This is a genomic window from Pseudomonas sp. NPDC079367, assembly GCF_044542195.1.
In the GTDB taxonomy this organism is placed as follows: domain Bacteria; phylum Pseudomonadota; class Gammaproteobacteria; order Pseudomonadales; family Pseudomonadaceae; genus Aquipseudomonas.
On the sequence record NZ_JBITTW010000003.1, the window covers coordinates 54,215 to 169,557 of the forward strand.

The 115,343-nt window shown below is 59.7% G+C and carries 91 protein-coding genes, 4 pseudogenes and 1 riboswitch (1 of these 96 cut by a window edge); of the genes and pseudogenes, 42 read left to right on the top strand and 53 right to left on the bottom strand.

From position 1 onward, the window contains the following. Positions 1–56 precede the first annotated feature (56 nt). Positions 57–3,083 (top strand): FAD-binding and (Fe-S)-binding domain-containing protein, encoded by a 3,027-nt coding sequence (locus ACIGDJ_RS06435; RefSeq protein ID WP_397478523.1) that lies wholly within the window; start codon positions 57–59, stop codon positions 3,081–3,083. Here the strand turns inward: ACIGDJ_RS06435 and ACIGDJ_RS06440 are convergent. The 3 genes from ACIGDJ_RS06440 to ACIGDJ_RS06450 all read right to left on the bottom strand — a co-directional run bounded on the left by ACIGDJ_RS06440 (position 3,016) and on the right by ACIGDJ_RS06450 (position 6,424). After that, on the bottom strand, positions 3,016–3,702 hold the full coding sequence (locus ACIGDJ_RS06440; protein WP_397478522.1) for a paraquat-inducible protein A: 687 nt from the start codon (positions 3,700–3,702) through the stop codon (positions 3,016–3,018). The two genes, ACIGDJ_RS06435 and ACIGDJ_RS06440, sit on opposite strands and share 68 nt — an antisense overlap. Beyond that, positions 3,699–4,295, bottom strand: coding sequence for a paraquat-inducible protein A (locus ACIGDJ_RS06445; protein WP_101155129.1), 597 nt, complete (start codon positions 4,293–4,295; stop codon positions 3,699–3,701). The genes ACIGDJ_RS06440 and ACIGDJ_RS06445 overlap by 4 nt, the downstream gene beginning before the upstream one ends. Before the next feature lie 737 nt (positions 4,296–5,032). Beyond that, positions 5,033–6,424, bottom strand: coding sequence for an aldehyde dehydrogenase family protein (locus tag ACIGDJ_RS06450; RefSeq protein WP_313004858.1), 1,392 nt, complete (start codon positions 6,422–6,424; stop codon positions 5,033–5,035). A 103-nt stretch (positions 6,425–6,527) separates the two neighbouring features. Here ACIGDJ_RS06450 and ACIGDJ_RS06455 point away from each other — a divergent pair, with 103 nt between their 5' ends. Further along, a complete protein-coding gene (locus ACIGDJ_RS06455) occupies positions 6,528–7,406 on the top strand; it encodes a LysR family transcriptional regulator (RefSeq protein WP_101155371.1) in 879 nt (292 codons plus the stop codon). A gap of 12 nt (positions 7,407–7,418) precedes the next feature. Here the strand turns inward: ACIGDJ_RS06455 and ACIGDJ_RS06460 are convergent, their stop codons facing one another. From ACIGDJ_RS06460 to ACIGDJ_RS06470, 3 genes are all read right to left on the bottom strand, one after another. Then, positions 7,419–8,042, bottom strand: a complete 624-nt coding sequence (locus tag ACIGDJ_RS06460) for a glutathione S-transferase family protein (protein WP_397478521.1) — start codon at positions 8,040–8,042, stop codon at positions 7,419–7,421. Between the two features lie 119 nt (positions 8,043–8,161). Beyond that, positions 8,162–8,980 (bottom strand): alpha/beta fold hydrolase, encoded by an 819-nt coding sequence (locus tag ACIGDJ_RS06465; RefSeq protein WP_397478520.1) that lies wholly within the window; start codon positions 8,978–8,980, stop codon positions 8,162–8,164. Between the two features lie 219 nt (positions 8,981–9,199). After that, the gene (locus ACIGDJ_RS06470; RefSeq protein ID WP_101155121.1) at positions 9,200–10,243 is read right to left on the bottom strand and encodes an LLM class flavin-dependent oxidoreductase; all 1,044 of its coding nucleotides are present in this window, start codon (positions 10,241–10,243) and stop codon (positions 9,200–9,202) included. 359 nt (positions 10,244–10,602) lie between these two features. On the opposite strand from ACIGDJ_RS06470, the pseudogene ACIGDJ_RS06475 reads away from it, so the two are divergent. Beyond that, positions 10,603–11,487: pseudogene (locus tag ACIGDJ_RS06475) on the top strand (cache domain-containing protein); the annotation flags it as partial. A gap of 306 nt (positions 11,488–11,793) precedes the next feature. Then, positions 11,794–12,393, top strand: a pseudogene (locus ACIGDJ_RS06480) (methyl-accepting chemotaxis protein); the annotation flags it as partial. 79 nt (positions 12,394–12,472) lie between these two features. On the opposite strand, the gene ACIGDJ_RS06485 reads toward ACIGDJ_RS06480, so the two are convergent. Beyond that, on the bottom strand, positions 12,473–12,958 hold the full coding sequence (locus ACIGDJ_RS06485; protein WP_313004869.1) for a flavin reductase family protein: 486 nt from the start codon (positions 12,956–12,958) through the stop codon (positions 12,473–12,475). 323 nt (positions 12,959–13,281) lie between these two features. Between ACIGDJ_RS06485 and ACIGDJ_RS06490 the strand changes: the two genes are divergently transcribed. Continuing rightward, positions 13,282–14,688 carry a purine-cytosine permease family protein gene (locus ACIGDJ_RS06490; protein ID WP_397478519.1) on the top strand — a complete coding sequence of 469 codons (1,407 nt, stop codon included), beginning with the start codon at positions 13,282–13,284 and terminating at the stop codon, positions 14,686–14,688. A 249-nt stretch (positions 14,689–14,937) separates the two neighbouring features. After that, a complete protein-coding gene (locus ACIGDJ_RS06495; RefSeq protein ID WP_313004873.1) occupies positions 14,938–16,038 on the top strand; it encodes a polyamine ABC transporter substrate-binding protein in 1,101 nt (366 codons plus the stop codon). A gap of 126 nt (positions 16,039–16,164) precedes the next feature. On the opposite strand, the pseudogene ACIGDJ_RS06500 reads toward ACIGDJ_RS06495, so the two are convergent. Together ACIGDJ_RS06500 and ACIGDJ_RS06505 are read right to left on the bottom strand one after the other, a co-directional pair. Then, positions 16,165–17,139: pseudogene (locus tag ACIGDJ_RS06500) on the bottom strand (TerC family protein). Between the two features lie 249 nt (positions 17,140–17,388). Continuing rightward, on the bottom strand, positions 17,389–18,177 hold the full coding sequence (locus ACIGDJ_RS06505; protein ID WP_101155111.1) for a helix-turn-helix domain-containing protein: 789 nt from the start codon (positions 18,175–18,177) through the stop codon (positions 17,389–17,391). Positions 18,178–18,259: 82 nt separating this feature from the next. On the opposite strand from ACIGDJ_RS06505, the gene ACIGDJ_RS06510 reads away from it, so the two are divergent. Further along, positions 18,260–19,258, top strand: coding sequence for a bile acid:sodium symporter family protein (locus ACIGDJ_RS06510; RefSeq protein ID WP_101155109.1), 999 nt, complete (start codon positions 18,260–18,262; stop codon positions 19,256–19,258). 6 nt (positions 19,259–19,264) lie between these two features. On the opposite strand, the gene ACIGDJ_RS06515 is transcribed toward ACIGDJ_RS06510, so the two are convergent. Then, positions 19,265–19,861, bottom strand: coding sequence for a response regulator transcription factor (locus ACIGDJ_RS06515; RefSeq protein WP_101155107.1), 597 nt, complete (start codon positions 19,859–19,861; stop codon positions 19,265–19,267). Between the two features lie 113 nt (positions 19,862–19,974). Here ACIGDJ_RS06515 and ACIGDJ_RS06520 point away from each other — a divergent pair, with 113 nt between their 5' ends. Then, positions 19,975–21,606, top strand: a complete 1,632-nt coding sequence (locus tag ACIGDJ_RS06520; protein ID WP_397478518.1) for a hybrid sensor histidine kinase/response regulator — start codon at positions 19,975–19,977, stop codon at positions 21,604–21,606. Between the two features lie 33 nt (positions 21,607–21,639). Here the strand turns inward: ACIGDJ_RS06520 and ACIGDJ_RS06525 are convergent, their stop codons facing one another. Beyond that, positions 21,640–22,812, bottom strand: coding sequence for a cystathionine gamma-synthase (locus ACIGDJ_RS06525; RefSeq protein ID WP_101155102.1), 1,173 nt, complete (start codon positions 22,810–22,812; stop codon positions 21,640–21,642). Continuing rightward, complete coding sequence (locus ACIGDJ_RS06530; RefSeq protein WP_397478517.1) at positions 22,809–24,185, bottom strand: pyridoxal-phosphate dependent enzyme; 1,377 nt, start codon at positions 24,183–24,185, stop codon at positions 22,809–22,811. Before ACIGDJ_RS06530 ends, ACIGDJ_RS06525 begins: the two co-directional genes overlap by 4 nt. Before the next feature lie 365 nt (positions 24,186–24,550). Here ACIGDJ_RS06530 and ACIGDJ_RS06535 point away from each other — a divergent pair. Further along, a pseudogene (locus tag ACIGDJ_RS06535) lies at positions 24,551–25,663 on the top strand (5-methyltetrahydropteroyltriglutamate--homocysteine S-methyltransferase); the annotation flags it as partial. A gap of 199 nt (positions 25,664–25,862) precedes the next feature. On the opposite strand, the gene ACIGDJ_RS06540 reads toward ACIGDJ_RS06535, so the two are convergent. The 3 genes from ACIGDJ_RS06540 to ACIGDJ_RS06550 are packed head-to-tail and all read right to left on the bottom strand — an operon-like array spanning position 25,863 to position 28,650. Beyond that, complete coding sequence (locus tag ACIGDJ_RS06540; protein ID WP_397478516.1) at positions 25,863–26,627, bottom strand: ABC transporter ATP-binding protein; 765 nt, start codon at positions 26,625–26,627, stop codon at positions 25,863–25,865. Continuing rightward, positions 26,624–27,640, bottom strand: coding sequence for a FecCD family ABC transporter permease (locus ACIGDJ_RS06545; RefSeq protein ID WP_397478515.1), 1,017 nt, complete (start codon positions 27,638–27,640; stop codon positions 26,624–26,626). The genes ACIGDJ_RS06540 and ACIGDJ_RS06545 overlap by 4 nt, the downstream gene beginning before the upstream one ends. Further along, positions 27,637–28,650 carry an ABC transporter substrate-binding protein gene (locus ACIGDJ_RS06550; protein WP_397478514.1) on the bottom strand — a complete coding sequence of 338 codons (1,014 nt, stop codon included), beginning with the start codon at positions 28,648–28,650 and terminating at the stop codon, positions 27,637–27,639. The genes ACIGDJ_RS06545 and ACIGDJ_RS06550 overlap by 4 nt, the downstream gene beginning before the upstream one ends. A 139-nt stretch (positions 28,651–28,789) precedes the next feature. Further along, positions 28,790–28,984: riboswitch (cobalamin riboswitch) on the bottom strand. Between the two features lie 138 nt (positions 28,985–29,122). Here ACIGDJ_RS06550 and ACIGDJ_RS06555 point away from each other — a divergent pair. Next, complete coding sequence (locus tag ACIGDJ_RS06555; RefSeq protein ID WP_007918027.1) at positions 29,123–29,350, top strand: ParD-like family protein; 228 nt, start codon at positions 29,123–29,125, stop codon at positions 29,348–29,350. Further along, positions 29,347–30,138: a type I methionyl aminopeptidase gene (gene map / locus ACIGDJ_RS06560; RefSeq protein ID WP_397478513.1), complete on the top strand. Its 792-nt coding sequence runs from the start codon at positions 29,347–29,349 to the stop codon at positions 30,136–30,138. The genes ACIGDJ_RS06555 and map overlap by 4 nt, the downstream gene beginning before the upstream one ends. Positions 30,139–30,269: 131 nt before the next feature. Here map and ACIGDJ_RS06565 read toward each other — a convergent pair whose 3' ends face one another. The 5 genes from ACIGDJ_RS06565 to ribBA all read right to left on the bottom strand — a co-directional run bounded on the left by ACIGDJ_RS06565 (position 30,270) and on the right by ribBA (position 35,614). Further along, positions 30,270–31,424 carry an ABC transporter ATP-binding protein gene (locus tag ACIGDJ_RS06565; RefSeq protein WP_313004899.1) on the bottom strand — a complete coding sequence of 385 codons (1,155 nt, stop codon included), beginning with the start codon at positions 31,422–31,424 and terminating at the stop codon, positions 30,270–30,272. Between the two features lie 17 nt (positions 31,425–31,441). Then, complete coding sequence (locus tag ACIGDJ_RS06570) at positions 31,442–32,251, bottom strand: ABC transporter permease (RefSeq protein ID WP_007918021.1); 810 nt, start codon at positions 32,249–32,251, stop codon at positions 31,442–31,444. Between the two features lie 6 nt (positions 32,252–32,257). Next, positions 32,258–33,166 (bottom strand): ABC transporter permease, encoded by a 909-nt coding sequence (locus tag ACIGDJ_RS06575; protein WP_101155089.1) that lies wholly within the window; start codon positions 33,164–33,166, stop codon positions 32,258–32,260. Next, a complete protein-coding gene (locus tag ACIGDJ_RS06580; protein ID WP_313004904.1) occupies positions 33,163–34,188 on the bottom strand; it encodes an ABC transporter substrate-binding protein in 1,026 nt (341 codons plus the stop codon). Before ACIGDJ_RS06580 ends, ACIGDJ_RS06575 begins: the two co-directional genes overlap by 4 nt. 316 nt (positions 34,189–34,504) lie before the next feature. Further along, complete coding sequence (gene ribBA, locus ACIGDJ_RS06585; RefSeq protein WP_101155085.1) at positions 34,505–35,614, bottom strand: bifunctional 3,4-dihydroxy-2-butanone-4-phosphate synthase/GTP cyclohydrolase II; 1,110 nt, start codon at positions 35,612–35,614, stop codon at positions 34,505–34,507. A gap of 68 nt (positions 35,615–35,682) precedes the next feature. Between ribBA and ACIGDJ_RS06590 the strand changes: the two genes are divergently transcribed. Further along, complete coding sequence (locus ACIGDJ_RS06590) at positions 35,683–35,979, top strand: DUF1330 domain-containing protein (RefSeq protein ID WP_101155083.1); 297 nt, start codon at positions 35,683–35,685, stop codon at positions 35,977–35,979. Positions 35,980–36,023: 44 nt separating this feature from the next. On the opposite strand, the gene ACIGDJ_RS06595 is transcribed toward ACIGDJ_RS06590, so the two are convergent. The 7 genes from ACIGDJ_RS06595 to ACIGDJ_RS06625 form a co-directional block, all read right to left on the bottom strand. Further along, a complete protein-coding gene (locus tag ACIGDJ_RS06595) occupies positions 36,024–36,587 on the bottom strand; it encodes an NUDIX hydrolase (protein ID WP_101155081.1) in 564 nt (187 codons plus the stop codon). A 1-nt stretch (position 36,588) separates the two neighbouring features. Then, complete coding sequence (locus ACIGDJ_RS06600; protein WP_016775014.1) at positions 36,589–37,353, bottom strand: GntR family transcriptional regulator; 765 nt, start codon at positions 37,351–37,353, stop codon at positions 36,589–36,591. Positions 37,354–37,411: 58 nt separating this feature from the next. Then, positions 37,412–37,801 (bottom strand): carboxymuconolactone decarboxylase family protein, encoded by a 390-nt coding sequence (locus ACIGDJ_RS06605; protein ID WP_064384063.1) that lies wholly within the window; start codon positions 37,799–37,801, stop codon positions 37,412–37,414. 132 nt (positions 37,802–37,933) lie between these two features. Then, positions 37,934–38,419 carry a flavin reductase family protein gene (locus ACIGDJ_RS06610; protein WP_101155079.1) on the bottom strand — a complete coding sequence of 162 codons (486 nt, stop codon included), beginning with the start codon at positions 38,417–38,419 and terminating at the stop codon, positions 37,934–37,936. Positions 38,420–38,431: 12 nt separating this feature from the next. After that, positions 38,432–39,913 carry an aldehyde dehydrogenase gene (locus tag ACIGDJ_RS06615; RefSeq protein ID WP_101155077.1) on the bottom strand — a complete coding sequence of 494 codons (1,482 nt, stop codon included), beginning with the start codon at positions 39,911–39,913 and terminating at the stop codon, positions 38,432–38,434. Further along, complete coding sequence (locus ACIGDJ_RS06620; RefSeq protein ID WP_101155075.1) at positions 39,910–40,743, bottom strand: alpha/beta fold hydrolase; 834 nt, start codon at positions 40,741–40,743, stop codon at positions 39,910–39,912. Before ACIGDJ_RS06620 ends, ACIGDJ_RS06615 begins: the two co-directional genes overlap by 4 nt. A gap of 32 nt (positions 40,744–40,775) precedes the next feature. Further along, a complete protein-coding gene (locus tag ACIGDJ_RS06625; protein ID WP_007968626.1) occupies positions 40,776–41,366 on the bottom strand; it encodes an amino acid synthesis family protein in 591 nt (196 codons plus the stop codon). Positions 41,367–41,827: 461 nt separating this feature from the next. Between ACIGDJ_RS06625 and ACIGDJ_RS06630 the strand changes: the two genes are divergently transcribed. Continuing rightward, the gene (locus tag ACIGDJ_RS06630) at positions 41,828–42,871 is read left to right on the top strand and encodes a YCF48-related protein (RefSeq protein ID WP_313004921.1); all 1,044 of its coding nucleotides are present in this window, start codon (positions 41,828–41,830) and stop codon (positions 42,869–42,871) included. Then, positions 42,868–45,252: an RND family transporter gene (locus ACIGDJ_RS06635; protein WP_101155071.1), complete on the top strand. Its 2,385-nt coding sequence runs from the start codon at positions 42,868–42,870 to the stop codon at positions 45,250–45,252. Before ACIGDJ_RS06630 ends, ACIGDJ_RS06635 begins: the two co-directional genes overlap by 4 nt. Before the next feature lie 183 nt (positions 45,253–45,435). Here ACIGDJ_RS06635 and ACIGDJ_RS06640 read toward each other — a convergent pair whose 3' ends face one another. Then, complete coding sequence (locus tag ACIGDJ_RS06640; protein ID WP_024013185.1) at positions 45,436–46,155, bottom strand: FadR/GntR family transcriptional regulator; 720 nt, start codon at positions 46,153–46,155, stop codon at positions 45,436–45,438. Between the two features lie 222 nt (positions 46,156–46,377). Next, positions 46,378–48,114 (bottom strand): IlvD/Edd family dehydratase, encoded by a 1,737-nt coding sequence (locus ACIGDJ_RS06645; protein ID WP_397504524.1) that lies wholly within the window; start codon positions 48,112–48,114, stop codon positions 46,378–46,380. A 192-nt stretch (positions 48,115–48,306) separates the two neighbouring features. Between ACIGDJ_RS06645 and ACIGDJ_RS06650 the strand changes: the two genes are divergently transcribed. The 8 genes from ACIGDJ_RS06650 to ACIGDJ_RS06685 all read left to right on the top strand — a co-directional run bounded on the left by ACIGDJ_RS06650 (position 48,307) and on the right by ACIGDJ_RS06685 (position 55,066). After that, positions 48,307–49,629, top strand: coding sequence for an MFS transporter (locus ACIGDJ_RS06650; RefSeq protein ID WP_313004929.1), 1,323 nt, complete (start codon positions 48,307–48,309; stop codon positions 49,627–49,629). A 157-nt stretch (positions 49,630–49,786) separates the two neighbouring features. Continuing rightward, positions 49,787–50,779, top strand: a complete 993-nt coding sequence (gene araD1, locus ACIGDJ_RS06655) for an AraD1 family protein (protein WP_101155065.1) — start codon at positions 49,787–49,789, stop codon at positions 50,777–50,779. A 9-nt stretch (positions 50,780–50,788) separates the two neighbouring features. After that, positions 50,789–52,369, top strand: coding sequence for an aldehyde dehydrogenase (NADP(+)) (locus ACIGDJ_RS06660; RefSeq protein WP_101155063.1), 1,581 nt, complete (start codon positions 50,789–50,791; stop codon positions 52,367–52,369). A 163-nt stretch (positions 52,370–52,532) separates the two neighbouring features. Next, the gene (locus ACIGDJ_RS06665) at positions 52,533–52,844 is read left to right on the top strand and encodes a DUF5629 family protein (protein WP_101155061.1); all 312 of its coding nucleotides are present in this window, start codon (positions 52,533–52,535) and stop codon (positions 52,842–52,844) included. Beyond that, on the top strand, positions 52,831–54,006 hold the full coding sequence (locus ACIGDJ_RS06670; RefSeq protein ID WP_397478508.1) for a lactonase family protein: 1,176 nt from the start codon (positions 52,831–52,833) through the stop codon (positions 54,004–54,006). Before ACIGDJ_RS06665 ends, ACIGDJ_RS06670 begins: the two co-directional genes overlap by 14 nt. A gap of 156 nt (positions 54,007–54,162) precedes the next feature. After that, positions 54,163–54,342, top strand: a complete 180-nt coding sequence (locus ACIGDJ_RS06675) for a hypothetical protein (RefSeq protein WP_016775003.1) — start codon at positions 54,163–54,165, stop codon at positions 54,340–54,342. Positions 54,343–54,599: 257 nt separating this feature from the next. Next, positions 54,600–54,812, top strand: a complete 213-nt coding sequence (locus ACIGDJ_RS06680) for a hypothetical protein (RefSeq protein WP_101155057.1) — start codon at positions 54,600–54,602, stop codon at positions 54,810–54,812. Then, on the top strand, positions 54,809–55,066 hold the full coding sequence (locus ACIGDJ_RS06685; RefSeq protein ID WP_016775000.1) for a hypothetical protein: 258 nt from the start codon (positions 54,809–54,811) through the stop codon (positions 55,064–55,066). Before ACIGDJ_RS06680 ends, ACIGDJ_RS06685 begins: the two co-directional genes overlap by 4 nt. Before the next feature lie 121 nt (positions 55,067–55,187). Here the strand turns inward: ACIGDJ_RS06685 and ACIGDJ_RS06690 are convergent, their stop codons facing one another. The 5 genes from ACIGDJ_RS06690 to ACIGDJ_RS06710 all read right to left on the bottom strand — a co-directional run bounded on the left by ACIGDJ_RS06690 (position 55,188) and on the right by ACIGDJ_RS06710 (position 65,442). Then, positions 55,188–55,784: a glutathione S-transferase gene (locus tag ACIGDJ_RS06690; protein ID WP_397478507.1), complete on the bottom strand. Its 597-nt coding sequence runs from the start codon at positions 55,782–55,784 to the stop codon at positions 55,188–55,190. Then, on the bottom strand, positions 55,781–59,422 hold the full coding sequence (locus tag ACIGDJ_RS06695) for an AAA family ATPase (RefSeq protein WP_397478506.1): 3,642 nt from the start codon (positions 59,420–59,422) through the stop codon (positions 55,781–55,783). Before ACIGDJ_RS06695 ends, ACIGDJ_RS06690 begins: the two co-directional genes overlap by 4 nt. Continuing rightward, positions 59,419–60,663, bottom strand: a complete 1,245-nt coding sequence (locus ACIGDJ_RS06700; RefSeq protein WP_397478505.1) for an exonuclease SbcCD subunit D C-terminal domain-containing protein — start codon at positions 60,661–60,663, stop codon at positions 59,419–59,421. The genes ACIGDJ_RS06695 and ACIGDJ_RS06700 overlap by 4 nt, the downstream gene beginning before the upstream one ends. A 77-nt stretch (positions 60,664–60,740) precedes the next feature. Next, positions 60,741–61,391, bottom strand: coding sequence for a hypothetical protein (locus tag ACIGDJ_RS06705; RefSeq protein WP_397478504.1), 651 nt, complete (start codon positions 61,389–61,391; stop codon positions 60,741–60,743). Positions 61,392–61,857: 466 nt separating this feature from the next. Beyond that, a complete protein-coding gene (locus ACIGDJ_RS06710) occupies positions 61,858–65,442 on the bottom strand; it encodes a toxin VasX (RefSeq protein WP_397478503.1) in 3,585 nt (1,194 codons plus the stop codon). A gap of 740 nt (positions 65,443–66,182) precedes the next feature. Between ACIGDJ_RS06710 and ACIGDJ_RS06715 the strand changes: the two genes are divergently transcribed. Beyond that, positions 66,183–66,557, top strand: coding sequence for a hypothetical protein (locus tag ACIGDJ_RS06715; protein ID WP_397478502.1), 375 nt, complete (start codon positions 66,183–66,185; stop codon positions 66,555–66,557). Positions 66,558–66,665: 108 nt separating this feature from the next. Here the strand turns inward: ACIGDJ_RS06715 and ACIGDJ_RS06720 are convergent, their stop codons facing one another. The 8 genes from ACIGDJ_RS06720 to ACIGDJ_RS06755 form a co-directional block, all read right to left on the bottom strand. Beyond that, positions 66,666–68,297, bottom strand: coding sequence for a BatD family protein (locus tag ACIGDJ_RS06720; RefSeq protein ID WP_397478501.1), 1,632 nt, complete (start codon positions 68,295–68,297; stop codon positions 66,666–66,668). Beyond that, positions 68,294–70,030: a VWA domain-containing protein gene (locus ACIGDJ_RS06725; RefSeq protein WP_101155042.1), complete on the bottom strand. Its 1,737-nt coding sequence runs from the start codon at positions 70,028–70,030 to the stop codon at positions 68,294–68,296. Before ACIGDJ_RS06725 ends, ACIGDJ_RS06720 begins: the two co-directional genes overlap by 4 nt. Continuing rightward, positions 70,027–71,106, bottom strand: a complete 1,080-nt coding sequence (locus ACIGDJ_RS06730) for a VWA domain-containing protein (RefSeq protein ID WP_313001864.1) — start codon at positions 71,104–71,106, stop codon at positions 70,027–70,029. Before ACIGDJ_RS06730 ends, ACIGDJ_RS06725 begins: the two co-directional genes overlap by 4 nt. Next, complete coding sequence (locus ACIGDJ_RS06735) at positions 71,099–71,596, bottom strand: DUF4381 domain-containing protein (protein WP_397478500.1); 498 nt, start codon at positions 71,594–71,596, stop codon at positions 71,099–71,101. Before ACIGDJ_RS06735 ends, ACIGDJ_RS06730 begins: the two co-directional genes overlap by 8 nt. Continuing rightward, positions 71,593–72,537, bottom strand: coding sequence for a DUF58 domain-containing protein (locus ACIGDJ_RS06740; protein ID WP_016774988.1), 945 nt, complete (start codon positions 72,535–72,537; stop codon positions 71,593–71,595). Before ACIGDJ_RS06740 ends, ACIGDJ_RS06735 begins: the two co-directional genes overlap by 4 nt. Positions 72,538–72,542: 5 nt before the next feature. Next, positions 72,543–73,502, bottom strand: a complete 960-nt coding sequence (locus tag ACIGDJ_RS06745) for a MoxR family ATPase (RefSeq protein WP_007913915.1) — start codon at positions 73,500–73,502, stop codon at positions 72,543–72,545. Positions 73,503–73,670: 168 nt separating this feature from the next. Next, positions 73,671–75,377: an ATP-binding cassette domain-containing protein gene (locus ACIGDJ_RS06750; protein ID WP_397478499.1), complete on the bottom strand. Its 1,707-nt coding sequence runs from the start codon at positions 75,375–75,377 to the stop codon at positions 73,671–73,673. Positions 75,378–75,695: 318 nt separating this feature from the next. Next, positions 75,696–76,046, bottom strand: coding sequence for a hypothetical protein (locus ACIGDJ_RS06755; protein WP_313001847.1), 351 nt, complete (start codon positions 76,044–76,046; stop codon positions 75,696–75,698). A gap of 292 nt (positions 76,047–76,338) precedes the next feature. Between ACIGDJ_RS06755 and ACIGDJ_RS06760 the strand changes: the two genes are divergently transcribed. Together ACIGDJ_RS06760 and ACIGDJ_RS06765 are read left to right on the top strand one after the other, a co-directional pair. Continuing rightward, positions 76,339–77,733, top strand: coding sequence for a hypothetical protein (locus tag ACIGDJ_RS06760; RefSeq protein WP_313001844.1), 1,395 nt, complete (start codon positions 76,339–76,341; stop codon positions 77,731–77,733). Positions 77,734–78,212: 479 nt separating this feature from the next. Next, a complete protein-coding gene (locus tag ACIGDJ_RS06765; protein WP_397504526.1) occupies positions 78,213–83,108 on the top strand; it encodes an NAD-glutamate dehydrogenase in 4,896 nt (1,631 codons plus the stop codon). Positions 83,109–83,193: 85 nt separating this feature from the next. On the opposite strand, the gene ACIGDJ_RS06770 is transcribed toward ACIGDJ_RS06765, so the two are convergent. From ACIGDJ_RS06770 to ACIGDJ_RS06785, 4 genes are all read right to left on the bottom strand, one after another. Beyond that, a complete protein-coding gene (locus ACIGDJ_RS06770) occupies positions 83,194–83,748 on the bottom strand; it encodes a hypothetical protein (protein ID WP_397478496.1) in 555 nt (184 codons plus the stop codon). A 359-nt stretch (positions 83,749–84,107) separates the two neighbouring features. Beyond that, positions 84,108–84,509, bottom strand: coding sequence for a cupin domain-containing protein (locus tag ACIGDJ_RS06775; protein ID WP_101155025.1), 402 nt, complete (start codon positions 84,507–84,509; stop codon positions 84,108–84,110). Positions 84,510–84,718: 209 nt separating this feature from the next. After that, entirely contained in the window at positions 84,719–85,012 is a 294-nt protein-coding gene (locus ACIGDJ_RS06780; RefSeq protein ID WP_101155023.1) for a putative quinol monooxygenase, read from the bottom strand. 123 nt (positions 85,013–85,135) lie between these two features. Then, positions 85,136–86,569 (bottom strand): PLP-dependent aminotransferase family protein, encoded by a 1,434-nt coding sequence (locus tag ACIGDJ_RS06785; protein ID WP_313001827.1) that lies wholly within the window; start codon positions 86,567–86,569, stop codon positions 85,136–85,138. A 333-nt stretch (positions 86,570–86,902) separates the two neighbouring features. Here ACIGDJ_RS06785 and ACIGDJ_RS06790 point away from each other — a divergent pair, with 333 nt between their 5' ends. Then, entirely contained in the window at positions 86,903–87,343 is a 441-nt protein-coding gene (locus tag ACIGDJ_RS06790) for a carboxymuconolactone decarboxylase family protein (RefSeq protein WP_101155019.1), read from the top strand. A gap of 99 nt (positions 87,344–87,442) precedes the next feature. Here the strand turns inward: ACIGDJ_RS06790 and ACIGDJ_RS06795 are convergent, their stop codons facing one another. Next, the gene (locus ACIGDJ_RS06795) at positions 87,443–87,745 is read right to left on the bottom strand and encodes a hypothetical protein (protein WP_101155017.1); all 303 of its coding nucleotides are present in this window, start codon (positions 87,743–87,745) and stop codon (positions 87,443–87,445) included. A 149-nt stretch (positions 87,746–87,894) separates the two neighbouring features. Here ACIGDJ_RS06795 and ACIGDJ_RS06800 point away from each other — a divergent pair, with 149 nt between their 5' ends. The 3 genes from ACIGDJ_RS06800 to ACIGDJ_RS06810 are packed head-to-tail and all read left to right on the top strand — an operon-like array spanning position 87,895 to position 90,136. Continuing rightward, entirely contained in the window at positions 87,895–88,617 is a 723-nt protein-coding gene (locus ACIGDJ_RS06800; RefSeq protein WP_101155015.1) for a secretin and TonB N-terminal domain-containing protein, read from the top strand. Next, on the top strand, positions 88,614–89,165 hold the full coding sequence (locus tag ACIGDJ_RS06805) for an RNA polymerase sigma factor (protein ID WP_101155013.1): 552 nt from the start codon (positions 88,614–88,616) through the stop codon (positions 89,163–89,165). The genes ACIGDJ_RS06800 and ACIGDJ_RS06805 overlap by 4 nt, the downstream gene beginning before the upstream one ends. A 32-nt stretch (positions 89,166–89,197) precedes the next feature. Then, positions 89,198–90,136, top strand: coding sequence for a FecR family protein (locus ACIGDJ_RS06810; protein ID WP_397478495.1), 939 nt, complete (start codon positions 89,198–89,200; stop codon positions 90,134–90,136). Positions 90,137–90,453: 317 nt separating this feature from the next. On the opposite strand, the gene ACIGDJ_RS06815 is transcribed toward ACIGDJ_RS06810, so the two are convergent. Next, positions 90,454–91,062 (bottom strand): prepilin-type N-terminal cleavage/methylation domain-containing protein, encoded by a 609-nt coding sequence (locus ACIGDJ_RS06815; RefSeq protein ID WP_397478494.1) that lies wholly within the window; start codon positions 91,060–91,062, stop codon positions 90,454–90,456. Further along, a complete protein-coding gene (gspH, locus tag ACIGDJ_RS06820; RefSeq protein WP_397478493.1) occupies positions 91,059–91,505 on the bottom strand; it encodes a type II secretion system minor pseudopilin GspH in 447 nt (148 codons plus the stop codon). Before gspH ends, ACIGDJ_RS06815 begins: the two co-directional genes overlap by 4 nt. Before the next feature lie 120 nt (positions 91,506–91,625). Here gspH and ACIGDJ_RS06825 point away from each other — a divergent pair, with 120 nt between their 5' ends. After that, positions 91,626–92,057, top strand: coding sequence for a type II secretion system protein N (locus ACIGDJ_RS06825; RefSeq protein ID WP_397478492.1), 432 nt, complete (start codon positions 91,626–91,628; stop codon positions 92,055–92,057). A 448-nt stretch (positions 92,058–92,505) separates the two neighbouring features. Here the strand turns inward: ACIGDJ_RS06825 and ACIGDJ_RS06830 are convergent, their stop codons facing one another. From ACIGDJ_RS06830 to ACIGDJ_RS06840, 3 genes are read right to left on the bottom strand one after another with little or no spacing between them, the layout of a single operon-like run. Beyond that, positions 92,506–94,668, bottom strand: a complete 2,163-nt coding sequence (locus ACIGDJ_RS06830) for a DEAD/DEAH box helicase (protein ID WP_397478491.1) — start codon at positions 94,666–94,668, stop codon at positions 92,506–92,508. Then, a complete protein-coding gene (locus ACIGDJ_RS06835; protein WP_397478490.1) occupies positions 94,665–96,125 on the bottom strand; it encodes a Hachiman antiphage defense system protein HamA in 1,461 nt (486 codons plus the stop codon). Before ACIGDJ_RS06835 ends, ACIGDJ_RS06830 begins: the two co-directional genes overlap by 4 nt. Further along, complete coding sequence (locus ACIGDJ_RS06840) at positions 96,122–97,252, bottom strand: ComEC/Rec2 family competence protein (protein WP_397478489.1); 1,131 nt, start codon at positions 97,250–97,252, stop codon at positions 96,122–96,124. Before ACIGDJ_RS06840 ends, ACIGDJ_RS06835 begins: the two co-directional genes overlap by 4 nt. Positions 97,253–98,191: 939 nt before the next feature. Here ACIGDJ_RS06840 and ACIGDJ_RS06845 point away from each other — a divergent pair. The 3 genes from ACIGDJ_RS06845 (at position 98,192) to ACIGDJ_RS06855 (ending at position 100,564) form a co-directional block, all read left to right on the top strand. After that, positions 98,192–98,551, top strand: a complete 360-nt coding sequence (locus ACIGDJ_RS06845) for a DUF6124 family protein (protein ID WP_397478488.1) — start codon at positions 98,192–98,194, stop codon at positions 98,549–98,551. Positions 98,552–98,858: 307 nt separating this feature from the next. Next, positions 98,859–100,184 (top strand): hypothetical protein, encoded by a 1,326-nt coding sequence (locus ACIGDJ_RS06850; RefSeq protein ID WP_397478487.1) that lies wholly within the window; start codon positions 98,859–98,861, stop codon positions 100,182–100,184. Continuing rightward, on the top strand, positions 100,184–100,564 hold the full coding sequence (locus ACIGDJ_RS06855) for a hypothetical protein (protein WP_101157116.1): 381 nt from the start codon (positions 100,184–100,186) through the stop codon (positions 100,562–100,564). Before ACIGDJ_RS06850 ends, ACIGDJ_RS06855 begins: the two co-directional genes overlap by 1 nt. A gap of 37 nt (positions 100,565–100,601) precedes the next feature. Here ACIGDJ_RS06855 and gspI read toward each other — a convergent pair whose 3' ends face one another. Then, a complete protein-coding gene (gene gspI, locus ACIGDJ_RS06860) occupies positions 100,602–100,988 on the bottom strand; it encodes a type II secretion system minor pseudopilin GspI (protein WP_397478486.1) in 387 nt (128 codons plus the stop codon). A 148-nt stretch (positions 100,989–101,136) separates the two neighbouring features. On the opposite strand from gspI, the gene gspG reads away from it, so the two are divergent. From gspG to ACIGDJ_RS06905, 9 genes are all read left to right on the top strand, one after another. After that, the gene (gene gspG / locus ACIGDJ_RS06865; protein WP_024013159.1) at positions 101,137–101,595 is read left to right on the top strand and encodes a type II secretion system major pseudopilin GspG; all 459 of its coding nucleotides are present in this window, start codon (positions 101,137–101,139) and stop codon (positions 101,593–101,595) included. Positions 101,596–101,642: 47 nt separating this feature from the next. Beyond that, positions 101,643–102,563, top strand: coding sequence for a type II secretion system minor pseudopilin GspK (gspK, locus tag ACIGDJ_RS06870; protein ID WP_313001779.1), 921 nt, complete (start codon positions 101,643–101,645; stop codon positions 102,561–102,563). Continuing rightward, positions 102,560–103,681 carry a type II secretion system protein GspL gene (gene gspL, locus ACIGDJ_RS06875; RefSeq protein ID WP_397478485.1) on the top strand — a complete coding sequence of 374 codons (1,122 nt, stop codon included), beginning with the start codon at positions 102,560–102,562 and terminating at the stop codon, positions 103,679–103,681. Before gspK ends, gspL begins: the two co-directional genes overlap by 4 nt. Next, positions 103,674–104,222 carry a type II secretion system protein GspM gene (gene gspM, locus ACIGDJ_RS06880; RefSeq protein ID WP_397478484.1) on the top strand — a complete coding sequence of 183 codons (549 nt, stop codon included), beginning with the start codon at positions 103,674–103,676 and terminating at the stop codon, positions 104,220–104,222. The genes gspL and gspM overlap by 8 nt, the downstream gene beginning before the upstream one ends. Then, entirely contained in the window at positions 104,219–106,585 is a 2,367-nt protein-coding gene (gene gspD / locus ACIGDJ_RS06885) for a type II secretion system secretin GspD (protein WP_397478483.1), read from the top strand. The genes gspM and gspD overlap by 4 nt, the downstream gene beginning before the upstream one ends. 145 nt (positions 106,586–106,730) lie before the next feature. Next, on the top strand, positions 106,731–108,137 hold the full coding sequence (gene gspE / locus ACIGDJ_RS06890) for a type II secretion system ATPase GspE (RefSeq protein ID WP_101157129.1): 1,407 nt from the start codon (positions 106,731–106,733) through the stop codon (positions 108,135–108,137). Further along, on the top strand, positions 108,137–109,348 hold the full coding sequence (gene gspF / locus ACIGDJ_RS06895) for a type II secretion system inner membrane protein GspF (RefSeq protein ID WP_101157131.1): 1,212 nt from the start codon (positions 108,137–108,139) through the stop codon (positions 109,346–109,348). The genes gspE and gspF overlap by 1 nt, the downstream gene beginning before the upstream one ends. A 448-nt stretch (positions 109,349–109,796) precedes the next feature. Then, complete coding sequence (locus tag ACIGDJ_RS06900) at positions 109,797–110,900, top strand: substrate-binding domain-containing protein (protein WP_101157133.1); 1,104 nt, start codon at positions 109,797–109,799, stop codon at positions 110,898–110,900. Between the two features lie 174 nt (positions 110,901–111,074). Beyond that, on the top strand, positions 111,075–115,343 hold the 5' portion of the coding sequence (locus ACIGDJ_RS06905; protein WP_397478482.1) for a filamentous haemagglutinin family protein. 8,217 nt of this gene lie beyond the right edge of the window; the window shows 4,269 of its 12,486 coding nt (coding positions 1–4,269); it begins with the start codon at positions 111,075–111,077; its stop codon lies off the right edge, out of view.

Here is a 115,343-nt window from a genome sequence, read left to right on the forward strand (position 1 = left end):
GTTGGGCACAACTGTTCACCGCCACGCCGCCCGATTTGACCGAGATAACCTGACCGATGATTGCCCAGCTATCGCCCGCCAAAGCCCTGACCGGCGATTACCAACAATTCCTTGCCGCCCTGAAAAACAGCGGCTTTCGCGGTGAAATCAGCGCCGATTACGCCAGCCGCGTGGTGCTCGCTACCGACAATTCGATCTATCAGCGGTTGCCGCAAGCGGCGGTGTTTCCGCTGGACGCCGAAGACGTCGCGCGGGTGGCGCGGCTGATTGCCGAACCGGCGTACGAGAAAGTGGTGATCACCCCGCGCGGCGGTGGCACCGGCACCAATGGCCAATCGCTGACGGACGGTATCGTCGTCGACCTCTCGCGGCACATGAATCGCATTCTGGAAATCAACGTTGAACAACGCTGGGTGCGCGTGCAGGCCGGGGTGGTCAAGGACCAGCTCAACGCCGCATTGAAATCCGCCGGGCTGTTCTTCGCCCCTGAACTGTCGACCTCGAACCGCGCCACGGTCGGCGGCATGATCAATACCGACGCCAGCGGCCAGGGCAGTTGCACCTACGGCAAGACCCGCGACCACGTGCTGGAGCTGCAGATGATTCTGCGCGGCGGCGAGCGTTTGCACGGTCTGCCGCTGGAAGAAAACGAGCTTGAAGCACAGTGCGCTCGCGCCGATCGGGTCGGCGAGGTCTACCGTTGCGCTCGGCAGATCATTGATGAGCAGGGCGAGTTGATCAAGGCACGCTTCCCCGACCTCAACCGCTGCCTGACCGGTTATGACCTGGCGCACCTGCGTGAGGACGATCAGCGCTTCAATCTCAACAGCGTGCTCTGTGGCGCGGAAGGCTCGCTGGGTTTTGTCGTCGAAGCGCGATTGAACGTGCTGCCGATTCCCAAGCACACGATGCTGGTCAATATCCGCTACGCCGGGTTCATGGATGCGCTGCGCGATGCGCGGGCGTTGATGGCGCTCAAGCCGTTGTCGATTGAAACCGTCGATTCCAAGGTCTTGCTGCTGGCGATGCAGGACATCGTCTGGCACGGCGTTGCCGAATATTTTCCAGAAAGTGCCGAGCGCCCGACGCTGGGCATCAACCTGGTCGAGTTCTGTGGCGATGACCTGGAAGATTTGCAGCACCGCGTTGAAGCGTTCATCCAACACTTGCAAAATGACCGCACGGTGGAGCGTCTGGGCCATACGCTGGCGGTCGGTCAAGCAGCGGTAAACAAGGTCTACGGCATGCGCAAACGTGCGGTGGGCCTGCTTGGCAACGTCGCCGGCGAGGCCCGTCCGCAGCCTTTCGTCGAAGACACCGCCGTGCCGCCGCAGCACCTGGCTGAATACATCGCTGAGCTGCGCGACCTGCTCGACAGCCATGATTTGCAGTACGGCATGTTCGGCCATGTCGACGCCGGCGTACTGCACGTGCGGCCGATTCTCGACATGAAAGACCCGCTGCAAGCGGCGTTGGTGCGCCCGGTGTCCGATGGCGTCGCCGCACTGACCCAGCGCTACGGCGGCCTGCTTTGGGGTGAACACGGCAAGGGCCTGCGTTCGGAGTATGCGCCGGCATTCTTCGGCGAGTTGTACCCGGCGCTGCAAGCCTTGAAAGCGGCGTTCGACCCGTTCAACCAGTTCAACCCGGGTAAAATCGCCACGCCAGCGAACAGCGGTGCAGCGCTGCTGAAGATCGATGAAGTGACTCTGCGCGGTGAGCTTGATCGGCAAATCGACGAGAAAGTCTGGCAAAGCTACGGCGCGGCCATGCACTGCAATGGCAACGGCGCCTGCTACAACTTCGATCCTGATGACGCCATGTGCCCGTCGTGGAAAGCCACCCGCGAACGTGCGCAGTCGCCCAAGGGGCGTGCCTCGCTGATTCGCGAATGGCTGCGGTTGCAGGGCGAGGCGGGTGTCGACGTGCTGTCGGATGCGATCCGCAAACCGGCGTTTTTCCGCACGCTGTGGCAGCGCTGGCGCAACAGTCGCGATCCGTCGGCAGACTTTTCCCATGAAGTGTACGACGCCATGGCCGGTTGCCTGGCCTGCAAATCCTGCGCGGGGCAGTGCCCGGTGAAGGTTAACGTGCCGGAATTTCGCTCGCGCTTTCTCGAGCTGTATCACAGCCGCTACCTGCGTCCGGCACGGGATTATCTGATCGCCTCGCTGGAGTACACCATCCCGTACATGGCGCGGATTCCGGCGCTGTACAACGGTTTGATGGGCGCGGACCGGGTGCGCAGTGCCTTGGCGCGGGTCGGGGGCATGGTCGATGTGCCGTTGCTCAGCCGCTTCGATTTCCACGCTGCGCTGCGCCGTTGGCGGGTGCAGCCCGCGACCGTTGCGGCGCTGTCGGCGCTCACCCCGCAGCAACGCGAACGCAGCGTGGTGATCGTGCAGGACGCCTTCACCCGCTACTTCGAAGCGCCGCTGTTGGCGGATCTGGTCGAGCTGATTTCGCGTCTGGGTTATCAGGTCTATCTCGCACCGTTCAGCGCCAATGGCAAACCGCTGCATGTGCAGGGCTTTCTCTCGGCGTTCAATCGCGCGGCGTTGCGCAACGCTGGGCAATTGCAGGCGCTGGCGCAGTCCGGAGTGCCCTTGCTGGGGCTGGATCCGGCGATGACTCTGGTCTATCGCCAGGAATACCTGAAAGTGCCGGGCCTGAATGAATGTCCAGAAGTCGCGCTGGTGCAGGAATGGTTACTCAAGGTCATGCCGGAGCAGGCGCCTGAGGTTCAGCCCAAAGCGTTCCGTCTGCTCGCCCATTGCACGGAGAAAACCAACGCGCCGGCCGCGACCCGCCAGTGGGAACAGGTCTTCGAACGTGCTGGTCTGAAGCTCGCCACACAAGCCACCGGTTGCTGCGGCATGTCCGGCACTTACGGCCATGAAGCGCGCAACCGGCAGACTTCAGCGCTCATCTATGAGCAGTCGTGGGCGCGTCAGATCCAAGCAGTGGCGGAGCAGGGCGAGGCGTTGGCGACCGGCTATTCCTGCCGCAGCCAGGTCAAGCGCCAGTCGGCTCAGGCGCTGCGTCATCCGTTGCAGGTGTTGTTGGAGACGCTGCGTCGCTGATCGTGTCGCTGGTGTCCTTGTCCCAGATCAGACGCGGGTCGAAACTCATCGCAGCGAGCATGGTGAACACCACGACCAGGCCAAAGAACAGGATTCCCGGTCGTGGCTCGATATCGCCCAGCGCCTGGAATTTCACCAGCGCTGCGACCAGTGCGACCACCAGCACGTCGAGCATCGACCAATAGCCGATCAGCTCGACGAAGCGGTACAGCTTCGAACGCTCCTTGCGCGCCCAATCGCTGTTTCGCTGCACCGTGACCAGCAGCAAGGTCAGGGCGACGAATTTGACTCCCGGTACCGCGATGCTGGCGATGAAAATGATCAAGGCAATGTCCCACGCCCCGGCCTCCCAGAACTCCAGCACGCCGCTCATGATCGTGCTGTCGGCGCCGTTGCCGAGCATCATCGTGTTCATCACCGGGAGCAGATTGGCTGGAACATAAAAGGCCAGCGCGGCGAGCATGTACGCCCAGGTGCGCGTCAGCGAATTGGTCTTGCGCCGATGCAGCGGCGCGTCGCAGCGCGGGCATTCGTGTGGCTCGTCGGTCATGTCACAGGCCAGGCCACAGCTGTGACACAGGCACAGGTTGAGTTCGCTGGCAGTCGGTGGACGCTTCATAAAATGTCCCAGAGTTCGCGGATGTCGCGGCCGGCAATGCGGATCATCATCAGGCTCAGCACCGCCAGGGCGAACAGGCCGATCCCGGGCAGCACATCGAGCAGGCCGGCCAGTTTGAACACCGCAACCATCGCCCCCAGCAGACACACTTCAAGCATGCTCCACGGCCGCAGGGTTTCCAGCCAGCGCATGCACAGATTGAACCCCGGTGCCCTGCGCAGGCCGAGGGCAAAACTCAGCACCCAGATCAGCAACACCAGCTGAAAGGCCGGGGCAATGATGATTGCAATCGCCGCGACCATGGCGATGAAAGTAATCGGTCCCTGGCTCAGCGCGAGCACCGAATCCCACAGCGTCGCACTGTTTTTCATGCCTTTGAGGCTGATGCTCATCACCGGGTAGAAATTGGCGAACAGCCACAGCATCGCCGCCGTGAACGTCAGCGCCAGACGCTGCTCGATGGTCAGCCCGTTGAAGCGCTGCAGTACACCACCGCAACGCACGCACAGGGTTTTCTGATGCTTGGCGAGCACGACCTTTTCGTACACGCAGTCACAGTGCTCGCAGATGATCAGGTGTTCGGTGGTGACCATGGACAGCGCTCAAGGGCAAGGCGGACCTGTTCACTATAGAAGGCTGGAGCCGATGGGCAACCTCGATGCTGACGAGTTGCTCGCACAATGGAAATATGTTGCGCCCCAATAAGCGCTGCGGATCCCGGATGGGAGCGGGCTTGCTCGCGAAGAGGGTATGTCAGGCGATGCAGCGGTGACTGACCGAATGCTTTCGCGAGCAAGCCCGCTCCCACAATGGAAATGTGTTGCGCCCCAATAAGCGCTGCGGATCCCGGATGGGAGCGGGCTTGCTCGCGAATAGGGTATGTCAGGCGATGCAGCGGTGACTGACCGAATGCTTTCGCGAGCAAGCCCGCTCCCACAATGGAAATGTGTTGCGCCCCAATAGACGCTGCGGTTCCCGGGTGGGAGCGGGCTTGCTCGCGAAGCGGGTATGTCAGGCGATGCAGCGGTGACTGACCGAATGCTTTCGCGAGCAAGCCCGCTCGCACAATGGAAATATGTTGCGCCCCAGTAGACGCTGCGGTTCCCGGGAGGGAGCGGGCTTGCTCGCGAAGCGGGTATGTCAGGCGATGCAGCGGTGACTGACCGAATGCTTTCGCGAGCAAGCCCGCTCCCACAATGGAAATATGTTGCGCCCCAATAGACGCTGCGGTTCCCGGGTGGGAGCGGGCTTGCTCGCGAAGAGGGTATGTCAGGCGATGCAGCGGTGACTGACGGGACGCTCTCGCGAGCAGGCCTTCAGCGTGTCTGGATTATTTACGATCCAGCCACACGGTCTGCGCGTTGCAGAATTCCCGTACGCCAAAGTGCGACAGCTCACGACCGAAGCCGCTCTTCTTCACGCCGCCAAAGGTCACGCGCGGGTCGCTGGCGGAGTAGCCGTTGATGAATACACCGCCGGTCTCCAGTTCGCTGGTCAATTGTTCAGCCAGCGCGACGTTGGCGGTGTAGATCGTGGCGGTCAGGCCGAAATCGCTGTCATTGGCCAAGGCTACGGCGTGCGCACAATCGCGGGCGGTGATGATCGAGGCAACCGGGCCGAACAGCTCTTGCTTGAACGAGGTCATGCGGTCGGTCACATCGGCCAGCACAGTCGGTTCGTAGTAATTGCCGGCGCCCTCGGCTTTTCTTCCGCCGAGCAGCAGCGTCGCGCCTTCTTCAAGGGTGTCGCGCACTTGCTGATCGAGTTCATCACGCAGATCGAAACGCGCCATCGGCCCGATATAGGTGTCGGCGTTGAGCGGATCGCCCATCTTCAACTGGTGCGTAGCTTCAACAAACTTGCGGGTGAATTCTTCCACCACACCTTGTTCGATAATCAAGCGCTTGGCAGCCGCGCAGACTTGGCCAGAGTTTTGATAGCGACCGACCACCGCCGCGTGCACCGCCTCATCCAGATCAGCATCGTTGAGCACGATGAACGGATCGGAGCCGCCGAGTTCCAGCACGCACTTCTTCAACGCCGCACCGGCCTGAGCGCCGATGGCCATACCGGCGCGGACGCTGCCGGTCAGCGTCACAGCGGCGATGCGCGAATCGGCAATGGCGCTGGAAACGCCTTCCTGGGTGACGTTGATCACTTCAAACACGCCCTCGGGAAAACCGGCGCGAACAAACGCATCGCGCAACAGGTAAGCGCTGCCCATCACGTTCGGCGCGTGCTTGAGCACGTAGGTGTTGCCGGCGATCAGCGTCGGCACCGCGCCGCGCAGCACCTGCCAGATCGGGAAGTTCCACGGCATCACTGCCAGAATCGGTCCCAGCGGGCGGTACTCAATGCGCGCCTTGCCGCCTTCGACCTGAGTGGCCTCGGCGTCGAGCATGGCCGGGCCGTGTTCGGCGTACCACTCGCAGAGCTTGGCGCACTTCTCGATTTCGCCACGAGCCTGAGCGATCGGCTTGCCCATTTCCCGAGTGATCATCGTCGCCATGGCTTCGGCGGTTTCACGCAGCGCGCCGGCGAGGGCGGTCAGTAGGCGCGAACGGTCCTGCAGCGGCTTGCGCTTCCACTTGCCGAAGCCATAGGCGGCGCGGGTCAGTGCTGCATCAAGGGCAGCGGCGGATTCGAACGCGTAGTGACCGATCTGCTCGCCGGTGGCGGGGTTGATCGAGATGGCGTGGGTCTGGCTGGAAATCTGGCTCATGACTTTGTCCTGCAGGTTCGTCGGATGGGCCTAGAGTAGGGTGGCGTTTGTTTTCTGGAAACTGAATAATAAAGATCGTTTCCTTCACGATTGGAGAATGACTGTGGATCTGGTGCAACTGGAAATCTTCAAGGCTGTGGCCGAACACGGCAGCATCAGCGCTGCCGCCACGCAGATCCATCGCGTGCCGTCGAACCTGACAACGCGGATCAAACAGCTGGAGCAGGACCTCGGCGTCGATCTGTTTATCCGGGAGAAAAGCCGTCTGCGCCTGTCACCGGCCGGGTGGAGTTTTCTTGAGTACACGCGGCGCATTCTCGATCTGGTACAGGAAGCGCGGGCCACAGTGGCGGGAGAAGAACCCCAGGGCGCGTTCCCTCTGGGCTCGCTGGAAAGTACCGCGGCGGTGCGCATTCCCGAACTGCTGGCGGCGTACAACCAGCAGCATCCGAAGGTCGACCTCGATCTTTCCACCGGGCCATCGGGGACGATGATCGACGGCGTGCTGTCCGGGCGTCTGGCTGCGGCATTTGTCGACGGCCCGGTGCTGCATCCGGCGCTGGAAGGCGTGCCGGCCTTCGAAGAGGAAATGGTCATCATCGCGCCGCTCAATCATTCACCGGTCGAGCGCGCGGCGGATGTGAACGGTGAAAATATCTACGCTTTCCGATCCAACTGTTCCTACCGTCATCATTTCGAAAAATGGTTTGGCAGCGACGCCGCCGTACCGGGCAAGATTTTCGAAATGGAGTCCTACCACGGCATGCTCGCCTGCGTCAGCGCCGGTGCCGGCTTGGCACTGATGCCGCGCAAAATGCTGCAGAGCATGCCCGGCAGCGCGACGGTCAGCGTCTGGCCGCTGACCGCGGACTTCCGCTATCTGACCACCTGGCTGGTGTGGCGCCGGGGTACGGTGTCGCGCAGTCTGAGCATGTTTGTGCGTTTGCTTGAGGAGCGTGGCGTGGTGCGCGAGCAAGCCTGATCAAGCGTGTCTTTATGGCGTGCCATTGCGCCCATACAAACGATAACCATCGCGCTGGTTCAAACGATCGTAGTAGGCCCGCACCGCAGCAAAATCCGCATGATCGAGCGGCGTTTCGAACCAGCGATTGACCGACAGCCCGATCGGGATATCCGCCAGGGAAAACTGCTCGCCACCGACGTAAGCGCCGGTTTTCTCCAGTTGGCGATCGAGGATTTCCATGTTCCGCGTCCAGTCCCGGCAACCGGCGGCCAATGCGTCGCGATTCTGATAATCCGGCGACTTGCGCACCAGCGCCATCAGCGGATACGACCACGAGCGATTCAGCTCCGAGGCCTGCCAATCGATCCACTGATCAACCCGCGCCCGGGCGATCGGCTCAGCGGGATACAAATGCGCGCCGCCGTAACGCGTCGCCAGATAACGAATGATCGTGTTGGATTCCCACAAAGTGAAATCGCCATCCTGAATGACCGGCACCATGGCGCAGGGGTTGAGCGCGAGAAACTCAGGCGTGTTTGGCGACTTGAAACCCGAACCCCAGTCTTCACGCTCGAACGGGATGTTCAGTTCGGCACAGGTCCACAGCACTTTGCGCACATTGATCGATGAGGCTTTGCCGAGTATTCGCAGCATGGGATCTCCTTGTCTCCAGATGTCGGACGCAGAAAAAATACCATAGCGCAAAACACAAGGCCCGCATTGCGCGGGCCTCGGTTAATCAGCGTTTACTGAACGATTTCACCGGGTGGAAATCAGCGCTTGAGGAACGCCAGCAGATCCTTATTCAACGCCTGCGCATGGGTGACGGCAAACCCGTGCGGCGCGCCGGCGTAAACCTTCAACTCGGCGCCTTTGATTTGCGCGGCCGCCTGCTTGCCGGTGGTTTCGAAGGGCACGATCTGGTCGCCGTCGCCATGGATCACCAGGGTCGGCACGTCGATCTTGGCCATGTCCGGGCGGAAGTCGGTTTCCGAGAACGCGGTCACGCAATCGACGGTGCCCTTGAGCGATGCCATCAGCGCGATGTTCAGGGTTTGCGTGAGCACGCCGTCAGAGATTTTCTGGCCCTGATTGATGCCGTAGAACGGCGTGTTGAAGTCGGCGATGAACTGCGCACGATCCTTCAGCAGGCCAGCCTTGATGCCGTCGAATACCGATTTGTCGACGCCGTCGGCGAAGTCGGCTTTCTTGCCGAACAGCGGCGTGACCGCACCGAGCAATACCAGGCCGGCAACACGCTCGCTGCCGTGGCGGGCGATGTAGCGGCTGACGTCGCCGCCACCCATGGAAAAACCGACCAGGGTCACGTCGCGCAGGTCCAGATGGTTGATCAAACCTGCGATGTCATCGGCAAAGGTGTCGTAGTCGTAGCCGGTCCATGGTTGATCGGAGCGGCCGAAACCACGGCGGTCGAAGGCGATGGTGCGGTAGCCGCGACTGCTCAGGTATTCCATCTGGTATTCCCACATGTCGGCATCCAGCGGCCAGCCGTGGCTGAACAGCACGGGCTCGCCGCTGCCCCAGTCCTTGTAATAGATCTCGGTGCCGTCTTGGGTTTTGAAGGTGCTCATGCAAACTCCTTGTGATGTCTATGGGCTTGAATGGATGCCGAATGGCAACGGCTACTATCCGCGCAAAACGCGAAGGACACTTGTACGCAAGTGCTGGTTTGGCGCAAGAGAAGTGTCTTAGGTTGCTCGGTGAGTATTTCAGCTCGACATTACAGAATTGAAAAAGGGCGAACTCCCAGCGGAGTCGCCCTTTTTCAATGTCCAAGGATTGGCAAGTTTCTAGCGAAACGCCGGCACCACATGCTTGATAAACAACTCCAGCGATTTCTTCTTCTCTTCATGCGGCAAGCTGTTGTCGCACCAGAAACTGAACTCATCCACGCCCAGTTCCTGGTAGTACTTGATCCGCGGAATGATCTCTTCCGGCGTACCGATCATCGCGGTCTTGTGCAGGCTCTCCAGCTCAAACTCCGGACGCCCGGCAAATTTCTCTTCCGGGCTCGGCGCGAGGAAGCCATTGACCGGCGTTTGCTTGTTGCCAAACCACGCATCGAACGTGCGGTAGAAACGTGAGATAGCTTTGGCGCCGACTTGCCAGCCGTCCGGGTCGTCGGCGGTGTGAACGTGGGTGTGGCGCAGCACCATCAATTGCGGGCGCGGTACGTCTGGGTTGTTGTCCAGTGCGGTCTGGAATTTGTTCTTCAGGTCGAGGACTTCTTCGTCGCCCTTCATCAATGGCGTGACCATCACGTTGCAGCCGTTGGCCACGGCGAAGTTGTGCGAATCCGGGTCGCGGGCGGCGATCCACATCGGCGGGTTGGGCTTCTGGATCGGCTTCGGCACGCTGGTGGAGGTGGGGAATTTCCAGATGTCGCCGTCGTGGGCGTAGTCGCCTTGCCACAGGGCGCGGACTACCGGGACCATTTCGCGCAGGGCCTGGCCGCCGCTGGAGGCGGGCATGCCGCCGGCCATGCGGTCGAACTCAACTTGATAGGCGCCGCGTGCGAGGCCGACTTCCATGCGGCCGTTGCTGATCACGTCGAGCAGGGCGCATTCACCGGCGACGCGCAGCGGGTGCCAGAACGGCGCGATGATGGTGCCGGCGCCGAGGTGGATGGTCGTGGTTTTTGCTGCGAGGTAGGCCAGCAGCGGCATCGGGCTTGGGGAAATGGTGTATTCCATGGCGTGGTGTTCGCCGATCCACACGGTGCTGAAACCGCCAGCCTCGGCCATCAGGGTCAGTTCGGTCAGGTCTTCGAACAGTTGGCGGTGGCTGACGCTTTCGTCCCAGCGTTCCATGTGTACGAACAGGGAAAATTTCATGACGCTACCTCGAGTCTTTTGTAATTGGCCGGTCGTGTGCGGGCCTGTCGAACTGACGTGAGCGCTGTGCGCTCGCGAGTCTTCTCACCATTCAAGCACGCCTTCGAGGACGGCTGTTCGGTTGATTGAATATTGGTATACCATAATACGGAATATCCGCAAAATATTTCTGACCGACACTTCGAACAAGGAAGGCGCAAGCAATGAACATAAAACAAAAACTGACTCTGGCGTTTGCGGTAATCGCCAGCCTGCCGGTGTTACTGGTGGCAGCGCTGATCATCCTCAATGTCCGCGAGGGCGCGCGCGACACCTTTACCGACAGCACCGGGCGCGAGGTGCGTCAGGTGGAAAACGCGATGCAGCTGTTCTTCGAGGGCATCAGCCAGAACGTTGCTTACCTGGCCGAGCATCCACAACTGCAGAGCATCGACGCCAGCCTCAAACGCTACCTGAGCAGCGACGCCGCGCAAGTGCCGATGGGGCCGCAGGACCAACAACTGTTCAGGCTTTTCGACGGCCTGGCCAAGGCGCACCCGGCCTATACCTATCTGTCTGTCGGCACCGAGCAGGGCGGTTATCTGTTCTGGCCGGGCGATGCGAAGTTGGCCAACTACGATCCGCGCACCCGCCCCTGGTACAAAACCGCGATGGCCAATCCTGGCCAAACCCTGCGCACCGAGGCCTATTACTGGGCGGCGGATGACGTGGTGCTGGTGAGCACCGTGCGCAGCTTCAACAACCAGTTGGGGAGCAATGCCGGTGTGGTCAACATCGATGTGTCGCTCAAGCAATTGACCGATCTGGTCAAGCAGATCCGCCTCGGCGAGAGCGGTTATCTGATGCTGATGGAAGCCAATAACACCGTGCTGGTGGACCCTAGCGATCCGGCGCACAACTTCAAGAAACTCAGCGATCTCGGCGATGGTTATCAGCAACTGGCCGAGGCGGGCAAAGGGCTGGTTGAGGTGCAGTTGGCCGGCGAGGATTACATGGCGCTGGTCTGGCCGTCGCAGGCATTGGGCTGGCGCTTTGTGGGCTTGGTAAAAGCCAGTGAAGTGATGGCTGGGGCGACGCGTTTGACCTGGCTGATCGGCGCGATCGCTGTGGTTTGCGCACTGTTGTTTGCGATGGCTGGTGCTTGGTTCGCCGGGCTGATGGTCAAGCCGATTCGCGGCGTGGCGAGTGGTCTCGAAGGCATCGCACAAGGCGAGGGCGATCTCACTGCGCGACTGGAAGTACGCGGGCAGGATGAAACCGCGCAACTGGCCGGCTGGTTCAACCAGTTTCTTGAAGCGATTCGTACGCTGATTCAACGCATCGGCCAGGCGGCAGGGCAGATTCACAGCAGCTCCGGCAGCGCCACCGAAGTCTCGGCGGAAATGGCCGACGTCGCTTCGCGTCAGCGTGAGGCGGTGGACATGGTGTCGACCGCGTTCCACGAAATGGTCGCCACCTCCAATGAGGTTGCGCGCTCGTGCAGTCAGGCCGCCGACTCGGCAGACAACGGTCAGCGCCAGGCACACACCGGGCAGCAACAGATCGACGCGGCGGTGAGCAACGTCGGGCGCTTGAGTCAGGAGATCGGCCACAGCGCCGAGTCGATGCAGCAATTGGAGCAGGACAGTAACGACATTCAGTCGATTCTCGGCACGATCCGCTCGATTGCCGAGCAAACCAATCTGCTCGCGCTCAACGCCGCCATCGAAGCCGCGCGCGCCGGTGAACAGGGCAGGGGCTTTGCCGTGGTCGCGGATGAAGTTCGCGCGCTGGCCAAACGCACGTCGGATTCAACCGGTGAGATTGACGCACTGCTGGGTAATCTGGCGCGGCGCACCCATCAGATGGGCAAGCAAATGCACGCCAGCCTCGAGGTCTCGCAGCAAACCGTGGTGTCGATCAACGAGGCGCGGACGAGTTTTGAATTGATCCGTGAATCGGTCGACGTGATCCGCGACATGAACACGCAAATCGCCACGGCGGCGGAGGAACAGCATCAAGTGGCAGAGGACATCAATCGGCACATCAGCCAGATTCATGGCGATGCGCAGTTGGTGGCGAGCCTGGCGGATTCGACTCGCCAGGATGCGCAGAATTTGACGGCCTTGTCGCAGACCTTGAATCAGCTGGTGAGCCGGTTTCGTACGTAGTCCGTAACCACCAGCAATCCAAAAAAACGTGGGAGCGAGCAAGCTCGTTCCCACATTGGATCTCTGAGCGCCGATGGACTTACGCCACAACCGGCAACGCGCCCATCTTGCCGTGGCAATACACCAGCGGCCCGGCGACTTGCTCGGGGACGATCAGGTTCTTCACCGCGCCGACCATGATCGCGTGGTCGCCACCTTCGTATTCACGCCACAACTCGCATTCGATCACCGCCGTCGCATTGGCGAGGATCGGGTTGCCCAGTGCGCTCAACGTCCACTCGATGCCCTGCGCCTTGTCCTTGCCTTTGCGGGCGAAGGCATAGGCTTCGCTTTGCTGCATGCTTGATAACAGGTGAATTGCAAAACGCTTGTTCTTGATCAGCACGGGGTAGGAGTCGGAGCTGTAGTTGGGGCAGAACAGCACCAGCGCCGGGTCCATCGACAGCGAGCTGAACGCGCTGGCGGTCAGGCCGACGATCTGACCGTCGTCGTCCAGCGTGGTGATAACGGTGACGCCTGACGGGAACGAGCCCATGACTTGTTTGTAAATGGCAGCATCGATCATTGGGTGGTCCTCGGGTGGTGTGACGCGGTTTTTATGGTTTGTAGGTCTGATGGTATACCGTAATACATATCTTGCAAGGGCTTTTCCGATGAACCGATAAACGTGCGACTTTCGTCGGAAACTCAATGTTTACGGGGCTTTCAGCTAGCCGTGCAGGGGCGGGATCAGCGAGGATAGCGGATCAGAGAGCGACAGAATCAGCGGATCAGGCTTGTGCAAAGTTTGGAATACCATAATATGGTCTGCATCTGAGGGGCGACCCAAGAGTCCTCCCGGTTTGGCTTCATACAAAGATAAAAACAGACAAACTCGAGTTCATGCATATGTCCCAGATGTCCCGGCAAGATCCGTTGATCGAGAATCATACGGTCGATTACGTCCCACTCGCGGAACGCCACGGGAAGGCCCGCGATCTGTTCACTCTTTGGTTCAGCACCAACATCGCGCCACTGCCCATCGTCACCGGCGCCATGGTGGTTCAGGTGTTCCATCTCAATCTGTTCTGGGGGCTGCTGGCGATTGCGCTGGGGCACATGATCGGCGGCGTGGTGATCGCGCTGGCGTCGGCCCAGGGCCCGCGCATGGGCATTCCGCAAATGGTCCAGAGTCGCGGCCAGTTCGGCCGTTATGGCGCGCTGCTGATCGTGTTCTTCGCGGCGATCATCTACATCGGTTTTTTCATTTCCAACATCGTGCTGGCCGGCAAATCCATTGTCGGCATTGCGCCCTCGGTGCCAGCGCCGCTGAGCATTCTGATCGGCGCGCTGGCCGCTACAGCGATCGGCGTGATCGGCTACAACTTCATTCACACGCTCAACCGCATCGGCACCTGGGTGATGGGCGGCGCGTTGCTCGCCGGGTTCATCTACATTTTCGCCCATGACTTGCCGGCAGACTTTCTGACGCGCGGCAGCTTCAATGTCTCCGGCTGGCTGGCGACAGTGTCGCTGGGGATCATCTGGCAGATCAGTTTCTCGCCCTACGTCTCCGACTACTCCCGTTATCTGCCGGCAGACATCGGCATCGCCAAACCCTTTTGGGCGACGTATCTGGGCGCGACGCTGGGCACGGTTCTGTCGTTCAGCTTTGGCGCAGTGGCCGTGCTGGCGACGCCGGAAGGCACCGAAGCGATGGCGGCAGTCAAACAGTCCACCGGTTGGCTGGGGCCGATTCTGATGGTGCTGTTTCTGCTCAACATCATCAGCCACAACGCGCTGAATCTGTATGGCGCGGTGCTGTCGATCATCACCTCGATCCAGACTTTCGCCAGCCAGTGGACGCCCAGCATCAAGGTGCGCGTGGTGCTGTCGAGCGTGATCCTGGCTGGATGCTGCGTGGTCGCCCTCGGCGCTTCGGCGGATTTCATTTCCGAATTCATCGGGTTGATTCTGGCGCTGTTGCTGGTGCTGGTGCCGTGGGCGTCGATCAACCTGATCGACTTCTACCTGATCAAGCGCGGCAACTACGACATCACCTCTATCTTCCGCGCCGACGGCGGCATCTACGGGCGTTTCAACCTGCACGCAATCATTGCCTATTGCATCGGCATCATCGTGCAGCTGCCCTTTGCCAACACCTCGCTGTACGTCGGGCCGTACGCCAATCTGGTCGAGGGCGCCGACCTGTCGTGGCTGGTTGGCCTGGTGGTCACCGTGCCGCTGTATTACTGCCTGGCAACTCGCGGTCAGGCGCAGCAGAGCAGGGCGGCCAGACTCGGCTATACCGACTGATCCAAACGGCAACACAGCAATGCCCGGCCCAGCGCCGGGCATTTTTGTGTGCGTATTTCAGCGGTCACGGAAATTGGCCATATCGATCCCCTTTTGGCCTGCCGCCTACTGTCAACGCGCTACGCTGTCAGCAAGAATCGAAACCATAACAACAGGCTCGACCTTTTTTGCCCTTGGCTATCCTTACAGCCACTGCCGTGTACAGAACATAAAAACCATCGATCTCACGTCGCATTCGGGGAAACAACCATGGTCACGATCAAACGTATTCTGGGCGCCACCGTGTGTGGCTTGACGCTGCTGGCCAGCGCCGTCCAGGCCGAGCAGCGCGAACTGCGGGTGTACAACTGGGCGGATTACATCCTGCCGTCAGTGCCCAAGGATTTCGCCGAGCAAAGCAAGATCAAAGTGACCTGGGACACCTTCGACACCAACGAATCCCTTGAAGCCAAACTGCTCACCGGCAACTCCGGTTACGACCTCGTGGTGCCGTCTAACCAGTTCCTCGAAACCCAGATCAAGGCCGGCGTGTTCCAGAAACTCGACAAGTCGAAACTGCCGAACTGGCAGCACCAGGATCCAGCCCTGCTCAAATTGCTTGACGCCAACGACCCCGGCAACCAGTACGGCATGCCATACATGTACGGCACCGTGCTGATTGGCTTCAACCCGGCCAAGGTCAAGGCTGCATTGGGAGATAACGCACCCGTGGACAGTTGGGATCTGGTGTTCAAGCCCCAGAACATGGAAAAGCTCAAGGCCTGTGGGGTGGCGATGCTCGATTCACCTTCGGAGATCCTGCCGCTGGCCCTGCATTATCTGGGCCTCGATCCGAACAGCCAGAACCCGGCGGATTATGAAAAGGCCAAGGCCTTGATGATGAAGATTCGCCCGTACGTGACCTATTTCAACTCGGCCAAGTACATGACCGACATTGCCAACGGCGACATCTGCGTGGCGATCGGTTATTCCGGCAGCTTCTACCAGTTCGGCAATCGCGCCAAAGAGGCGGGCAACGGCGTCGTGGTCGACTGGCGTTTGCCGAAGGAGGGCGCACCGATCTGGTTCGACACGTTCGCCATTCCCAAAAGCGCGAAGAACGTCGCCGAGGCGCATGAGTTCCTCAATCACTTGCTCGACCCGAAAGTGATCGCACCGATCAGCGATTTCCTCGGCTATCCGAATGCCAACAAGGACTCGATGCCGCTGGTCAACAAGGACATCACCGACAACCCCAACCTGACCCCGACCAGCGAAGCGCTGAAAACCCTGTATGTGGTGCAGCCGTTGCCGCAGAAAATGGAGCGGGTGCGCACGCGGGTGTGGACCAGTATCAAGTCCGATAAATAAGTATCGGCTGTACGAAATCCCTGTGGGAGCGAGCTCGCTCGCGAAAGCGCAGTGGCAGTCGATGTAAATGTTGACTGATCCGACGCCTTCGCGAGCAAGCCCGCTCCCACAAGGTGTCAGGTGGTGTCATTCGGTGCGGCGTTCTGCCTCGCGGGTGGTCACCAGACTCAACAGTACCGACCCGAGAATCACCGAACCCACCACCGCCAGCGACCATTCCACGGGCATGTGGAACCATGGCATCAGCACCATCTTGCCGCCAATAAATACCAGCACGATCGCCAGCCCGTATTTGAGCAGGTGAAAGCGATCAGCCATGTCCGCCAGCAGGAAGTACAGCGCGCGCAGGCCCATGATCGCGAAGATGTTTGAGGTAAAAACAATGAACGGGTCGGTGGTCACGGCGAAGATTGCCGGGATACTGTCGACCGCGAACATCAAGTCGCTGGCCTCGATCAGCACCAGCACCAGAAACATCGGCGTTGCCCAGCGCACGCCGTTCTGCAGGATGAAAAACTTCTCGCCGTGAAAGCCGCTGGTGATGCGCATATGCCCGCGAACCCAGCGTAACAACGGGTTTTTGTCCAGATCCGGTTGATGATCAGCGAACACCAGCATCTTGATCCCCGTAATGATCAGGAATACGCCAAAGGCATAGAGCAGCCATTCGAACTGTGAGACCAGCCACACACCGGCAAAAATCATGATCGCGCGCATGACAATCGCGCCCAGCACGCCGTACAGCAGCACGCGTCGTTGCAATTCCGGCGGCACGGCGAAATAGCTGAAAATCATCACGAAGACGAACATGTTGTCGATCGACAGCGACTGCTAGATCAGATAACCGGTGAGAAACTCCAGGGTTTTCTGCCGGGCGATTTCACCGCCGAATTCGCCGTGCAGATACCACCAGAGCAACCCGGCAAAACTCAGCGCCAGCAGGCACCAGGCAACCACCCAGGCCGACGCTTCCCGCACCGAGACCCGGTGCGCCTTGCGCCCACCGAAGACAAACAAGTCCAGGGCCAGCATGGCGAGAACGAAGACGATGAAGGCGCCCCACATCCAGGGTTCGCCGATATTGATGTTCGTGGCAGGCATGTCACGCTCCCTGTCTTTTGCAGCGTTATCACCGTTCCCGGCTCCGGCACAGAAACCTGTGGGAGCGGGCTTGCTCGCGAGTGTTGACTGACAGACTGCATTTGCGAGCAAGCCCGCTCCCACAGGGATCACCGTTGGCTGGGAGTTGTGTTCATGGCTTGATCAAGTCAGACGGGGCCATGCTAGCGACGGATTTGTGACTAAGAAAAATCGTTTATTTCTGACTGACAGTTCGGCAAAAACGAAGTGTCAGCGAAAAAACTCCCCCGGGGTCTCACCAAATTGCTGGCGAAACGCGGCGATAAACGCCGATGTCGAGTCGTAACCGCACGCCAGCGCGACATCGGTCACGCGCTCACCTTGTTCCAGCGGCGTCAGCGCACCCAGCAGGCGCAGGCGCTGGCGCCAGGCGCGAAAGGTCAGGCCGGTGTCGCGCAGAAACAGGCGCGTCAGGGTCTTTTCGGTGACGCCGAACTGGTCGCTCCAGTGGCTCAGAGTGGTCTGCTGTTCCGGGTGTTGCTCCAGGCTCTGGCAGATCTGCTTCAGGCGAGCGTCTTGCGGCAGCGGCAGCATCAAGTCGATGGTCGGCGCGTCGGCCAGTTGATCGAGGATCACCTGAGCCAGGCGTCCGTCGGGGCCACCTTCGTCGTATTCCACCGGCACCTGACTGAAGGCGCGGATCAACTCCCTGAGCAAATCGCTGACGCCGAGCACATGGCAATGTTCGGCCGCCCAACCGGTGACGCTGCTGTCGATGTACAGGCTGCGCATTTCCGTGTGTGGCGCGCTGAAGACGCGGTGCGGTACACCGGCAGGAATCCATACCGCACGCTCCGGCGGCGCGACGAAGCGGCCGGCACTGGTCTGCACTTCGAGCACGCCCTGAATCGCATAGGACAACTGCACCCACGGATGACTGTGGCGGCGGGTGAGGGCGCGATTGGGCAGCGATTCGGTGCGTCCATACACGGGGCGCGGCAGGCTGGGCAGCCCGGGAACGCTGCGACGGACGCTTTTGGCATGTCCTTTAGGCGGCATCTTGCGGCTCTTCGGCGTTAGTCGGTAATTGCCAGTCACGTTAGAGTCGTCGGCACGCACTGGCAACCCCCGGATGAATCTCATGACGCGCCCACGTTTTTTGCCCGATAACTTCACGCTGACGTTGATCGGCGTTGTCCTTCTGGCCAGCTTTCTGCCTGCCAGCGGCCAGGTCGCGGTCGGCTTCGGCTGGCTGACCAATATCGCCATCGCCCTGCTGTTTTTCCTGCACGGTGCCAAGCTGTCCCGCGAATCGATCATCGCCGGCGCCGGCCATTGGCGTTTGCATCTGCTGGTGTTTGGCCTGACCTTCGTACTGTTTCCGATTCTCGGCTTGGCGTTGAAACCGTTGTTGTCACCGCTGATCGGCGATCAGTTGTACATGGGCATGCTTTACCTGTGCGCATTGCCGGCCACCGTGCAGTCTGCCATCGCTTTCACTTCGCTGGCGCGAGGCAATATTCCGGCGGCGATCTGCAGTGCGGCGGCGTCCAGCCTGTTCGGGATTTTCCTCACTCCCTTGCTGGTGACGCTGCTGCTCAACGTTCATGGCGACGGCGGCTCGACCCTCGATGCGATCGTGAAAATCAGCGTGCAATTGCTGCTGCCGTTCATTGCCGGGCAGATCGCTCGACGCTGGATCGGCGCGTGGGTAGGGCGCAACAAAAACTGGCTGAAATTCGTTGATCAGGGGTCGATCCTGCTGGTGGTTTACGGCGCGTTCAGCGAAGCGGTCAACGAAGGCATCTGGCAGCAGATTCCGCTGTTCGAGTTGCTTGGCCTAGTGGTGGTCTGCTGCATCCTCCTGACGCTGGTTCTGGTGGCATCGACTTTGTTGAGCAAAGCGTTCGGCTTCAATCAGGAAGACCGCATCACCATTCTGTTCTGCGGCTCGAAAAAGAGCCTGGCCACTGGCGTGCCGATGGCTCAGGTGCTGTTTGCCGGCAGCACCATCGGCGTGCTGATCTTGCCGCTGATGTTGTTCCACCAGATTCAACTGATGGTCTGCGCGGTGCTGGCGCAGCGTTATGCGAAACGGCCGGAGTCGGTGCCGGATCTGATGGCGCAGGTTGACCCGTAAAGCGCTTCACAACCCCGAGTACTTGACCGCCGCCGCCGCCCGCGTCGGTACGTCCAGTGTGCGCAACAACGACGACACATGGATACGCACCGTGAACGGCGAAATATCCAGTTCACGGGCGATTTCCTTGTTGGTCTTGCCTTGCGCGATCAAGCGCAGCACATCCTGCTGACGCGGCGTCAGCGCCGTCGCAGTTTCCAGCGGCAACAAGCCGGACGGCGCCGATTTCACCAACACTTCACCCTCACGGATCGCCAGAATCGCCTGGCCGATTTCCTCCGGCGCAATGTTCTTGCCGATAAAACCATCAACCCCTGCTGCCATGACTTCACTGATCAACGCTTGGTCGTCGACCATCGACACCACAATCAGCGTGGTGCGCGGTAATCGTTGGCGCAGGTCGGCGAGCTGGGTGATGCAGGTCAGCCCGGGAAAACGCAGATCGAGCATCAGTGTGTCCGGCTCGCTGCCCAGCAGTGCGGTGACAGCGTCGAGGTCTCCCGCCTCCTCGATGGTCGCCTCGGGAAGTAACCGCTGCACAGTGCGCAGCATCGCCTCGCGAAACAGTGGGTGATCGTCGGCTATGATGATCCGGCATGCCATGGCGCGACCCTCCCTGGGTCAAGCGTTAATCAAGGCCGGCACCTTAGCATCGGACGCGAAGGCTGCCTGTAGGCTGCTTCCGAAACTGACGAACGCTGCACAAGGACGTTTACATGAAATTCGAGAAAAACACCGAACTCGACCAGGCCAATCTGCGCATCATCATCGCTGCCATCGCGGTGGTTTACATGGTCGTGCTGGTTTTTCTGCCGGGTCATCGGCTGGAGACCTACCTGCCGGTCATTACCTACATCAGTCTGTTTCTGCTGGCTTCCATCGTGTTCCGTCAGGCCATTGCGCGCTGGCCCGGGCATTATCCGGCGCGGCGGATTTTTGCCATGCTTCACGATTACACCGGCACCTGTTTCGGTCTGGTGATCGGCGGTGAGGCGGCGCTGCCGCTGTATGCGGTCATGGTCTGGGTCAATCTTGGCAACGGCATGCGCTACGGCTCGCGCTATCTGGCGATTGCCACCGGCCTGGCGCTGGCGGCGCTGCTGGTGGTCTATCGCCTGACGCCGTATTGGCAGGCGCAGCCGTTCATGGTGCTGATGCTGCTGATCACCAGCACGGTGATTCCGTTTTATGCGCACTTGCTGTTGGAGCGTACGCGCAAGGCCTCCGAAGAAGCACTGGCGGCTAACCTTGAAAAGTCCCGGTTTCTGGCACAGGCCAGTCACGATTTGCGTCAGCCGATTCATTCCATAGGACTGTTTACCGCGTGTCTGCGCGAGTCGCGCCTGGGCGCTGACGAGCGGCGGCTGGTCGATAACATCGACCGTTCTCTGCTCAACGTCTCGCAGTTGTTCCGCTCGATTCTCGACCTCTACACCCTCGATAACGGTCGGGTCGAAGCGAAAATGCAGACGCTGGACCTCGGTGAATGGCTCGCGGACATCGTCCGGCAACACGAGGAAGCGGCGCGTTGGGCAGGCGTCGAGCTGCGGCTGCGACCGTGCAAGCACTGGGTCAGAACTGATCCGGCGTTGCTGGCGACCATGGTGCAAAACGTGCTTTCCAACTGTTTCAAATACGGCGCACAGCGGCCGGTATTGCTCGGCGTGCGTAAACGCGGGGCAGGGCTGGCCATCGTCATTTATGACTGCGGCAACGGCATTGCCGAAGAGCATCAGCACAAGGTTTTCGAGGAGTTTTATCGGGTGCGGCAGGTACGCGACAAAGACGTCGAGGGTGTCGGGCTGGGCCTGTCGATTATCAAGCGTCTGGGTGAACTGATCGATGTGGACGTTGCTCTGCGCTCGCGGGTAGGGTGCGGCACGGCGGTGACCCTTGGCGGTTTGCCAATCGTAGCGGCGCCGCAGTCACGGGTTGTCCGCAGTGAAGCGCGACAAGTGGGTTTGTTGACGGGGCTGAAGGTGTGTCTGGTGGAGGATGATCGCAACGTGCTGCTGGCAACTTCGGCGTTGCTTGAGCGCTGGGGCTGCGTGGTTCAGGCCGAGTGCTCGGCTGAGGATTTGGTGACTGACTGCGACATCATCGTCGCCGACTATGACCTCGGCACCCACGCCACTGGCATCGAATGCATTGATGAGATGCGCAGGCAGCGCGGCTGGGCAGTGCCGGCGATGATCATCAGCGGCCACGACGTCGAAAGGATTCAGGCAGCATTGCACGATCGACAGATTGCTATTCTGTCGAAACCGGTGCACCCGGCCGAGTTGCGCGCGACGTTGCGCGGGCTGCGCGATCGACAAGGCGAATCCGCCGAAAACGTTCTGACGTAAAGTCCGATCTTCAGGCTTTACGTCAGTGCAGTGCTAGATGTTCGCCAGTGCCCTGGCGAGGTCGGCACGCAGGTCTTCGACGTCTTCAACGCCTACCGACAGCCGCACCAGCCCATCGCCGATCCCGAGTTTTGCGCGGGTTTCGGCCGGGATGGTCGCGTGGGTCATGATTGCCGGATGCTCGATCAGACTTTCCACACCACCCAGACTTTCCGCCAGGGCGAAGATCTGCACGTTCTCCAGAAAGCGCCGTGCGCCGGCCAGGTCACTGTTCAGATCGACGGAAATCATCCCGCCGAAACCACGCATCTGCCGCTTGGCCAGTTCATGCTGCGGATGCGAAGCCAGCCCCGGGTAATAAACGCGCTTGACCTGCGGTTGCTGCTCGAGCCACTGCGCCAGGTCCAGGGCGTTGCTGCAATGTCGCTCCATGCGCAGCGCCAGGGTTTTCACCCCGCGCAGGGTGAGGAACGCATCGAATGGCCCGGAAATCGCGCCGACGGCGTTTTGCAGAAAACCGAGTTTTTCCGCCAACTCGGCGTTCTGCCCGACCACGGCAATGCCACCGATCACGTCGGAGTGGCCGTTCAGATATTTGGTGGTCGAGTGCAGAACGATGTCGAAACCCAGCTCCAGCGGGCGCTGGATATACGGGCTGGCGAACGTGTTGTCGGCCACGCAGATGATCCCGCGAGCGCGGCAGATGCGCGCAATCGCGGCCAGATCCGACAGGCTCAGCAGCGGGTTGGTCGGGGTCTCGACCATGACCATGCGCGTGTCGTCCTGCAGCGACGCTTCGAACGCCGACAGATCGGTCAGGTCGACGAAGCTGAAACGGTGCCCGGCACTGCGCTGACGAACCTTGTCGAACAGGCGGAAGGTACCGCCGTACAAGTCGTTGCCGGAAACGATATGCGAGCCGGCATCGAGCAGTTCCAGCACCGTGGAAATCGCCGCCAGACCCGAGGCGAAGGCGAACGCGCGGGTGCCACCTTCGAGGTCGGCGACGCAGCGTTCCAGGGCAAAACGCGTCGGGTTGTGCGAGCGGCCGTAGTCGAAACCCTTGTGCACACCGGGACTGTCTTGCAGGTAGGTGGAGTTGGCGTAGATCGGCGGCATCAGCGCGCCGGTGGTCGGGTCGGGCGCTTGTCCGGCGTGGATCACCCGGGTGGCGAAGCCTTGGGATTTAACGTCGTGCTGACTCATGCAAGGGATCTCCGTAATTGATTGAGCATGTCGGTGCGGGTGATCAGGCCATGGAAGCCGGAGGCGTCGGCGATGATGGCGACGAGGCCACGGCTGAGCACCGATTCCAGCTCGGCCAGGCTCGCGGCCGGGGCGAGGGTTTGCAGTTTGTCGGTCATCACGCTGGACACCGGCTGGCTGAAGCGCGCGGCATCTTCGTGCACGCCGAGAAGGATGTCGGACTCGTCGATCACGCCCACCAGTTGCTTGCCTTCGACCAACACCGGCAATTGCGAAACATCCGCCAGACGCATGCGCTGGAATGCGGTAAGCAGGGTGTCATCGGGGCCGACGCTGATCACCCGGCCGTCCTCGAAACGTCGGGCGATCAAGTCGCGCAGATCGCCGTAGCCCTTGCGTTGCAGCAGGCCCTGGTCGGTCATCCACTGGTCGTTGTAGACCTTCGAGAGGTAGCGCGTGCCGGTGTCGCAGACAAAACTGACCACCCGTTTCGGCTCGGTCTGTTCGCGGCAATAACGCAGCGCGGCAGCGAACAGGGTTCCGGTCGATGAGCCACGGAGGATGCCTTCGGCCTTGAGCAACTGGCGGGCGTGATCGAAGCTTTCTGCGTCGCTGATCGAGTAGGCGTGACGCACGCTGGAAAGGTCGGTGATCGATGGAATGAAATCTTCGCCAATGCCCTCGACGGCCCACGAACCGGGGGTTGGCAAGGTGCCGTCGCGACTATATTGCGCCATCACCGAACCGACCGGATCAGCGAGAACCATTTCCAGATTCGGCTGCACGCGCTTGAAGAAGCGACTCAACCCGGTCAGCGTGCCGGCCGATCCGACGCCGACAACGATGGCGTCCAGGTCATGTTCGGTCTGCGCCCAGATTTCCGGCGCGGTGCTGCATTCGTGGGCCAGCGGGTTGGCGGGATTATTGAACTGGTCGGCGAAAAACGCGCCGGGAATGTCCTTGGCCAAACGCGCGGCAACGTCCTGGTAATACTCGGGATGGCCCTTGCCGACGTCGGAGCGGGTGATATGCACTTCGGCGCCCATGGCCTTCAAGTGCAGGACTTTCTCGGTGGACATTTTGTCCGGCACCACCAGTACCACGCGATAGCCTTTGGCACGGCCGACCAGCGCCAGGCCGAGACCGGTATTGCCGGCGGTGGCCTCGACGATCGTGCCGCCCGGTTGCAGGCGGCCGTCGCGTTCAGCCGCGTCGATCATCGCCAGACCGATACGATCCTTGATCGAGCCGCCGGGGTTCTGCGATTCGAGTTTGAGAAACAGCGTGCACGGTCCGGTATCGAAGCGGGTGACCTGAACCAGCGGAGTATTGCCTATCAGCCCAAGTACGGCAGGGCGTGATTCCTTCGACATTTCTTCACCTCTTTATGGTGTTGATCGCGTTCCAATCGCGGGTAAAAGACTCGCGTGCAACTTAGGCGCAGACATCTTCCCCTCGCAACCTTTAATCCTTCGCAAATCCAGCCATTTGGATCTAACCATAGAACGAAAACTGGCAAGTTGCCCTGAGGCGTTCTGATCGTTCCACGCTCCGCGTGGGAATGCAGTCGGGGATGTTCTGCATCCCTACGGTCTGAAGATCGCAGCCTTCGGCAGCTCCTACAGGGGTGTATGTGCATGAGTGGAACTTGTGATGATCTAGAATTTATTGAGTTTGTTTCATCAAGCTTCGTTTCCGACAATGGCCGCCATCGAATAAGCACCTGGAGTTGTTTGTCATGGCACTGGCCCATTCCCTTGGATTTCCGCGCATCGGTCGCGACCGTGAACTGAAGAAAGCGCAAGAGGCGTTCTGGAAGGGAGAACTGAATGAGGCGGGCCTGCGTGACGTCGGGCGTGAGCTGCGCAAGGTCCATTGGGACTTGCAGAAGAACGCCGGCATCGATTTGTTGCCGGTCGGCGACTTCGCCTGGTATGACCAAGTGCTGAGCCACTCGCTGATGTTCGGCGTGATCCCCGAGCGCTTCCGCCCGCATGACGGCAAAGCCACGCTGCAAACCCTGTTCAGCATGGCCCGAGGCGTCAGCAATGCTTGCTGCAGCGACGGCCAGGCTCAGGAAATGACCAAGTGGTTCGACACCAACTATCACTACCTCGTACCGGAATTCAGCGCCGATCAGCACTTCCAGCTGGGTTGGGAGCAGCTGTTTGAAGAAACCGAAGAGGCCCGCGCGCTGGGGCACAACGTCAAACCGGTGATCCTCGGCCCGTTGACCTATCTGTGGCTGGGCAAAACCAAAGACGCCGACTTCGACAAGCTCGATTTGCTCGATCGCCTGCTGCCGCTGTACGGACAGATCTTCGCGCGGCTGGCGGCATTGGGTGTGGAGTGGGTGCAGATCGATGAGCCGATTCTGGTCCTTGATCTGCCGCAGGACTGGAAGAATGCTTTCGAACGCGCCTACAACCAGATCCAGCGCGATCCGCTGAAAAAACTGCTCGCTACCTACTTCGGTGGTCTGGAAGAAAACCTCGGTCTGGCGGCGAACCTGCCGGTCGACGGCCTGCACATCGATCTGGTGCGCGCGCCGGATCAGTACCCGACCATTCTTGATCGCCTGCCAGCCTATAAAGTGCTGTCGCTGGGTGTGGTCAACGGTCGTAACGTCTGGCGCTGCGATCTGCAAAACGCATTGGCGACGCTGCGTCACGCTCATGAGCGTCTGGGTGATCGTTTGTGGGTGGCGCCGTCCTGCTCGTTGCTGCACAGTCCGGTCGATCCAGGCCGAGAAGACCAGTTAGATGCCGAAATGAAAAGCTGGCTGGCGTTCGCCCGACAAAAGTATGAAGAGGTGGCTGTGCTCGCCCAAACGGTCAGCGAGCCGCAAGCGCTGCGCGCGTAGCCCTTCGTCGGAGCGGGCTTGCTCGCGAAAGCGGAGTCTCAGCCACCTATAAATTGCCCGACCAACCGCCTTCGAGAGCAAGCCCACTCCCACCAGATTTCGCGCTACACCCGCCATACCCGGCAACCCACAAATCCACTGTGGGAGCGGGCTTGCTCGTGAAGGCGGTCCGTCAGCTACACATGCGTCAGGTAAGAAAACGCAATATCTGCGCCCCATCGAACGGGTCGGTCAGGTAGTGCGCCCTGACCCCGAAAGTCGTCTGTAAACGCTCCGGCGTCAGCACTTGCAACGGCTCACCCAATGCCACGAGACGGCCGCGTTCCAGCACCGCCAGACGATCGCACTTGAGCGCCTGATTGAGGTCGTGCAGGGCGATCAGCGTCGTCACCGGCAGCGCACGCACCACTTGCAGAATGCTCAACTGATGCTGGATGTCGAGGTGGTTGGCCGGCTCGTCGAGCAGCAGGATCTGCGGGCGCTGGGCCAGTGCGCGGGCGATGTGCACGCGTTGGCGTTCGCCGCCGGAGAGGCTGCGCCAGAGGCGGTTGCGCAGGTGCACGGCGTCGACGTCAACCAACGCTTGCCCGACGATGGCGTCATCGGCCGGCGACCACGGTTGCAGCGCCGACAACCATGGCGTGCGCCCCAGCGCCGCCGCGTCGAACACGCGGATGCCATCGTCGGTATCGGCCTGTTGCTCAACCACCGCGAGCGTCTGCGCGATGCTGCGCCGTGACATCTTGCCCAGCGCCTGACCGCCGAGCTGCACATGGCCCGCGCTCGGTTCGCGCAGGCCGGCGAGCAGTTTCAGCAGCGTGGATTTACCCGAACCGTTCGGCCCGACAATACCCAGTGTCTCGCCGCGCTGAACGTCGAGGCTGACACCGTTGAGCAACTCGGCGCTGCGCACTTTGAAGCCCACACCCGCACAACTCAGAACCGTGTTCATCGCGCCGATCTCCGACCCACCAGAATCAGGGCGAACACCGGCGCGCCAACCAGCGCGGTGATCACGCCGACCGGAATCACCTGACCCTTGATCAGGGTGCGTGACAGCACATCGGCGGCGATCAGAAACACCGCGCCGCCCAGTGCGCTGGCGGGCAGCAGACGCGCATGGCCGGTACCGAGCAACAACCGTGCGGCGTGGGGAATCACCAGGCCGACAAAACCGATCGAGCCGACAATCGACACCATCACCGCCGTCACCAGCGCGGCGCAGCCGATCAGCAGAATCTGCACGCGACGCACGGCAATGCCCAGAGACGCTGCCGAATCCGCGCCAAAGGTAAACGCATCCAGCGCACGCCGATGCCACAGGCACACCACCAACCCCAACAGCGCTACCGGCACCGCCAGCCACACCGACGGCCAGCGTACGCCGCCGAGATTGCCCAGCAGCCAGAACATGATCCCGCGCGCTTGCTCCGAGCTTGCTGAGCGGGTAATCAGAAACGCCGTGAGGGCGTTGAACAACTGCGACCCGGCGATGCCGGCCAGGATGATCTGCCCGGTGCCGCTGGCCGAGCCGCTGACCCGTGCCAACAGGATCACCAGCACGAATGCCGTCACCGCACCGGCAAAGGCACCGACCGACAATGAAATAGCCCCGGCGCCGACGCCAAGCAGGGCGACCATCACCGCGCCGGTCGAGGCGCCAGCGGAAATTCCCAGCAAATACGGATCGGCCAACGGATTGCGCAGCAACGACTGCAGGATCACCCCGCACGTGGCCAGGCCGGCACCGCAGGCCGCCGCGACCAAAGCGCGAGTCAGGCGATAATTCCAGACGATGCCTTCGTCGATCGGGTCGAGCACATGACCGGCGCCCCACAGTTTGTTGGCCAGCACCTGCAACACCACGCTTGGCTCGATCGAGGTCTCGCCAATGGCCACGCCGCCGATCAGCGCGACCGACAGCGTCAACAGGACCAGCAGCGACCGAATCAGGTGTCTGCTCATTGCGACAGGTCGTAGCCGTTGATGGCGCTGGCCAATTGTTCGAGGCCGTCGAAGGTGCGCAGGCTGGCCTGCATGGCCATGGCGTCGAGGACGATAATGCGGTTGTGCTTGACCGCGTCCATGTTGCGCGTCACCGGATCACGGCGCAGGAAGGCGAGTTTTTTCTGATAGTCGTCCGCCGGGAAACGTCGACGATCCATGCGCGCGATGACCAGAAACGTCGGGTTGGCCTTGGCGATGGTTTCCCAGCCAACGGTCGGCCATTCTTCATCCGACTCGACGACGTTGCGCACGCCGAGGGTGCTGAGCATGAAATCGGGAACGCCTTTGTGCCCGGCCACGAACGGCTCGATGTCCATCTCGGCGCTGGAGAACCACACCAGGGCGCTGACGTCTTTGCGCTGCTGTTTTTTCGCGGTGGCGATCGACCGCGCGAGGCTGGCCTTGAGCTGTTCATTGAGCTGTTCGCCACGCGCCTGCACATCGAAAATCGCCGCCAGTTGACTCACGCCTTTGTAGATGCTGTCGATGCGGAACGGCGCCAGCCGCGTGCCGTCGGAGCCGACGAGGTTGTCCTTGGCTTCGCAATCGGAGGGCAGCAGGTAGGTGGGAATCTTCAATTCATGGAACTGCTCGCGAGTGCCGACCGCGCCTTGCGGGCCGACCATCCATTCCAGCTCGACGGCAACCAGCTCCGGGCGTTTGGCGATCACCGCTTCGAAACTCGGCTCGTTGTCGGCGAGGCGCTCGATCCTGTCGTTCTGCGCTTTGTAGGTGCCCAGCACGTCGTTGAACCACAGTGAGGTGCCGACGACCTTGTCGCCCAGACCCAAGGCGTAGAGCATTTCGGTGCCGGCCTGGCCGATGGTCACTGTGCGAGTGGGTGCGTGTTGAAAGGTCAGGCTGCTGCCGCAGTTTTCGACGGTCAGCGGATACGCAGTCGGTGCCGCTTGAACCAGGGTGCAAAGGCTCAGACAGGTCAGCAGGGTGGCAACGCGGGTCAGCAGCATGGGGCAGTCTCCAGGGGAACCGTACGGGAGCGGGCGGGTACGGTTTGGAAACACACCTCGGGCGCGGTCGTGGAAACAGCGCAAGGCCGGCATTGTGAAAACACACACGGCACGATGTCCTTCCCGGACACCCCGCCGGTTAGTCAGTCACTGTGCCGGCAGGTCTCCTGACTGATGCGTCATCGCCGTGCTCCGGCCTTCCCGGGAATGACCCAGTGGCAGTCGAGGAGCAGGCTCGGCACCTACAGTTGCGGGGGCAGTTCCGATTGATGCTGTGCAAGCATTTCGGATTCCCTGTTAATTCCGTGTGGAAACCGGCGCGGGCATGGTAGTCGATCAGGGCGCTCAAGGGGAGCCGAATCTGCCTTCGGCAGCTCCTACAGGGGGCGCGTGCTTTCATTCCGGGTATTTGCAATCCTGGGCGAAGCTTGGCTAGTATACGATCCATATACATTTCGTATCGGAAACAGATATGGGCATCGTAAAAATTTCAGAGGACATGCACGAAAATCTGCGCATCTCCAGCAACGCCCTCAGCCGCTCGATCAACGCGCAGGCCGAGCACTGGATGCGCATCGGCATGCTCGCCGAGCTGCACCCCAACCTCGACCACAGCGCCATTTGCCGCCTGCTGATCCGCGCCGAACAGAACGGCGGCCTGGATTTGCAACAACTGACTCAGGAAGCCGTCAGCGCATGAGAAACCAGATCAAAATCAACACGCCTGCCGACATTGAAAAATCCCGCGCCGCCGGCAAACTCGCCGCCGAAGTGCTGGCGATGCTGGTGCCGCATGTGAAGGCCGGGGTGAGCACCGATGAGCTGGATCGGCTGTGCAACGACTACATCGTCAATGTGCAGAAAGCCGTGCCTGCCAACGTCGGTTATCACGGCTTTCCGAAAACCGTCTGTGCGTCGGTCAATGACGTGGTGTGCCACGGGATTCCGTCGGGCACCCCATTGAAGGACGGCGACATCGTCAACCTCGATATCGCCGTGATCAAGGATGGCTGGTTCGGTGATACCAGCCGTATGTACGTCGTCGGTGAGGCGACTCCTGAAGCGCAGCACCTGATCAAGACCACCTACGAAGCCATGTGTGCGGGCATTCGCGCAGTGAAACCGGGCGCAACGCTGGGCGATATCGGTCATGCGATCCAGAGCCTGGCGGAGGCGGAGGGCTTCAGCGTCGTGCGTGAATACTGCGGCCACGGCATCGGCAAGGTTTATCACGATGAACCGCAGATCCTGCATTACGGCTTTCCCAATCAGGGGCTCAAGCTCGAGGCCGGGATGATTTTTACCGTGGAGCCGATGCTCAATGCCGGCAAGCGCCATGTGAAGAACATGCCGGATGGCTGGACCGTGCTGACCAAGGATGGCTCGTTGTCGGCGCAGTGGGAGCATATGGTCGCGGTGACCGAGACCGGGTTTGAAGTGCTGACGGCTTGGCCGGATGAGGTCGAAGGCTTTATCCCGATTGTCTGAGCACCACAAAACCTTGTGGGAGCGGGCTTGCTCGCGAATGCGGTGGGTCATTCAACCTTGATGGTGACTGACACGACCTATTCGCGAGCAAGCCCGATCCCACAGTTGAAACGCAATTTCATGTAGAAGCTTCAGTGGGCACCGGCAGCCTTGTTCAAGTCGCTTTCGGCCCACTCGGTATAAACGCAAGCATCCGCCGTCGCCCAGCGCACCCGCACCGGATCGCCGGCCTTGAGCGGCATGCCCGCCGCCGACAGTGCTTTGACCGTCATCGACGTCCCGCCCGCAGTCACCACGCTGCACGTCTGGCTCTCACCCAGAAACAGCACTTCCACAACATTCGCCGACACCTCATTCCAGCCCGCCGCGAGCGGCTCATCACTCGCTTGCTGCACACTCAGCGCCACAGCCTTTTCCGGCCGCACCATCAGCAGCACATCCTGATCAGTGTGCAACCCGGACGTCAGCCGAATCGACAATGACTGCCCCTCGAAACTCGCCGCCGCATTGCCCTGCGCCTTGAGTTTGAGGAAGTTCGAATTGCCGAGAAAGGATGCGACAAACGCATTCGGCGGATTCTGATAAAGGTCATAACCACTGCCCAGGCCCACGATCTTGCCGTGGCTGAAAATCGCGATGCGTTGCGACAGACGCATGGCTTCTTCCTGGTCGTGGGTCACGTAGACAATGGTGATGCCCAGGCGCCGGTGCAGCTGGCGCAGTTCATCCTGCAAATCCTCGCGCAGCTTCTTGTCCAGTGCGCCCAGCGGCTCGTCCATCAGCAGGATGCGTGGCTCGTAAACCAGCGCCCGGGCAATGGCGACACGTTGCTGCTGACCACCGGACAGTTGCGAGGGGCGGCGATGGGCGAACTGTTCGAGCTGCACCAGTTTGAGCATTGCATCGACGCGTTTTTCGCGCTCGGCCGCTGCCAGTTTGCGGATCGCCAAAGGGAAGGCGATGTTGTCGCGCACCGACAGATGCGGGAACAGCGAATAACGCTGGAAGACCATGCCGATGTCGCGCTTGTGCGGCGGCACGTTGACCAGCGATTGGCCGTTGACGAGGATCTCGCCGCTGCTCGGTGTTTCGAAGCCGGCGAGCATCGACAGCGTCGTACTTTTGCCCGAGCCGCTGGAGCCGAGGAAGGTCAGGAATTCGCCGTCCTTGATGTCCAGCGAGATGTTGTCAACGGCGGCAAAATCGCCGTAGTGCTTGTTCAGGTTGCGCAGGCTGACCAGGGGGTTGTCGTTCTGCTGGGATGCGTCTTTGATCACGGCACTCATGTCGTACTCCTGGGCGCTCAGGCGCTGATTTCATTGCGCCGGCGCAGGGCGGCGGCGATCACCATGACCAATACCGACAGGCCGATCAGCAGCGTCGAAGCGACGGCGATCACCGGGGTCAGGTCCTGGCGCAGAGTGGTCCACATTTTCACGGGAAGGGTTTGCAGAGTCGGGCTGGCCATCATCACGCTGAGCACCACTTCGTCCCACGAAACGAGGAAAGCGAAGAGGGCGCCGGCGACCATGCCCGGACGGATCGCCGGGAACGTCACCTTGAACACCGCTTGCAGGCGCGAGGCGCCGCAAATTACCGCTGCGTCTTCAATCGACTGATCGAACAGCTTCAACGAGTTGATGATCGAGATGATGGTGAACGGCAGCGCGACGATCACATGGCTGACCACGAAGGCAAACATCGTCCCGGTGTAGCCGAGCTTGAGGAACAGCGCATACACCGCCACGGCGATGATCACCAGCGGCACGATCATCGGCAGGGTGAACAGGCCGTAGAGCATCTCGCGGCCGGGGAAGCGCCCACGCACCAGCGCAAACGCGGTCGGCAGACCGAGAGCCACGGCGCAAATCGTGGTCAGTACGGCCACCTTGAGACTGGCGGCAGCGGCGTTCATCCAGTCGGGGTTGGAGAAGAACTGGCCGTACCATTTCAGCGTCCAGCCCGGTGGCGGGAACACCAGCCACTGGGAAGAGCCGAACGACAGCAGCACGATGAACACGATCGGCAACAGCAGAAACAGACCGATCAGCCCAGTCGTGGCGTAGAGGCCGAAACGCATGCGCCGGCTCATGGCATTGGGGGTCAGGAGCATGTCGGCTTACCTCGCGTTACTGGCGCCAACCGGGGATTCCGGTTGAAGCTTCAGGTAGAAGTAGAACAACACCAGGGTGATGGCGATCAGCAACGCGGCGCCGGCACTGGCCAGGCCCCAGTTGAGGAACGATTGCACCTGCTGAATGATGAATTCCGGCAGCATCATGTTCTGCGCCCCGCCGAGCAGCGCCGGGGTGACGTAGTAACCGAGCGACATCACGAACACCATCAACCCGCCGGAGGCCAGGCCCGGCCGGCACAGCGGCAGGAACACCCGGAAGAAGTTGGTCCACGGGCTCGCGCCACAGATCGAGCCGGCCTGCAGGATCATCGGGTCGATGGCCTGCATGGTCGCCTGCAACGGCAGCACGATGAACGGGATCATGATGTAGCTCATGCCGATCACCACGCCGGTGAGGTTGTGCACCATTTCCAGCGGCTGATCGATGATGCCCATGGCCATCAGCGCCTTGTTGATCACGCCCGAGGCTTGCAGCAACACCAGCCACGAATAGGTGCGGGCGAGCAGGCTGGTCCACATCGACAGCAGCACGATGTTCAGAATCCAGCGGCCCCAGCCGCGCGGTACCAGGGTGATCGCCCAGGCCAGCGGGAAGCCCAGCAACAGGCTGAACAGCGTCACCAGCCCGGCCACCGAAAAGGTATTGAGCAGCACTCGGGCATAGGCCGAGTTGGCGAACAGTTGTTCGTAGTTGCCAAGACCCGGCACCGGTTCCAGCACGCCGCGCAACAGCAGGCCAATCAGCGGCGCGAGAAAGAACAGGCCGAGGAACAGCAGCGCCGGGACGAGGTTGCCGGCGCCGCGCCAGCGCTGCTTGAAAGCCGAACCGGCAGCGCCGGCGGCGCTCCCGGTGGCAGCGGAGGGGCGGGGCGCAGTGGCCGCGATTTTCATTTGACCAGCCATTCGTTCCACCGTGTCGCGATAGCCGGACCGTTTTTGGCCCAGTAAGCGAAATCAAGGGTGATCTGATCCTTGGCGTACGCTGTTGGGAGGTTGGGCGCCAGCGTCGAATCCAGACGCTCGACACTGTCGAGGTTGACCGGGGCGTAGGCGGTCAGGTTGGAGAAATCGGCCTGGCCTTTGGCGCTGCTCGCGTTGGCGAGGAACTTCATCGCCGCATCCTTGTTTTTCGCGCCTTTGGGGATGACCAGAATGTCGGCCATGACCAGGTTCTGCTTCCAGCTCACGCCAACGGGTGCGCCGTCTTCCTGCAAAGCATGCACACGACCGTTCCAGAACTGGCCCATGCTCGCTTCGCCGGACGCCAGCAGTTGCTGCGACTGCGCGCCGCCGCCCCACCAGACGATGTCTTTCTTGATGGTGTCGAGTTTCTTGAAGGCGCGGTCCAGGTCCAGCGGGTAGAGCTTGTCAGCCGCAACGCCGTCGGCCAGCAGCGCCAGTTCGAGCACGCCGGGGCTTGGCCATTTGTACAGGGCGCGTTTGCCGGGGTAAGTCTTGGTGTCGAACAGCGCGCTCCAGTCCTGCGGCTTGTTGGCGCCGAGCTTGCCCTCGTTGTAACCGAGGACAAAGGAGAAGAAGAACGAGCCGACGCCGTGATCGTTGACGAAGCGCGGGTCGATCCTGTCGCGTTGAATGACTTTGAAGTCGAGGGGTTCGAGCAAGCCTTCAGCGGCGGCGCGCAGGGCGAAATCGGCTTCGACATCGACCACGTCCCACTGCACGTTGCCGCTCTCGACCATGGCTTTGAGTTTGCCGTAGTCGGTCGGCCCGTCCTGGACGACGGTGATGCCGCTGGCCTTGCTGAACGGATCGGCCCAGGCCTGTTTCTGCGCATCCTGGGTGCTACCGCCCCAGCTGACAAAATTCACGCTTTCGGCAGCCATTGCAGCCTGGCCGGTAACGCTGAGCAGACCTGCGAAAAAGATCGCAGTTGCAGCTTTGTTCAACACCATGTTCACGCCCTCATTGTTGTGTTTTTGAGCGGGCCTTGCGTTGTTGCCCGCCTGTCGGGAGCAGTAGCTGGACGATTGGTTGCAGCGTCCGGTCTATGGAATATCATATTATGGTATTCCAAACTTTGTGCAAGCACTTTGCCTTACCGGTTATCTGGCAGGACAGTTTTTTGTGACTCAGAAATCCGTGCGTGTAATACAGGCCCGTGTGGGAGCGGGCTTGCTCGTGTAGCGTCGGGTCATTCAATAATGAAGTCGGCTGACAGGACGCCTTCGGGAGCAGGCCCCCTCCCACAGGAAATGTGGGTCAGGTGGATTATTCGGTGAAGGGGATGCTCTCGACGACCTCCAGGTCATACCCGGTCAGCCCTGCGTACTTCAGCGGCGGCCCGAGGTGGCGCAGCTTGCCGACGCCAAGATTCTGCAGAATCTGCGCCCCAGTCCCGACTTCGGAATAGATCCGTGATTGCGAGCGGCTGAACTGCCGGGGCGGCTGGGTCAGTTGCGGCACCCGCTCCAGCAACGCCTGCGACGACTCATGATTGGCCAGCACCACGACCACCCCGTGACCTTCCTCAGCCACTCGTTGCAACGCCGCCCACAGCGTCCAGTTCTTCGGCCCGCTGTACTCGGCACCGACCAGATCGCGCAACGGATCGATTACATGCACACGCACCAGCGTCGGCTCGTCACGGCGCAGATCGCCCATGACCATCGCCATGTGCACGCCGCCCTCGATGCGGTCTTCGAAAGTAATCAAACGGAACGTGCCATGTACCGTTGGCAGCTCTTGTTCACCGATGCGTTCGATGGTGTGCTCGGTGCTCAGGCGATAGTGGATCAGGTCGGCGATGGTGCCGATCTTGATCCCGTGCTTGCGTGCGAACAGTTCCAGATCCGGACGCCGGGCCATGGTGCCGTCGTCATTCATCACTTCGACGATCACCGACGCCGGGGTGAAACCGGCCAAACGCGCCAGATCGCAACCGGCCTCGGTATGACCTGCGCGGGTCAACACGCCACCTTCCTTGGCGCGCAGCGGAAAGATGTGGCCGGGCTGCACCAGGTCTTCAGCACGGGCATTCGGCGCGACGGCGGCAGCAACGGTGCAGGCTCGATCCGCCGCGGAAATGCCAGTGGTCACGCCAACCGCCGCTTCGATCGACACGGTAAAGGCAGTGCTGAACACGCTGCCGTTGGCGGGGACCATCTGCTCCAGGCCCAGACGCTGACAATGTTCGTCAGTCAGGGTCAGGCAGATCAGCCCCCGTGCTTCACGGGCCATGAAGCTGATAGCCTCCGCCGTGCAGCGGTCGGCGGCCAGCAACAGGTCGCCTTCGTTTTCGCGGTCTTCGTCATCGACGAGCAAAACCATTTTGCCGAGGCGATAATCGTCGATGATTTCTTCGATGCTGTTGAAGGCCATGCTGGACTCTCAGGGTTCGTTGGAAATATATTGGTATACCATAATACAAAATTAGCACAGAGGTCACTATGAAGGCGTACTGGATTGCCCATGTGGATATAGCCGATGCCGAGCGCTACAGCCATTACACCCAGCGCACCCCGCAGGCGATTGCCGCATTCGGTGGCGTATTTCTCGCCAGAGGCGGGCGCAGCGAGGCGATGGAAGGGCGTGAAACGCCGCAACGCACGGTGATCATCGAGTTTGAAAACTACGAAACAGCCGTGGCGTGCTACCGCTCAGCGGCGTACCAGGAGGCGAAGAGTTACCGCGAGGAATGGGCGAGGGCGGAGATCATTATTGTTGAGGCCTTTGCCCCGATTTAAGCCGTATTGATCGTTCCCACGCTCCGCGTGGGAATGATCAGACATCAGCGCATAAAGTGGATTTTGCCGCTGTCGTCATTGCCCATGTAAATCCCGTACACCCCGGCCTGGCGCTCTTCGATATAGCGCTCGAGAATCTGCCGGATCGCCGGGTAATAAATCTGCTCCCATGGAATCTCTTCAGGGGCGAAGAATTTGTAATCCATGGTTTCCGGCCCGTACTGCCCGGTGATCTCCAAAGCGATGGCGCGGAAGATGATGTACACCTCGCTGATCTTCGGCACGCTGAAAATCGAATACGGCGAGACGATTTCCGCGCGCACGCCGCTTTCTTCCCAGACTTCGCGCAACGCCGCCTGCTCGGTGGTCTCAAAGCTTTCCATGAACCCGGCCGGCAGGGTCCAGGTGCCCGGGCGCGGGGGAATTGCCCGTTGGCACAAGAGGTATTTGCCGTCCTGCTCGATGATGCAACCGGCAATGATCTTCGGATTGATGTAATGGATATAGCCGCAGCCGCGGCACATCAGGCGCTCGTGCGTATCGCCCGACGGCGTCTGCTGACCAAGGTCAGGGCCACCGCATTTCGGGCAAAAGCTCGGGCTGAACATGTCATTGACCTATGCGGGGTTCTTTCAGCGCGATTGGCAGAGTGATCGCCGGGGTGCCTTTGACGGCGACGCCGGTTTCTTCCTGCTTGCGCTTGAGGTAATCGAGGGCCACGGCCGCCGCCGCGCGGACGTGATCGACACAGGCCTGATGCGCCGCCAGCGGATCACCGCTCTTGATCGCCTCGACCATTTTTTCCATCTCGTGATTACTCGCGCCGCGTCGGTTTTCCTGTGACACCGAGGTCGCGCGCAGATAGCTGATGCGGGCCTGCAACTGGCGCAACTGAGTGGCGGCGACATGATTGCCCGAGCCTTCGAGCAGTACGTCGTAGAAACCCTGCACCGAGTCGATCACCTGCTGCAGCTCGCCGTCCTTCAATGCCTTGCGATTGTCATCGAGGGCTTTTTCCAGGGCTTTGATGTCCTTGGCTTTGGCGCGCAGAGTGAACAGCTGAACGATCAGCCCCTCGAGTACGCAACGCAATTCGTAAATATCAACAGCGTCATCGAGGGTGATGATGGCCACGCGCGGGCCCTTGGCGTCGGCGAATTCGACCAGACCTTCGGATTCCAGATGGCGCAAGGCTTCGCGCACCGAAGTCCGGCTGACACCGAGGCGATCACAGAGGTCGCGTTCGACCAGGCGATCGCCTGGCATGAGCTGGAAATTCATGATCGCGCTACGCAGTTTGTCCAACACGATTTCGCGCAGGGTAACGGGGTTGCGATTGACCTTGAAGCTGTCGTCGAGTGGCTGGCGTTTCATGGGGTCCGCTCTTGAGCTTGGCTGTCCATGCCAGAGGGGCATCAAAACAGCCGAGGGGTTAACTTGAGGCCTCGGCGTCGGCTTCGGCAAAGGCTTCACGGGCCAGCCGGAAACTGTCCACGGCCGCCGGAACGCCGCAATAAATGCCGACCTGAAGCAGAATTTCGCGTATTTGCTCACGACTCAGGCCGTTACGCAAGGCGCCACGCACATGCAGCTTGAGTTCGTGCGGGCGGTTGAGCGCCGAGATCATCGCCAGGTTGATCATGCTGCGCTCCTTGAGCGACAAGCCGTCACGACCCCAAACGTGGCCCCAGCAGTATTCGGTGACCATTTCCTGCAGCGGACGGGTGAAGTCGTCGGCGTTCTCTATCGAACGTTGCACGTACGCTTCGCCCAATACCTGGGTGCGGATCTTCAGACCCTTCTCATACTTCTCGTTACTCATTATTCCTCCAGTCACCCCAATTCCCCTGTGGGAGCGGGCTTGCTCGCGAAAGCGTCGTGTCAGTCGACATTTATGTTGAATGATCTACCGCATTCGCGAGCAAGCCCGCTCCCACAGGGTTTAGCACTGTTCTCAGGTAAGCGGCGGCAACGCGCCCAACTTGCCCTTGTGATAAATCATCGGCGTCACCGGTTGCTCGGGCAGGATCAGGTGCTTCACTGCGCCAACAATGATCGCGTGGTCGCCGCCGTCGTATTCACGCCACAACTCGCACTCGATGATCGCCGTGGCCTTGGCAAGGATCGGATTGCCCAGATCGCTGAGATGCCACTCGATGTCTTTGGCCTTGTCCTTGCCCTTGCCGGCAAACGCATAGGCTTCGGCTGTCTGTTCGGCGGAGAGCAAGTGGATGGCGAATTTCTTGCTGTCGCGTAGCACCGGGTAGGTATCGGAAGCGTAGTTGGGGCAGAACAGCACCAGCGCCGGGTCGATCGACAGCGCACTGAAGGCGCTGGCGGTGATGCCGACGATGCCGCCGTCCGGATCCAGCGTCGTCACCACCGTGACGCCGGACGGGAACGAGCTCATGACGTCTTTGTAAATGCCGGGTTCGATCATTTCGCAGGACTCCTAGCGCATCACAAACGGATCAGGCATCGGTGCCTGGGAGAGGTTGATCCACACCGTTTTCAGTTCGGTGTAGGCCAGCACCGAATCGATGCCGCTTTCGCGTCCATAGCCACTGTTCTTGAAGCCGCCGATCGGCGCCATGGCCGAGACCGCGCGGTAGGTGTTGACCCAGATGATCCCCGAACGCACGTCGCGCGCCAGACGATGGGCACGGCCCAGGTCGCGGGTCCAGATGCCGGCGGCGAGGCCGAACTGTGAGTCGTTGGCGATCGCCAGTGCTTCGGCTTCGTCTTTGAAACGAATCACCGAGGCGACCGGGCCGAAGACTTCTTCCTGCATGATCTTCATCGAATTGCGGTCGCATTCGAACAGCGTCGGCTCGTAGAACCAGCCTTCGCCAACATCGCTCGGACGCTTGCCGCCGGTGCGCAAGCGCGCGCCTTCGGCGATCGCATCGGCGACCAGACCTTCGACCACCGCCAGTTGCTGCGCGGTGGCCATCGGGCCCATTTCACTGTTGTCTTCCTGTGGGTTGCCGATGCGGATGCGCTGGGCGCGTTCGACCAGGCGATTGACGAACTCGTCGTAGATTTCGTCCTGCACCAACAAGCGCGAACCGGACACGCAGCTCTGCCCGGACGCCGCGTAGATCCCGGCGATCGCGCCGTTGATCGCACTGTCCAGGTCGGCGTCGGCGAAAATGATGTTCGGCGATTTTCCGCCCAGCTCCAACGACAGCTTGGCGAAGTTCTCGGCGCTGCTGCGCACTACATGCCGCGCCGTGGCCGCGCCGCCGGTGAAGGCGATCTTGCGGATCAGCGGATGGCGAGTGAGGGCGGCGCCAGTGCTCGGGCCGTAGCCGGTGACGACGTTGACCACACCCGGCGGAATCCCGGCTTCAAGGGCCAGGCGTGCCAGTTCGAGAATGGTCGCCGAGGCGTGCTCGGACGGCTTGATCACAATCGTGTTGCCGGCGGCGAGCGCCGGGGCCAGTTTGATCGCCGTCAGGTACAGCGGGCTGTTCCACGGAATGATCGCGGCAACTACACCCATGGCTTCGTGCACGGTGTAGGCAAACAGGTCGGGCTTGTCCAGCGGCAGGGTGCCGCCCTCAAGCTTGTCCGCGAGGCCGGCGGTGTAGTGGAAGAACTCCGGCAGATAGCTGACCTGGCCACGGGTTTCGCGGATCAGTTTGCCGTTGTCGCGGCTTTCCAGCTGCGCCAGTTGTTCCTTGTTTTCCGCGATCAGGTCGCCGAGGCGACGCAACAATTTGCCCCGCGCGGTTGCAGTCAGGCCACGCCATGCAGGGCTGTCGAATGCAGCCTGTGCCGATTGCACAGCGCGTTCGACGTCCGCCTCATCAGCGTCAGGCAGCTGCGCCCAGGCTTGCGCCGTGGCCGGGTTGAGGCTTTCGAAGGTCTTGCCGGAGAGGGCGTCGACCCAGTCTCCGCCGATGCACATCTGGAAGCGTGCGAGTGTCATGCAACGATCCCCTTTATATGGTTTTGTCGGGAGTGTGCGAATTGGAGAAATTCCAGCAGCATCTGATTGACCAGACGCGGCGACTCTACCGGCATCATATGCCGTTGCTCGGGCAGCACGGCAACCTTCGCACCAGGGATGCGCCGGGCCAGTTGCTCGGCCATTTCCGGCGTCGAGCCGGGGTCGAGTTCGCCGGTGGCGATCAGCGTCGGCGCCTCAATGGTGCTGAGGTCGTCGGCGCGATACATGTCCTGGGTGGCGAACAATTCGTAGGTGGTCAGGTAGCCCTGCGGATCATTGTTGGCCAATGTCTGGCGCAACGCGGCGATCTGCGCCGGGTTGGCTGCCTGATATTCACGGCTGAACCAGCGTGACAGCGCCGCCTCGGCATTGGCGTCCGGGCCATGCTCGGCGGCCTGCGCAGTGCGGGCGATCACACCAGCACGCTGTTCTTCGCTGCGGTTGAACACGCTGTTCAACACCACCAGGCTTTGCAGGCGCTCGGGATAGTGCAGGGCAAAAGCCCGGGCGACCAGGCCGCCCATGGAGAAACCGATCACCGCTGCCTGGGGCAGATTCAGGTGATCGAGCAGCTCGAGCAACTGATCGGCGTAACCGAGCAGGTCGGTGCCGCTGGCCGGGCGCGGGCTGGCGCCGTGACCGAGCATGTCGTAGGCGATCACCTGATACTGGCTGGCGAGGCCGACAATCTGTCCGCCCCACATTTCTTTGTTCAGGCCCACGCCGTGGATCAAGACCACGGGCTGGCCTTGGCCGGTCGCCAGGTAACTGGTGCCAGCCGGGGTGAGTTCAGCGGTGAGCCGAATCATGGAGCGCTCCTGCAATGCCTTTCTTGTTGTGATTACTGGGCTTTTTCGGCGGCCAGTTCTTCCAGATCGATGTAGCGGTTGCCGATGCGCGGGTGCAGGCGGCCACCGTCGGCGCAACCCAGCACGACGACGATTTCGTCGGCACGCGGCGCATCTTCGATCTGCATTTCCAGGGTGATGTAGTGCGAACGCAGGCCTTCGTCGTCCTTGTGCATCATCGGGATCTGAATCGAAGTGCCCGGGCCGCCGCGCTTGTTGGTGAAGCTCAGGTAGCTCTTGGCTTTCACCGCTTCGCGGTAGTGGTTGCCGAAGCGCAGGGTGTGGATCACCGCCGAGGCGTGCTCGATCTCGCCATCAGCGCCGACCACTGCTGCTTTGCCATAGGCCTCGATCTTCTCGGCACCGCCGATGATGCCGACCAGACGCTCGACCATCATTGCGCCAAGGTCAGAGCAGTTGGCGCGGATCTGCGGCTTGAGGTCTTCGACAAAACCGTTGCCCACCCAGGGGTTCTTCATCACCACGGCGAGGCCGACCATGGTCACCGGCTTGTCAGTAGCCTTGCCGCCTTCGATGAAGGTTTCTTCGACATAGCTGACGATCTTGCGAATTTCGAAACTCATGAGCTGCTCCGTTGGGGGATTGAGAGTGTCTGTGCGTCTGATGGTATACCATAATACCGATCCTGCAAGTCCTCTCCACAAGATTTGCGTCATCTATCCTGCGAATGGCTGCACATTCATCCGCCACTCACCATTCTCCAGACAACCTGTGAATCTGTGGGAGGGGGCTTGCCCCCGAAAGCGGTAGATCAGGCAACGTGTCTGGTGGCTGACACATCGATTCGGGAGCAAGCCCCCTCCCACAATGAAAATCGCAGGCCAAGCGAGGCTGGTACCGGTTAACAAAAGATAACGTGGCGCCGATTGTCAGACATTTGCAAAGCCCGATAGGATGAGCCAGCTTCCGAAGGGGCTCTGGATTGCGGGTTTCAGGACGATGATTCTGATCTGCCAGCAGCCGGGTACTCTTGCGGCGCCCTTGAAGGCCCGATGGCCCAACAATAATAAATAGGGGAAGGTCTATGAGTCGTTGCCGCCCGCCGGCGTTACGCAACACCGCGTTGCTGGCCACAGCACTCTCGCTGCTGGGCTTTGCCACGTTATCGGCACCTGTGATTGCCGCCGAGGCCCCGGCTGACGTGGTCTATGCCACCGAATCGGCCAAGGCCGCAAAAAGCCTGATTCTTGACGTGGTCCATGCCGGCGCGCGTCTGGTCGCGGTCGGCGATCGTGGGCACATCGTCTATTCCGATGACCAGGGCAAGACCTGGACCCAGGCCAAGGTGCCAACCCGACAACTGCTCACCGCCGTGTATTTCGTCGACGACAAAAACGGCTGGGCCGTTGGCCACGATGCACAGGTTCTCGCCAGCACAGACGGCGGTCTGACCTGGAGCAAACAATTCGAAGACCTCAAACGTGAATCGCCGCTGCTCGACGTCTGGTTCAAGGACGCCAGCAGCGGCTTTGCCGTGGGCGCCTATGGCACGCTGCTGGAAACCACCGACGGCGGCAAAGACTGGCAAGACGTCAGCGACCGCCTCGATAACGAAGACCAGTTCCACCTCAACGCCATTGCTGCCGTGAAAGACGCCGGGCTGTTCATCGTCGGTGAGTCCGGCAGCATGTTCCGCTCCGCCGATGACGGTCAGACCTGGGAGAAACTCGAAGGCCCATACGAAGGTTCGCTGTTTGGCGTTATCGGCACGGCGCAACCGCAGACCCTGCTGGCTTACGGCTTGCGCGGCAACCTCTACCGCTCCACCGATTTCGGCAGCAACTGGGAGCAGGTCGAGCTCAAAGCCGCGCGCGGTGCGCTGGAGTTCGGCCTGTCCGGCGGCACGCTGCTGGAAGATGGCTCGATCGTCATCGTCGGCAACGGCGGCTCGGTGATCAGCAGCAGTGACAACGGCGAAACCTTCAGCGTGTTCAACCGTCCGGATCGCATTTCGCTGTCGTCGGTCACCGCCGCCGGCAATGGCAATCTGATTCTGACCGGGCAGGGTGGATTGCACATCACCCAGCCAAACGGTGCCGAGACCAATAACAAGAAGGCGGGGCTATGACTTCCTTGATCACTCCTCAGCAGGAAAAGGCGACGTTCCTCGAACGCCTGATTTTCAACAACCGCCCGGCCGTGATTCTGATCTGCCTGGTGGTGAGCATCTTCCTGTTCTGGCAGGCGACGCTGATCCGGCCGTCGACCAGTTTCGAAAAAATGATCCCGCTGCAGCATCCCTTCATCGAAAAGATGATGGAGCACCGCAACGATCTGGCGAACCTCGGCAACACCGTGCGTATTTCGGTGGAGGCTACCGACGGCGACATCTTCTCCAAGGAGTACATGGAGACCCTGCGCCAGATCAACGACGAGGTGTTCTACATTTCCGGCGTCGACCGCTCCGGGCTGAAGTCGCTGTGGAGCCCTAGCGTACGCTGGACCGAAGTGACGGAAGAGGGTTTCGCCGGCGGTGAAGTGATCCCGCAGAGCTACAATGGCTCCCAGGACAGCCTCGATCTGCTGCGCAACAACGTGCTCAAGTCCGGCCAGGTCGGGCGTCTGGTGGCCAACGATTTCAAGTCGAGCATCGTCGACATACCGCTGCTGGAGGCCTACCCGGACCCGCAGGACCAAGGCAAGCTGCTGGCGCTGGACTATCGCCAGTTTTCCCATGAGCTCGAAGACAAGATCCGCAACAAGTTCGAAGCGCAGAATCCCAATATCAAGATCCACATTGTCGGCTTCGCCAAGAAAGTAGGTGACCTGATCGACGGCCTGGTGATGGTGGTGCTGTTCTTCGGCGTCGCCTTCGTCATCACCCTTATCCTGCTGCTGTGGTTCACCAACTGCGTGCGCAGCACCATTGCAGTGTTGAGTACGACCTTGGTGGCGGTGGTCTGGCAGCTCGGTTTGATGCACTTCTTCGGCTTCGGGCTCGACCCGTATTCGATGCTGGTGCCGTTCCTGATTTTCGCCATCGGCATTTCCCATGGTGTGCAAAAGATCAACGGTATTGCCCTGCAATCCAGCGAGGCGGATAACGCGCTGACCGCAGCACGGCGCACCTTCCGGCAATTGTTCCTGCCGGGGATGATCGCGATTCTGGCCGATGCGGTGGGCTTCATCACGCTGCTGATCATCGACATCGGTGTGATCCGTGAACTGGCCATCGGTGCGTCGATCGGCGTCGCGGTCATCGTGTTTACCAACCTGATTCTGCTGCCGGTGGCGATTTCCTATGTCGGCATCAGCAAGCGTGCGATTGCCAAGAGCAAGAAAGACGCGAACCGCGAACATCCGTTCTGGCGCCTGCTGTCGAACTTCGCCAATCCGAAAGTCGCACGCGTCTCGGTGGTGCTGGCGCTGATCGCTTTCGGCGGTGGCCTCTGGTACAGCCAGAACCTGAAAATTGGCGATCTCGACCAGGGCGCGCCGGAACTGCGACCGGACTCGCGCTACAACAAGGACAACAACTTCATCATCAGCAATTACTCGACCAGCTCCGACGTGCTGGTGGTGATGGTCAAGACCAAGGCCGAGGGCTGCTCGCGCTATGAAGCCATGGCACCGATCGATCAGTTGATGTGGAAGATGCAGAACACTGAGGGCGTGCAGTCAGCGATCTCGCTGGTGACCGTGTCCAAGCAGATGATCAAGGGCATGAACGAGGGCAACCTGAAATGGGAAACCCTGTCGCGCAACCCGGACGTGCTGAACAACTCGATCGCCCGCGCAGACGGCCTGTACAACAACAGCTGCTCGCTGGCACCGGTGCTGATTTTCCTCAATGACCACAAGGCCGAGACCCTCGACCGTGCGGTGCAAGCGGTGCAGGAATTCGCCAAGGAAAACAACAAGGACGGCCTCGAATTCATCCTCGCCGCCGGTAATGCCGGGATTGAAGCGGCGACCAACGAAGTCATCAAACAGGCTGAGTTGACCATCCTGATTCTGGTGTACATCTGCGTGGCGGTGATGTGCATGATCACCTTCCGTTCGTGGGCGGCGACCCTGTGCATCGTCCTGCCTCTGGTGCTGACCTCGGTGCTCGGCAACGCGCTGATGGCGTTCATGGGCATCGGCGTCAAAGTCGCGACGCTGCCGGTGGTGGCGCTGGGTGTGGGGATCGGCGTGGACTACGGCATCTACATCTACAGCCGTCTGGAAAGTTTCCTGCGTGCCGGGCTGCCGTTGCAGGAAGCCTATTACCAGACGCTGAAGTCCACCGGTAAAGCGGTGCTGTTCACCGGCCTGTGTCTGGCGATCGGCGTGTGCACCTGGATCTTCTCGGCGATCAAGTTCCAGGCTGACATGGGCCTGATGCTGACCTTCATGCTGCTGTGGAACATGTTCGGCGCGCTGTGGCTGCTGCCAGCGCTGGCGAAGTTCCTGATCAAACCTGAGAAGCTGGCGGGGCAGAAGGGCAATTCGTTGTTTGCCCACTGATCTGACAGGCTGAAACGACAAAGCCGCAACCTTATGGGGTTGCGGCTTTTTTATCTTTTGAATTTCACTCAGTCCAAATGTGGGAGCGGGCTTGCTCGCGAATGCAGTGGGTCAGTAAAGAATGCTTTGACTGACACACCGCATTCGCGAGCAAGCCCGCTCCCACAGGGAATTTTCGCTGTGTCAGGAAAGCTCGGCGCCCAGCACCACACTCAATGCACTGCGCGCATCATCCAGCTGCACCAACGTCGCATGCCGGGCACCCAAGGCATCACGGTTCTCGATGGCGGTCAAAATTGCCTTGTGCCGCGGCAACGCCAGCTCATGCAGATTCGGTCGCTGATTGGAATGCTTCAACGCCTCGGCAATCGCCACCGCCAGCATGTTGCACAGGTTCGCCAGCAGGTCATTGTGCGTCGCATCGGCAATGCGGCTGTGGAAATCCAGGTCCGGCTGCAACAAGGCTTCCGGCGTCGGTGCGGCTTCCATGCGTTGGTAGGCTTCGTTGATCGCAGCGATGTCGGCATCGGTCGCATGCTGAGCGGCGAGGGCGGCTGCGGCGGGTTCGATGATGCTGCGTACGCTGGTCAGCACGTTGAAGAATTCATTCTGTGGGCTGCTCTGCATCAGCCAGTGCAGCACGTCCGGGTCGAGCATGTGCCATTCGCGCCGGGCCTTGACCACTGTGCCCACGCGCGGTTTGGAATACACCAGACCCTTGGCCACCAACACTCGCGTGGCCTCGCGCAGCACCGGCCGACTGACCGCGTACTCTTCGCACAGCAGGGCTTCGGCGGGCAGTTTGTCGTCGGGCAAAAAGCGTCCGGAGACGATCTGCATGCCCAGTTCCTGGACGATGCGCGAATGCATGCTTTTACGGTCGGAGGGTTTGCGGTAATCCATGGGGAGCGGCGCGATCCTGAGCGATGGAGATGCCGCGCATCATAGCAGGCACCGGACAATCTTGAGTCGGGTATAGAACAACTGTGGGAGCGGGCTTGCTCGCGAAAGCGGTGGGTCAAACAACATTACTGTTGAATGTGCCGCCGCCTTCGCGAGCAAGCCCGCTCCCACACGGATTTGCATTCCCGTGTAGGAGCTGCCGCAGGCTGCGATCTTTTGCTCTTAATGAGAGTGACGCGGAACCTCGGCACCACGGCAACCGACGAGGAAGTCAAAGTCGCAACCCTGATCCGCTTGCAGTACGTGGTCGATGTACAACTGACGATAGCCACCCACCAGCAATTGCTGCGGCGCTTGCAGATCGGCCATGCGAGCGGCCAGTTCCACGTCCGGAATGTCCAGATGCAAACGGCCGCTGGCGCAATCGAGTTCGATCCAGTCGCCTTCCTTTACTGCCGCCAAAGGCCCGCCCGCTGCCGCTTCCGGCGCAACGTGCAAAACCACCGTGCCGTACGCGGTGCCGCTCATGCGTGCGTCAGAAATGCGCACCATGTCGGTCACGCCTTCTGCCAACAACTTGGCCGGCAGGCCCATGTTGCCGACCTCGGCCATGCCCGGATAACCCTTCGGCCCGCAGTTTTTCATCACCAGAATCGAATCCTTATCGACGTCCAGTTCCGGATCGTTGATCCGCGCCTTGTACATGTCGAAGTTCTCGAACACCACGGCGCGACCGCGATGCTGCATCAGTTCAGCGCTAGCAGCGGACGGCTTGAGTACTGCCCCCAGCGGCGCGAGATTGCCACGCAGCACGCAGATGCCGCCGTCAGCGCGAATCGGATTGTCGAGGGTGCGGATCACTTGGTCTTCGCCGTAGATCGGCGCGTCCTTGGTGTTCTCGCCGATCGATTTGCCGTTGACCGTCAAGGCATTCGGATTGGGAATCAGATTGGCTTCGCCGAGGCGACGCAGCACCGCAGGCAAACCACCGGCGTAATAAAACTCTTCCATCAGGAAGCGCCCGGACGGCTGCAGGTCGACGATGGTCGGCATGCCGCGACCGATGCGCGTCCAGTCGTCCAGATCGAGTTCGACGCCGATGCGCCCGGCAATGGCTTTCAAGTGAATTACGGCGTTGGTCGAACCACCGATGGCGGCGTTGACGCGGATGGCGTTTTCGAAAGCTTCCTTGGTGAGGATCTTCGACAGTTTCAGGTCTTCACGCACCATTTCCACCGCACGCATGCCAGACATGTGCGCCAGCACGTAACGGCGCGCATCCACCGCTGGGATCGCTGCGTTATGGGGTAGGGAAGTGCCCAGTGCTTCGGCCATGCAGGCCATGGTCGAGGCGGTGCCCATGGTGTTGCAGGTGCCCGCCGAGCGCGACATGCCGCCTTCGGCCGCGAGGAAATCGTCGATGGTGATGGTGCCGGCCTTGACCTGTTCGCTGAGCTGCCAGACCACGGTGCCAGAACCGATGTCCTTGCCCTTGTGCTTGCCGTTGAGCATCGGGCCGCCAGTGACCACGATGGCCGGCACGTCGCAACTGGCCGCGCCCATCAGCAACGCCGGGGTGGTTTTATCGCAACCGGTGAGCAGCACCACGCCGTCGATCGGGTTGCCGCGAATCGCTTCCTCAACGTCCATGCTCGCCAAGTTGCGGGTGAGCATGGCGGTCGGGCGCAGGTTCGATTCGCCGTTGGAGAACACCGGAAACTCCACCGGAAAACCACCGGCCTCGATCACCCCGCGTTTGACGTGCTCCGCGATCTGGCGGAAGTGCGCGTTGCACGGCGTCAGCTCGGACCAGGTGTTGCAGATGCCGATGATCGGCTTGCCGTGAAACTGGTGGTCGGCGATGCCCTGATTCTTCATCCAGCTGCGGTACATGAAGCCGTTCTTGTCGGCCGTGCCAAACCATTGGGCGGAGCGCAGGGTGGGTTTCTTATCAGACATGATCGTTTCTCTTATTGTAAGACTATTGTTTGCGAGCTGACGCTTAATCTAAGCTCAAAATCCGCGCTTTGGAAGTGTTGTTGGGTAATTAGTATTACTATATAGTCGTTTTCGACGGAGGGATGGCCCTGGCTGTTTTAGCGAGAGGCGTCCCCCGAGGTTCTATAAAAACAACAATCGGAGACCGATCTCATGAGCCAGGAATTGCGGCTTATCCGGCGCATCACACTGAAACTGATTCCCTTCCTGATCCTGCTGTACCTGATCGCCTATGTGGATCGCTCCGCCGTTGGCTTCGCCAAGCTGCACATGGGCGCCGACATCGGCATTGGCGACGCGGCCTATGGCCTGGGTGCCGGGCTGTTCTTCATTGGTTACTTCCTGCTCGAAATTCCCAGCAACCTGATGCTCGAACGCTTCGGCGCGCGGCGTTGGTTCGCGCGGATCATGATCACTTGGGGCGCAATCACCATCGGCATGGCCTTTGTGCAAGGGCCGCACAGCTTCTATGTGATGCGCTTTCTGCTCGGCGCGGCCGAAGCGGGCTTCTTCCCAGGCGTGCTGTACTACATCACCCAATGGTTCCCGGTGCGCCATCGCGGCAAGATTCTGGGGCTGTTCATCCTGTCGCAACCGATCGCGATGATGATCACCGGACCCGTGTCCGGCGGTTTGCTCGGCATGGACGGCATCCTTGGCCTGCACGGCTGGCAGTGGCTGTTTATTGTCATCGGCACCCCGGCGATCCTGCTGACCTGGCCGGTGCTGCGCTGGCTGCCAGACGGCCCGCAGCAGGTGAAGTGGATGGATCAGGCGGAAAAGGACTGGCTGACCGGCGAGCTGAAAAAGGATCTGCAGGAGTACGGCCAGACCCGTCATGGCAATCCGTTGCACGCACTGAAGGACAAGCGCGTGTTACTGCTGGCGCTGTTCTATCTGCCAGTGACCCTGAGCATTTACGGCCTCGGCCTGTGGCTGCCGACGCTGATCAAACAGTTCGGTGGCAGCGACCTGGTGACCGGGTTCGTTTCTTCGGTGCCATACATTTTCGGGATCATCGGCCTGCTGATCATTCCGCGCAGTTCCGACCGCTTGAATGATCGCTACGGCCATCTCGCCGTCCTTTATGTGCTCGGCGCAATCGGCTTGTTCCTCAGTGCCTGGCTGTCCTTGCCGGTAGCGCAACTGGCGGCGCTGTGTCTGGTGGCGTTCGCGTTGTTTTCGTGCACGGCGGTGTTCTGGACCTTGCCCGGACGCTTCTTTGCCGGTGCCAGTGCGGCGGCGGGGATTGCCTTGATCAACTCGGTCGGCAACCTGGGCGGTTACATCGGCCCGTTCGTGATTGGCGCGTTGAAGGAGTACACCGGCAATCTGGCTTCGGGGCTGTACTTCCTTTCGGGCGTGATGGTCTTCGGGCTGATTCTGACCGGCATCGTCTACCGCGTGCTGGAACGCAAACACGTGTTGCCCGTCGACCAGTTCGCCGCGAGTGCCCGTGGCGCGACCCGCACCTGAACTGCAGGACTCCACAAAACCTATGTGGGAGCGGGCTTGCTCGCGAATGCGGTGGATCAGCCGCCATCACCGTTGAATGACACACCGCTTTCGCGAGCAAGCCCGCTCCCACACGGGCCCGCGTCATTTTCAAGTTTGTGCTTAAAGGAGAGGACATATGCATCTGGTGCAATTTGAATTACCCAACGGCGAGCGCCGTGTCGGCATGGTCGACAACGGTCAGGTTCGCGAAGTGCAGGACGCCCGCAGTGTCCGCGATCTGGCCCTGGCCGCAATCGAAGCCGGCGGCTCGCTTGAGCAGCAAGTGCAGCGCCTCGGCCTCGGCGCCGATCACGACTACGCGCAATTGCTCAAAGACCTGCGCATCCTGCCGCCACTCGATCACCCGGACCCGGCGCACATGCTGGTCAGCGGTACCGGCCTGACTCACCTGGGCAGCGCTTCGGCCCGCGACAAGATGCACCAGCAGGCCGGCGATGAAGCGGCAATGACCGACACCATGCGCATTTTCAAATGGGGCGTGGAGGGCGGCAAACCGGCGGCGGGGCAGGCCGGTGTGCAACCGGAGTGGTTCTACAAGGGCGACGGTAGCATCGTCGTGCGTCCGGGGCAGCCGTTCCCGCTGCCGCCGTTTGCCGAAGACGCCGGCGAAGAGCCGGAGATGGCCGGCCTGTACGTCATCGGCAACGACGGCAAGCCCTATCGCCTCGGTTTCGCGGTGGGCAACGAGTTCTCCGACCACGTCATGGAGCGCAAGAATTACCTGTACCTGGCGCACTCCAAATTGCGCAGTTGCAGTTATGGTCCGGAACTTCGCACCGGTGAATTGCCTCAACACCTTGCCGGCACCAGCCGAATCCTGCGTGACGGCGAAGTGCTCTGGCAGAACGAGTTTCTCAGCGGCGAGGCCAACATGTGCCACAGCCTGGCGAACCTCGAATACCACCACTTCAAATACAGTCAGTTCCTGCGTCCGGGCGACGTGCACATCCATTTTTTCGGCACCGCGACCCTGTCGTTTGCCGACGGCATCCGCACCCAGCCGGGCGACACGTTCGAGATCAGCCAAGCCGACTTCGGCGCTCCGCTGGTCAACGGCATCGCACCGGTCAAAGCGGCTTTTGAACCGGACAGCATTGGCACCCTTTAAGGAGATCCCATGACTCAGATTCTCGGTCACAACTACATCGGCGGTCAGCGCAGCGCCGCCGGCACCGTCAAATTGCACTCAGTCGACGCCAGTAGCGGCGAGGCGCTGCCGCACGATTTCATGCAGGCCACGGCCGAAGAAGTTGACGCCGCCGCCAAAGCCGCCGCTGCGGCTTACCCAACGTATCGCAGCCTCAGCGCCGAACGCCGCGCGCAATTTCTCGACGCGGTCGCGGATGAGCTTGATGCGCTTGGCGACGATTTCGTTGCTGTGGTCTGCCGCGAAACCGCACTGCCGGCCGGTCGCATTCAGGGCGAGCGCGGACGCACCAGCGGCCAGATGCGCCTGTTCGCCAAAGTCCTGCGTCGCGGTGATTTCTACGGCGCGCGCATCGATCTGGCATTGCCGGATCGTCAGCCATTGCCACGGCCCGATCTGCGTCAGTACCGCATCGGCCTCGGCCCGGTTGCGGTGTTTGGCGCGAGCAACTTCCCGCTGGCGTTCTCCACTGCCGGTGGCGATACCGCAGCGGCGCTGGCCGCCGGTTGCCCGGTAGTGTTCAAGGCCCACAGCGGCCATATGGCCACCGCTGAGCTGGTCGCCGACGCGATCATTCGTGCGGCGGAAAAAACCGCCATGCCCGCCGGCGTGTTCAACATGATCTACGGGGGCGGCGTCGGTGAATGGCTGGTCAAGCATCCGGCAATTCAGGCGGTTGGTTTCACCGGCTCGCTGAAGGGCGGTCGCGCGCTGTGCGACATGGCTGCCGCACGTCCGCAACCGATCCCGGTGTTCGCCGAGATGTCGAGCATCAACCCGGTGATTGTTCTGCCGCAGGCACTCGCCACGCGTTCGGAAACCGTCGCGCGCGATCTCACCGCCTCGGTGGTGCAGGGTTGCGGTCAATTCTGCACCAACCCGGGTCTGGTGATCGGTATCCGCTCGCCGCAGTTCAGCGCGTTTGTCCAACAAGTTGCTGCTGCAATCGGTGATCAACCGGCGCAAACCATGCTCAACGCCGGCACCCTCGGCAGCTATGGCAAAGGCCTGGAAAAACTTCTGGCGCACAGCGGCATCCAGCATCTGGCCGGTAATCCGCAGCAGGGCAATCAGGCGCAGCCGCAGTTGTTCAGGGCCGATGTCAGCCTGTTGATCAACGGTGACGAAGTGCTGCAGGAAGAAGTGTTCGGCCCGACCACAGTGATCGTCGAAGTGGCCGATCAGGCACAACTGAGCGCAGCGCTGCACGGCCTGCACGGTCAATTGACCGCGACGATCATCGGTGAGCCGGCTGACTTCGAGCAGTTCGCCGAACTGACGCCGCTGCTGGAACAGAAGGTCGGGCGTATTCTGCTCAACGGTTATCCGACCGGTGTCGAAGTGTGCGATTCGATGGTGCACGGCGGGCCATACCCGGCGACATCCGATGCCCGTGGCACGTCGGTGGGCACGCTGGCGATCGATCGCTTCCTGCGCCCGGTGTGCTTCCAGAACTACCCGGACAGCTTGCTGCCCGAACCGCTGAAAAACGCCAACCCGCTGCGGATTCAGCGTTTGGTGGATGGCAAGCCATCGCGTGAGGCGATCTAGCCAGCACCGCAATCCCTGTGTAGGAGCTGCCGAAGGCTGCGATCTTTTGATCTTGTTGTTAAAAGCAAAATCAAAAGATCGCAGCCTTCGGCAGCTCCTACATAAGGGGCAGGGCGCCATGAGCTATCATTGGCCCTTTCCCCCCAAAGAAAGACTGTTTGCCATGACTGCCCAAACCCTTCTCAACGCCCTCGAACACTGCGGTATGGTCGAAATCGACGGCCTGCACGCCTTCGAATTCGCCCTCGACGAGGACGATAACCTGCACATTGAATGCATTGATGGCCGTGAAGCCAAGCACTGGGAATTCACCCCGGCGCAGGTCGCGGCAGCGACGTTCGATGAGACGCTGCAGAGCTGGCTGGTCGTCGGTTACGCCAGCGACACCAAGACCACGGGCGAGCATCGTCTGGTGTGTCTCGGCGATGTGGTCAGCAGCAGCGACGATGAGGAAGAAACTGATGAAAATGCGTAACTTCTGGCCATTGCTGATGGCCGGCAGCGTCGGTGCGATGGGGCTTTCCAGCGCCTCTGCCGAAACCCTCCAGTTGCTGGTCGGCTCCTACACTGCCGGTTCCAGCCAGGGCATCTACCGCATGCAGTTCGACAGCGCCACCGGCCAGATCGACGCCAAGCCGCTGCAGGTGGTCAAGACTGAAAACCCGTCGTGGCTGACCCTTTCGAAAGATCAGAAACGCCTGTTCGTGGTCAACGAAAACGGCCCGGGCCAGACTGATCCGGTCGGCCGTGTCAGCAGCTACGCTATCGACCCGAAAACCCATGCCCTGAGCCTGATCAACCAAGTGCAGAGCCTGGGCAACGAGCCTACCCATTCCAGCCTTAGCGCTGATGCCAAACACCTGTTCGTCAGTAACTACTCGGTAATGGAAGATCCAGGCGGCACCCTGGCGGTATTGCCGGTCGATGCCGACGGCCAGCTGAAACCGGTAGTGCAGATGAGCGGGCATCCGGCCAGTCGGGTCAACGCTGAGCGTCAGGCCTCGAATCACGTGCACTCGACGGTGTCGTCGCCGGACGGGCGCTATGTGTTCTCCAATGATTTGGGCGCGGACAAGGTTTTCATCTATCAGTACGACCCGAAGGCCAACCCGCACTTGCCGCTAACGCCGGCGAAAACCGCCTCGGTAGCGCTGCCGGCCGGCAGTGGCCCGCGTCATCTGCTGTTCAGCGCTGATGGCAAACACGCCTGGCTGACCATGGAAATGAGCGCACAGGTCGCGGTGTTCGACTACAACGACGGCGTGCTGACCCAGACGCAACTGGTCGATCTGGCAGCGGGCCAGCCAACCTCCGACAAGGCCGGCGCGGCGCTGCATGCCTCGGCTGACGGCAAGTTTCTGTACGTGAGTAATCGCGGCACGGCCAATCAGCTCGTAGTGTTCGGCATTGATCCGGCGACCGGTCAGCTCAAAGAGCTGCAAAAGCGCTCGGTCGAGGGTGATCACCCGCGCGAGTTTGCCCTCGATCCGAGCGGTAAATTCGTCTTGATCGCTAACCAGAAGAGCAACCAGATTGTCGTCGTCGAGCGCGATGCCAAGACCGGTCTGCTTGGCAAAACCGTGCAAAAACTGCCGATCGACGCGCCAAGCGACTTGAAGTTTCTAGTGCGACAATAAGCCACAGGCCCCGGTCCATGGGGCCTGCATCGGTGTATTAATTGCACTGATATCGGCTAATGCTACAAAAGATTTCAAGCGAGTAACCCTCGAGCGGTACGTTTGTTTCACAGCCCGACCGGGCAAACCAAGCAAACGAACACGAGGGTTACCGCCATGAACTTCAATCTCTTCTCAGTCATCGCCGCTTCCGCCATTTCTGCCACCGTGGTATTGCCAGCCGGTGCCAACGTCGAAATCGCCAGCAAAAAATCCCACACCCAGAGCTACACCCAGAAATACCTGCAACAAAGCGCCAACTTCTACGCCGCGCTGGATCACAAAACCCAAGCTTGAAATGCTCGTCTCCTTGTAGGAGCTGCCGAAGGCTGCGATCTCTTGATCTTGTTTTTCAAAAGCAAAATCAAGAGATCGCAGCCTTCGGCAGCTCCTACGCGTGTGCGTGGCATTCGGTTATAGGTTTCTTCAAGCGAGGGAATAGAGCCGGTAAATAATCAACGAAGCTGATATTCACCATTGCAAACCCTGAGTGGTTGCTTCGGTTTTTTTGATTGATTCTGTGGCCATCGAAACCTTTGCCCACGGAGAACACCATGGCCAGCGCAATCCTCACTTCCGCCAAACGCGGCGCCTATCTGGCCATCGGTCTGTACCTGGCCGTGGTGCTGTTCGTCAGCATCGGCGCGCAGATGGAACACAGCTTCGACGCCCCGATCGACGTCGCCCACCCTGGCATCCAGTTCGAACTGCGCTCGCAAAGCGCGATGGTCGACAGGTCTGAACTGGCAGGAGTCGGCGGCGCATGAAAGGCTACAGACTCTGGGTCATCGCCAGCCTCGCGCTGATGACCAACGGCGCCTCACTCTTGGGGTTTGGCCAGGGCTCGGTGGGCGGTTTGGCCCGGGCCATAGAGGCCAACCACAACATCGCGCACAACATTGAACGCGCCAACACGCTGGGGCTGATGGCCGGCAATCCACCGGTCAAGGTCGCGGTGGATTTTCTCGGGCCGTTTGAAGTGGATTGCATGGCGCTGGGCATGTGCCAAGCACTGGCCTAATGATCGTTCCCACGCTCTGCGTGGGAATGCCTCAAGGGACGCTCCGCGTTCCAATGGGACGCAGAGCGTCCCCGGCTGCATTCCCACGCGGAGCTTGGGAACGATCAAGAGGGAGAGAGGGTTACTTCTTCATGATCGAGATGAACAGCTCGGATTCGAGCAAGCGCTGCAACCAGGCCTGCAAGCGGACATAAGGCGTCTGCGCAAACCACTCGCGATCGACGTGAGCGAACTGCCGCACAAAGGGCAGCAGGGCGATGTCGGCGAGGCTCGGATGATCGGCCAGCAAGTAGTCACGACTTGCAAGCAGTTCATCCAGTTTCTGCAGAAATAACGCACCTTCAGCCCGATAAGCTTCCATTGGCTGCTCAGGGTAACGCTCGGCGTACTTGTAGCGATTCAAAGCCGATTTGAAAATCTGATCATTACCCTCAATCAGTTTCTCCATCCACAGTGCGGCGAATGAGTTGCCTGCCAGCAACCAGTCATCCGGATCGTTCTGCGCCAACGCCCAGCGCATGATCTGCAGACTTTCATCAATCACCACGCCATCGGCATTCAGCACCGGCACCGTGCCCTTGGGCGAGAGCGCCAGCATATCTGCCGGTTTGTCCTTCAGGCTGACCTCGACAACCTCCAGCGGCACGCCCGCATAACGCAGCGCCATTCGCGCCCGCATCGCGTAGGGGCAGCGTCGGAACGAATACAGCGTGTTCATTTCACCTCCAGCGTGCTCAAGCCATTGCCCTGGCGCCGCACCTGAATCTGCACCGGGATCCGTTCGTGCATTTCCTGCACATGGGAAATCACCGCCACCTTGCGCCCCTGCGCCTGCAAGCCATCGAGCGCGTCCATAGCCAGCTGCAGTGATTCCGGATCGAGGCTGCCAAAGCCTTCATCGATAAACAGCGATTCGATTTTCAGCGTGCTCGACGCCATCGACGCCAGACCCAGCGCCAACGCCAGCGAGACCAGGAACGTCTCACCGCCCGACAACGAATGCACCGAGCGCAGTTCGTCGCCCATTTCCGTGTCCATCACCAGCAGGCCGAGCATGCTGCCGCCGCGTTTGAGGCGATAGCGTTTGACCAGTTGGCGCAGCTGCGCGTTGGCGTGATGTACCAGCAGGTCGAGGTTGTAGGCCTGGGCGATCTTGCGGAAGGTGTCGCCGGTGGCCGAGCCGATCAAGGCACTGAGCCGCGCCCAGCGCTGGTACTCGGCGTAGGCGTCGGCGATTTGCTGCGCCAATGCCTGATTGGCGTTCTGCCGGCGCTGGTCCTCCACCTGTTCGGCGCGCAGTTCGGCGCACTGCTGTTCGCTGACGGTGAACTGGTTTTGCAATCCGGCGAGGGCGCTGTCGAGCTGTTCGGCGTCAGGATTGCCGTCCTGCCGGGTCTGGTGATCGAGCAGCCGCTGATCGCGCTCCTGCAACAAGACCTGGGCCTGTTCGATGGCTTTTTCGTTGTGCTGAAGGGTTTGACGCAGTTCGGCGACTTGCGCGTCATCGAAGCGCAGCAAGTCTTCGAGGCCGCCGTCATCCAGCTCCGGATGGCTGGCGCGCCACTCGGCGATCTTGTCGGCGAGTGCCTGGTCTTCAGCTTGCAGTGCTTGCAGGCGTTCCTGTTGGGCCTTGAGCTCAGCGGCGATCTGCACCAGCTGCGTGCGCACGCTTTGCAGCTCCTCAGCGGTGCTGGTTTCGGCACTGCGCGCCTGTTCCACCGCGTGTTCCAGTTGCTGCTGCCAATGCTCGGCGCTGCTGTGCTCGCCCAGTAACTGCGCGAGTTTTTCCTGACAGTTTTGCTGTTGCTCGGTCAACGCCGTGAATTGCTGCTCGGCGCTGTGCAGTTGCTGAGTGCGCAGCTGCTGGCGATCCTGCTCTTTCTCCAGCGTTTGCTGGCGTTGCTGCTGTTCGCTCAGCTCTTCCTTTTGCTGCTCGAGCTGGGCCAAGCGCTCGGCGATCTGCCGATCCAGTTGCATGAACGTTGCCGCCGGCTCCAGGCGCATGGCTTCGAGCGTGTCAGCGGGCAGCAGCGGGCCGAACGCGCTGAGTTCTTCTTCACGGCGCTGACGGTCACTGTTGAGTTCATGCTGCTGATGGCTCAGCTGTTGCGCCGCTTGCTGATGCGCCACTTCGGCCTGACGCAATTGTTGCGACAAGCGCGCCGCGTCCTGTTGCAAGGTGAGCAGGGCGCTCTGGCGTTGTTCGTCCTGAGTGATGCTCTGGTTCAACTGCTCGCTCTGGCGGCTGAGCCAAGCGTCGCGTTTGTCGGCGTCCTGATTGAACAGTTGCGCGGCCAGCGGATGCGCCTCCAGGCTCGGCGCCAGGGCTTGTTGCTGCGCCGCGAGTTGTTCCTGTTGCTGGAGCAATTCTTTCTGTTGCGCGATCACGCCACCGACTTCGCCGCGCAGCTCGATCAGTTTTTCCTTGAGCTGATCGACCACTTGCTGGGCGTTGGCCTGTTCGTTTTCATCGTGACGGCCAAGGCTTTGCAACAGCGCTTCGGGCTGGTGATACGGGTGCTCGTTGCTGCCGCAGACCGGGCAGGGCTGAGCGTCCTGCAGCTGTGCACGCAACTCTTCGACACTGGCACTGCGCGCCAGCCGCTGCCGCTCAAGCAGTTCGCGAGTGACGTTGAGGGTTTGCTCGGCGACGGTCAGTTCGGCTTTGGTTTTCACACCGTCCTGGGTCAGGCGTTCGCGTTGCTGCTGCGCGTCGAGCTGGCGTTGTTGCAACTCGGCGCTGCGCTTGTCGAGATCCTGACGAGAGGCCCACAGGCGCGACAGGTCTTCGATTGCGCGCAGCTGTTTGCGGTTGTCCTGCAGCAAGGTGCCGAGCAGGCCGATCTGTTCGGCTACCGCATCGGGCTCGGCGCCAGCCTCTTTGAACAGCACATCCAGTTGCTGTTTGTGCGAGGCCAGTTGCTCAGCGCTGTGCGCGGCGTTCTGCTCGAGGGACGCCAGTTCGCTCTGCCCCTTGTTCAAGCGGTTGCCGATCAGCATCAGCTGTTGCAGACGATCGCGATAGGCGCTCCAGGCATCGCTCAAGGGCGCCAGATGCGCACGCTGCTCAAGCTCAGCGGCGATGCGCTGCAAACGCTCGGCGACTTCAGTCTGCTTTTCCTGAAAAGCCTGAATCGTGTTTTGGCCATCCTTGAACGCTTGCTCGGCCGCTTGCCGGGCTTCGGCGCTGCTGGCGGTGTCCTTGATCAGACGGGCGAGGGTGCTTTGCTCTTCGAATGCCTGACGCAGCAACGGCGCATTTTCGCTCTGCCATTGTTGCGCTGCGCTCAGGGCGACTTTCGCTGCGTCGAGGTCATGCGCCAGTTGCGTCTGCCGCTCGTCCAGCGCTGCGTGTTGTTGGGTGTGTGCGGCAATCTGCGCCGCCAGTGGCGTCAGCAGCGCATCGAGCTCGGCCTTGCGCGCGAACTGATGACGTTGCGGGCCAAGCTGTTCCAGACGCGTCAGTTTCACCCGCTCGCCGGCCAGTGCCTGCCATTGCTGTTGCGCGGTTTGCAGTTGTTCGCTGGCCGCTTGCTGCGCTTGCTGCAACAGACGCAAATCCTTCAGCCAGGCATGCTGTTGCTCAAGCTGTTTGAGCTGCGCCTGTTGCGCTTTCATCCGTTGCTGCGCAGTGTTGAAGCGTTCGTCCAGTTCGGCGCGGGCTTCCGGCGCCAGCGGCGTCACACCGGTCGCCTGATCCTGCAGCAACTTGTGCGCTTCGCGGGCCTCTTTGGTCTTGTCGAAGGCGCGGCGGCCGAGGCGCGTATACAGCGCGGTATCGGTGAGTTTTTCCAGCAGTTCACTGCGATCGTTATCGTCAGCCTTGAGGAACGCGCTGAACTCACTCTGCGCCAACAGCACGGCGCGGGTGAACTGTTCAAAGTTAAGGCCCAGCGCGGCTTCCAGCTGGGTTTTGTATTCGCCTTTCTGGCTGGCGAGCAGTTGATCCTGATCGATGTCGCGCAGGCTCTGCCGACTGGCCTGCAGCTTGCCGCCAGCCTTCTCGCGCGCGCGATTGGCTTCCCAGCGCGCACGATAGCGGCGGCCATCGACGCCGACGAAATCCACTTCGGCATAGCCTTCGCCGGTGCCACGACGCAACAGCGTACGAGGGTCGCCGGTGGCGATTTCACCATCGGCGTCGGGGACTTTGGCGTCGCGGCCAGTATTGTTGAGGCGCGGCACCGCGCCAAACAGCGCAAGGCACAACGCATCGAGCAGGGTGCTTTTGCCCGCGCCGGTCGGGCCGGTGATTGCGAACAGACCGGCGCTGGCCAGCGGTTCGGCGGTGAAGTCGATCTCGAACGGCCCGGCCAGCGAGGCCAGGTTCTTCAAACGAATGGCGAGAATTTTCATGGCTGCTCGCCCTCCAGTTGCACGTCTTGCAGCAGTTCGGCGAAGTCCTTGAGCGTCTGGTCGTCGACCTCGCTGCCGTAATTGTCGAGCCAGGCGCGGCTGAACAATTCCTGCGGGGTGAGCTGGTCGAGTTCGATCAACGCGGTGCCGTCATCGCTGCCATCGACGCCGCGATTGCCGGCGTATTCAGCAGCGATGCGCACCAGGCGCACGGCTTTGCCTTGCAGTGCGGTTTCCACTTGATGGCGCAGATCCGGCTGCGGCTCATCGAGGCGCACGCGCACTTCGAGCCATGGCTGGCGCTGGGTTTCGGCGAGCAGATCGATGTTCGGCAGGTCAGCCAGTTGCAACAGAATCTCGGCCAGCGGCGCCGGGCCGATGCGCTGCAGATTGACCGAGCGCGGGATCAGCTTCGGCTCGACGCTGACCAGGGTTTCACCGTCCAGGACCACATCGAGAATCTGGTGCTGATAACCGATCTCCGAAAATGACAGCGGAATCGGCGAGCCGCTGTAGCGAATGCGCTCCTCACCGTTGACCTTCTGCGGCTTGTGCAGATGGCCGAGGGCGACGTAGCTGATGCTTTCGCCGAACAGGCTGGCGGGCAGGGCTTCGGCATTGCCGATGATCAGGCTGCGCTCGGAATCCTCCGACACCGAACCCCCGGCCATGTGCGCGTGGCTGATAGCGATCAGCGCCTGCCCGGGCTGGCGCTTGGCGTTGGCCGCCGCGATCAGCCATTCATGCACCTGACCGATGCCGCGCAGATAGTTGTCGCCCAGTTGCGCGCCAGTGACTTCCGCCGGGCGCAAAAACGGCAGCGCCAGACACCATGCGGCGATTTCACCGGTTTTATCCGGCAACGGCAGCAGGAGCCGTTCGGCATCCAGTTGCCCGTCATCAAGCCACAAGACCCGACCCAACGCGTGAGTGCGCAAACGCCGCATCAACGGCGCCGGCAGCTCGATCCGCGAGCCGGAATCATGGTTGCCGGCGATCATGACGATGGTCAGCAACGGCTGCTGTTCGTGAGCGCTGACGATGAAGTCGTAGAGGCGTTCCTGAGCTTTGACCGGCGGATTGACCGTATCGAAGATATCGCCGGCAATCAGCAGCACATCCGGCTGCGCCAGGTGCAACTGGCGCAGCAGCCATTCGAGAAAACACGCGTGCTCGTAATCGCGCTCCTGGCCGTGCAGGTTTTGCCCAAGGTGCCAGTCGGAGGTGTGGAACAGACGCAAGGTGGACTCCGCATTTTGATCAAGAGGGTGGCCGCGAGGAACAAAGGGCGGCGAGAGGAGGGGAGTTTACTGGCAAATCACGCCCCTTGCCTTGTCGTGTGTCTGCTTGCATCGACAGCGGCGAATATTTCGGTAATCGGCCGATGCGGGTAGCGCTTGTGCATTTGCCGCACTTGTTCACTCAGTCGCAACAACTCTTCACTGGGCTTGGCCCATTGCTCTTTCGGCAATGGCTCGGACCAGTCGCGCATGACTTCCGGCAGCGCCTGCTTGCCGATTCTTTCCAGCCGACGAATTTCCCATTCGAGCAGACGGTTGGGAATCGTCCATAACGTCATGACGTGATACAGGTACCAGAAGAACCCCGACAACCGCGAGCGGCGGCCTTCATGGATCTCCTGATGCATCCGCGCGCGGGCATTGTGGAATGTATGCAGGCCTTCGTGGGGTGGGTCGTCCGGGCCTTGCAGGTCCTGCAAATCCTGGATCGATTTGAGGTCGTTGACCTCGTACTCCATGTAGCCGCGAATCGCTTCCCAATGGCTGATCGCGAGCTCCAGGCCGGCGCATTGGAGTTCGAGGCTGGTGAGAGTTTCGCCGTGATGAAAACCGATGCCCATGCCGTATTGGCGATGGACGCCGAACTGGGTGACGCCCTTGGCTTCGATGATCCACGCGCTGAGCGATTCCCATGGAACGAAGACTGGTTCGGACGCCCCTTCGGGCATGAAGCAGACTTCGCGGCGTTGGCGGTTGAAGCGGGTTGGGATGAGGTAGAGGCGTTTTTTGTGGTGGTGGTGCCAGACGCCTAGACTGATTGTTAGAGTGAGAAATAAAACCTCTAAGCCAAGTATTATGGACTCTCGAAAAATCTCTTGTACGTAGGTCCAACTTTCCCACCCGTCTCCGGACGCCAGCCCAAGAATGCCTCCTGCCACAGGTGTCAGACAGACGAACCAGAAAGCAAGACTGAAAGGACCGCCCAAGGTCATCTGCCAAGAAAATATCTGTGGTGAGCCTGTGCCAAGATCCATGTAGACCTGACTGAGTTCGCCTATATGAGGCCCATAGGGGGGTATGGAAGTTGGTAATGGAAGTGGTGCGAGATAAGTGATTTTTCCACTCGAAAATGGTTCGATGCTTCCAGCTTTTCTGGCTTGCTCACAGATCGTCGTGTTAATCGGCTTGTGGGGTTTAATCTGCATGGTCAGCCCGCTCAAGAAACTGGACTTCGACCAGCAGTATTGGTGGTTTCGTTTTTATTTGCTGGGCTCCTACTACCGGAAAGTGGCCCTTTCCCCGTGGATCAAGTTGAATGATACGAGTTCGCGATATCCCCTCACCTTTTTCATTCGTTGACTCAATGCAAACTGCCAACTCAAGGGTTTCTTTCGCGGGCGTGTATTCAGAATCGAGATTGACTGGATACTTAAGACACAGCACTAATCCATCGGAATCAGACTTAGCGATACTTAGACTGGCTAAAATCTCGTCGCTGATAACTTCTCGCTTTTCCCGTGGCACTCCTCGGCTATGCAGCGGAACGGAAATACGATGCGCTCCTATACCTAAACGGTGCTTGGATTTTCCGCCAAAGGGTGGCAGCAATTCACTTAGTGTCAGGCTGGGTATGACTAGATGGATATCGCCGGGTTTGGGTGTGAGCAACAGTTTTCTCAACCATGACACGTCCTGGTTCGAACCGATCTGAACATAGGGAGCGTTGATCAGAAAGGCTAAATAACTTTGATAGTCGTGAAGTGTATAATCGCCACGCATCTCGGCATCTCTACCCCATGGTGTGATCCGTAACCATTTGTCATGAGCACTGATGTTGTAGCGGTTGAACAGCCAGGCCCCGCTCAACTCAAGCAAGGTGAACAACGCGCCGGCAAGATTAAACCGGAAAAAGACTGTAGAGAGACGGGTTCCGGCGGCGGCCCATGCAGCTGTTCTCGCAGCGCTGTTTGATGCATTGAGTACCTTGTAGCTTGCAGACAAAGTTTGTCCCAGACCATAGGCATTAGCCGACGTCATTCCACTTGCGCCTAAAACTGCGAGCGCGGCGGCCCTCTGTGCCGACGGATTACCACTGCGAATTGACTGTTGCCAATTTTCGAGTTGTTTTGCGAGATTGACTGCTGAGGTTACCAACCCAAGACCGTAGGTAAGAAAGCCCAGTCCGATGTGCAACTTGCCCATTTGTATGTGTACGCTTTGCAATGCCTCGTGCCGAACCCTGGCAATCAGCGCATCGCTACGAGCCTGCAACGCAGTATTGGCGAGGCTTTGCCCTGCAGTGAATCCAGCAGCCCCCGTAGCAGCGAGCGCATTGGCGAAAGGCCCCCACACCCTTTTATTCGCTGTTTGCCTACGTAACTTATGGAAAACTGCTGCCAAATTCACCACCTGCACCATCACCACTACCAACCCCATCCCCTCCGTCCGCACCAGACTCGCTTTCGAAACCCCCGCCACCCCCGCGCGAATATTCTCCAGCAACCCACGTAACTCCCCCTGCTGCGCCGGCGGAAACACCACCGTCAATCCCGCTTTCGCCGGTGTGGCGCCAGACAGTCGCGCCGAGCGATCAGGCAACTCATCAATCGGGCTCAACGCCGCCGCCAGCCTTCCTTCGAACAAGGCCAATTGCGTGCGCACGCGGACGATTTCCTGCTGCAATTCCACCGCCCGGGCGGTTTTGTGGCCCTGGCGGTTTTTGTTGTGGGTGAGCTGGTTGCGCTCGCGGTTGAGGGTTTTCAGGTAGTCGCGTTCGCGCAGCACTTCCTTGATGCTGGTTTGCAGCGCCGATTGTTCCGCCGGGGTGGACACGGTGAAGGTCACGCCGCTGGTTCGCGCGGCGTCGAGCACGCGTAGGCGCAGCGCTTTGGGCAGGCGCTGGAACAGTTCGTCCAGTTCGGGGATTTTCTCCCCGGCAAGATCAAAGCCTTCCAGCGCCCGGCTCAGGCCGAGGTTCAGCGCCGGGCTGTAGGTGTCTTGCACCGCGTCCGCCAAGACGCGACTGTGTGCGGGCAGGTCGTCCAGTACTGGCAGCTGCGGCTGCTCGATGCTCTGCAACTTGGCCAGCCAGTCCGGCAGGTTGTTGAACATCGCCATGCCGGCGTTGAACAGCGTTGAATATTGCCCGGCGTGTTCGGTCTGCAGGCGCAGCGGCAAGGTGTAAAACAACGGGCGGGTCAGTTGCGGGTGTTGTTCGAGGTAACCGAGCATTTGCTCATTGGCCGCGTCGCTGCGGCCGATGTCCTTGAGGCAGGCGTATTCGCTGGCGAACGCCTGATCGATCTGCACTTGCCCATCGTAATACCACGCCGAGCGATGGAAACGCCCGGCGCACAGCAGTTGCGCGCGATCGGCGGTGATGCGTTCGAGCAGGCGATTCCAGCGTCCGAGATTGTCGCGATGACTGTTGAGCACCTCGTCCATGGCCGGGCGGTCGATCAGGTCGTTGATGCCGCGCTTGCCGCTGAGCAGCGGGCCGTCGAGCACGTCTTTCATGCGCCGGTTCTGATCCTTGCCCAGATCGACCAAGGTACTCAGGTGGCGCTCGACGAAATCGGCCGGGGCCACTTCAGCAAAATATTCGCGGGTGTAAAAGCGTCGGTCCGCCTCGGCGGTGACGCGAGCGTGTGCGGTGAAATCCGGGGCGACGCCGTCGAAACGGTTCAGCGCCAGTGACTGGTCCAGTGCCTTTTCGCGCTGTTGCTGCAGTTCAGGTCGAGCCTGGGTATCGGTCGGGACAACCTCACCACCCTTGTTCAAATAGTCGAGCAGCGCCTGCCGGGTATTTTCCCGATCCGGCTCGGGCAATTGCTCCAGTTCAGCAAACAATGCCTGAGCGCGCGGATCGTCGCTGGCCTTGGCCAGGGTGTCGAAATCCTGAGCGCCGAGCTGGCTCAGCGACTCGATGTAACTGGCCAGCAGATAGTCGCGCTCGTTGTTGTCGGTGTTGCTCCACTGCTCGATCCAGCCGACCACCAGGTCCTGATAATCAGCCAGGTCGCGCATCACCCCGAGGTCGTCGTTGACCAGCAGAAACAGCGTGTCGTCCTGATATGGCCCGCGCACCCGGCCGAGAAATTCGCCGATATGCGCCTCGCGAAAACGTCGCGGATTCTCCCACAGATAAGGTTCACGCTCGTGCTCCGGCGCGTCGCTGACCCGCACCACCGGCATCCGCGTGGCGTCCGCTTCGACCACCGGTTTCGCCGTGCAGGCCACTTCCGCCAGCCACTGTTTGGCCTGGGCCACGGTGAGCAGATGTTCGCCGCCGACCAGGCAATGCACCGGGCCGAGATCGACCGCCTGCATGAAGTGCTCACGTTCCTCCGCGCTGTCCAGCACCTGTTGGCATTTCGCCGCGCTCAACTGCACGTCGGCGAAGGTCACGTACAGGGTGCTTTTGCGCGAAAAGATCAACGCCGGACGTTCTTCAATGGCGCTGCGCTGATCCTCGCTGACGCTTTTGCCGCGATGCAGCAATGCGCTGATCACGCCTTCAAGCACGCGGTATTCATAGAGCTCGCCGCTGAGGCTGTCGACGATGTACAGCCAGCCATCGCGCAGGCGGCGGATGCCCATCGGGCGCGCGGTCAGGGTGTACGGCAGCGTGAGTTCGGTGCTGGGGTCGAAGGGTTTTTCCACCAGGCCGTACGCGAGGGGCAGCAGTTGCACGTGGGTGTTGCGCAAGGGGCAGGCGGCGGGGCCGATGATCGGGGCTTTGGACGCGGCGGCTGCCGCAAGGTCGGCGGGGTGCATCATTGAGCACATTTCCCTGTGTCTGTTTGTGACAGAGAAATGTGCGTGGATCTGTAAAACGACAGCAGTCAGATCTTTCTGTGTTTTGCGTAGGAATCGAACACTCGGGATGAAACCTACAAGGGATCGTCCGAAATCTTACAGAGAGTGCTTCGGATGAATCGTGAGTAACCCTGAAGGCGTACCCGCGCTCGCAAACCGACGCAGGGCAAACAGAGCCTTTAACAGGCGCATTGCCCGAGGATAGGAGCTGTACCGCTTATCGAAACCGATTGTTCAATCACTCCATTGATTGATGCCAAAATAGCGGCCACCTAATATCATGCCGACTGATGCGCTTTTGCAGAGACGCCAGCGACTCTTTGCGCTCATCCGCGCCGCTGTCCGGCCGAGCATGGCACTCTACTACGACGAGCGAGACATGGTTAAAGGGGTAGAATTTTTCGAAAGAAGTACGGTGTCCTGGAGCGGCCACAAGCTAGTAGGCGAAACATCCACGGACGTGTTGGCTTTGTTTCGTCACCACGGTTTTGACCCCGTCATTGACGATGACGGATTTGAAGTCGGTGAGTTGGATAGGGGTTTTACGTTGACGATGACGACGACTTGATCACCACTTTATATATCAATCTGCGCCGCGAAAATTCATGTACCGACCGACACTTACGATGATTCAGGCGTGCACGTTTACTTTGATGAGCGCTACAGGGTCGTTGGCGTTGAGTTTTTGAAATGGAGTGAGCTTGTTTGGCACAACCAGAAACTGGTCGGTGAGAATGCGCTTGTGGTTCGACAGTTTTTGGCCAAGCGAGGAGAGGTTCTGGTTTTCAATGATTCAGGCAATTGCCCAATACTCCGGGCATTGTGATCGCCTGCTTGAGTCTTTAACGTCAGTAATGAACGGCACTCAGCTATCGGTCTGTGAAGGCGGAAATGATGTTGTCCTGAATATTGATGCGAGTGATGTACAGGTCGATATAAACATAAACGATGACTGGATCGGTCAGCCGGAAAGCAAATTCAGCTTGCAAAAGTGGAAGAAAATTATTGAAAGCTGGAAGTATTTGCTGGAGTTGCCAAAGGGCTCCGATGAAATTGTGCTGGTCAAGTTGCCCTAGGTTCGACGGTACTCAGGAATCAGCACTTATGAGAATCAAAAGATCGCAGTCTTCGGCAGCTCCTACACACTATCGGCAGGCGCTGCCGAAGGCTGCGATCTTTTGCTTTTACTTGGGATAAAGCGGCGGCAACCCACTTTCATTCACCGGGTCCTGCACTCGTTCCGCCGCCGGAATAGTGCGAATCGCCCGCCACAAATCCTCACCCTGCCAATGCTGCCCGGTCTCGCTGTACAGCGCGCCGTTCAGCCCGTCCAACGCATCCGACAGCGGCACAAACCGCGCGGCCATGTCTGCCAGCGTTTCCGGTTGTTGCCGCGCCCAGGCGTCCAGTGCCTGGCGGGTGGCATGCGGGTCGTTGGCCTGGCTGGCGCGTTTGATGTCGTCGAGCAGGGTGCGTGGGCTCGGGCCGGTCTGGGCGGCGCGGTGGATTGCCGGTTGCCAGCGGGCGCGCCACCAGAGGCCAAAACCGGTGAGAGTGGTGCAGGCGAGGATCAAAGTGCTGAGTTTCCACCACCACAGGGTGTCGTTGTCGGGCGTGCTCGGTTGCAGGGTGCCGGCCGGGGTGTCGATTTGCAGGCTGGGGTTGTTCGCCACTTGCAGGGTGCGAGCGGGCAGGCTGCTGTGTTCAAGGTGGTCTTCGAAGGTGTTCCACCAGACCACGTCGACGGTTGGCAGGTCGATCGCGCCGCTGCGGCTTGGCACCAGGGCTTCGCGTTCTTCGCGGCTGCCGATGATGCCGCGGTCGCTGCTCTGGTTGCTCAGCACCGGTTGGTCGGGGTAGCGGCGCAGGCCGTTGACGTCGGTGGCGGGCAGGGCTGGCAGTTGCGAGCTGGCGAGGCCTTCGACTTTCAGGGTCAGGCTGCGGGTCAGGGAGTCGCCGACCTGAGTGTGGTCGGGTTCCGGGCTCCAGCTTTCGCTGAGGCTGAGGCTTCGCGCTGGCAGCCAGGGTGCATCAACCGGGTAAGTCAGCGGTTTCGGTTTGACCGTCAGCGGAATCGACGCCGAGCTCACGCGCATCAATTTACCGGGCTTGGGCCCCGAGGCGTCTGCCGATGGCGCGGTATCGACCAGCGTGGCGCTGAACGTCTGCGGGGCGATCATCAGCAGGCCGCTGTGTTGCGGATAGATCGCGTAGCGCATCTCGATTACGCCGTGGCGCAGACCGTTGATGTCTTTCTCGTAGGTGCGCGTGTCGCCGAGCTGTTCGATGCGCGCATCAGTGATTTGCAGCGGGCTCAGGCTGCTGTCGTCGTAGAGCGAAACCGAGTGATAAATGCGCAAAGTCAGGATGGCCTGGGCCTGCACATAGACGCTGGTCTGATCGAGGCTGGCTTCGATGAACACCGGATCGAGGCTGTTTTTGTCTTCGCGGTTGTCGCTGGCGATCACCTGCACGGTGATCGGCTCGCTCTGCGCTTCGCCCAGTTGCAGCGGCGGAATCACTACGCTGCCGTTTTCTTTCGGCAGCAGGGTGATGATCCAGCGAGTGGTCGCGCGGTTGTCGCCGTTGAGGGTGTTGAGCTGGTTGACCTGGCGCGTGCCGCGCACTTCGAACAGCGCTTCCAGCGCCGACAGGTCGGGCTTGCCGAACTGGGTGACGTCGTCAGTTTCGAGGGTGAGCTCGACCGTCTCGCCGGAGTTCAGGCGACTGCGATCCACGCTGGCGGTCAGCTCGGCCGCCTGAGCGGAAGCCGTGCAGATCAGCAGGGGCAGCAAGAGAGCGGTGAAGCGGGTCATCGATTGTTTTCCTGATCCTGATGTTGTTGCTGTTCGTACCAGAATTTGCGCCTGAGCAGTTCGCCCGGGTCGTCCGGGATCTTGCCCAGCCATTGCTCGAGCGCCTGACGCTGCTCGCCTTCGAGGTTGTTCTCGCTCGGGCGCAGGGTCGGCACCGTGTCGGTTTCCTCTTCCTCGGTGCTGCCGGGTATTTCGTTGGGGCCTGGCAGCGGCGGGGCGGTGGGTGGCGGTTCGCTGGCGGATTCGCCCGGTTGCGCCTCGCTTTGGGTTTCGCTGCTCACCGCCGGAGGGGGCGCGGTGGCAGGCGAAGGCTCATCGCCGGGCAGACTTTGTTCGTTCGGCTGGTTGTCCGGCTCGGGCGGCGGCGGGGCGGTTTTCTGCTTCAGCAGGTTTTCCACCAGCGCCTTGTTGGTCTGCGCCGGACGCAGATCCGGTTGCAGTTCCAATGCTTGGTCATACGCGTCGATTGCTGCTTCCAGCTCACCGCTTTTTGCCAGAGCATTGCCACGATTGTAGTGGGCGCGGGCATCGCTGCCCTCGGCGAAGCGCTGAGCGGCGCCACTGTAGTCGCCGGCCTCGTACAACGCCACCCCTTGCCACTGATGATCTTCGAAATGCTGCGCAGCTTCGGCCGGGCGTTTCTGCTTGAGCAGGTGCAAACCCTGCTGGTCGGGGCGCAACCACAAGTCTTCGAAGTCCAAAGCGTAGCTCGGTTGCGGCAGGCACCACAGCAGCGGCAGGCAGAACAGCCAGCCGCGACGTCCGGCACAAGCAGCGAGCAACAGCAGCGGCAACAGCAGCCAGTAACCCTGATCGGCCCACGTGTCGAGGCGCACGGTCTGGCCGTCATCGCGCAGGCTGCGCGGGCCGTTGAGCAGGCCAAGGGCACCGAGATCAGCCTCGTCGAGTCGCGCGGGGTGATACTCGCCGCCCACACTATTGAGGAAAGTCGCCAGGCCCGGGCTGTCGAGTTGCGGCACGCGGATCGCGCCTTGCTCGTCCTTGAGGAAACTGCCGTCCTCCTGAGCAATCGGCGCACCTTCGGCGGTACCGATGCCGAGCATCAGCAGTTGCGTCGACTCGCCATTGAGCGCGCGGCGAATACCGCGCCGTTCTTCTTCATTGAGCGACGAACCGATCAACAGAATCCGCCCCTGACCCAGTGCCCCTTGCTTGAGCAAATCCAGAGCCTTGCTCACCGCCAGATCGGCGCGGTGGCCGCTTTGCGGCATCAGCGACGGCTTGAGCGCATCGAGCAAATTGCGGCTCGTGGCCAAGTCATCCGACAGCGGCACCAGCGTGTGCGCGCTGCCGGCATAAACGACGATGGCGGTCTGCGCATCGCTGCGCGCCTGCAACAGGTCGAAGAGCTTGCGCCGCGCCTGTTCCAGACGTGTCGGTGGTGAGTCGGTGGCAAGCATTTCCGGGGTCAGTTCGAGCAGCACCACCAGCGGATCGGCGGGTTTCTGGCTGGTCTGCTCGACGCGCTCCCAGCTCGGCCCGAGCAAGGCCAGAATGGTCAGCAACCACGCCACGCCAAGGGCGATCCACGGCAATTTGCTCTGGCGCCCGCTGCCGCCACTGAGCAATGCCGCATGGAATGCCGGCGGCAGAATCATCTGCCAGCGACCGGCGCGTTTTTGCCGGTGCCAGAGTTGCCAGAGCAGCCAGCCGAGCAGCGGCAACAGCAACAGCCACCAAGGGCGGAACCAGTGCGGCCAGAGCGCGATCATCGGCGCCTCCGCAGGCGCAAACGCTGCAAGCGCTCACGCCAGTCCGGCAGCGGGCTTTGCAAATACAGTCGCTTGGTAAACAGGCGGTGCAGCGGGTTGTCCGGCCACAACTCGCGGACGACCAGCAACAGGCTCAACCACAGTGCCAACGCCAGAGGCCAGTGATACAAGGCTTGCGCCGGGCGTGCCTGCGTCGGTTGCTGGGTCACCGGTTCGAGCTGATCGAGGGTGTCCTTGATCGCTTGCAACTCTTTGCCATCATGGGCGCGGAAGTACTGGCCGCCGGTGATTTCGGCGATGGCTTTGAGCGCCGGTTCATCCAGATCAAGGCTCGGATTGACCCCGAGCAGGCCGGTCGAGCCGCTGTCCTCGGGATTGGCGCCGATGCCGATCGGATAGATTCTGACGCCTTCGCTGGCGGCCAGTTTTGCGGCCGTCAGCGGATTGATTTCGCCGCCGTTGTTGGCGCCGTCGGTGACCAGAATCAGCACGCGACTTTGCGCCGGACGCAGACGCAGGCGTTTCAAGGCCAGGCCGATGGCATCGCCAATCGCAGTGTTCTTGCCGGCAATGCCGATCCGCGCTTCGTCGAGCCACACGCGCACGGTGCGCCGGTCAAAGGTCAGCGGCGCTTGCAGGTAGGCCTGACTGCCAAACAGAATCAAACCCACGCGGTCGCCGTCGCGGCTTTCAAGGAAATCGCCGAGCAAGTGCTGCACCAGCGACAGGCGACTGACTTCTTCGTCCTGCCATTGCATGTCGGGAAAATCCATCGATCCGGACACGTCCACCGCCACCAGCAGATCACGGCCACTGGCGGCAATCGGCAGCGGTTCGCCGAGCCATTGCGGGCGCGCGGCGGCGGTCAGCAAAATCAGCCACAGCAAGATAAATGGCGCCTGCTGCCGCCACGCCGGCAAGTTCGCACGCGCGCGGCGGCGGGCGAGGCCTTCGAGGTCGGCGAGGAAACTGACTTTCAGCGCCGGCTCGCCGCTGTCGGCCACCGGCAGAACAAGACGCATCAACCACGGCAGCGGCAACAGCACGAAGATCCACGGCCAGGCGAACTCAAACATGTTTGCGAATCCACGTATCGACTGCCTGGGTCAGGCCGGCGATGGCTTTGTCATCGAGTTTGCATTCCGGTTTGTACGCGCCTTCGACCAGCACCATCCAGCGCGTCAGGCCGGCGGCCGGGCAGCGGTTATCGAGGAAGGCCAGCCATTTGCGCCCGTTGAGGGTGTGGCTCTGGCTGTACGGATAGTGGTTGCGGCACAGGCGTTTGAGCAGGCCGTTGAGTTGTTGCAGCCAGGCGCCGGCCGGAGCGCCGTCGTAAGGCTTGGGCATTTGCGCCAGTTCGGCGAGCGCGGCGATGCGTACCGGATCCAGCGGCTGCTCGGCGCGTACCACCGGGCGTTTTTTCATCGGGATGAAGCGGCGCAGCTTCCACACAGCGAAACCCAGCAGCGGTAACAGCAAAAGCAGCAGCCACCAGCCCGGCGCCGGCGGCCAGAAGGCGATCGGCGGCGGCGAGATCAGCGGTTGCAGGTGCTCGAGGCCGTTCATCGACCTTTCCCCGGACGCTGCGGGTTCAGGAACTCGCGCATCTGCTCGACCATTTCGCTTTGCGTGCTCAACGGCATCAGCAACACCCGCAGCTTTTGCGCGAGCAATTCCCAGCGAGCGATGCGCGCTTCGGCCTGGGCGCGGTAGGTCTGGCGCAGGTCGAAGTTCAGCGTGTCGATTTCCAGCTGCGCGCCACGTTCGGCAAAGCGCAGCAGGCCGGCGGCGGGCAGCGCATGATCGAGCGGATCGGACAGCGGCAACATCAGCAGATCGCAATGCCGCGCCAGCAAACTCAACTGCTGCTCGGCGCTGTCGGACAACGCGCGTTCGTCGCAAATGACGATGGCCAGGCTGCCCGGCCGCAGCACTTCCCGCGCGCGGCGCAGGGCGACGCCGAAGGCATCGCGATCCGGCTCGCGCTCGCTGTGCAGCGATTGATTGACCTTGACCAGGCGGTTGAGCAATTGCAGCAGGCTCTGCTTGCTGCGCCGAGGCTTGATTTCGTAGTGCTCGTTGTCGCCGAACACCAGCCCGCCGACGCGATCGTTGTGCCCCAGTGCCGCCCAGCCAATCAACGCTGCCACCTGCGCCGCCAACACCGACTTGAACATCAGCCCCGAGCCGAAAAACAGCCGCGTGCTTTGCTCGACCATGATGAAAATCGGTCGCTCGCGTTCTTCATGGAACAGCTTGGTGTGCGGCTCCTGCGTGCGCGCAGTGACGCGCCAGTCGATGGTGCGCACGTCGTCACCGGCCTGATACACCCGCACTTGGTCGAAGTCGACGCCACGGCCACGGAATTTCGAGTGATGCAGGCCGATCAGCGGGCTGCGCTGACTCGGCGTGGAAAACAGCTGCACCTCGCGCACGCGGTGACGCATCTCGATCAGCTCGGCGAGGCTGATGCGGATACCGGGTTCGGAGGGCAGGGCGGCGTTCATGGGGGTCAAGCGACGGCGACGACGTCGAGAATCCGCTGCACCACGCGGTCCTGATCGATGCCCGCGGCTTCGGCTTCGAACGACAGGATGATGCGGTGGCGCAACACGTCGAACAGCACAGCCTGAATGTCTTCCGGGCTGACGAAATCGCGACCGGCCAGCCAGGCATGGGCGCGGGCACAGCGATCAAGGGCGATCGAGCCGCGCGGACTGGCGCCGTAGGCGATCCATTCGGCCATTTCCGGATCAAACTTGGCCGGGTTGCGCGTGGCCATGACCAGCTGCACCAGGTATTCCTCCACGGCGTCGGCCATGTACAAACCGAGGATTTCCTTGCGTGCGGCGAAGATCGCCTGCTGGCTGACCCGTCGCTCAGGCTTGGTCTCGCCGTTCAACGCCTCGCCACGGGCCTGTTGCAGGATGCGCCGTTCGACGGCGGCGTCGGGGAAGCCGATCTTGACGTGCATGAGGAAACGGTCGAGCTGGGCTTCCGGCAGCGGATAGGTGCCTTCCTGTTCGATCGGGTTCTGCGTGGCCATCACCAGAAACAGCGGCGACAGCTCGTAGGTGCTGCGCCCGACGCTGACCTGACGCTCGGCCATCGCTTCGAGCAAGGCCGATTGCACCTTGGCCGGCGCACGGTTGATTTCGTCGGCCAGCACCAGGTTGTGGAAGATCGGCCCTTGCTGGAAGACGAAACTGCCGGTTTCCGGACGGTAGATTTCGGTGCCGGTGATGTCGGCCGGCAGCAGGTCGGGGGTGAACTGAATACGATGGAACTGGGCTTCGATGCCCTCGGCGAGTTCTTTGATCGCTTTGGTCTTGGCCAGACCAGGAGCGCCCTCGACCAGCATATGGCCGTCGGCAAGCAGGGCGATGAGCAAGCGCTCGATGAGTTTTTCCTGGCCGAGAATCTGCGTTGAAAGAAAGGTTCGCAGCGCCAGCAGCGCTTCACGATGTTCCATCGGTGACTGTTCCTGGAAAGGGGGTGGCCGGGGCGTTCGGATAACGCCGGGGCTGGGGGCGTTACTTTAATCCATCGTGGGGGGCGGCGACTAACGGCATTTGCGCGATTTGTGGGTATTGGCCTCAGTTTGCACTGTGCGGGGCCGTTTCCCGGACATTGCAACTGTTCAAGCCTGCGCGTGCAAGCTGTTCAATATGGCCTCGATGGCGGGGCGCTCAAGCAGTTCGCAACATGTGCCTTCATCCACGATGACGCCTCGCTGCATGACGAGCACGCGGTCAAAACGATGGAGATGTTCCACATCATGGGTGACACAAATAAAGCCCTGTCCAGCGAATGTCTCGAATAGTAAATCCCACACCGGTGTGGCGAGTTTCGGTTCAATCGAAGCGCTCGGCTCATCAAACAGATTGAATTTGCCCGGTCGATTCAGGAGTCGCAGCAACGAAAGCCGCTTCGCTTCACCCCCAGAGATATTGGTGGCGTTTTCAGCGATGTGACCTCGGCCAATGATTTCGTCTAGCTGGAGACATTGAATTGCCTCGTTCAATGTTCTCGACTGCTCAACACCGAAAAGTACGGACTGTTCAATACTGCCTTCCAGGAACTGTGGAGACTGGGGGCTGTAACGCACCGTTTCCAGATGAGCGCGAGCATTTATGCGATCTATGCACAGATCGTCGATGAACAGCCGAGACCGCACCGAAGAATCCAGTCCTGCCAGCGCTTCGAGTAACGTCGATTTGCCAGCGCCGCTGGGCCCGATGATCGCAACGGATTCGCCCTGCCGGAAGCTGATCTCGCTGGCAATTGATAGCTGCGCAACACCGTTATGGGTGATCTCGCACGGCTCGAGCCGTAATGTTGATAGGTTATGCAACGCATGAGAGTAATTGCGGCGATCGTTATCGAAGTCAGCAGTTGCAAGTAATTCTTTGAGTCGCCGTTGATCAGCCGAAAATTGATCCAGCACCCGATAGCCTTCGGTCAGCGCCGATACATTCAACAGGAACGTACCAGCAATAGAGAAGATGGCCACCAATTGACCGACGCTGATACTTGCTTGTCCGGACGTCTGATCCATGACTCCCCAAGCTAACAGACCTCCTGTGGACAGGCTGATAAACAAAATCTTCGCCGCGCTCAACAGTCCGCCCGAGCCTGCTACGGTTACAGCAGCGTTGGCGTAGCGCTCAAACGCTCGGTTCAAGGGTTGCAGGGCCGTGCGTTCGGCGCGTTCCAGTTTTATCGATTTACCAGCCCTCAAAGTATTGACCAAGGTTGCACTCAGCTCATCCTCCTGGTCATTAACAGCATCGATGTGTTTTCTGCGCCATCGAATGATCCGGTGAGTTGCATAGAGATAACAGCCACCGAGGCCTGCTAGCGCGCAGAAAACCCAGGCTCCGCCCATATACCAGAATGCGCCGGCCACAATAAGAAATTCCAGACACATCGGAAGACCCGTAGTGACGAAGAACATCAGCAACTGTTCGTGGGCAGTGATTCCGCGCTCGACCGACTTGATGAACTGTCCTATTCGCCACGTGCCGAACTGGGAAAAGTCCTTACCCATCAACCGTGCCATCCAATGGATGGAAGCATCCATGACAATTCGCTGGACGAGCTTTGAGAGCAGCAGTGTCTGTAGAGGGGTGGTCATCGACTGAATGCAACCGGCCAGCGTAAAAGCTGCGGTGAAAAAAAGCAGCGTCCGCAGCGTTGTGTGATCGGCATCGTTTAGTGAATCGACGATCTTGCCCAATAACAAAGGAGGGGCCAGGGCCAGGATTTTCAGGGTGATGGTTGCGCCTATTGTCATCACCAGCAGGAGTCGATGTTTCTCGCAGGCTGTTCTTATAAATGTCTGCATGAGTGTGTGCCTGGGGTCGACTTATATTATCCAATCGGCAATCTCTCGGCGCCGAGCTAGTGGTTGTAATAGCAATGAAGGTTTTGATTCACAATCAGACGACGTCCGATGATTGCGTAGGGCGGTTCTTGAGGAGTAGTAGGAGCTTACTTGGTGCTGTTGAACGCGTTAACTTTGCATGTGGAAAGTTCGCGTGAATGATGATTTATAGAGAGCTGGATTTCAGCGAAGGTGTCCATCAAGAGGAGCAGTGACGATGGCTTGAGAATCAATCAGTCGCCACCGTCGTTTATCCTGTTAATAGCCGAGCTGACTCTTTCAGATTTGCATGAAAGTCCCGGTGCCATCGAGAATATTCTTCAAAGTCTCAACAACCTCATCCATATCCACCATGTCCGGATTAAAACTGATCTCCAGCACATCATCCCCATTTAACGCATCGGCATCGGCTGCGGCGATTTCGATTTTCAGCAGATTGGACGTCAGCGTGACCTTCACCCCCTCAAGCGTGGAAGGCTCGCCATCCAGAGTGATCTCCAGTTCATCCTCGTCCGGATAACGGCTCATCAGGAACATCTCGCCCTTATCGCTGTGGCAGCAGAGCATGGCCATGTTGTCTTCTTCGTCGTCGCACGGGTTGACGATCAGTAGGGCGGTGGTCATTTGCATGGGGAATTCCTGGGCAGTGGCGGCAGTGGATCTGTTCGTAGGCGCGATTTTGCCAGTCTGCGCGTGTTTGCGCTGCCTTCTCATTTCAGAAATTGGCAAAGCGGGAAATTTCCGTCATGCACTTCCGGGTTACCAGAAGGAAAGGTCGGACGCCGGTGTAGGGATATTAATGATCGCTACAAATAAGGCCGTTTTGCTGATTATTGCTTGTGATAGCCGCCAGGTTGCCGTTAAGTTCGCCGCTCTTGCGCAAGGGAGTGCGTTACGACAATTCATAAAAAGGACCTTTGCGATGACTCAGTATTTCCAACGCGCCGAAGAAATCCGTCATCTCTCGGATGAACAGATCGAAGAGATCTATAAGCGCTATCTCGAAGGCGAAAAAACCGCCGCACTGATGGCCGAGTTCCAGATTCCTTTGACAGTCCGCAGTCTGCTTAAAGTTCTGCCACCGATCGTCAGTGCAGACCTCACTTGTCCATACTGCGAACTGCCGATGTGGATACCTCGGCACGCCAGAGGCAGTTCGCTCTCGCTGCGCAGTCCGTTCAAGTGCGTGCGCTGTGAACATTTGCACTGTGTTCCCGGCGCCAATCGCCGCCGCACAACCTGTGACTGCAAAGAATGTTTCACGGTGCGCCAGCAGCAAGTGGCCGCACGGGCAGCACGGGACCGCCTGGAGCTGGAGGCTCGCTATGGCGCGCGATCTCCGGCAGTGCCTTACGCAAACCTGGGGTTTGTGCAGAAGTTGACGCTGCTCGCCTTGCTGGATGACGGTCATGGCGCAAACGTCGAATGGATTGCACCCTTGAATACGCCATCCAGGCAGGAGCTGCTTGCCCTGACTGACGAGGCTCGAGAAGAGCTGCTCAAAAGTCTGCACGAAACCGGGGTGCTGGCAGTCTCCACCGATTCCGACATCAACGCCTTCGATCGCAGCGAGGGCTGCAATATCCGCGAGTACAGCGCGGTGCGCTGGTTGCCCAGCGTCACGCTCGACGGCGTGGCGCGCAGCAGCCGCGAGAGTTTGTATCGGGCGCTGTATCAGGAGTTGTCGGGCAGCGTAAAAGCCGTCTGGAAGAGCGAAATCTATTCGCTGGTCTTCAGTCTCGCCCGCGAGGAGTCGATTCAATACATTCGTGTGCTGGCCGGCGAAGTGGATTTTGCCTTCACGGCCGAAGCCCGTGCCTCGGAGGTGGTCGGGCAGTTGCTGCAGGACTTCTCGGTGAGTCAGCTGTATTACTTCGCCCGATTGGCGGTGCGCAACGCCGCGCACTTCTACGCCACTGGCAACTCCAAAGGGCGCAGTCATGCCTCCAACACCATTCCGCGCAATATGCTGGGCACGGCGCAGGACGCGCTCGCGCGCAACTGGCGCAAGAATGCGCCTCGCGATGCGCGGGTGCCGCAAACGGCTTTGCAGCGGCTGCTATATGACGTGGTACTCAAGGACAGCGGCGCCGGATTTTCCAAATCGCCGGGCATGTACTGGCGTGACGAGCTGGTTCCGCAATTTTTCTCCGCCGTAGCGTTCGACAGCGACTTGCTCAGCCACCTGCGCCTGTTTTGCCGCGAATGCGATTCGAGCAACATCGACGCCAGCATGGACAAGCAGATCCTGCAGACGATGTGCTACGACTGCGCCACGGTGAGCAAATTCCGAGCCTTTGAGGAACTGCCGGACTGATCCGCGTCAACCGCCTGCGCTGAACCGGATGCCACGCTCAGGGTCGATTAAAGGGCCTTGGGCGTTTTCGTTTCCGGGTATGTAACGTTCTCGGCGACCGACGTGGCACGAAAGTCCCGTGAAGCCGGGGTTTCGAACCTGCATTTCAGCTCACGCCTGCTAGTGTTGATGCAGGCCAAACCCTGCATTTACGTGCCAATGACCGAATATGTCGCAGCACCGCAAGCAGACACATTGTCGCACCCATTAAGCTGCGCAACGGATGAGCACCCGTAAAGGCATTGTCAGCGTCGTTGGCAGTCGCTTTTGCAGATGCTCATTCATGGAAGGTGAATGTGACCTGAGTGTCCCGTCCAGCTTCACCCACCTGTCTCCCTGTTTCCTCTGCCCGAGAATCAGGAACAGGGCGACACCAACCCCGAAAGGGGTGTTGCACGCGACGCTTTCCATCAATAACAAGCTTAAGCGGAGTACCACAGATGGCGTTCTTCACCGCAGCCAGCAAAGCCGACTTCCAGCATCAACTGCAAGCGGCACTGGCGCAGCACATCAGTGAACAGGCACTGCCACAAGTGGCGCTGATCGCAGAAAAATTCTTCGGCATCATTTCACTGGACGAGCTGACTCAACGTAGCCACTCCGACCTCTCTGGCTGTACTCTCTCTGCGTGGCGCCTGCTTGAGCGCTTCGATCACGCGCAACCGCAAGTGCGTGTCTACAACCCCGATTACGAACGCCACGGCTGGCAGTCGACCCACACCGCGGTCGAAGTGCTGCACCACGACCTGCCATTTCTGGTCGATTCGGTGCGTACCGAGCTGAACCGTCGCGGCTACAGCATTCACACCCTGCAAACCACCGTGCTCAGCGTGCGTCGTGGCAGCAAGGGTGAACTGCTGGAAATCCTGCCAAAGGGCAGCACCGGCGAAGGCGTGCTGCACGAATCGCTGATGTACCTGGAAATCGACCGCTGCGCCAACGCGGCCGAGCTGAATGTGCTGAGCAAAGAGCTGGAGCAAGTGCTCGGTGAAGTGCGCGTCGCCGTCGCTGATTTCGAGCCAATGAAAGCCAAGGTGCAGGATATCCTCACCCAGCTCGACAACAGCGCCTACCCGGTCGATGCCGACGAAAAGAACGAAATCAAAAGTTTTCTGGAATGGCTGGTGGGCAACCACTTCACCTTCCTCGGCTACGAAGAGTTCGTGGTCACCGATCAGGCCGATGGCGGCCACATCGAATACGACCAGAGCTCCTTCCTCGGCCTGACCAAACTGCTGCGTACCGGCCTGACCTACGAAGACCTGCGCATCGAAGACTACGCCGTCGCCTACCTGCGCGAACCGACCCTGCTGTCGTTCGCCAAGGCTGCGCACCCGAGCCGCGTCCACCGTCCGGCTTATCCGGACTACGTGTCGATCCGCGAGATCGATGCTGACGGCAAAGTCATCAAGGAGCACCGTTTCATGGGCCTTTACACCTCCTCGGTGTACGGCGAGAGCGTGCGGGTCATCCCGTTCATCCGCCGCAAGGTCGAAGAAATCGAGCGCCGCTCCGGCTTCCAGTCCAAGGCTCACCTGGGCAAGGAACTGGCGCAGGTCCTCGAAGTGCTGCCGCGTGACGACCTGTTCCAGACCCCGGTCGACGAGCTGTTCACCACCGTGATGTCGATCGTGCAGATCCAGGAACGCAACAAGATCCGCGTGTTCCTGCGCAAAGACCCGTACGGTCGCTTCTGCTACTGCCTGGCGTACGTGCCGCGCGACATCTATTCAACCGAAGTGCGCCAGAAGATCCAGCAAGTGCTGATGGAGCGCCTGAAGGCCTCCGACTGCGAATTCTGGACCTTCTTCTCAGAGTCCGTGCTGGCTCGCGTGCAACTGATCCTGCGCGTCGATCCGAAGAACCGCCTCGACATCGACCCGTTGCTGCTGGAAAAAGAAGTGGTCCAGGCCTGCCGCAGCTGGCAGGACGACTACGCTGCCCTGACCGTCGAAAGCTTCGGCGAAGCTCACGGCACCAACGTGCTGGCCGACTTCCCGAAAGGCTTCCCGGCCGGTTACCGCGAGCGTTTTGCAGCGCATTCGGCCGTGGTCGACATGCAACACCTGCTGAGCCTCAACGAAAAAAATCCGCTGGTGATGAGCTTCTATCAGCCGCTCGGCCAGGTTTCCGGCCAGCGCGAGCTGCATTGCAAGCTGTATCACGCCGACACGCCGCTCGCGCTGTCCGACGTCCTGCCGATTCTGGAAAACCTCGGCCTGCGCGTGCTGGGTGAATTCCCGTACCGTCTGCGTCACACCAATGGCCGCGAGTTCTGGATTCACGACTTTGCGTTCACCGCCGCCGAAGGTCTGGACCTCGACATCCAGCAACTCAACGACACCCTGCAGGATGCGTTCGTGCACATCGTGCGTGGCGATGCCGAGAACGATGCGTTCAACCGTCTGGTGCTGACCGCCGGTCTGCCATGGCGCGACGTCGCGCTGCTGCGTGCCTACGCCCGTTACCTGAAGCAGATTCGTCTGGGCTTCGACCTGGGTTACATCGCCAGCACCCTGAACAACCACACCGACATCGCTCGCGAGCTGACCCGGTTGTTCAAGACCCGTTTCTACCTGGCGCGCAAACTCGGCAGCGATGATCTGGAAGACAAGCAACAGCGTCTGGAACAAGCGATTCTGACCGCACTGGACGATGTTCAGGTGCTCAACGAAGACCGCATCCTGCGTCGTTATCTGGACCTGATCAAAGCCACCCTGCGCACCAACTTCTATCAGACTGATGCCAGCGGCCAGAACAAGTCGTACTTCAGCTTCAAGTTCAACCCGCATGCCATCCCTGAGCTGCCCAAGCCAGTGCCGAAGTTTGAAATCTTCGTCTACTCGCCACGCGTCGAAGGCGTGCACCTGCGCTTCGGCAACGTTGCGCGCGGTGGTCTGCGCTGGTCCGATCGTGAAGAAGACTTCCGTACCGAAGTGCTCGGCCTGGTAAAAGCCCAGCAAGTGAAGAACTCGGTCATCGTGCCAGTGGGCGCGAAGGGCGGCTTCCTGCCGCGTCGCCTGCCACTGGGCGGCAGCCGTGACGAGATCGCGGCCGAGGGCATCGCCTGCTACCGCATCTTCATTTCCGGCCTGCTGGACATCACCGACAACCTGAAGGACGGCGCATTGGTGCCGCCGGTCAATGTCGTGCGTCATGACGACGATGACCCGTACCTGGTGGTTGCGGCGGACAAGGGCACTGCAACCTTCTCCGACATCGCCAACGGTATCGCCATCGACTACGGCTTCTGGCTGGGTGACGCGTTTGCGTCCGGTGGTTCGGCCGGTTACGACCACAAGAAAATGGGCATCACCGCCAAGGGCGCGTGGGTCGGCGTACAGCGTCACTTCCGCGAGCGCGGCATCAATGTTCAGGAAGACAGCATCACTGTGGTGGGCGTCGGCGACATGGCCGGCGACGTGTTCGGTAACGGCCTGTTGATGTCCGACAAGCTGCAACTGGTGGCCGCGTTCAACCACATGCACATCTTCATCGACCCGAACCCGAACCCGGCGACCAGCTTCGTCGAGCGTCAGCGTCTGTTCGACCTGCCGCGTTCGGCCTGGACTGACTACGACACCAGCATCATGTCCGAAGGTGGCGGGATCTTCTCGCGCAGCGCGAAGAGCATCGCGATCTCGCCGCAAATGAAGGAACGCTTCGACATCAAGGCTGACAAGCTGACCCCGACCGAACTGCTCAACGCCTTGCTCAAGGCCCCGGTGGATCTGTTGTGGAACGGCGGTATCGGCACTTACGTCAAGGCCAGCACCGAAAGCCACGCCGATGTCGGCGACAAAGCCAACGACGCGCTGCGCGTCAACGGCAACGAGCTGCGCTGCAAAGTCGTGGGCGAGGGCGGTAACCTCGGCATGACCCAACTGGGTCGTGTGGAATTCGGTCTCAATGGTGGCGGTTCCAACACCGACTTCATCGACAACGCCGGTGGCGTGGACTGCTCCGACCACGAAGTGAACATCAAGATCCTGCTGAACGAAGTGGTTCAGGCCGGTGACATGACCGACAAGCAACGCAACCAGTTGCTGGCGAGCATGACCGACGAAGTCGGCAATCTGGTGCTGGGCAACAACTACAAGCAGACTCAAGCCCTGTCCCTGGCGGCGCGCCGTGCCTACGCACGCATCGCTGAGTACAAGCGTCTGATGAGCGATCTGGAAGGCCGTGGCAAGCTGGACCGTGCAATCGAGTTCCTGCCGACCGAAGAGCAACTGACCGAGCGCGTCGCTGAGGGCCACGGCCTGACCCGTCCTGAGCTGTCCGTGCTGATCTCCTACAGCAAGATCGACCTCAAGGAGCAACTGCTGGGCTCGCAGGTACCGGATGACGATTACCTGACCCGCGACATGGAAACGGCGTTCCCGCCGACCCTGGTCAGCAAGTTCTCCGAAGCCATGCGTCGCCATCGTCTGAAGCGAGAGATCGTCAGCACGCAGATCGCCAACGATCTGGTCAACCACATGGGCATTACTTTCGTGCAACGACTCAAAGAGTCGACTGGCATGAGCCCGGCGAACGTGGCTGGCGCTTATGTGATCGTGCGCGACATCTTCCATCTCCCGCACTGGTTCCGTCAGATCGAAGCACTGGATTACCAGGTTTCCGCTGACGTGCAGCTGGAGCTGATGGACGAACTGATGCGTCTGGGTCGCCGTGCCACGCGCTGGTTCCTGCGTGCCCGTCGCAACGAGCAGAACGCTGCCCGTGACGTCGCGCATTTCGGTCCGCACCTGAAAGAACTGGGTCTGAAACTCGACGAACTGCTCAGCGGCGAAATCCGCGAGAACTGGCAGTCGCGCTATCAGGCGTACGTCGAAGCCGGTGTGCCGGAGTTGCTGGCGCGTATGGTTGCGGGCACTTCGCACCTGTACACGCTGCTGCCGATCATCGAAGCGGCTGACGTCACCGGGCAGAAGCCGGCCGAAGTGGCCAAGGCTTACTTCGCTGTGGGTTCTGCGCTGGACATCACCTGGTACCTGCAACAGATCAGCGCTCTGCCGGTAGAAAACAACTGGCAGGCTCTGGCTCGTGAAGCGTTCCGTGATGACGTCGACTGGCAGCAACGGGCGATCACCATCTCCGTCCTGCAGCAGGGCGACGGCACTCAGGACGTGGAAGCACGCCTGGCGCTGTGGATGGCCCAGCACGAAAGCATGATCGAGCGCTGGCGCGCGATGCTGGTGGAAATCCGCGCCGCAAGCGGCACGGACTACGCCATGTACGCGGTGGCCAACCGTGAACTGCTGGATCTGGCGCTGAGCGGTCAAGTGATCGTGCCTGCGGTCACCGCCAATGCCGCGCTTGAATTGGCGTAAGTAGTGGCCTGAATGAAAAGCCCCGGTATCGCGAGATCCCGGGGCTTTTTTATTCTTGGTTACTTATTGAATGAGTTGATTACGCTTAAGCGTAGGGCACGTTGGAAGTCGGGTAATCGACATTCCGCTCAAGAATCTCCAGATTGAACGTAACCGGGTCACCCGGTGCATCGCCGTAGGTGTATACGTATGGGTCTTCGCGTAATTGTCTATTGATGAAGCCCTGATTTCGAGCTCGCAGATAAACCGTTGCGTGACTACCTTTGAGGTTGTCCAGGGTTACAAGCTCGCTGTTGGAATTAAAAAGATTGAACGACGTAGTATCACCACCCGCTGGCGGGAATGCGCCGAGAATACGATCAGCATTCTTACTGAAAAAATTCCCAAAATATTGACTGCTACGAATCTGAATATTGTAGTAATCATCGTAACAACGAAAGTAAGCCACTATGTGGATGTTGTTGATGGCATTGTTGTAATAGCGCGCCATCATGTTCAGTCGGGAATAGGCATGAGCGGTCGTAAGAAGATGCCCTGACCCCTTCACCTGCTCGGCATCAGGGTGTTGGTCGAAGTAGGTCATGCGCGTCTCGCTGCATGCGATTCTGGCAATGAAAGATTTTTCTACGTTAGTGCTCATAAAGGTCTCGTCCAATCCTTGGCGATGGTTAGAAGTGAATGTCTGTGTTGAATTCACGCAGGGACATTAATTGGACGTAATGATGAAGTCCAAAAGGATTACGTGTGGGGATATGTATGCGGGTGAACCTTCGTAAGTAGAACGCCCAAAAGTGGAATGCGACCCCTTGCAGGAGTGAGCCTGATCGCAATGCCGTTCTAACTTTCAATACAACTTTTGCCGTTGTTGACCTTGGAGCATCGACATCTTACCCGTCGGCCTCGCCACTGGATTGCTGCGTTTCCAACTATTGCCGGAACGCAATAAAAAGGCGCAGATGCTCGATCTGCGCCTTTTGTTTATGGCTGATCAGGCAGCCATCAGTTTTCCAGCGGGATCAGCACCTGCTCATCCGGGGCCAGCACCATGAACACCAGCAATTTGGCAGGCCTGGTCGAGCTGGCGTTTTTCGACACCAAGTGCTCGGAGCCCGCAGGCTCATACCAGAACTGGCCCTTCTTGTAAGTGATCGCCTGTTCACCCTTGACCTGCGAAATCACTTCGCCTTCGAGCACGTAAGCCATCGCGGTGCCCTCGTGTTTGTGCGCGATCGAAGACTGGCCGGGTTTGTAGTCGACCTCGATCATCATGGCTTTCTTGCCGGGGGCGTTTTTCAGCAGTTGTTCCTGCAAGACGGTGATTTTCTCAGAAGGATCGTGGGCCATCGCCGATGCGGACAGGGTGAGGGCGAGGGCAGCGGCGAGGAAGGGCAGGGCTTTCATGGCGGGTTACCTGTGATGGTTGGGGTGTGATCACAGTAGGCCGCAATGTGGCCGGTTCAAACGGCCAATATCCGCGAAGATCAGGTGACCAATTGCGGGGCTTCAGAAAGATTATCGGTGTGGCGAAATATGCCTTCGCGAGCAAGCCCGCTCCCACAGGGCGGGCGCATTTCTACTGTGGGAGCGGGCTTGCTCGCGAAGGGGCCAGTTCAGACGATGGGAAAGCTGTTGAAATCCACGCTATTGGCCAGGCGGCTATCGATCAGGTCGATGAACCCCTGCGCCTCGGGCCGGTTGAAATGCGCTTGCATCGCCGCTTCCGATTGCCAGCGTGCGCTGACCGTCCAGCGGTGGGTGTCTTCGGGGCAGCGATCGACCAGGTAGGAATCGCAGCCCGGGGTTTCGCGCAGGGTGTCGACAATTTTCTGCAATTGCTTGCCGAGCTCTTCCGAGCGGCCCGCAGCAGCCTTGACCTCAACCGTATTGATCACTTCGCTGGACATTGCTCACACTCCTGAATCAGGCCGGACGAATCCTGCTCACTGAGGGATAACGCCTGTGCAGAATAGGCCTGCGACCATGAATCACCAATAACCAATTGGCGGTAAAAGCCTTATACCAACGGCTCATGACACCTGTTCGAGGATGTCGCGCAGGCGATCCAGAGCAATATCGATGTCGAGGGTTTCGATGGCGCCGAAGCCGAAGTACAGGCCTTCTTTCGCCGGTTGCTGGTAGTAGAAACCACTGATTGCATACAGGCCGACCTCGACCTTTTTTGCCAGCTCAATGACCAGCGGCAAATCGATCGGCACCTTGCACAACACCGCCATGTGAAACCCGGCACTGGCCGGCACAGCTTGCAGCCATGGCGCGAGGTCAGTCGCCATGCGTTCCAAAATTCGCTCGCGGCGTTGCGCGTAGATCGTATGGCAGCGGCGAATGTGCTTGAGCAGGCAGCCCTCTGCGATGAACTTGGCCAGCGCCCATTGCGGCAGGGTCGAGGCGTGCAGATCGGTGAGCTGTTTGGCGCGAATCACCGCCTCGATGATCGACGGCGGCAGGATCGCGTAACCCAGGCGCAGCTCCGGCAGCAGGGTTTTTGAAAAGGTGCCGACGTAGGCGACGATGCCGCGCTGATCGAGGTTGTACAGCGAATCGGTGGGCCGGCCTTCGTAGCGGAATTCACTGTCGTAATCGTCCTCGATGATGATCGCACCGAGCTCATGAGCACGGGCGAGCAAGGCCTCGCGGCGCGCCTGACTCATCGCCATGCCCAGCGGAAACTGGTGCGACGGCGTGACGTATATCAGCCGCGTGTCATCGGGAATGTGCTCGACCTGAATGCCCTCGGCATCCACCGGCACGCCGACCACTTCGGCGCCGTGCGTACCAAACAGCAAGCGTGCGGGCGGATAACCTGGATCCTCCATCGCCACCCGCGTGCCGGGGCGGGTCAGTACGCGCGTAATCAGGTCGAGTGCCTGTTGCGCGCCGTTGCAGACAACGATGTCTTCGTCCTGACAGTTGATGCCGCGAGAAAAGGCGATGTGCCGGGCAATCGCATTGCGTAGCGCCGGCAAACCCTCAGCAACGCTGTAAAAGCCTTTCGATTGCGCCATCTGCCGCATCGCATGGGCGACGCAGCGGCGCCAGTCGTCGTGGGGGAACTGGCCCTTGCTGGTGGCGCCGCCGATAAAGTCGTAGCGCAGCGAACCTTCCAGCGTCGGGTGACGGAGGAACACCGGCAGATTGCGCCAGCTCTCGATCACCTCGGCACTGGCCAGCTCGGTGTGGCTCTGCTTGCGCTGCACTTGCGCCGGGCGGGCGTTGACGTAAGTGCCTTTGCCGATGACGCCGGTGAGGAAGTTTTCGTAGGTCAACTGCGCATAAGTGTCGGAAATGGTCTTGCGCGAGATGCCCAATTGCTCGGCCAGCAAGCGGCTCGGCGGCAACTGCGTACCCGCCGCCAGCCGCCCGGATTCAATCGCCGCGCGCAGCTGCTGATACAACTGACCGGCGAGATCCTTGCGGCCATTGATCACGACATGAAGTTCCATACCGACAAGGCTCCCGAGGCTATTTGGCGTGCCGGCCAGATTACCGCTGTTGTCTGATCGGCAATAGTTGCCTACCCGAAAAACCCGAAATTGGCATAAACACTTCAACGCACTGGCACAAATCTCCTGTGGGAGCGGGCTTGCTCGCGAAGGCGGTCTGTCAGCCAGCCAGGATTTGTCTGGCACACCGCCTTCGCGAGCAAGCCCGCTCCCACAGGTATCGTGTTTGGTCGACGTTTAGTGGTGTACCCACAATTCGTGGAATTGGGGCTGTAACACAGCCCGCACGGCCCTTACCGTGAGCTCATCATTCCGCCTGCCGAGAGCCGCGCCATGTCCTTGCGTCTGGATTACTACAACGCGTCGCCCAAGGCGATGAAAGCGATGATTGCCATGGAGGCGCTGACCGGCCACCTGAGTATCGAAGCGCCGCTGCTGCAACTGATCAGGATCCGCGCCTCGCAACTCAACGGCTGCGCGTTCTGCACTGACATGCATTCGGTGGACGCACGGCGAGCCGGGGAGAGTGATCGGCGCCTTTATGCGATCGCGGTGTGGCGCGACAGCAACTTCTTCAACCCCCGCGAACGGGCCGCGCTGGCCTGGGCCGAGGCGGTGACGCTGTTGGCCGAGAGCCACGTGCCGGATGACGTCTACCAGCAGGCGCGCGAGCAATTTGATGAAGGGGAACTGGTGGACCTGACGGTTGCAGTCAGCACCATCAATAGCTGGAATCGGTTGGCCGTGAGCTTCCGCCAGACCCCAAGTGACTGAAGATCAAAAGATCGCAGCCTTCGGCAGCTCCTACATGGCGTCATGCGCATTTCCCTGTAGGAGCTGCCGAAGGCTGCGATCTTTTGATGTTGACCTTGCCTAATTCGCCGGCCGCTGCGGTTTCACCGAGGTGCCAAACGTATTCCCCATCCGCGTACTGGTCGCGGCCGGGGTCGCCAGCCCGACCTGATTCGGCGCGCGCTGGTGCACCGGCACATTCAACGCCTCCATATTCTTCTGCGCCGCCGCCGCGCCGTCGGGATTGTTGCCCATCTGCTGGCTCAGACAATCGTAATTCGGCGCCTTGTAACCGCCGACCGTGACCTCGACACAGCCCAGCGGCTCCTCCGCCTGCGCTGCACCCACCGTCATCAGCAAGACCCACATCCACCGTGTTTTCATGTCCGCCTCCTGGCCCGCCCGAATGGGCCGCTCTGGGTTTGAGTCTAGTGCAAGCGCGGCGCGAAACCCGTGATGATTTTTTTGCACCGCCCGTCATACCAGAGTCATAAATGCCCCGCAGGATAGCGATTTTCAGGGGTGCGCCAGTCGTGCAGCGAGGCAGTTCGCGGATCAGTCTTCAGCGCTCGGCGACGCTTGTGCGCCGCGCGGGTCTGGGGTGGCTGCTCGGTCTGCTGGCCAATGCGGCCAGTGCTGACCCGGCGCCGGCGGATATGCGACTGACCTTGCACATCCCGGCACAGGAGCTCGCCCAGGCGCTGGATCAATACAGCCGCGCTACCGGCGTTGCAGTGCTGGTCGACAGCCAGTTGAGCCGGGGCCGACGCTCCCTCGCCGTGGATGGTGAATACACCGCCGCCGACGCCTTGCGCCATCTGCTCGGCGGCACCGGGTTGATGGCGCGCTACGCCCGCGCCGACGCGTTCACCCTGCAAGCGGCGCAAGTGGAAGATCTGCCAGTGCCGACGGACAAACCCACGCCGGCCGCTGTCGCGGTCAACCGCAGTTATGCGACGGCTGTGCAAGCGGCGATCGAGCGCAAATTGTGCCGTTCGCCGCTGACCCGGCCGGGCAGTTATCGCGCGGTGTTGCAGGTGTGGGTCGGGCGCGACGGCGTGGTGCAGCACAACCGGTTGGTGACGTCGACCGGCGATGTACGGCGCGATAACGCGCTGGTGGAAAGTTTTCGCAACCTCACAATCGATCGGCCGACGCCCAGCGCCTTGCGCCAGCCGGTCACGTTGCTGTTGTTACCGGAGTCGTCAGGGAAACGCATGGAATGCACGAGATGGGAAGGAGTTTCCGGGGGATGAAAGACGCCGGACAAAGCACGATGGGCCAGCTGTTCCTCAGCTCCTACGAGGATTTTCGCGTGCGCCTGCGCCGCCGCCTCGGCTCCGAGGACCTGGCCAACGACGTGCTGCACGAAACCTGGCTGCGGGTCGATCGCATGGAGACCCCGCCCAACCTGCTCAAGCCCAACGCCTACCTGTATCGCATGGCCCTCAACATTGCCGCCGACCGTCGACAGGCCGATGCGCGTCTGCTCACCGGCACCGAAGTCGAGGAACTGCTGCAACTGAGCGACGAAGCCCTCGACCCGGCGCGGGTGGTCGGTGGGCAAAAAGAGATGCAGGCCCTGCTCAGCGCCTTGTACGAACTGCCCGCACGGCGTCGACGGATCTTCATCGCCGCGCGGCTGGAAGAGGCGCCACACCTGGAAATCTCCCAGCGTTTCGGCATTTCCACGCGCATGGTCGAAAAGGAAATCAAAGCCGCGTTGGGCTTTTGCGCAGCGAAACTTGAAAGAAAAGTGTTTCAGCGGTTCGGTCGCGGGGCCGGAAAACCGTCTAGCGAATAGTGACCCGATTAATCCGTTGAGAATTTGCGCGTTTGAACATCTTTCGACTGAAACCCGCCGAGCCTTCGGCCACCGAGTCTCTGCACAGCGAAGCCCACGACTGGCTGATCCTGCTGACCTCGGGCCGCGCCACCGTCGCCGACGCCCGCGCCTTGCGTGAATGGTGCGCGCAGAGCGGTGAACATGCCCGGGCGTTCGAAGAAGCCAAGCGGCTATGGCATCACCTGCAACCGGCCGCCGAAGCGCTGCAGGGCCGACGCAGTTTCGGTCGACGGGCACTTCTCGGCGGTGCGATTGCCGCCTCCGCCGCATTCCTGCTGGTGCGCGGCACGATTCCCGGTGGCTTCGAAGGGCTGGGCGCCGACTACATCACCGAAGTCGGCCAGCAGCGCCGGGTCGAACCGGCACAAGGCGTCAGCCTCGAACTCAACACCCAGACCCGCATCAACCAGCGCAGCGTCGAAAACGGCGTGCAGGGCTTCGAACTGGTCAGCGGCGAAGTCGAAGTGCAAACCGCACGCCTGCCGCTGGCGATGCAGGCCGGAGCAGGGTGGTTGCTCGCCAGTCAGGCGCGCTTCAACCTGCGCAACACCGACCAGCAAGTCTGCGTGACCTGCCTAGACGGCGCGGTCGACGTCGCCATCGAAGGCCGCAACCTGCGCCTCGAAGCGGGCCAGCAAGTCACCTACGACGCACGGCAAATCGGCAACGTGCAAACCGTCGACACCGTCGCCGTGATGAACTGGCGCCAACAAGTGCTGGTGTTCAACGGCGCGACCCTCAGCCAGATGATCGACGAAATCAACCGCTACCGCCCCGGCATGCTCCTGCTGCTTAATCGCGAACTCGGCCAACGCCGCGTCCAGGCGCGCTTCAACCTCGACCAACTCGCCGGCGTCGCCCTGCTGATCCGCGATGCCTACGGCGTCAAATGCACCGAACTGCCCGGCGGCGTGGTCGTCCTCAGCTAACCAAAGCCCACCGCAATCCCAATGTAGGAGCCGCCGAAGGCTGCGATCTCTTGATCTTGCTCCTGCTTGCTGTGGGAGCGGGCTTGCTCGCGAAAGCTGTTCTCCAGCCCCCCAAACCCCAACTGGCTACACCCAATCCTGTAGGAGTGAGCCTGCTCGCGATGACGGCCTCGCAGACAACCAATCCACTGACCCACCACCTATCCACTGTGGGAGCGGGCTTGCTCGCGAATGCGGTCTATCCATAACCACAAATTCAACTGACCCACTGCATTCGCGAGCAAGCCCGGTCCCACAAAGTTACTTGGCCACCGATATCAATTCACCAATCCAATTACCTGCCGATACCGCTCAACCCCCTGCGCCGTCTGCCGACTCAAGCGAATCTCCAACCCCAACGGATCCTCCCGCCGATTGCCACTCAGTTGCCGCCAACCCTTGTCCACCTCCCAAACCCGCACCTGCACATCACTCACCTCACTCAACACCGCCACCCCATTCCCAGGCGCCGGCAACGGATAGCGACTGCGCGCCTCAGCCACCGCCCGATACAACGTATCCCCCTTGACCCACCACCGTACCCGCTGCAACGCCCCCGGCTGATCCGCCGCGCTACGAATAATGTCCAGCCGAAACCCCTTGCTGTCGCTACTGCGCACCGTCACCGCCGGCGGCGCAGTCGGCGCCTCATCCTCAGCCCCGACCTTGCGCGGCTCGCTCAACTCCACCCCCGCGCGCATGTCCACATCCCGCTGCAACTGATTCAACACCCGCAACAACCCATCGCTCTGCTCACTGCTGGCCTGCAAATGGCTGTCCGCCCGCGTCACACTGTCCAGCCCGCGCCAGGCAATCAGACTCACCACCGCCATCAGCAGAATCGCGACCATCACCTCAATCAGAGTGAACCCTTGCTGAGTCTTCATTGAATACTGATCCGCCCAGTGCCATCGCGCAGCACACTCAGCCGATTGGCCCCATCAGACAAAATCAGCCGCAACGGCGGATTGATCCACTCGGCATTCAGCAACACCGTCTGCCGAGGCTCCACACGCACCTCCACTTTCGGGCTCTGCCACGCACGCGGGCGCAACTGCGCATCCTCCTTGAACGACTCAAACCCCGCGCCATCATCCCCGCGCCGCCCAAACCGAAACCCCTTGGCATCCGTCACCCACACAATCGGCCGCCCATCCGCGCGAGCCTCCGCCTGCGCTACCTGCAACAACTGCGCAACCCGCTCGGCATCCTTGCGCAACAACTGCAACGGATCGGGCCTGATACTCAAACTGATAGCCGAACTGGCAATCCCGATGATCACCAGCACCACCATCAACTCGATCAACGTAAAACCCTGCTGCCTGCTCATCACCCACGCGCTCCTTGGCGTCCCACCCCATCGTGCCCGGCGAACATGTAAGGCATGTGAAATAAAACGGAGAGAATTGCCGCGTAGGCTGGCAACAGGGACAACAAGGAGCGACAACCCATGAAATTCACCGCACGGATCACCCCGGCGCAAACCGTCCAGGCGCTGGCACTGCTCGCCGCCCTGGTTGGCGTCGCGACATGGTCGTCGCTGCTGCTGACCACAGCGGAATCCCACACCCCCGCAGCCGCCCCGCAAGTGCTCGCGGCGAGAAGTGATAGCCCGGCGTTGCAGTGGTTCTCCAATGAGACCGCGCCGGTGGATATCAAGGTGAGCGGGGTGATCGCGGGAGGGAGCGGGACGGTGGCGATATTGAGTTTGAATGGTGGTGCGCCGAGGAGTTTTTTGGTGGGGGAGAAGGTTGGGGTTGGGGTGAAGTTGGTGGGGGTTGAGGGGGATGGAGTGGTGATTGAGCGGGGTGGGGAGAGGGTTAGGTTGGGGGTGGAGAGGTTGGGGGAGGGGGTGGTTTTGCCGAGGTTGGTGAGGCCGTGATTTATAGGGTTGAAGTCACTATCTTTGCCGTTTGCTGGGTTGCCAGCAAAAGTAGCTTGTTAAGGATTAGACTTACAGACGAAGAATACTAATGCTTGCTCTCGGGTAGAAAAAGTATCATATAAGTGAAAACTGTCGGCCGAAAAGGAACTATCGTTGTTATTTTAAACTGTGACGCTTTATTAACTAGTAAAGCTGAGAAGACTAAAAAATTATGGGCGATGCCACTGTCTGTAGTCCATCGGTAAACACGATAAGGCAAGTGAAAGTGCTCAATAGGCGGGTGCACTGCGCTCGCGTATATTCGAGTTTTTTTCGCAGTCGCACCACAATGGCCCGATGACGCAGTTATAAATCATGTCTACTTATGGTTTGTATATTTTGGTTTAGTAGTTGGATAGAATAGTTGTGATGACCGAATGCTAATGTATTTTTCATTGCCGTAACCTTACATATAAGAAAGAGCGTGCTTCAAAATGTGCGTTTCAAATTCAGTAAGATATGTAAGGTTTTTCATAGGGATTGACTTTAGTTTTGTTATATATTGGTCTATATTCATGTCGTCAAAATTATTATTATCAAGAATCTTCTTTGTAATCTGAATCGGAATGCCGAATTCCTCAAGCGAGTTCACAGCAGGGGGGAAGTAGAAATTTTCAAGCGTGGAAGCGAAAGGTTTGTAGTCGCCAAATGGATAGGAAAATCGTTTGAATATCAGTTCTTGAATATCACTTATTGCATAAATTATTTTCGGAAGGTTGTAGTTTATTAAATTTTTCTTAAAGTTAAAAACAGCCTGTATCGCATCATCAATGTTGTAGCTGGCCGAGCGATTAGCCCAAAATTTTTGGTCTTGGATGATCAGTACCTTGTCGTCAACCTTGTTGATGATATCAATCATTTTTTTATGTAATTGTGTGTCGGTGCGGACGGCGCCCCCGCCCATTGATGATACATTGAAATATTTGAATAATATCTTGGATAGATGCATCAGTTGGCTGCTAGTTGGGTATATGCCATCCCAGCGCATAAGACTGTTCCAGGTATTGCACTTTTCGATCAGTGCATTAGCAAACTCGACAAGCTTGCTCGGATGGATTCCCTGGTGCTTAAGAATTAACGAAATAGGAATGGCTTCCTGCTCATAATATCTTTGTATCTTTTCTTTGTTCGATCCGCTAACTTCATTGCCCATATGCAAAAGGAGTGAATCAGATGCATTTTCACTCTGCGTGATTATCGGCATGTCGATGAACGGCAGTTCATTTTGAGGCTTTTCACCAAGGATAAATACATTTCCCACAAAGTGCTCAAACATCCTTCCAGATCTGCCCGCGATATTGTTAAATGTAAACATATCAAGCTTGGTTCTTCTGGTAATGCAGTCGTCATATATAATGATATTCTTGGCGTTGGTGTTGACTCCCTCGATAAGCGTAGAAGTGCAAATGATAATATTGATATCCGAGCTGTTAAAGTAGTCTACTATCAAAGAAGCAACTGCTCTCGGTAATTGCGAGTGATGATAGGCGATGCCGTGTTTGAGTCCTTCAACTAGCGACCAGTCAAAATGAAAGTTTTCGCCAAGCCAGATTGAAAAATCTTCATTGCGATTTTTTTTATTGAACAGTCCAGAGTCAAGTAACTTGACTAACAGGGAACTAGCTCTTTTTGGGGACTTGCAGTAGATAACAGTTTGCTCATCCTTCTCAAAGGATTTTAAAATATGTAAAAGTATGGCATCCCTTTCCAAGTCCTTATCAGCGTCTTTCCCCTTGCTAACTATCGGATGGAAAAATTCGTTAGTAGCTACAGTAGCGTAAGAGTCAAATTTCAAAAAAGTACATCTAAGCTCGTCTTCAATTCCCGCCGCTAACCCATTTATTCTCGGGCCCAGCATGTAAAAGCGTTTGCATTTCGCATAGAGCTTTTTGAAAGCAAGGTTCAATCTATCACATCGCTCATCATTCTTTGTTGTAGGTCCTAATTTGTAAAATTCGTCTATTATAAAGAAATCTATTTTCCCAAGATCTATATGTTCAAGTACTCTTTCTTGAGTCAGGATGTATATATTGCTCTGATCTGATCTTTGCGTAACCTGAGTAATGATTTTATAGGTTTTACTATACTTATATAGCTTCTTTTTAAGCTCGTCCATCAATGCGATCGTAGGAACAACAATGGCAATATTAGTAAATTTCCGACTTGCAATTAGTGCTTCTATGATTAAGCTTTTCCCAAAGCTGGTAGGCGCACTCAGGATAATATTCTCGCCATTTATTATTCTGTGAAATACCTCGGCTTGGCGGATGTGAAATATTTTGTTTTCATCTTGAGGTGTGGTAAAAATGCTACGCCTAAATAAATCCTTACTTGTATTATCGGTGGTTTCAACGTAAGGATATAATCCTAATTCACCTAGCAAATGATCCAAAATGAAAGAATTTTCTATCTCGCCCTTTCGCTCCATTGATCTGATAACAATATCTTGTATTAAGTGCTGCTGCTCGTGTCTGTTATATTCGTTCACAAGCGATATCAGAAAATCATCCCATTGATCGAACTCAGGATTGCTTAAGCTGGCTTTTGAATCTTCGTACCAAGAGGTCATGAATTAAGCTCCTTTACTAAGGCCTCATTTACGATTGAAACATCCGATACGGGAAAATAAAAAATTCGTAAATTTATTAGATCAATTAGATCTGATCTGATTGCCTTGACAAGGATGTTTCTACACTCTTGTATGCGGTCGTTGAAAAGTTGGATGAATGAGTTTTGGTCGTAATTAGTGATTATTGAACTATCATGCATCAAAAACACTGGGATAATTATTTTGTCGAATCTTTCGTCAATGGTGAGGCCAGAGTTAGCCAGTCTTTTAAGCTTATCTGTATGTGGCCAAGACTCGTCGATTTCCGCTGTAAGCATAAATAATCGCTGCTTTAATGTTGTCAAGCTTACTATGTACTCAATGTTTCTAATGGCAGCAGTTACGGCTTCATCGATGTTGGTGCTAACTGAGGAGGCGCCGATCCATAATTCAATGTCGTCAAGATTTAATACGACATGAGTGCAAGAGAAAGTCTTGTTGTTCATGTCGAATACTTTGTTCATAATAGGAATTGTTTTATATGAATCACGTATGGCGATATGCAAAAATAAATCGCCTAATGCATTCATGTCGTTGGCGGGATAATTAGCTCTTGCGTGTTTGAATAGACCTCTTTCGGGGCCACTAAAATTTGCCTTCTCTTTATGTGAAAGGCAATAGTCAATGATCCAGTCATAAACAGTTTCTGTCAAACTACTAAGATTCCACACTTTCATCGTGAATCCGATATCGATCCCTTTAATGTTTGGTTGTCCGACATTGCAATTTATGCAGTAAGTGAATGGTGATGCCGGATGATCAGGAGCTGTATAATGTATTCCCTCTTGGATCCTGACATCTAGATTCAAGGCATGGGTGATCTCAAGCGCGGCCGAGTCGGCTAAAATATCTTTGACTGATACAGCATATAAGGTGTTACTGCCCTGTTGTACGAGCAGAAGACCTACGCATAATCCGTCATGCAACACCGGGGAACCCGACATACCCTTGTATACGCTAACGTAATCCGACTGCGAAACTTCAAAGCTGTATTGCCTGCTGGTAATGTGCTCAAATACGTTAGATACCTTTACGCTTATGGGGGTGCAATAATGCTGTTTCTCAATTGGAAATCCACAAGATTTAACTTCTACATCTAAGCTAATGCTGGTTGAGTATAGTCCGATAGAGTTTGGTGCTACGTCCTCAGCTTCAAGAATGCAGAAGTCCTTTGATTCATTCGAATAAACGCATTTGGCAAATGAAAAGATACTTTCATCAAAGTTGTTACTTGAGAAATAGATTCTAAGTTCGTCTGAATCAGCAATTATATGATTGGCGGTAAGTAGAAATGTCGGTGATATCGCAAAGCAAGTGCCGCGCACTTCATTTAGGATGTTGCCGCTGTCATCCTTTTTGATCGCCTCTAGAATATACACTGAATCGGATTTGTATTCGCTTGGGATTGTAGTGTTCACAGCTCAATCTCGCGGTCATTTATCTCTATGGTAACGTTTGAGTATTTGTCTTGGATTTCTTTAAAGAACCATTGAGGGATATTCTCAAGCCTATAGTTTGTTATTATTCGCGTGGTTTTTGATTTATTTGTTTCTGCAATTCTAGCTAAAGTTTCAAGGTTTGGGTGCCCGTGAGACTTGCCGTTTGTGCTGATCATATAAATGGAGCAGTCGAGACGATCTAGCAACTCCATGCTTGTACTGCTTCTACTCCCGTGATGAGAAACTTTTACAGCGTCCACTTTTAGCTTTTGAATATTATTGTCGTCAAGCCACGAAATTACTGTGCTTGGATAGCAGTCGCCAAGACACAAAATGCGTTTATCGCCATCCTCTATTAATAAGGAAAGGCTGCTCATGTTGGTTGGTGACGTGTCTTCCACAAAAGGTTCGCTAGCCAGCGATTTAATAGTGCGCGATGTTATGTTGGATATCGGATAGTCGGTTGGCGATGGGGTTAGAGAACTGGCATATAAATCAAAGGCTTCATAATATGTTTTGTTTATTATTTTAGGTTTAATTAGCTTTGAGTTTAGTTGGTCCTTCCAGCTTTCTATTAATGCGTCGAGTGAAGATTTTTGTGGTCCAATAATTGTGAATTTAATCAGGCCTATATTGAATTGGGGGAGTTTTTCCCTGTAAATAGCCTCGCCGGAGACTACCTCATTGCACTTGAGTCCTCTTGTGTTGATAGTATACGAGAGCGATGTTCCCTCTGAGTACCCTATGCGTATGTTTTCCTCTGGGGTTGTTAGCTCACAAGCGAGTGCTTGCAATTTGCGATCTGTCAAGTAACTTGTTGCACGATCTTCGTGTGGCTTACCAAAAAATTGTTCGGCGCCATTAAATAAGATGTTTAGGATTTCAGGGCATTTTTCGTGCTGAAGAAGCTTTATAATGCCATTGACATGATCGTTATCTATATGCGTTACAATGAGAGTGTTTATAACCTTTGTTTTATCAATTATATGTTCTTTCCAATCCTCAAATGATTGAGCGGTGCCTCCGTCAATCAAGATAAATTCAGATTCGGTGGTTATGCTGATGCAGTCGCCATTGCCAGCTTTAAGCATGCGTATTTTGAGCATGTGCGTCATCCCTGATTCTTAGATGATAGCATTGTAGCACCATCAGCAATGGGCTCGCGCTGGATGGTTCTCTATCCCCATCAGATGAATAGCTCTGCTTTTTAGCGACATAATGATCGCTTGTGGCCCGGTGCGGTCCTCCGTGATGCTCCGCTCTTGGCCAAGGGCGGCATAATTTTGAGCGATCCGAACAATCCGCCGCGTGCACGTAACGAAGTGTTGGTCATGGAAGAGCCACGGAAAGGGGGGGATGCGGCACTCAAGCCCATGGCTGACGAAGAAGAGAGCTTCATGGTTCGCTATCAGAACCAGACAGAACCCGTCTTTCGCAAGGCTCGACATCAATCGGTGTTGATGAATCGATCTTCGTCAAGGTCGTGGGCGACGTTAAAACCTCTCTGAAGGCAATCGAAATTCTGCATCAGAAAATTTTCCGCGATACGGTCACTTGCGTAGCTCAGAGTTTTCCGATAGGCGCGCTCGACTGTTTGCCAAGATTAAAAGGCAACTCACCAGGTTGGCGAAAAAGGGCATCGTTTTACCCCACCACCCGATTCTTAAATCAGTCCTCGGCATGAAGGTCCCGATAAACGCCAACGTTTAGAAAGACATCTCCAGTCACTCTCCTAGGCTACGCATCCTTGCGCCTTTGCCTACAGCTACGCCAGAATCCGCCGGCTTGTGCGCCTAGGGGGCGGGTTCTATTGTGGGCCTGTCGCTGACGAATCAGCGATCGGGTTTCGCAGCCCGGATCAATCAAGGCGCACAGCGCTCCAGTTCGTTGTCATTCTTGGCAATGGTGCTTTATGGCGGCTGTGCGCGGGATACCTTCGGGTATGCCGGGTTCCTTGATTCCCGGTCTGCGAACCTGCGTACAGCTGCCACCTCTCTTCGTTTCGCAGCGAAACGTGGCGGCTCCAATAATCAAGGAGCTTCACCATGATCAAACCAACCCCCAACCCGCCCGAAACCGATCCCACGTCTCCCTACGAATCCCTCGATTCCAACAAACTCCACGAAGCCGCTGACCGCGCGCTCGATCATTACCTGTCGCCAAACAATCTCCTGCCTCCGCCACGTAAGGCGCGGGGGATGTATGCGGTGACGGCGGATACCAAGAATGAAGAACTGCTGGCGGATGCGAGTGAAACGCTTGCTTCGGCGAAGGCGATTGCTCAGGACATTTCCAGTTTGTTGCCGGCGCCGCAGCGGCGGGCGTTGTTGGGGGTTGCTCAACTGATCATGTTGGGGGAGCTGGCGGTGAATCGGGTGATGGATAATTTGGAGGTGGCGGGGTGAGGTAGATGTCTGTGGGCGCCAGAAAGATGATTTGTTATCAGGGCTGGCGCTTTCGCGAGCAAGTTCGCTCCCACAGGGTTTTATGCTGATTGCAGATGTTGTGTAGGACGCTGACACCTGTGGGAGCAAACATTGGTGACGGATCTATTTTCTGCCCCACCCAGTGCCGCCATAAAACATTGATGATTTGAGCGCGGCGTCTGTAAGTCAGAAAGCCGGATTTTCCCTACAACGGACACCGATCCGTCCTGCATTCAAACCTGAGTCCGTTCGCCAAAGTCCTGCGTTTTCAGAACGGGACACGGATGTGACCAGACTCATCCCGCTAAGCGAGTTCCATGGGCAGCGAGAGCAGATCCTCGATGCCTACGAAGCCATGGAGCAGTTCCGACAGGCATTGAGTCGTCCGGACGACTTGCCCGGATTCGACGACTTGTTAAACGCCATGGGCCTGCACCGTAGCAACTACATGCAAGGCGCAAATGAGCGAAAACTCATCGATGCTGTGCGTAACGGTGATTGGGCACTGGTGAAGCCGCGCATGGCTACAGACAACGGCGGCGCCTCCTGGAATGCCTTCAACCCCAAACCCGAGCCACCTCCTGCACAACACTTGGTGGAGGAACACGCCTACACCTTGCCGCAACCGGCTGAATCGGGTTTTCACATCGTTCAGAAACCCATGACGCTAGCGGCGCTTGAACGGGAGTTGTACGAAATCAGTCCCGGCGACTCACTGCGTCGCGAATTCCGTTCACTCAATCGACATCTCGGTGAGCGGGTCAAGCCTGGGCAAATGGTCTTGTTCAGCGACTCACGTAACTACATGTGCCGACGCGAAGAAGCACAAATGATGGCGGCTGCGGAGAAGGTGAACGAGGCGTTGAAAGATCTTTCGGATGAAGAAGCTTCGTTCATGGTTGAGCATCATGAGGTCATTGAGCCGTTTCTGGAGGTGTCGGCAGGCACATTGGGCGTTGCGTCATTCATGATCGGGCAGCATCTGGAAGGATTGAAAAACACCCTCAAAGCGTTGGAGCAACTGCATCAGCAGCAATACACCCAACATCGCCATCTGCATTCGCCGGAGTTCTTTGCCAAACGCAAACGCCTGATGGTGAAACTGGATGCCAGCCTTGGGCCGCTGGTACGCAAAGGTTCCGGTCTGCCAGATCATCCAAAACTCAAACGTGCACTGGGATTGTCCACCCGCCGAATTGTTCACCGGTGGGGTAAAGCAGGTGCACCGGCACAACTGCCCGGATATGCGACCAACATTGCGGGCGTTGCCAGAGCAGCGAAGTTCATGAAGGGAGGTGGTTATCTCGGCATAGGTCTGCAACTGGGCGCATCCAGCTCAAAAATCTACGAGGTCTGCGCGTCCGACCGCGAGGCGGAATGCAGGCAAGTGAGGTTTGTCGAGGGAGGGAAAATGGTCGGCGGTACCGCTGGAGCTCTTGCTGGTGGATATATCGGAGGGAAAGTAGGTTTGGCGGTGTGTGCGAAATTGAAAGGAATGGGAAAACTTGTGTGTGTGCTTGTGGTCGGTGCGGCAGGTTCCGTGGAGACAGGAACAAAGATGACAGAGCTAGGAGAGTTAGTGGGACAAGAAATTCATGAGTATTCCGAGTAATGGAAATCACCAGCACAGTATTTGCCTGGGCATGTGGGGTGCAAATCTTGATGGGCGTGATCAACTGCGCAATGATTTTTTATGCCGTTTATACAAAACTCGATGCTCTGGAAAAACACTTTGCTGAGTGGCTGTACCTATCCATGGACTGTGGTTCGTCAGGGGGAAGTTTTTACTCGAGAACTCAGCGGATGACCGCTGTCAGTCGGTTGATTACATCCAAGAGTATCCAACGGCAGGAACCCTTGCTGATCGACGCCGTTCAACGCCTTCCCAGAGGACTCAGGTTCTGGGCGACGAGTCCATTTCATGTCGGCTATTTCGTGTGCGGCGGGACGTCACTGCTTTGGCTGTATGGGAAATACAGAGGTTTTTTGTAGGATCAGGTTAGTTTGATGGTTCGACGTTTCGGGAGAATCAGGGCGATTGGTTTTCCGGGCGGCTTAGCAACGTCTCAAGCTTGGCCAACGGTGGGGCGTCTTGGTTGCGGTCGAATACTTGGATTCCAATCCTGAGCAGCCGCCCATTCTCTGCGCTGGCGATCACCTGTTCACAGCGCAACATAAGCCGTCCTTGATCACATTCAACAGCCTTCACCCCATTCGGCAATCGCCCCTCCAACCGCAACTCCGCCATCCGACTCTGCGCGGCAATCAGCGCGATCGATCTATCGCGCAACAGCCCATTACTCTGCGTCATCAACCCCGCCACACGCACGGCGGCGGACATGGCGACGGCGATGATCGCCAGTGCCACCAGCACTTCAATCAGGGTGAATCCTTCCTCTCGCGTTCGCGCGCGCATACATGGCCCAAAATCGAAACCCAGCCCTCGACGCTAACCCCCGTCCTTGACGGCTTGACGACGAAAACACCCGAGGATTTTCAACATCCCTGACATATCTTCTTGCAACACTGCGCGTCGAATTCGGATCAAGCCAGGGAATGTCGAGATGGATATCGCACCTTTGAACACGCTCAGTCAGTCGCCGCGCATGCCGCGTAGCCAGCAGGGTTTTACCTTGATCGAGATCATGGTGGTGGTGGTGATTCTGGGGATTCTGGCGGCGATGGTGGTGCCCAAGGTGCTCGACCGGCCGGATCAGGCACGGGCGACGGCGGCGAAGCAGGATATTGGTGGGTTGATGCAGGCGTTGAAGTTGTATCGCCTCGATCACGGCACGTATCCGAGCATGAATCAGGGGCTGAAGGTGTTGGTCGAGCGACCGGCGGATGCGAAGAACAGCAACTGGCGTTCGTATCTGGAGCGTTTGCCTAATGACCCGTGGGGCCGGCCTTATCAGTACCTCAACCCGGGCGCGAATGGTGAGGTCGATATCTTTTCCCTCGGCGCCGATGGCCAGCCGGACGGCGATGGCGTGAATGCCGATATCGGTTCCTGGCAGTTGTAAGGCCGGCCGTGAACACAGGTTCGCTCAACGGGGCGAAGCAACGGGGTATGGCGATTATCAGCGCGTTGTTGATTGCCGCCGTGGTGGCGGTGATTGCGGCGGGGATGTTGACGCGTCAGAGCGTGGCGACCCGGGCGCTGGAGGCCGATCAGCAGCGGGTGCAGGGGCGTTGGGTCGCGCAGGGTGGTCTGGAGATCAGCCGGCAGTTGCTCTGGGATGCGCGCCTGCGTGATCCGTTGACCCGGCGTGATCAGCCCTGGGCGCAGCCGTTGCTGGCGGCGGGTTTTGCCGGGCGGCTGGAGGACGAGCAGGGCAAGTTCAACCTGCGCAATCTGGTCGCCAATGAGCGCATCGATGAGGCGCAGGTGCAGGCGTTCGAGCGCTTGTGCGAGCTGATTGGTGTGAGTGCCGTTGTCGGCCAGCGCATTCGTCAGCGGGTGATTGCCGGTTATCCGCATTTGCTGAATGCGCAGATTGGCGCGACGGGCAAAGCCGGTTTCGACAGCGGCCGCGCCACTTCGCCGGATGCCGATCACAAACCGCCACCGCCGAAGGTGCCGATGCTGCGCACGCTGGAGGATTTGCGCAGCGTCGAAGGCGTGACGGATGCGCTGATCGGCCAATTGACGCCTTACGTGACGGTGATTCCCGCGACGACGTGGATCAACGGCAACACCGCCACGGCGCAGGTGCTGGCGGCGTACGTGCCGGGGCTTTCGCTGGAGCGGGCGACGGCGTTGATCGCCGAGCGTGACGCCGGGCGCTGGTTTATCAATCGCGGCGATTTTGTCAACCGCTTGCGCATGCCGCAGCTGGAAATGAGCAGCGTCAAAGTCGGCATCACCAGCGACTGGTTTCGTTTGCGCGGTGAGGCGCGGCGTGATCAGCGTCGGGTCAGCCTCGACGCATTGCTGCACCGCAGCGAGGATCGGCTGCCGCAGGTGATCTGGTCGCGGGTGGGCGCATGAGCCAGTTGCGCGTCGCGTTGCCGCCGTTGGCGGAGCTGGCATTGCATAGCGAAGTGAGCTGCGCCTGGCTGGATCGTCAGGGGCAGGTCAGCCGTGAGGATCGGCTCACTTTGAGTCAGTTAGGGCAACTGCCGAAGCAACCACCGCTGCTGTGTTTTCTGCATCCGGCCGACAGCCTGCTCGCCAGCATTGATCTGCCGCCGTTGCCCGCGAACAAAACGGCGGCCGCTGTGCAGTGCGCGGCGCAGGCATTGATGCTCGGCGACAGCAGCCAGATGCATATCGGCCACAGCCCTCGCGATGCGAGCGGGCAGGTGCAGATTGCCTGGGTTTCGCGGCAGCATTTGCAGCGCTTATCCGCTGTGCTCAAGCAGGCGGGGTTGAGTCTGCGCGGTTTGTATCCGGCGCCTTATAGCCTGCCGGTGCTGCCGGATGTTGTCGTGTGTATGGCGGACGGTCACGTACTCAGACGCGAGAGTTTGAACAGCGCGCAGGTTGAGCCGTTGCTCGGTGACGAAGTGGACGAGGCATCGTTCGCAGCTGACGCGACACAACGCTGGGTCGGCCCCTTGCCAAGTTGGGGTTTGCACGGTGGCCTGCAGCAAACCGCCGGCGAGCAGCGTGGCTGGGGTCGTGCTGTCGGGTGTGTGGCTTTGGCCGTGGCAGTCTGGGTGATCGGGCTGAATATGTACGCCGCTCGCGAAGCTCGGCAGGGCCAGCAGCTCAAGGCGCAGATGAGTCAGCGGGTGAAACAGGCGTTTCCTGAATTGCCGGTGATTCTCAACCCGCTGCAACAGGCGCGTCAGCAACTGGAGCAGCGGCAAAAAGGCGCGGTCGATGACCCGGCGCAGCACTTCAATCGGCTGGTGTTGCAGGCCGGCACGGGCATGCCGTTCATGGCCGGCAGTGTCGAGCGCCTGAGTTACCGCGACGGCGCTTTGCAGCTGGCGCTGGTGAGCGATGCAAACCGTGGCGGCAACGACAAGGATTGGCAAAGCACATTGGCCCAGGCCGGCATCAGCGTGACTGCCGATGACGCAGGCTGGACCTTGCGCCCGAGCGATGAAACCACCGCCAACACCAACGATGACGACGACAGCGGAGCAGACGATGAGTAGGACGACGCTGGCGATTTACCGTGCGCGCTTGCAGCGTTTCAGCAGCCAGTTGCAGGCGCGGTGGCAGCCGTTGGCGCTGCGCGAAAAACGCATGGTCGCCGCCATGGCTGTGGTGCTGATCGGTCTGCTGATCTGGCTGACGCTGGTCAAGCCGCCGTTGGCCAGGATCACTTTTTGGCAGAGCGAAACGCCCAAGTTGCGCGCGCAAACCGAGGCGCTGCAAGTGCTGTTGCGTAGCGTCAACGTGCGACCGCAGGGGCAGAGCGTTGGCCAGTCGCTGGAGCAAAGTCTGCAAGCGGCGGGGCTGGCCGGGCATTACCAATTACAAGCGGCGGAGGGTGGCGCGTGGCAGCTGAATGTCGACGCCGCGCCGGCCGATGCGCTGCTCGACTGGCTGCTCAGCCAGCCATCACAACTTTCTCTGCAGGTGGTCGAGGCGCAGTTGCAGCGCGCAAACGAAACCTCGACCGATGTCACCGCCGGCATTTTGTCAGGCACCGTTCGCATGGATCAGGCGCAGGGCGCTAAGGAAGCTTCATGAAGGAGTCACGCTGCAAACCGGCACGTCTGGCGCTGCCGTTGTTGCTGATGGCATTGAGCGCGTGCAACAGCACCACGGCGCCGCAAAACCAGCCGCCGCTGTTGGTCGACAGTGAACTCGGCCGGCCGCTGGCCAACACCCAGCGCAGCGGCGATGCGGTGGCCGATCGCGAACGGGCGCAGGCTCAGGCGCGGCCGGTGCCCAAGCAGTTGCACAACATCAGTCAGCGCGGGCGCGGTGCTGGCGCTGCGCCGGGCAATGCGACCCCGCGCAATCCGTTGGGCGAGCAACCGGTGACGCTGAATTTTGTCGAGGCGGATATTCAAGCGGTGGTGCGGGCGTTGTCGCGGGCCACCGGGCAGCAGTTTCTCGTCGATCCACGGGTCAAGGGCAATCTGACCCTGGTCTCGGAAGGCCAGGTGCCGGCTCGTCAGGCCTACGACATGCTGCTCGCGGCGTTGCGCATGCAAGGCTTCAGCGTGGTCGATGTCGGCGGCGTGGCGCAGGTGGTTCCCGAGGCCGATGCAAAACTGCTCGGCGGGCCGATCTACAGCGCCGACAAACCGGCCGGCAACGGCATGCTCACGCGCACGTTTCGCCTGCAATATGAGAACGCGGTGAACCTGATCCCGGTGCTGCGCCCGATTGTCTCGCCGAACAATCCGATCAATGCCTATCCCGGCAACAACACCGTGGTCATCACCGATTACGCCGAGAACCTTACCCGCGTCGCGCAGTTGATCGAGAGCATCGACACGCCGAGCGCGATCGACACCGATGTGGTGCAGATCCAGAACGGCATCGCTGCCGATATCGCGCCGATGGTGGCCGACTTGCTCGACGCGCCGGGCAATGATCCGACGCAGAAAATCGCCGTGATTGGCGACCCGCGCTCGAACTCCATCATCATCCGCGCCGGCAGCCCCGAGCGTACCGAGTTGGCGCGCAATTTGATCTACAAACTCGACAACGCGCAGAGCAATCCGAGCAATCTGCATGTGGTTTACCTGCGCAACGCCCAGGCGGCGAAACTTGCGCAGGCGTTGCGTGGTTTGCTCACCGGTGAGAGTGACAGCGGCAGCAGCGACGCGGCGCGTTCGGTGCTCAGCGCGATGGGCAGCAGCACCGGCGGCAACGCCGGGCAGAACGGCCAGAGCAGCACACCGAGCACTGGCACTTCAACGACGACTGGCAGCGGCGCAACCGGCGGCAGTTATGCGCAGGGCAGTGGTGGCGGCACCGGCAGTGGCGGTACGCAGAGCAACGAACAGAACGTCGCTTTCAGCGCTGGCGGCGTGACGATTCAGGCCGACGCCACCACCAACACGCTGCTGATTTCTGCACCGGAACCGCTGTATCGCAACTTGCGTGAAGTCATCGATTTGCTTGACCAGCGTCGCGCGCAGGTGGTGATCGAGAGCCTGATCGTCGAGGTCGGCGAGGACGATGCCAGTGAATTCGGTGTGCAATGGCAGACCGGCGATCTCGGCGGCAAAGGTGTGATCGGTGGCGCCAATCTGGGTGGCGCGGGTCTCAACACGGGGGCGAAGAACAGCATCGACGTACTACCGCAGGGTTTGAACCTTGGCTACGTCAACGGCACGGTCGACATCCCCGGCATCGGCAAGATTCTCGACCTGAAAGTGTTGGCGCGGGCGCTGAAGAGCAAGGGCGGCACCAATGTGCTGTCGACGCCGAATCTGCTGACGCTGGACAACGAAGCGGCGAGCATTTTTGTCGGCCAGACCATCCCGTTTGTCAGCGGCAGCTACGTCACCGGCGGCGGGGGCACCAGCAACAACCCGTTCCAGACCGTGACCCGCGAAGAGGTCGGCCTCAAGCTCAACGTACGCCCGCAGATTTCCGAGGGCGGCACGGTGAAGCTGGATATCTATCAGGAAGTCAGCAGCATTGATGAGCGTGCATCCAACAGCGTGACCTCGGCGGGCATTGTCACCAACAAGCGGGCGATCGACACCAGCATTCTGCTCGACGATGGGCAGATCATGGTGCTCGGCGGGTTGCTGCAGGACGGTTACAGCCAGAGCAATGATGCGGTGCCGTGGCTGTCGACGATTCCGGGCATCGGCGCGTTGTTTCGCAACGAACGCCGGGCGATCAGCAAGACCAACCTGATGGTGTTTCTGCGCCCGTACATCATCCGCGACAGCGAAGCAGGGCGCAGCATCACCCTCAACCGCTACGACTTCATGCGCCGCGCGCAGGGCGGCTTGCAACCGGAACGCAGTTGGGCGATGCCGGACATGCAGGCGCCGCAATTGCCGGCATCTGCGCAAGGCGTGCCGGCGGTTTTACCCACATCAGGCCCGCGCGCAACGATCAAAGCGGTGCCCATCCAATGACTCTGACACCACCTCTTGATGTGGAAATCGGACCTGTAGGAGCTGCCGAAGGCTGCGATCTTTTGATCTCTGGCCGTTTGGGTCCGTCGAAGAGCAAGATCAAAAGATCGCAGCCTTCGGCAGCTCCTACAGGGAGGTGTTTGTCTTGAGTCGGTTGCCGTATGCCTGGGCCAAGGCGCAGCGCATTCTCTTGTGCAATGGTGTGCTGACCGTGTGCCCGTCAACGCCCGGCTGGTCGATCAGCGAAGTGCGTCGGCAGTTCGGCGCGACGCAGGTTGAGCGGGTGCGCGATGACGAACTCGACGGCTTGCTCGCCGCCGCGTACTCCGACACCGGCAGCGCCGCTGCGGTGGTCGGTGCTGCGGAAAACGAAGTCGACCTTGATCGGCTGATGCAGGACATGCCGGAAATCACCGACCTGCTCGACACCCAGGACGGTGCGCCGGTGATCCGCATGATCAATGCCTTGCTGACTCAGGCGGCGCGCGACGAGGCCAGCGACATTCACATCGAACCGTTCGAAACCCATTCGGTGGTGCGCTATCGCGTCGACGGCACCCTGCGCGATGTGGTCTCGCCGCGCAAGGCGTTGCACGGTGCGCTGGTGTCGCGGATCAAGATCATGGCCCAGCTCGACATCGCCGAAAAACGCCTGCCGCAGGATGGTCGAATCGCCTTGCGCGTAGCGGGGCGGCCGATCGATATTCGTGTGTCGACGGTGCCGACCGGCCACGGCGAACGGGTAGTGATGCGCCTGCTCGACAAACAGGCCGGGCGCTTGCATCTGGAAACCTTGGGCATGGATGCGCAGGTGCTGGCCAAACTCGACCATTTGATTCGCCAGCCCCACGGCATCGTCCTGGTCACCGGGCCGACCGGCAGCGGCAAAACCACCAGCCTCTATGCGGCGCTGGCGCGGCTGGATGCGAGCACCAGCAACATTCTCACCGTGGAAGATCCGGTGGAATACGACCTGCCGGGGATCAGCCAGATTCAGGTCAACGCCAAGATCGACATGACCTTTGCTCTCGCGCTGCGGGCGATTTTGCGCCAGGACCCGGACATCATCATGATCGGTGAAATTCGCGATCTCGAGACCGCGCAAATCGCTGTGCAGGCCTCGCTCACCGGGCATCTGGTGCTGGCGACGCTGCACACTAACGACGCCGTGTCGGCGGTCAATCGCCTGATCGACATGGGTGTTGAGCCGTTTTTGCTCGCGTCATCGATGCTAGGCGTCCTCGCGCAGCGCTTGGTGCGGCGCCTGTGCAATCAATGCAAACAGGAAGATCCGGCCACGCCCGGAACCTGGCGTCCGGTCGGTTGCCCGGCGTGCAACCAAACCGGTTACAGCGGCCGCACCGGCATCCACGAATTGTTCTGCATCGACGACGACATCCGCACGCTGATTCACCAAGGGGCAGGGGAGCAGGCCTTGCGCGCGGCGGCGTCGAAAGCCGGTATGTTCAGCCTGCGTGAGGACGGTGAGCGCTGGATTCGCAGCGGCGCCACCGCTCCCGAAGAAATCCTTCGCGTGACACGGGACGCCTGATGAATCGCTATCGCTTTGAAGCGGCGGATGCCACGGGAAAAATCGAGTCCGGGCACCTTGAGGCGGACAGCCAGAGCGCGGCGTTCAGTGCCTTGCGCGGGCGCGGATTGACAGCGCTGTCGGTGCACGAGCAAAGCAATATCGCCCGACACGGTGGCGGCGGTTTGTTCAGCGCCAAACTCTCGGACAACGACCTCGCCTGGGCCACACGCCAATTGGCGAGCCTGCTTGGTGCCAGCCTGCCATTGGAAGCAGCGCTGAGCGCGACGGTTGAGCAGGCCGAGAAAAAGCACATCGCCCAAACCCTCAGCGCCGTGCGCGCCGACGTGCGCAGCGGCATGCGTCTGGCGGAATCGCTGGCGTCGCGGCCACGGGATTTTCCCGAGATTTACCGGGCGCTGATCGCCGCTGGCGAAGAGTCTGGCGATCTGGCCCAGGTGATGGAACGGTTGGCCGATTACATCGAGGAACGCAACAACCTGCGCGGCAAGATTCTGACCGCATTCATCTATCCGGGCGTGGTCGGGCTGGTGTCGATCGGCATTGTGATTTTCCTGCTCAGTTACGTGGTGCCGCAGGTGGTCAGCGCGTTCTCTCAAGCGCGGCAGGATTTGCCGGGGTTGACCCTGGCGATGCTCACCGCCAGTGATTTCATTCGCGCGTGGGGTTGGTTGTGCGCGGCGCTCATGGCCGGGGCGTTCTGGAGTTGGCGTTTGTATTTGCGTAATCCGGCGGCGCGGTTGAGTTGGCATCACCGGGTGCTGAAGTTGCCGCTGTTTGGGCGTTTTATCCTGGGTTTGAACACTGCGCGATTCGCCTCGACCCTGGCGATTCTCGGCGGGGCCGGCGTGCCACTGTTGCGCGCACTGGAAGCGGCACGGCAGACGCTGTCCAACGACCGCTTGAGCCTGAGCGTCAGCGAGGCCACGGCGAAAGTGCGCGAAGGCGTCAATCTCGCCGCCGCGCTGCGGGTGGAGAATGTGTTCCCGCCGGTGCTGATTCACCTGATCGCCAGCGGCGAGAAAACCGGCTCGCTACCGCCGATGCTCGAGCGCGCGGCGCAGACGTTGTCGCGGGATATCGAACGGCGGGCAATGGGCATGACGGCGTTGCTCGAGCCGCTGATGATCGTGGTGATGGGCGGGGTGGTGCTGGTGATTGTGATGGCGGTGTTGTTGCCGATCATTGAGATCAACCAGTTGGTGCAGTAGTGGTGTACCTGGTGATTTGATGGTGTCTGGGCGGGCCTCTTCGCGAGCAAGCCCGCTCCCACAGGGGAACGCATTTTCAAATGTGGGAGCGGGCTTGCTCGCGAAGAGGTCGGCAGGGACGATAAATAATCCAGTCTTTTTTCCAAGGCTCAGGCATCACCCGACCCTTGATTCCACCATTCTCGGGTTCTCCATTCTGTCATCTGCAACCACGCGCCAACGGCTCCAGCCCGATTCAGTCAAACCCGCGATCCAGACGCCCCACAAGACCCCGCAAACACCCGAGAAATCCGCACAAAAATCCCCCCGCAGCTCCCGAGGTTTTTTCCTTTATCTGTCACCGGAAGCTGCGAATTTCTCCCTGCGGCTCCACTGCGGTGGACCCTCCCGGTGTCATGCAAGCCTTCCGAAACCTGTGTTCCAAACCAAGTTGAAAAGGAGATTCTTCATGTTCAAGCGCACTCTGATCGCCGCCTCACTGACCGTCGCCGCTCTGGCTTCCGCCCAGGCCATGGCCGTAACCGGTGGTGGCGCCTCGCTGCCTGCCGCGCTGTACAAAGGTTCTGCCAACAGCATCCTGCCTGCCAACTTCAGCTACGCCGTGACCGGTAGCGGCGTCGGCAAAAGCGCTTTCCTGACCAACAACGCTGCCCAGTTCAGCACCACCGGCACTGTGCACTTCGCCGCGAGCGACTCGATTCTCAGCGCTGCGGAACTGAACACCTACACCACCAACTTCGGTGCTTCTTACGGCCCGTTGATCCAGCTGCCATCGGTGGCCACTTCGGTTGCCATTCCCTATAAAAAATCCGGCCAGACCGCGCTTAACCTGACCAGCGCTCAACTGTGCGATGCGCTGTCGGGCACCAAAACTACCTGGGGCGCGCTGTTGGGTACTGCCGACACCACCGCCATCCGCGTGGTTTATCGCAGCACTTCGAGCGGCACCACTGAAATCCTCAGCCGTCACTTGAACGCGATCTGCCCGACCAAATTCGCGGTCAACACGACCTTCACCAACGCGCGTCTGCCAGCCGGTTCGACGTTGCCATCGACTTGGGTTGGCGTCGCCAACACGGCTGATGTGGCAACTGCGGTGAACGCCGTGGACGGTTCGATCGGCTATGTGGGGCCGGACGGCGTGAATGCCGCCAGCAACGCCGTGGTTGCCCGCGTCAATGGCGTCCAGCCAACCAACGCTAACGTGACGCTGGCACTGAGCACCGCAGCGCTGCCAACCGCACCGGCCAACCCGGCTCAGTGGGCGCCAGTCGTGCCTAACCCGGCCAGCGGTTACCCGATTGTGGCTTACACCAACTTCATCTTCGGCCAGTGCTACAAGGATGCTGCCGTAGCCACCGCTGTGCGCAACTTCCTGACCACCCACTACAGCAACCCAGGCAACAACGTTGCCACCGTGGCCCACAGCTTCACGCCAGTACCCAACAACTGGAAAACCGCTGTGACCGCCAACTTCATCACCAACAGCTCGGGCAACAACCTGGACATCAACAACGCCAACGCCTGCAACGGCATCGGTCGTCCTTTGTAAGCCTTGCATCAAGCGCAATGAAACGGCAGCGGCCTTCGGGCTGCTGCTTTTTTTTGGCCGACGTACACCTGGATCATGAAGTTTGTGTGACATCCGTTCGGTCGTGAGGCGCGTCAACCGCCTATGTCGTAACAGCAGGGCTGACCCGACCTGCCACCAAAAGGACCTGTAGTGATGCTTGCTCGCACCTCCCGTCGCAGTACCCGTATTCAGCCGATCAAACGTGGCGCGGGCGATCCCGCACAGTGGCTGCTCAAGCCATTGGCGCAAGCCGTTGCCTTGTGTCTGGTGGCGGGCAGTGCCGAGGCGGCGACAGCATTCAGTTCTACCTGGTTTGCCGCCAAGGGCGCGGCGCAGCAGGCTTCGGCGTCGCGTCCGGGTGGGGGCGGTCTGCCGGGGATGACCCCACCGCTGGCACAGCAGCAACGGGCCAGCCAGCAATTGCAGCGCTCTTTGCAGACACTTAACAACACCGTGGCAGCGATTGCCGCGCAGCAGGCCGCACAAGCCGCTGGACGTGCCGCCGCATTGGGCAGCGTGCAAGTCGTTCCGGATGGATTGGGCGAGGGCGGCCTGAAGATCGATAACAGCCTGACCCAGGGCTGGCTGAACGCCAAAGGCCCGCAACAAACCCAGGCCGACGGCAAGACCACGGTGAAGATCGAGCAGACCGCCGACAAGGCGATTCTCAATTGGGAAACGTTCAACGTCGGCCGCAATACCACAGTGGAATTCGCCCAGCAGGCCAACTGGGCGGTGCTCAACCGCGTCAATGATCCGAGCGCACGGGCCAGCCAGATTCAGGGACAGATCAAAGCGGACGGCACGGTGATGCTGATCAACCGCAACGGCATCGTGTTCAGCGGTGGCAGTCAGGTCAATGTGCGAAATCTGGTGGCGGCAGCCGCGAACATGACCGATGCGCAATTTCGTGATCGTGGTCTGTATTTCGACAGCACCGGCAGTCAGCCAACCTTTACCGATGCTGCTGGCCAGGTGCTGGTGGAGCGTGGCGCTGCCATACAAACGCATCAACCTGCGCTCTCCACCGATGCCGGTGGCTATACCTTGTTGCTTGGCCAGGACGTGCAGAACGACGGCTCGATCAGCACGGCCAAAGGTCAGACGGTGATGGGGGCGGGCGACCGTTTCTACATTCGCAAGGGCTCAGGCACCGACGGCAATGTTTATTCCACCACCTTCGGCAGCGAGGTCATTCCCGGTTTCAAGGCTGACAGCTCGGGCAAGGTCAGCAATACCGGTCTGATCCAGGCATCCACCGGCGACATCACCCTGACTGGCCGCGACGTTCTGCAGAACGGCGTGCTGCTGGCAAGCACTTCGGTGGCGACGCGCGGCACCGTGCATTTGCTCAATCCGGCCAGCGATGCCCAGGGCCGTGTGACCCTGGGCGAGAACGGCGTCAGTGCGATTCTGCTCGACAGCAGCGATCTCACGGCCCTGGACAGCCAGCGCGAGGCGGCGTTGATCGGCGTGAATGCCGACAACCGGATCCGCAGCGATCAGTCCCGCATCGACATCGCCAGCGGTGGCACCGTTGAATTCAAAAGTGGTTCGATCACCCTTGCGACCGGTGGGCAGGTGGCGGTTGCCGCCGGGCGACGCAGTCTGCTGCGCGAGGGGGCGGTGGTCGACGTGTCCGGCGCCCTCGGCGTGAAAGTGGCCATGGAAGCCAACAACATCAAGATCAACGTGCAGGGCAACGAGCAGCGGGATGCGCCGCTCAATCGCGAGAACGGCGCGCTCAACAGCAGCGATATCTGGGTCGATGTCCGCGAACTGGTATTCGTGCCGGCGGGCACCAACGGTTACGCCACCGACCGCTGGTACACCGCCGGTGGGTTGTTGGAGGTCGGCGGATACCTCGGCACTCAGGGCCATGGCGTCGGTGAATGGATGGCTCAGGGCGGTGAGGTGCGGTTTTCCGGAAATGATGTGATCAGCGAAAACGGTTCGCTGATCAATGTGTCCGGCGGCACGCTCGATGTGCAGGGCGGCGAGATTCGCCAGAGTTGGCTGCGCGGTGCGGACGGGCGGTTATACGAAGTGTCGCGTGCGCCGGGCGATATTCTCTACAGCGGTCTTTACAAAGGTTACGAAAGTCACAGCGAGCGCTGGGGTCAGACGGATTATTTCCATAGCCCACTGATTGCACCGACGCGCCGTCAGGAAACGGGGTACACCGTTGGCCGGGATGCCGGGCAACTGGTGATCGCCACGCGCAACGCCGTGCTGGAAGGCCAGCTGTTGGGCGAGGTGTTTCAGGGCGAACGACAAAACCAGGCGCCGCGAGCGGCCCTGGACGGCTATGCCCAGCCTCAGACCGCCCGGGCGCGGCGGGGGCAGTTGGTCGTTGGCAATTACGATGCGGCTTATGTCGCCGCCAGTGCGGGCCTGCTCTATCAACTCGACCCGTTGCTCGATCAGGTGCAAGTGGGGAGCGCGCGTGCCAGCGCAGCGAACGCAGGGCTGACCGACGCGGTCGCTGCTGAGCGCGCCGGCAAACTGTTTCTCGACGCCGGGCTGCTCAATGGTTTCCAGCTGGGCGCGCTGAAGATCTCGGCGAAAAACACGATTGAAGTCGATGAAGGCGTAACCGTGGATCACGGGGGCGACATCACCCTGTTCAGCCCAGATGTGCAGGTCAATGCCGATTTGATTGCGCAAGGGGGCAGCCTGCAGCTGGGCAACGTTTTGAACCAGCTCGCCACCGATCGGCGCGATGACACCAGTCTTCAGGTGCCAACAGGCAAGCAGGCCCGCGTGACGGTTGCGCAGGGCGTGCAGCTGCAGGCGCGCGGTCTGTGGAGCAACCTGTCGAGTAACCCGGACGACGCGGACGGCCTGGCGTACCTCAATGGCGGGACGGTGTCGATCCGCAGCAGCGGCGACATTGTGCTGGCCAGTGGCAGTCTGGTCGATGTCACGTCGGGCGGCGCGATATTGGCCAGCGGCAAGACGCGTGGTGGTAAGGGTGGCGACGTGACCCTTGAGTCCAGCGCCAACAGCGCGCCGGGCCAGTCACGCCTGGTGCTTGATGGCGAGGTGCAGGGTTATGGCGTGAACGGCGGTGGGACGCTCACTGTGCAGGCCAGCAAGGTCCGGATCGGCGGTGCTGGCGCCGTCGCCGAAGAACAGTCCTTGCGGCTGACGCCGGAACTGTTTCAGACGGGGTTCAGCGCCTACAACATCATCGGTCTGAAGGGCATGGAAGTAGCCGATGAAACGATTATCGATGTGCAGATGCCGGTCTATCGATTCGGCGAATCCGCCTCGACCATTGCGTCCGGCACGTCGCCGCGCGCTGCGCTGGAGCTATGGACGCCGACGTTGTTCCAGGAAGACCCGCTCAAGGGTGTATTGACGCAAAGGGCCGGTGCATCAGTTGCATTGCAGGCCGGTGCGACGCTGGCTGGCTTGATTGACCCTGCCAACAGCCCGTTGTCGCTTGGCGAAGGCGCACGGATCAGTGTCGATCCCGGCCAGCGCATCGGTTTGCGCGGGGCAGGGCAGATCACGGTTGACGGTGAGCTCAACGCCTGGGGCGGCACTGTCGATATCCGTCAACAACAATTCGGCGCGATCGATGTGGCGACATCCTTGCAAGAGGCTGATCCGACCCTGCACAACCGTTCGATCTGGATCGGTGACCATGCCTCGATCGATGTCGCCGGTCGGGCAGTGACCGCCGTCGATGCGCTGGGCCGCGTCTACGGCCAGGTCGGCAAGGGTGGCTCGATCATCGTCGGCGGCGAAATTGATGCGAAGAAAGTCACCGCGACCGCCGCCGATGCTTACGTCATCGTTCGTCAGGGGGCGCGCCTGGAAGCGTCCGGTGCGCAAGCCGTGCTCGATAGCGGTGAACAAGGCCCCGTTCGAGTCGCCACCGATGGCGGGCGGATCAGTTTGAGTGCCTACAATGGTCTGTTCATCGAGGGCAGCTTGCAGGCCAATGCCGGTGGTGCAGGTGCGGCGGGCGGGCGTCTGGAAATCGCTCTGGATACGCCGGCCTACGGTGCCGGGGGATTGACCAACGCCGTGCGGGTGCCGCGGGAATTGATCATTGGCCAAGGGCCCGGATCGGCACTGCCGCAGGCGCTGCAGGCAGGGGAAGCTTCGTCACTTTTACGCTACGGGCGTACGCGCCTGAGTGCTGATCAGCTGATGAGCGGCGGCTTCGACAGCCTGAGTCTGCTGAGCAACGGTCTGATGACGTTCGACGGCGATGTTGACTTGCACATGGGGCAGAGCCTGAGTCTGTTCGCCGGTTCCCTTTCATTGGCCGATTCCGCGCAAGACAGCGCTCGGGTCAACCTCAGCGCACCTTACCTGCGCCTGTCGGGGCCGGGCACCTACTTGAGTTCGGATGTCAAAGTGCGTCCGCGGGTAATGAGCAATCCGACAGCGCAGTTGTCCAGCGCG

Coding starts and splice junctions, on each gene's coding strand:
- ACIGDJ_RS06460 (WP_397478521.1), bottom strand. CDS start 8,042: ATGCTGCGAATACTCGGCAAAGCCTCATCGATCAATGTGCGCAAAGTG.
- ACIGDJ_RS06580 (WP_313004904.1), bottom strand. CDS start 34,188: ATGGTGTTGAACAAAGCTGCAACTGCGATCTTTTTCGCAGGTCTGCTC.
- ACIGDJ_RS06670 (WP_397478508.1), top strand. CDS start 52,831: ATGAAAATGCGTAACTTCTGGCCATTGCTGATGGCCGGCAGCGTCGGT.
- ACIGDJ_RS06615 (WP_101155077.1), bottom strand. CDS start 39,913: ATGACACTCGCACGCTTCCAGATGTGCATCGGCGGAGACTGGGTCGAC.
- ACIGDJ_RS06630 (WP_313004921.1), top strand. CDS start 41,828: ATGAGTCGTTGCCGCCCGCCGGCGTTACGCAACACCGCGTTGCTGGCC.
- gspL (WP_397478485.1), top strand. CDS start 102,560: ATGAGCCAGTTGCGCGTCGCGTTGCCGCCGTTGGCGGAGCTGGCATTG.
- ACIGDJ_RS06510 (WP_101155109.1), top strand. CDS start 18,260: ATGACGCGCCCACGTTTTTTGCCCGATAACTTCACGCTGACGTTGATC.
- ACIGDJ_RS06595 (WP_101155081.1), bottom strand. CDS start 36,587: ATGTTCAGCCCGAGCTTTTGCCCGAAATGCGGTGGCCCTGACCTTGGT.
- ACIGDJ_RS06675 (WP_016775003.1), top strand. CDS start 54,163: ATGAACTTCAATCTCTTCTCAGTCATCGCCGCTTCCGCCATTTCTGCC.
- ACIGDJ_RS06625 (WP_007968626.1), bottom strand. CDS start 41,366: ATGAGTTTCGAAATTCGCAAGATCGTCAGCTATGTCGAAGAAACCTTC.
- ACIGDJ_RS06790 (WP_101155019.1), top strand. CDS start 86,903: ATGTCCTTGCGTCTGGATTACTACAACGCGTCGCCCAAGGCGATGAAA.
- ACIGDJ_RS06795 (WP_101155017.1), bottom strand. CDS start 87,745: ATGAAAACACGGTGGATGTGGGTCTTGCTGATGACGGTGGGTGCAGCG.
- ACIGDJ_RS06435 (WP_397478523.1), top strand. CDS start 57: ATGATTGCCCAGCTATCGCCCGCCAAAGCCCTGACCGGCGATTACCAA.
- ACIGDJ_RS06515 (WP_101155107.1), bottom strand. CDS start 19,861: ATGGCATGCCGGATCATCATAGCCGACGATCACCCACTGTTTCGCGAG.
- ACIGDJ_RS06685 (WP_016775000.1), top strand. CDS start 54,809: ATGAAAGGCTACAGACTCTGGGTCATCGCCAGCCTCGCGCTGATGACC.
- ACIGDJ_RS06440 (WP_397478522.1), bottom strand. CDS start 3,702: ATGAAGCGTCCACCGACTGCCAGCGAACTCAACCTGTGCCTGTGTCAC.
- gspK (WP_313001779.1), top strand. CDS start 101,643: ATGGCGATTATCAGCGCGTTGTTGATTGCCGCCGTGGTGGCGGTGATT.
- ACIGDJ_RS06550 (WP_397478514.1), bottom strand. CDS start 28,650: ATGCTGCTGACCCGCGTTGCCACCCTGCTGACCTGTCTGAGCCTTTGC.
- ACIGDJ_RS06555 (WP_007918027.1), top strand. CDS start 29,123: ATGGGCATCGTAAAAATTTCAGAGGACATGCACGAAAATCTGCGCATC.
- ACIGDJ_RS06705 (WP_397478504.1), bottom strand. CDS start 61,391: ATGCCCGAAGGGGCGTCCGAACCAGTCTTCGTTCCATGGGAATCGCTC.
- gspH (WP_397478493.1), bottom strand. CDS start 91,505: ATGAGCAGGCAGCAGGGTTTTACGTTGATCGAGTTGATGGTGGTGCTG.
- ACIGDJ_RS06720 (WP_397478501.1), bottom strand. CDS start 68,297: ATGACCCGCTTCACCGCTCTCTTGCTGCCCCTGCTGATCTGCACGGCT.
- ACIGDJ_RS06545 (WP_397478515.1), bottom strand. CDS start 27,640: ATGAGCAGACACCTGATTCGGTCGCTGCTGGTCCTGTTGACGCTGTCG.
- ACIGDJ_RS06725 (WP_101155042.1), bottom strand. CDS start 70,030: ATGATCGCGCTCTGGCCGCACTGGTTCCGCCCTTGGTGGCTGTTGCTG.
- ACIGDJ_RS06750 (WP_397478499.1), bottom strand. CDS start 75,377: ATGCAGACATTTATAAGAACAGCCTGCGAGAAACATCGACTCCTGCTG.
- ACIGDJ_RS06845 (WP_397478488.1), top strand. CDS start 98,192: ATGATCAAACCAACCCCCAACCCGCCCGAAACCGATCCCACGTCTCCC.
- ACIGDJ_RS06520 (WP_397478518.1), top strand. CDS start 19,975: ATGAAATTCGAGAAAAACACCGAACTCGACCAGGCCAATCTGCGCATC.
- ACIGDJ_RS06765 (WP_397504526.1), top strand. CDS start 78,213: ATGGCGTTCTTCACCGCAGCCAGCAAAGCCGACTTCCAGCATCAACTG.
- ACIGDJ_RS06695 (WP_397478506.1), bottom strand. CDS start 59,422: ATGAAAATTCTCGCCATTCGTTTGAAGAACCTGGCCTCGCTGGCCGGG.
- ACIGDJ_RS06645 (WP_397504524.1), bottom strand. CDS start 48,114: ATGTCTGATAAGAAACCCACCCTGCGCTCCGCCCAATGGTTTGGCACG.
- ACIGDJ_RS06590 (WP_101155083.1), top strand. CDS start 35,683: ATGAAGGCGTACTGGATTGCCCATGTGGATATAGCCGATGCCGAGCGC.
- ACIGDJ_RS06470 (WP_101155121.1), bottom strand. CDS start 10,243: ATGAAATTTTCCCTGTTCGTACACATGGAACGCTGGGACGAAAGCGTC.
- ACIGDJ_RS06575 (WP_101155089.1), bottom strand. CDS start 33,166: ATGAAAATCGCGGCCACTGCGCCCCGCCCCTCCGCTGCCACCGGGAGC.
- ACIGDJ_RS06540 (WP_397478516.1), bottom strand. CDS start 26,627: ATGAACACGGTTCTGAGTTGTGCGGGTGTGGGCTTCAAAGTGCGCAGC.
- ACIGDJ_RS06780 (WP_101155023.1), bottom strand. CDS start 85,012: ATGTCCAGCGAAGTGATCAATACGGTTGAGGTCAAGGCTGCTGCGGGC.
- ACIGDJ_RS06465 (WP_397478520.1), bottom strand. CDS start 8,980: ATGAGCACCTTCAAAACCCAAGACGGCACCGAGATCTATTACAAGGAC.
- gspM (WP_397478484.1), top strand. CDS start 103,674: ATGAGTAGGACGACGCTGGCGATTTACCGTGCGCGCTTGCAGCGTTTC.
- ACIGDJ_RS06730 (WP_313001864.1), bottom strand. CDS start 71,106: ATGTTTGAGTTCGCCTGGCCGTGGATCTTCGTGCTGTTGCCGCTGCCG.
- ACIGDJ_RS06825 (WP_397478492.1), top strand. CDS start 91,626: ATGAAATTCACCGCACGGATCACCCCGGCGCAAACCGTCCAGGCGCTG.
- ACIGDJ_RS06610 (WP_101155079.1), bottom strand. CDS start 38,419: ATGATCGAACCCGGCATTTACAAAGACGTCATGAGCTCGTTCCCGTCC.
- ACIGDJ_RS06840 (WP_397478489.1), bottom strand. CDS start 97,252: ATGCTCAAAATACGCATGCTTAAAGCTGGCAATGGCGACTGCATCAGC.
- ACIGDJ_RS06490 (WP_397478519.1), top strand. CDS start 13,282: ATGTCCCAGATGTCCCGGCAAGATCCGTTGATCGAGAATCATACGGTC.
- ACIGDJ_RS06505 (WP_101155111.1), bottom strand. CDS start 18,177: ATGCCGCCTAAAGGACATGCCAAAAGCGTCCGTCGCAGCGTTCCCGGG.
- gspF (WP_101157131.1), top strand. CDS start 108,137: ATGAATCGCTATCGCTTTGAAGCGGCGGATGCCACGGGAAAAATCGAG.
- ACIGDJ_RS06530 (WP_397478517.1), bottom strand. CDS start 24,185: ATGTCGAAGGAATCACGCCCTGCCGTACTTGGGCTGATAGGCAATACT.
- ACIGDJ_RS06805 (WP_101155013.1), top strand. CDS start 88,614: ATGAAAGACGCCGGACAAAGCACGATGGGCCAGCTGTTCCTCAGCTCC.
- ACIGDJ_RS06735 (WP_397478500.1), bottom strand. CDS start 71,596: ATGAACGGCCTCGAGCACCTGCAACCGCTGATCTCGCCGCCGCCGATC.
- ACIGDJ_RS06450 (WP_313004858.1), bottom strand. CDS start 6,424: ATGAGCCAGATTTCCAGCCAGACCCACGCCATCTCGATCAACCCCGCC.
- gspI (WP_397478486.1), bottom strand. CDS start 100,988: ATGCGCGCGCGAACGCGAGAGGAAGGATTCACCCTGATTGAAGTGCTG.
- ACIGDJ_RS06605 (WP_064384063.1), bottom strand. CDS start 37,801: ATGAGTAACGAGAAGTATGAGAAGGGTCTGAAGATCCGCACCCAGGTA.
- ACIGDJ_RS06760 (WP_313001844.1), top strand. CDS start 76,339: ATGACTCAGTATTTCCAACGCGCCGAAGAAATCCGTCATCTCTCGGAT.
- ACIGDJ_RS06570 (WP_007918021.1), bottom strand. CDS start 32,251: ATGCTCCTGACCCCCAATGCCATGAGCCGGCGCATGCGTTTCGGCCTC.
- ACIGDJ_RS06565 (WP_313004899.1), bottom strand. CDS start 31,424: ATGAGTGCCGTGATCAAAGACGCATCCCAGCAGAACGACAACCCCCTG.
- ACIGDJ_RS06740 (WP_016774988.1), bottom strand. CDS start 72,537: ATGAACGCCGCCCTGCCCTCCGAACCCGGTATCCGCATCAGCCTCGCC.
- ACIGDJ_RS06745 (WP_007913915.1), bottom strand. CDS start 73,502: ATGGAACATCGTGAAGCGCTGCTGGCGCTGCGAACCTTTCTTTCAACG.
- ACIGDJ_RS06770 (WP_397478496.1), bottom strand. CDS start 83,748: ATGAGCACTAACGTAGAAAAATCTTTCATTGCCAGAATCGCATGCAGC.
- ACIGDJ_RS06690 (WP_397478507.1), bottom strand. CDS start 55,784: ATGAACACGCTGTATTCGTTCCGACGCTGCCCCTACGCGATGCGGGCG.
- ACIGDJ_RS06650 (WP_313004929.1), top strand. CDS start 48,307: ATGAGCCAGGAATTGCGGCTTATCCGGCGCATCACACTGAAACTGATT.
- gspD (WP_397478483.1), top strand. CDS start 104,219: ATGAAGGAGTCACGCTGCAAACCGGCACGTCTGGCGCTGCCGTTGTTG.
- ACIGDJ_RS06665 (WP_101155061.1), top strand. CDS start 52,533: ATGACTGCCCAAACCCTTCTCAACGCCCTCGAACACTGCGGTATGGTC.
- map (WP_397478513.1), top strand. CDS start 29,347: ATGAGAAACCAGATCAAAATCAACACGCCTGCCGACATTGAAAAATCC.
- ACIGDJ_RS06525 (WP_101155102.1), bottom strand. CDS start 22,812: ATGAGTCAGCACGACGTTAAATCCCAAGGCTTCGCCACCCGGGTGATC.
- ACIGDJ_RS06710 (WP_397478503.1), bottom strand. CDS start 65,442: ATGATGCACCCCGCCGACCTTGCGGCAGCCGCCGCGTCCAAAGCCCCG.
- ACIGDJ_RS06855 (WP_101157116.1), top strand. CDS start 100,184: ATGGAAATCACCAGCACAGTATTTGCCTGGGCATGTGGGGTGCAAATC.
- gspG (WP_024013159.1), top strand. CDS start 101,137: ATGGATATCGCACCTTTGAACACGCTCAGTCAGTCGCCGCGCATGCCG.
- ACIGDJ_RS06815 (WP_397478494.1), bottom strand. CDS start 91,062: ATGAAGACTCAGCAAGGGTTCACTCTGATTGAGGTGATGGTCGCGATT.
- ACIGDJ_RS06660 (WP_101155063.1), top strand. CDS start 50,789: ATGACTCAGATTCTCGGTCACAACTACATCGGCGGTCAGCGCAGCGCC.
- ACIGDJ_RS06600 (WP_016775014.1), bottom strand. CDS start 37,353: ATGAAACGCCAGCCACTCGACGACAGCTTCAAGGTCAATCGCAACCCC.
- ACIGDJ_RS06445 (WP_101155129.1), bottom strand. CDS start 4,295: ATGGTCACCACCGAACACCTGATCATCTGCGAGCACTGTGACTGCGTG.
- ACIGDJ_RS06755 (WP_313001847.1), bottom strand. CDS start 76,046: ATGCAAATGACCACCGCCCTACTGATCGTCAACCCGTGCGACGACGAA.
- ribBA (WP_101155085.1), bottom strand. CDS start 35,614: ATGGCCTTCAACAGCATCGAAGAAATCATCGACGATTATCGCCTCGGC.
- araD1 (WP_101155065.1), top strand. CDS start 49,787: ATGCATCTGGTGCAATTTGAATTACCCAACGGCGAGCGCCGTGTCGGC.
- ACIGDJ_RS06785 (WP_313001827.1), bottom strand. CDS start 86,569: ATGGAACTTCATGTCGTGATCAATGGCCGCAAGGATCTCGCCGGTCAG.
- ACIGDJ_RS06485 (WP_313004869.1), bottom strand. CDS start 12,958: ATGATCGATGCTGCCATTTACAAACAAGTCATGGGCTCGTTCCCGTCA.
- ACIGDJ_RS06775 (WP_101155025.1), bottom strand. CDS start 84,509: ATGAAAGCCCTGCCCTTCCTCGCCGCTGCCCTCGCCCTCACCCTGTCC.
- ACIGDJ_RS06900 (WP_101157133.1), top strand. CDS start 109,797: ATGTTCAAGCGCACTCTGATCGCCGCCTCACTGACCGTCGCCGCTCTG.
- ACIGDJ_RS06830 (WP_397478491.1), bottom strand. CDS start 94,668: ATGACCTCTTGGTACGAAGATTCAAAAGCCAGCTTAAGCAATCCTGAG.
- ACIGDJ_RS06495 (WP_313004873.1), top strand. CDS start 14,938: ATGGTCACGATCAAACGTATTCTGGGCGCCACCGTGTGTGGCTTGACG.
- ACIGDJ_RS06635 (WP_101155071.1), top strand. CDS start 42,868: ATGACTTCCTTGATCACTCCTCAGCAGGAAAAGGCGACGTTCCTCGAA.
- ACIGDJ_RS06680 (WP_101155057.1), top strand. CDS start 54,600: ATGGCCAGCGCAATCCTCACTTCCGCCAAACGCGGCGCCTATCTGGCC.
- ACIGDJ_RS06640 (WP_024013185.1), bottom strand. CDS start 46,155: ATGGATTACCGCAAACCCTCCGACCGTAAAAGCATGCATTCGCGCATC.
- ACIGDJ_RS06620 (WP_101155075.1), bottom strand. CDS start 40,743: ATGATTCGGCTCACCGCTGAACTCACCCCGGCTGGCACCAGTTACCTG.